At 69.5% G+C, this 115,015-nt stretch carries 95 protein-coding genes and 3 pseudogenes (1 of these 98 only partly in view); 38 read left to right on the forward strand and 60 right to left on the reverse strand.

Features of this window, described 5'->3' with window-relative positions:
- Window positions 1-22 precede the first annotated feature (22 nt).
- The 6 genes from AQ610_RS23605 to AQ610_RS37600 all read right to left on the reverse strand — a co-directional run bounded on the left by AQ610_RS23605 (window position 23) and on the right by AQ610_RS37600 (window position 10,156).
- On the reverse strand, window positions 23-343 hold the full coding sequence (locus AQ610_RS23605) for a hypothetical protein (protein ID WP_043283154.1): 321 nt from the start codon (window positions 341-343) through the stop codon (window positions 23-25).
- Window positions 344-428: 85 nt separating this feature from the next.
- On the reverse strand, window positions 429-6,584 hold the full coding sequence (locus AQ610_RS36380; protein WP_144411904.1) for an ESPR-type extended signal peptide-containing protein: 6,156 nt from the start codon (window positions 6,582-6,584) through the stop codon (window positions 429-431).
- Between the two features lie 1,002 nt (window positions 6,585-7,586).
- A complete protein-coding gene (locus tag AQ610_RS23635) occupies window positions 7,587-8,489 on the reverse strand; it encodes a hypothetical protein (RefSeq protein WP_009915303.1) in 903 nt (300 codons plus the stop codon).
- A gap of 129 nt (window positions 8,490-8,618) precedes the next feature.
- Complete coding sequence (locus AQ610_RS23640; RefSeq protein WP_004198708.1) at window positions 8,619-8,834, reverse strand: DUF6566 family protein; 216 nt, start codon at window positions 8,832-8,834, stop codon at window positions 8,619-8,621.
- 192 nt (window positions 8,835-9,026) lie between these two features.
- Entirely contained in the window at window positions 9,027-9,689 is a 663-nt protein-coding gene (locus tag AQ610_RS23645; RefSeq protein WP_006028811.1) for an NADPH-dependent FMN reductase, read from the reverse strand.
- 80 nt (window positions 9,690-9,769) lie between these two features.
- The gene (locus tag AQ610_RS37600; RefSeq protein WP_006028810.1) at window positions 9,770-10,156 is read right to left on the reverse strand and encodes a hypothetical protein; all 387 of its coding nucleotides are present in this window, start codon (window positions 10,154-10,156) and stop codon (window positions 9,770-9,772) included.
- A gap of 106 nt (window positions 10,157-10,262) precedes the next feature.
- On the opposite strand from AQ610_RS37600, the pseudogene AQ610_RS23655 reads away from it, so the two are divergent.
- The 5 genes and pseudogenes from AQ610_RS23655 to AQ610_RS23675 form a co-directional block, all read left to right on the forward strand.
- Window positions 10,263-11,723, forward strand: a pseudogene (locus AQ610_RS23655) (quaternary amine ABC transporter ATP-binding protein); the annotation flags it as partial.
- Window positions 11,716-12,618: a choline ABC transporter permease subunit gene (gene choW / locus AQ610_RS23660; protein WP_006028807.1), complete on the forward strand. Its 903-nt coding sequence runs from the start codon at window positions 11,716-11,718 to the stop codon at window positions 12,616-12,618. The pseudogene AQ610_RS23655 and the gene choW, both read left to right, overlap by 8 nt.
- A 114-nt stretch (window positions 12,619-12,732) precedes the next feature.
- Window positions 12,733-13,731 carry a GlxA family transcriptional regulator gene (locus tag AQ610_RS23665; protein ID WP_006028806.1) on the forward strand — a complete coding sequence of 333 codons (999 nt, stop codon included), beginning with the start codon at window positions 12,733-12,735 and terminating at the stop codon, window positions 13,729-13,731.
- A 119-nt stretch (window positions 13,732-13,850) separates the two neighbouring features.
- The gene (locus AQ610_RS23670; protein WP_009915293.1) at window positions 13,851-14,801 is read left to right on the forward strand and encodes a choline ABC transporter substrate-binding protein; all 951 of its coding nucleotides are present in this window, start codon (window positions 13,851-13,853) and stop codon (window positions 14,799-14,801) included.
- A gap of 23 nt (window positions 14,802-14,824) precedes the next feature.
- A pseudogene (locus AQ610_RS23675) lies at window positions 14,825-15,025 on the forward strand (lipid A hydroxylase LpxO); the annotation flags it as partial.
- Window positions 15,026-15,093: 68 nt separating this feature from the next.
- Here the strand turns inward: AQ610_RS23675 and AQ610_RS23680 are convergent.
- The 9 genes from AQ610_RS23680 to AQ610_RS23720 all read right to left on the reverse strand — a co-directional run bounded on the left by AQ610_RS23680 (window position 15,094) and on the right by AQ610_RS23720 (window position 24,203).
- Window positions 15,094-16,092: a hypothetical protein gene (locus AQ610_RS23680; protein ID WP_006028803.1), complete on the reverse strand. Its 999-nt coding sequence runs from the start codon at window positions 16,090-16,092 to the stop codon at window positions 15,094-15,096.
- A gap of 189 nt (window positions 16,093-16,281) precedes the next feature.
- Window positions 16,282-16,974 carry an aspartyl/asparaginyl beta-hydroxylase domain-containing protein gene (locus AQ610_RS23685; protein WP_006028802.1) on the reverse strand — a complete coding sequence of 231 codons (693 nt, stop codon included), beginning with the start codon at window positions 16,972-16,974 and terminating at the stop codon, window positions 16,282-16,284.
- Window positions 16,975-17,245: 271 nt separating this feature from the next.
- The gene (denD, locus tag AQ610_RS23690; RefSeq protein WP_006028801.1) at window positions 17,246-18,217 is read right to left on the reverse strand and encodes a D-erythronate dehydrogenase; all 972 of its coding nucleotides are present in this window, start codon (window positions 18,215-18,217) and stop codon (window positions 17,246-17,248) included.
- Between the two features lie 27 nt (window positions 18,218-18,244).
- Window positions 18,245-19,021 (reverse strand): 2-oxo-tetronate isomerase, encoded by a 777-nt coding sequence (gene otnI, locus AQ610_RS23695; protein WP_009915292.1) that lies wholly within the window; start codon window positions 19,019-19,021, stop codon window positions 18,245-18,247.
- Window positions 19,022-19,087: 66 nt separating this feature from the next.
- The gene (locus tag AQ610_RS23700; protein ID WP_009915291.1) at window positions 19,088-20,410 is read right to left on the reverse strand and encodes an MFS transporter; all 1,323 of its coding nucleotides are present in this window, start codon (window positions 20,408-20,410) and stop codon (window positions 19,088-19,090) included.
- A gap of 101 nt (window positions 20,411-20,511) precedes the next feature.
- On the reverse strand, window positions 20,512-21,153 hold the full coding sequence (gene otnC, locus AQ610_RS23705; RefSeq protein WP_006028798.1) for a 3-oxo-tetronate 4-phosphate decarboxylase: 642 nt from the start codon (window positions 21,151-21,153) through the stop codon (window positions 20,512-20,514).
- Window positions 21,150-22,517 (reverse strand): 3-oxo-tetronate kinase, encoded by a 1,368-nt coding sequence (otnK, locus tag AQ610_RS23710; protein WP_006028797.1) that lies wholly within the window; start codon window positions 22,515-22,517, stop codon window positions 21,150-21,152. The genes otnC and otnK overlap by 4 nt, the downstream gene beginning before the upstream one ends.
- Before the next feature lie 19 nt (window positions 22,518-22,536).
- Window positions 22,537-23,433 (reverse strand): L-threonate dehydrogenase, encoded by an 897-nt coding sequence (gene ltnD / locus AQ610_RS23715; RefSeq protein WP_331457918.1) that lies wholly within the window; start codon window positions 23,431-23,433, stop codon window positions 22,537-22,539.
- 65 nt (window positions 23,434-23,498) lie between these two features.
- A complete protein-coding gene (locus AQ610_RS23720) occupies window positions 23,499-24,203 on the reverse strand; it encodes a FadR/GntR family transcriptional regulator (RefSeq protein WP_009915287.1) in 705 nt (234 codons plus the stop codon).
- A gap of 190 nt (window positions 24,204-24,393) precedes the next feature.
- On the opposite strand from AQ610_RS23720, the gene AQ610_RS23725 reads away from it, so the two are divergent.
- Window positions 24,394-25,008 (forward strand): HAD family hydrolase, encoded by a 615-nt coding sequence (locus AQ610_RS23725; RefSeq protein WP_006028794.1) that lies wholly within the window; start codon window positions 24,394-24,396, stop codon window positions 25,006-25,008.
- 59 nt (window positions 25,009-25,067) lie between these two features.
- A complete protein-coding gene (locus AQ610_RS23730) occupies window positions 25,068-25,535 on the forward strand; it encodes a cupin domain-containing protein (protein WP_006028793.1) in 468 nt (155 codons plus the stop codon).
- A 113-nt stretch (window positions 25,536-25,648) separates the two neighbouring features.
- Here the strand turns inward: AQ610_RS23730 and AQ610_RS23735 are convergent, their stop codons facing one another.
- The 24 genes from AQ610_RS23735 to AQ610_RS23845 all read right to left on the reverse strand — a co-directional run bounded on the left by AQ610_RS23735 (window position 25,649) and on the right by AQ610_RS23845 (window position 54,069).
- Window positions 25,649-26,197: a hypothetical protein gene (locus AQ610_RS23735; protein ID WP_006028792.1), complete on the reverse strand. Its 549-nt coding sequence runs from the start codon at window positions 26,195-26,197 to the stop codon at window positions 25,649-25,651.
- A 21-nt stretch (window positions 26,198-26,218) separates the two neighbouring features.
- A complete protein-coding gene (locus AQ610_RS23740; protein WP_043283149.1) occupies window positions 26,219-29,482 on the reverse strand; it encodes a DUF6519 domain-containing protein in 3,264 nt (1,087 codons plus the stop codon).
- Window positions 29,483-29,495: 13 nt separating this feature from the next.
- On the reverse strand, window positions 29,496-31,538 hold the full coding sequence (locus tag AQ610_RS23745) for a hypothetical protein (protein ID WP_006028790.1): 2,043 nt from the start codon (window positions 31,536-31,538) through the stop codon (window positions 29,496-29,498).
- A complete protein-coding gene (locus AQ610_RS23750) occupies window positions 31,535-34,276 on the reverse strand; it encodes a putative baseplate assembly protein (RefSeq protein WP_043283148.1) in 2,742 nt (913 codons plus the stop codon). Before AQ610_RS23750 ends, AQ610_RS23745 begins: the two co-directional genes overlap by 4 nt.
- Window positions 34,273-36,807 carry a putative baseplate assembly protein gene (locus AQ610_RS23755; protein WP_043283147.1) on the reverse strand — a complete coding sequence of 845 codons (2,535 nt, stop codon included), beginning with the start codon at window positions 36,805-36,807 and terminating at the stop codon, window positions 34,273-34,275. The genes AQ610_RS23750 and AQ610_RS23755 overlap by 4 nt, the downstream gene beginning before the upstream one ends.
- Window positions 36,804-37,172 (reverse strand): GPW/gp25 family protein, encoded by a 369-nt coding sequence (locus AQ610_RS23760; RefSeq protein ID WP_006028787.1) that lies wholly within the window; start codon window positions 37,170-37,172, stop codon window positions 36,804-36,806. The genes AQ610_RS23755 and AQ610_RS23760 overlap by 4 nt, the downstream gene beginning before the upstream one ends.
- Before the next feature lie 10 nt (window positions 37,173-37,182).
- Window positions 37,183-37,500, reverse strand: coding sequence for a hypothetical protein (locus AQ610_RS23765; protein WP_015602894.1), 318 nt, complete (start codon window positions 37,498-37,500; stop codon window positions 37,183-37,185).
- Between the two features lie 2 nt (window positions 37,501-37,502).
- Window positions 37,503-38,015: a phage baseplate assembly protein V gene (locus AQ610_RS23770; protein ID WP_006028785.1), complete on the reverse strand. Its 513-nt coding sequence runs from the start codon at window positions 38,013-38,015 to the stop codon at window positions 37,503-37,505.
- Window positions 38,012-39,136: a hypothetical protein gene (locus AQ610_RS23775; RefSeq protein ID WP_006028784.1), complete on the reverse strand. Its 1,125-nt coding sequence runs from the start codon at window positions 39,134-39,136 to the stop codon at window positions 38,012-38,014. The genes AQ610_RS23770 and AQ610_RS23775 overlap by 4 nt, the downstream gene beginning before the upstream one ends.
- 13 nt (window positions 39,137-39,149) lie before the next feature.
- On the reverse strand, window positions 39,150-39,500 hold the full coding sequence (locus AQ610_RS23780) for a baseplate wedge protein 53 (protein WP_006028783.1): 351 nt from the start codon (window positions 39,498-39,500) through the stop codon (window positions 39,150-39,152).
- A 97-nt stretch (window positions 39,501-39,597) separates the two neighbouring features.
- Window positions 39,598-40,257: a CIS tube protein gene (locus AQ610_RS23785; RefSeq protein WP_006028782.1), complete on the reverse strand. Its 660-nt coding sequence runs from the start codon at window positions 40,255-40,257 to the stop codon at window positions 39,598-39,600.
- On the reverse strand, window positions 40,254-43,058 hold the full coding sequence (locus tag AQ610_RS23790; RefSeq protein ID WP_006028781.1) for an eCIS core domain-containing protein: 2,805 nt from the start codon (window positions 43,056-43,058) through the stop codon (window positions 40,254-40,256). Before AQ610_RS23790 ends, AQ610_RS23785 begins: the two co-directional genes overlap by 4 nt.
- Complete coding sequence (locus AQ610_RS36385) at window positions 43,055-43,228, reverse strand: hypothetical protein (protein WP_156436738.1); 174 nt, start codon at window positions 43,226-43,228, stop codon at window positions 43,055-43,057. The genes AQ610_RS23790 and AQ610_RS36385 overlap by 4 nt, the downstream gene beginning before the upstream one ends.
- Complete coding sequence (locus AQ610_RS23795) at window positions 43,225-44,490, reverse strand: eCIS core domain-containing protein (RefSeq protein ID WP_059213589.1); 1,266 nt, start codon at window positions 44,488-44,490, stop codon at window positions 43,225-43,227. The genes AQ610_RS36385 and AQ610_RS23795 overlap by 4 nt, the downstream gene beginning before the upstream one ends.
- Window positions 44,487-44,918, reverse strand: coding sequence for a hypothetical protein (locus tag AQ610_RS23800; RefSeq protein ID WP_006028778.1), 432 nt, complete (start codon window positions 44,916-44,918; stop codon window positions 44,487-44,489). The genes AQ610_RS23795 and AQ610_RS23800 overlap by 4 nt, the downstream gene beginning before the upstream one ends.
- Window positions 44,915-46,843, reverse strand: coding sequence for an AAA family ATPase (locus AQ610_RS23805; protein WP_006028777.1), 1,929 nt, complete (start codon window positions 46,841-46,843; stop codon window positions 44,915-44,917). The genes AQ610_RS23800 and AQ610_RS23805 overlap by 4 nt, the downstream gene beginning before the upstream one ends.
- Window positions 46,840-48,189, reverse strand: a complete 1,350-nt coding sequence (locus tag AQ610_RS23810) for a Pvc16 family protein (protein ID WP_045554756.1) — start codon at window positions 48,187-48,189, stop codon at window positions 46,840-46,842. Before AQ610_RS23810 ends, AQ610_RS23805 begins: the two co-directional genes overlap by 4 nt.
- Window positions 48,186-49,016, reverse strand: coding sequence for a hypothetical protein (locus tag AQ610_RS23815; RefSeq protein ID WP_144411903.1), 831 nt, complete (start codon window positions 49,014-49,016; stop codon window positions 48,186-48,188). The genes AQ610_RS23810 and AQ610_RS23815 overlap by 4 nt, the downstream gene beginning before the upstream one ends.
- Window positions 49,016-49,753 (reverse strand): hypothetical protein, encoded by a 738-nt coding sequence (locus AQ610_RS23820; RefSeq protein WP_043283141.1) that lies wholly within the window; start codon window positions 49,751-49,753, stop codon window positions 49,016-49,018. Before AQ610_RS23820 ends, AQ610_RS23815 begins: the two co-directional genes overlap by 1 nt.
- Window positions 49,754-49,796: 43 nt before the next feature.
- Complete coding sequence (locus tag AQ610_RS23825) at window positions 49,797-50,321, reverse strand: phage tail protein (protein ID WP_006028772.1); 525 nt, start codon at window positions 50,319-50,321, stop codon at window positions 49,797-49,799.
- Between the two features lie 33 nt (window positions 50,322-50,354).
- Window positions 50,355-51,836, reverse strand: coding sequence for a phage tail sheath family protein (locus tag AQ610_RS23830; protein WP_009915283.1), 1,482 nt, complete (start codon window positions 51,834-51,836; stop codon window positions 50,355-50,357).
- Between the two features lie 22 nt (window positions 51,837-51,858).
- Window positions 51,859-52,248 carry a hypothetical protein gene (locus AQ610_RS23835; RefSeq protein WP_006028770.1) on the reverse strand — a complete coding sequence of 130 codons (390 nt, stop codon included), beginning with the start codon at window positions 52,246-52,248 and terminating at the stop codon, window positions 51,859-51,861.
- A gap of 214 nt (window positions 52,249-52,462) precedes the next feature.
- Entirely contained in the window at window positions 52,463-52,732 is a 270-nt protein-coding gene (locus tag AQ610_RS23840; RefSeq protein ID WP_006028769.1) for a hypothetical protein, read from the reverse strand.
- 329 nt (window positions 52,733-53,061) lie between these two features.
- Window positions 53,062-54,069 (reverse strand): sigma-54 interaction domain-containing protein, encoded by a 1,008-nt coding sequence (locus tag AQ610_RS23845; protein ID WP_006028768.1) that lies wholly within the window; start codon window positions 54,067-54,069, stop codon window positions 53,062-53,064.
- Between the two features lie 701 nt (window positions 54,070-54,770).
- On the opposite strand from AQ610_RS23845, the gene AQ610_RS23850 reads away from it, so the two are divergent.
- From AQ610_RS23850 to AQ610_RS23860, 3 genes are all read left to right on the forward strand, one after another.
- Window positions 54,771-55,508, forward strand: a complete 738-nt coding sequence (locus AQ610_RS23850; RefSeq protein WP_009915282.1) for a glutathione S-transferase — start codon at window positions 54,771-54,773, stop codon at window positions 55,506-55,508.
- Window positions 55,509-55,692: 184 nt separating this feature from the next.
- Entirely contained in the window at window positions 55,693-56,394 is a 702-nt protein-coding gene (locus AQ610_RS23855) for a YceH family protein (protein WP_009915280.1), read from the forward strand.
- A 78-nt stretch (window positions 56,395-56,472) separates the two neighbouring features.
- Window positions 56,473-56,658: a hypothetical protein gene (locus AQ610_RS23860; protein WP_006028765.1), complete on the forward strand. Its 186-nt coding sequence runs from the start codon at window positions 56,473-56,475 to the stop codon at window positions 56,656-56,658.
- 11 nt (window positions 56,659-56,669) lie between these two features.
- Here the strand turns inward: AQ610_RS23860 and AQ610_RS23865 are convergent, their stop codons facing one another.
- Window positions 56,670-57,815, reverse strand: coding sequence for a GlxA family transcriptional regulator (locus AQ610_RS23865; RefSeq protein WP_006028764.1), 1,146 nt, complete (start codon window positions 57,813-57,815; stop codon window positions 56,670-56,672).
- Window positions 57,816-58,104: 289 nt separating this feature from the next.
- On the opposite strand from AQ610_RS23865, the gene AQ610_RS23870 reads away from it, so the two are divergent.
- The 6 genes from AQ610_RS23870 (at window position 58,105) to AQ610_RS23895 (ending at window position 65,307) form a co-directional block, all read left to right on the forward strand.
- Window positions 58,105-59,490: an L-serine ammonia-lyase gene (locus tag AQ610_RS23870; protein WP_006028763.1), complete on the forward strand. Its 1,386-nt coding sequence runs from the start codon at window positions 58,105-58,107 to the stop codon at window positions 59,488-59,490.
- Window positions 59,491-59,506: 16 nt separating this feature from the next.
- Entirely contained in the window at window positions 59,507-60,751 is a 1,245-nt protein-coding gene (locus tag AQ610_RS23875; protein ID WP_009915279.1) for a sarcosine oxidase subunit beta family protein, read from the forward strand.
- A 180-nt stretch (window positions 60,752-60,931) separates the two neighbouring features.
- The gene (locus AQ610_RS23880; RefSeq protein WP_009915278.1) at window positions 60,932-61,225 is read left to right on the forward strand and encodes a sarcosine oxidase subunit delta; all 294 of its coding nucleotides are present in this window, start codon (window positions 60,932-60,934) and stop codon (window positions 61,223-61,225) included.
- Window positions 61,222-64,230, forward strand: a complete 3,009-nt coding sequence (locus AQ610_RS23885; RefSeq protein ID WP_006028760.1) for a sarcosine oxidase subunit alpha family protein — start codon at window positions 61,222-61,224, stop codon at window positions 64,228-64,230. The genes AQ610_RS23880 and AQ610_RS23885 overlap by 4 nt, the downstream gene beginning before the upstream one ends.
- Window positions 64,220-64,855 (forward strand): sarcosine oxidase subunit gamma, encoded by a 636-nt coding sequence (locus AQ610_RS23890; RefSeq protein WP_015603514.1) that lies wholly within the window; start codon window positions 64,220-64,222, stop codon window positions 64,853-64,855. Before AQ610_RS23885 ends, AQ610_RS23890 begins: the two co-directional genes overlap by 11 nt.
- Window positions 64,855-65,307 (forward strand): dihydroneopterin aldolase, encoded by a 453-nt coding sequence (locus AQ610_RS23895; RefSeq protein WP_006028758.1) that lies wholly within the window; start codon window positions 64,855-64,857, stop codon window positions 65,305-65,307. The genes AQ610_RS23890 and AQ610_RS23895 overlap by 1 nt, the downstream gene beginning before the upstream one ends.
- Before the next feature lie 58 nt (window positions 65,308-65,365).
- Here the strand turns inward: AQ610_RS23895 and AQ610_RS23900 are convergent.
- Window positions 65,366-65,610 (reverse strand): annotated as a pseudogene (locus AQ610_RS23900) (hypothetical protein).
- A 181-nt stretch (window positions 65,611-65,791) separates the two neighbouring features.
- Between AQ610_RS23900 and AQ610_RS23905 the strand changes: the two are divergent.
- The 6 genes from AQ610_RS23905 to AQ610_RS23930 all read left to right on the forward strand — a co-directional run bounded on the left by AQ610_RS23905 (window position 65,792) and on the right by AQ610_RS23930 (window position 72,199).
- Window positions 65,792-66,052, forward strand: coding sequence for a hypothetical protein (locus AQ610_RS23905; protein WP_006028757.1), 261 nt, complete (start codon window positions 65,792-65,794; stop codon window positions 66,050-66,052).
- A gap of 111 nt (window positions 66,053-66,163) precedes the next feature.
- Complete coding sequence (locus tag AQ610_RS23910; RefSeq protein ID WP_006028756.1) at window positions 66,164-67,096, forward strand: 2-hydroxyacid dehydrogenase; 933 nt, start codon at window positions 66,164-66,166, stop codon at window positions 67,094-67,096.
- A 39-nt stretch (window positions 67,097-67,135) separates the two neighbouring features.
- Window positions 67,136-67,621, forward strand: a complete 486-nt coding sequence (locus AQ610_RS23915) for an OsmC family protein (RefSeq protein ID WP_006028755.1) — start codon at window positions 67,136-67,138, stop codon at window positions 67,619-67,621.
- Between the two features lie 474 nt (window positions 67,622-68,095).
- Window positions 68,096-70,246 (forward strand): sensor histidine kinase, encoded by a 2,151-nt coding sequence (locus tag AQ610_RS23920; RefSeq protein WP_043283174.1) that lies wholly within the window; start codon window positions 68,096-68,098, stop codon window positions 70,244-70,246.
- Between the two features lie 25 nt (window positions 70,247-70,271).
- Window positions 70,272-70,724: a response regulator gene (locus AQ610_RS23925; RefSeq protein ID WP_006028753.1), complete on the forward strand. Its 453-nt coding sequence runs from the start codon at window positions 70,272-70,274 to the stop codon at window positions 70,722-70,724.
- A complete protein-coding gene (locus tag AQ610_RS23930) occupies window positions 70,721-72,199 on the forward strand; it encodes a hybrid sensor histidine kinase/response regulator (RefSeq protein WP_006028752.1) in 1,479 nt (492 codons plus the stop codon). Before AQ610_RS23925 ends, AQ610_RS23930 begins: the two co-directional genes overlap by 4 nt.
- A 63-nt stretch (window positions 72,200-72,262) precedes the next feature.
- On the opposite strand, the gene AQ610_RS23935 is transcribed toward AQ610_RS23930, so the two are convergent.
- From AQ610_RS23935 to betI, 5 genes are all read right to left on the reverse strand, one after another.
- Window positions 72,263-73,690, reverse strand: coding sequence for an MFS transporter (locus tag AQ610_RS23935; RefSeq protein WP_043283131.1), 1,428 nt, complete (start codon window positions 73,688-73,690; stop codon window positions 72,263-72,265).
- A gap of 185 nt (window positions 73,691-73,875) precedes the next feature.
- Window positions 73,876-77,247 carry a 3-keto-5-aminohexanoate cleavage protein gene (locus AQ610_RS23940; RefSeq protein WP_006028750.1) on the reverse strand — a complete coding sequence of 1,124 codons (3,372 nt, stop codon included), beginning with the start codon at window positions 77,245-77,247 and terminating at the stop codon, window positions 73,876-73,878.
- Between the two features lie 975 nt (window positions 77,248-78,222).
- Entirely contained in the window at window positions 78,223-79,920 is a 1,698-nt protein-coding gene (gene betA / locus AQ610_RS23945; protein WP_006028749.1) for a choline dehydrogenase, read from the reverse strand.
- A gap of 19 nt (window positions 79,921-79,939) precedes the next feature.
- Window positions 79,940-81,409 carry a betaine-aldehyde dehydrogenase gene (betB, locus tag AQ610_RS23950; protein WP_006028748.1) on the reverse strand — a complete coding sequence of 490 codons (1,470 nt, stop codon included), beginning with the start codon at window positions 81,407-81,409 and terminating at the stop codon, window positions 79,940-79,942.
- A gap of 45 nt (window positions 81,410-81,454) precedes the next feature.
- Window positions 81,455-82,042, reverse strand: coding sequence for a transcriptional regulator BetI (gene betI / locus AQ610_RS23955; RefSeq protein WP_043283130.1), 588 nt, complete (start codon window positions 82,040-82,042; stop codon window positions 81,455-81,457).
- A gap of 995 nt (window positions 82,043-83,037) precedes the next feature.
- On the opposite strand from betI, the gene AQ610_RS23960 reads away from it, so the two are divergent.
- The 6 genes from AQ610_RS23960 (at window position 83,038) to AQ610_RS23985 (ending at window position 91,160) form a co-directional block, all read left to right on the forward strand.
- Window positions 83,038-83,949, forward strand: coding sequence for an alpha/beta fold hydrolase (locus AQ610_RS23960; RefSeq protein ID WP_006029873.1), 912 nt, complete (start codon window positions 83,038-83,040; stop codon window positions 83,947-83,949).
- Window positions 83,950-84,086: 137 nt separating this feature from the next.
- Entirely contained in the window at window positions 84,087-85,388 is a 1,302-nt protein-coding gene (locus AQ610_RS23965; protein ID WP_059213611.1) for a glycosyltransferase, read from the forward strand.
- Window positions 85,385-86,962, forward strand: a complete 1,578-nt coding sequence (locus tag AQ610_RS23970; RefSeq protein WP_059213590.1) for a DHA2 family efflux MFS transporter permease subunit — start codon at window positions 85,385-85,387, stop codon at window positions 86,960-86,962. The genes AQ610_RS23965 and AQ610_RS23970 overlap by 4 nt, the downstream gene beginning before the upstream one ends.
- Before the next feature lie 107 nt (window positions 86,963-87,069).
- Window positions 87,070-88,029: a glycosyltransferase family 2 protein gene (locus AQ610_RS23975; protein ID WP_059213614.1), complete on the forward strand. Its 960-nt coding sequence runs from the start codon at window positions 87,070-87,072 to the stop codon at window positions 88,027-88,029.
- Between the two features lie 50 nt (window positions 88,030-88,079).
- Window positions 88,080-89,657 (forward strand): efflux transporter outer membrane subunit, encoded by a 1,578-nt coding sequence (locus AQ610_RS23980; RefSeq protein WP_059213592.1) that lies wholly within the window; start codon window positions 88,080-88,082, stop codon window positions 89,655-89,657.
- A gap of 240 nt (window positions 89,658-89,897) precedes the next feature.
- On the forward strand, window positions 89,898-91,160 hold the full coding sequence (locus tag AQ610_RS23985) for an HlyD family secretion protein (RefSeq protein ID WP_043283427.1): 1,263 nt from the start codon (window positions 89,898-89,900) through the stop codon (window positions 91,158-91,160).
- A gap of 29 nt (window positions 91,161-91,189) precedes the next feature.
- On the opposite strand, the gene AQ610_RS23990 is transcribed toward AQ610_RS23985, so the two are convergent.
- The gene (locus AQ610_RS23990; RefSeq protein WP_006026999.1) at window positions 91,190-93,283 is read right to left on the reverse strand and encodes a prolyl oligopeptidase family serine peptidase; all 2,094 of its coding nucleotides are present in this window, start codon (window positions 93,281-93,283) and stop codon (window positions 91,190-91,192) included.
- A 308-nt stretch (window positions 93,284-93,591) separates the two neighbouring features.
- Here AQ610_RS23990 and AQ610_RS23995 point away from each other — a divergent pair, with 308 nt between their 5' ends.
- The 5 genes from AQ610_RS23995 (at window position 93,592) to AQ610_RS24015 (ending at window position 98,467) form a co-directional block, all read left to right on the forward strand.
- A complete protein-coding gene (locus tag AQ610_RS23995; RefSeq protein ID WP_006027000.1) occupies window positions 93,592-94,059 on the forward strand; it encodes a rhodanese-like domain-containing protein in 468 nt (155 codons plus the stop codon).
- Window positions 94,060-94,132: 73 nt separating this feature from the next.
- Window positions 94,133-95,149, forward strand: coding sequence for a serine O-acetyltransferase EpsC (gene epsC / locus AQ610_RS24000; RefSeq protein WP_006027001.1), 1,017 nt, complete (start codon window positions 94,133-94,135; stop codon window positions 95,147-95,149).
- On the forward strand, window positions 95,146-95,433 hold the full coding sequence (locus AQ610_RS24005) for a helix-turn-helix domain-containing protein (RefSeq protein ID WP_006027002.1): 288 nt from the start codon (window positions 95,146-95,148) through the stop codon (window positions 95,431-95,433). The genes epsC and AQ610_RS24005 overlap by 4 nt, the downstream gene beginning before the upstream one ends.
- A gap of 120 nt (window positions 95,434-95,553) precedes the next feature.
- Window positions 95,554-96,486, forward strand: a complete 933-nt coding sequence (locus tag AQ610_RS24010) for a family 2A encapsulin nanocompartment shell protein (RefSeq protein ID WP_006027003.1) — start codon at window positions 95,554-95,556, stop codon at window positions 96,484-96,486.
- Window positions 96,461-98,467 carry a family 2A encapsulin nanocompartment cargo protein cysteine desulfurase gene (locus AQ610_RS24015; protein ID WP_045554755.1) on the forward strand — a complete coding sequence of 669 codons (2,007 nt, stop codon included), beginning with the start codon at window positions 96,461-96,463 and terminating at the stop codon, window positions 98,465-98,467. Before AQ610_RS24010 ends, AQ610_RS24015 begins: the two co-directional genes overlap by 26 nt.
- A 294-nt stretch (window positions 98,468-98,761) precedes the next feature.
- Here the strand turns inward: AQ610_RS24015 and AQ610_RS24020 are convergent, their stop codons facing one another.
- On the reverse strand, window positions 98,762-99,295 hold the full coding sequence (locus tag AQ610_RS24020) for a cytochrome b (RefSeq protein WP_009915240.1): 534 nt from the start codon (window positions 99,293-99,295) through the stop codon (window positions 98,762-98,764).
- A gap of 192 nt (window positions 99,296-99,487) precedes the next feature.
- On the reverse strand, window positions 99,488-99,625 hold the full coding sequence (locus AQ610_RS36965) for a hypothetical protein (RefSeq protein WP_015603451.1): 138 nt from the start codon (window positions 99,623-99,625) through the stop codon (window positions 99,488-99,490).
- Between the two features lie 176 nt (window positions 99,626-99,801).
- On the opposite strand from AQ610_RS36965, the gene AQ610_RS24025 reads away from it, so the two are divergent.
- From AQ610_RS24025 to AQ610_RS24040, 4 genes are read left to right on the forward strand one after another with little or no spacing between them, the layout of a single operon-like run.
- Complete coding sequence (locus tag AQ610_RS24025) at window positions 99,802-100,149, forward strand: ArsR/SmtB family transcription factor (RefSeq protein WP_006027006.1); 348 nt, start codon at window positions 99,802-99,804, stop codon at window positions 100,147-100,149.
- Window positions 100,139-100,570, forward strand: a complete 432-nt coding sequence (locus AQ610_RS24030) for a YeeE/YedE family protein (RefSeq protein ID WP_006027007.1) — start codon at window positions 100,139-100,141, stop codon at window positions 100,568-100,570. The genes AQ610_RS24025 and AQ610_RS24030 overlap by 11 nt, the downstream gene beginning before the upstream one ends.
- Before the next feature lie 5 nt (window positions 100,571-100,575).
- A complete protein-coding gene (locus tag AQ610_RS24035; protein ID WP_006027008.1) occupies window positions 100,576-100,998 on the forward strand; it encodes a DUF6691 family protein in 423 nt (140 codons plus the stop codon).
- Between the two features lie 59 nt (window positions 100,999-101,057).
- On the forward strand, window positions 101,058-101,516 hold the full coding sequence (locus tag AQ610_RS24040; protein ID WP_045554754.1) for a GNAT family N-acetyltransferase: 459 nt from the start codon (window positions 101,058-101,060) through the stop codon (window positions 101,514-101,516).
- 245 nt (window positions 101,517-101,761) lie between these two features.
- On the opposite strand, the gene AQ610_RS24045 is transcribed toward AQ610_RS24040, so the two are convergent.
- From AQ610_RS24045 to AQ610_RS24090, 10 genes are all read right to left on the reverse strand, one after another.
- Window positions 101,762-101,974, reverse strand: coding sequence for a DUF3079 domain-containing protein (locus tag AQ610_RS24045; RefSeq protein WP_009915239.1), 213 nt, complete (start codon window positions 101,972-101,974; stop codon window positions 101,762-101,764).
- A 309-nt stretch (window positions 101,975-102,283) separates the two neighbouring features.
- A complete protein-coding gene (locus tag AQ610_RS24050) occupies window positions 102,284-102,556 on the reverse strand; it encodes a CppA family protein (RefSeq protein WP_009915238.1) in 273 nt (90 codons plus the stop codon).
- A gap of 414 nt (window positions 102,557-102,970) precedes the next feature.
- Window positions 102,971-103,744 carry a copper chaperone gene (locus tag AQ610_RS24055; protein WP_006027010.1) on the reverse strand — a complete coding sequence of 258 codons (774 nt, stop codon included), beginning with the start codon at window positions 103,742-103,744 and terminating at the stop codon, window positions 102,971-102,973.
- Between the two features lie 14 nt (window positions 103,745-103,758).
- The gene (locus tag AQ610_RS24060; protein WP_006027011.1) at window positions 103,759-105,327 is read right to left on the reverse strand and encodes a tyrosinase family protein; all 1,569 of its coding nucleotides are present in this window, start codon (window positions 105,325-105,327) and stop codon (window positions 103,759-103,761) included.
- A 590-nt stretch (window positions 105,328-105,917) separates the two neighbouring features.
- Window positions 105,918-106,778, reverse strand: a complete 861-nt coding sequence (locus tag AQ610_RS24065; RefSeq protein WP_006027012.1) for a class I SAM-dependent methyltransferase — start codon at window positions 106,776-106,778, stop codon at window positions 105,918-105,920.
- 170 nt (window positions 106,779-106,948) lie between these two features.
- Entirely contained in the window at window positions 106,949-108,487 is a 1,539-nt protein-coding gene (locus AQ610_RS24070; RefSeq protein WP_006027013.1) for a cytochrome-c peroxidase, read from the reverse strand.
- Window positions 108,484-109,959, reverse strand: a complete 1,476-nt coding sequence (locus AQ610_RS24075) for a metallophosphoesterase family protein (RefSeq protein WP_043282834.1) — start codon at window positions 109,957-109,959, stop codon at window positions 108,484-108,486. The genes AQ610_RS24070 and AQ610_RS24075 overlap by 4 nt, the downstream gene beginning before the upstream one ends.
- Window positions 109,960-110,153: 194 nt before the next feature.
- Window positions 110,154-111,062: an amidohydrolase family protein gene (locus AQ610_RS24080; protein WP_006027015.1), complete on the reverse strand. Its 909-nt coding sequence runs from the start codon at window positions 111,060-111,062 to the stop codon at window positions 110,154-110,156.
- Between the two features lie 49 nt (window positions 111,063-111,111).
- Window positions 111,112-112,443, reverse strand: coding sequence for an MFS transporter (locus tag AQ610_RS24085; RefSeq protein ID WP_006027016.1), 1,332 nt, complete (start codon window positions 112,441-112,443; stop codon window positions 111,112-111,114).
- A gap of 106 nt (window positions 112,444-112,549) precedes the next feature.
- On the reverse strand, window positions 112,550-113,275 hold the full coding sequence (locus tag AQ610_RS24090) for a GntR family transcriptional regulator (RefSeq protein WP_006027017.1): 726 nt from the start codon (window positions 113,273-113,275) through the stop codon (window positions 112,550-112,552).
- A gap of 200 nt (window positions 113,276-113,475) precedes the next feature.
- Between AQ610_RS24090 and AQ610_RS24095 the strand changes: the two genes are divergently transcribed.
- Window positions 113,476-114,738 carry an MFS transporter gene (locus AQ610_RS24095; RefSeq protein WP_006027018.1) on the forward strand — a complete coding sequence of 421 codons (1,263 nt, stop codon included), beginning with the start codon at window positions 113,476-113,478 and terminating at the stop codon, window positions 114,736-114,738.
- Window positions 114,739-114,936: 198 nt separating this feature from the next.
- Here AQ610_RS24095 and AQ610_RS24100 read toward each other — a convergent pair whose 3' ends face one another.
- Window positions 114,937-115,015, reverse strand: partial view of an NYN domain-containing protein gene (locus AQ610_RS24100; RefSeq protein ID WP_006027019.1) — the 3' end only. It continues 1,259 nt past the right edge of the window; the window shows 79 of its 1,338 coding nt (coding positions 1,260-1,338); its start codon lies off the right edge, out of view; it ends in the stop codon at window positions 114,937-114,939.

Below are 115,015 nucleotides of genomic sequence, written 5' to 3' on the forward strand. Positions count from 1 at the left end.
ATGCGGCGCGGGACCTGGCGGCTTACTGATCCGACTGCGCGGCGTTCTGCGTCGCCGCGCAGTCGAACGTGAGGCTCGACGGCTCGCTGCGCCGGCCGTCGCCGCGATAGTCGGCGGCGCGCTCGAGCGTCTCGACGGCGCGATCGCCGCACACGCGCGCGGCAATCTTCGTGCACGTGTCGTACTTCCCGAAAACGCCGCCGCAGGCGACGCGATAGGCGTTCGGATGGCCGGGCAGGCTCGTTTGCGTCACTGTGTACGTCGGCCCGCTCGACGCGCTGCATCCGGCGAGCGCGGCGAGCGCGGCGAGCGTCGTCAATCCCATTCCTGCGATGTGCTTCATCGTGTTTCTCCAAGCTGGTGTGGAAACGACGGACGCGAATCGGGCGCGTCCGTCGTTTCGGGCGGCCCGCGCCGGCCCGTCGTCGTTACTTCCACTGATAGAGCATGCCCGCGCCGATCACCTTCTGGTTGCCGGCGAAGCCGCCGTTCAGCGACGCCTTCAGGTTCTCGGTGATGCGCGCCTGCATGCCGACCGCAATCGCCTTCTGGCCGAGGAACGACGAGGTGCCGACGCCCATCGCGAAGTTCGAGTCGCGATCCATGTGCGGAATCGACGCCATCGCCGCGACCGCCGCGATCCCCTGGCGGGCCATCGTGTCGGTCTGCTGCAGTTGCTGCTGCGTCTGGTTCAGTTGCGAGCCGAGATTGTTGATCTGCGTCTGCTGGTTCGACAGCGATTGCGACATCGACGTCGACACGGCATTGAGCTGATTGACGTTGACCGCGTCGGTGCCTTCGGTGCCCGCCGCGACGTTCGTGATCTGGCGCTGCTGCGTGTCGCTGCCGACCGACACGACGTTCGAGCGGCCGCCGTCGTTCGAGCCCGCGCCGATCGCGACCGAGTTCGAGCCGGCCGTGACGGACGGCGTGACCGCCTTCGGCGAGCTCATGTCGGCGGCGACGCCGGTGCTCGCGGGCAGCGACTGGATCACGTTGTTCGTGATCGACGTCGACAGCGACGTGAGCTGCGTGTTGATGTTGGTCACGCTCGTCGACAGCGACGCGACGTTGCTGTTGGTGGTCGACAGGCCGGTGGACAGCGAGCCGATGCCGGTCGAGGTCGACGTGGACAGCGACGCGAGGTTGCTGTTGGTGGTCGACAGGCCGGTGGACAGCGAGCCGACGGCGGTCGAGGTGGACGTGGACAGCGATGCGAGGTTGCTGTTGGTGGTCGACAGGCCGGTGGACAGCGAGCCGACGGCGGTCGAGGTGGACGTGGACAGCGATGCGAGATTGCTGTTCGTCGCGTTCAGGCCGGTCGACAGCGACGCGACGTTGCTGTTGGTCGCGTAGAGCTGGCTGCCGTTGACGGCGTCGGTGCTGGTGGCGGAGATGCGGCCGGCGGCGACGTTCGTGACCTGGCGTTCCGCGCCCGGCGCGCCGACGCTGAACACGCCGATGGGCGCGCTGCCCGCGAAGCCGCCGAACGTGAGGCCGCCGACGGTTGCCGACGTGACGGGAACGGCTGCCGACGTCGTCGCGCCGCTGCCGATCGCGACCGAGTAGTCGACGTTCGCGACCGCGTTCGGGCCGATCGCGACGCTGTTCGCGCCGGTTGCGACGCTGTCCGGATCGGTCGAGTTCGCGTGGAAGTACTTGATGCCGTTGGCGTTGATGCTGTCGATGGCGGAGCCGACGCTGGTGTTGGCGGTGGTCGTGCCGTTCGCGTTGTACGTGGTGTACGAGGGCGCGGAGATCGCGCCGGTGGCCGGATCGTACGTCGCGCCGCCGCCGAGCGCCGCGGCGGTGCTGTTGCCGAGGTTCGTCGTGTTCGTCGTGATCGAGCTGATGCTGGTGGACAGCGAGCCGATGCCGGTCGAGGTGGACGTGGACAGCGATGCGAGGTTGCTGTTGGTCGACGACAGGCCAGTCGAGAGCGAGCCGATGCTGGTCGAGGTGGACGTGGACAGCGATGCGACGGTGCTGTTGGTCGTCGAGAGCCCCGTCGAGAGCGAGCCGATGCCGGTCGACGTGGAAGTCGACAGCGAAGCGATCGAACTATTCGCCGAGCTGAGGCCGGTCGAGGTCGACGTGGACAGCGACGCGACGGTGCTGTTGGTCGTCGAGAGCCCCGTCGAGAGTGAGCCGATGCCGGTCGAGGTGGAGGTCGACAGCGAAGCGATCGAACTATTCGCCGAGCTGAGGCCGGTCGAGGTCGACGTGGACAGCGACGAGACGGTGCTGTCGGTCGTCGAGAGCCCCGTCGAGAGCGAGCCGATACCGGTCGAGGTGGAAGTCGACAGCGAAGCGATCGAGCTGGTGGCCGAGCTGAGGCCGGTCGAGGTCGACGTGGACAGCGACGAGACGGTGCTGTCGGTCGTCGAGAGGCCCGTCGAGAGTGAGCCGATGCCGGTCGACGTGGAGGTCGACAGCGAAGCGATCGAGCTATTCGCCGAGCTAAGGCCGGTCGAGGTAGACGTGGACAGCGACGAGACGGTGCTGTTTGTCGTCGAGAGGCCCGTCGAGAGCGAGCCGATGCCGGTCGACGTGGAAGTCGACAGCGAAGCGATCGAGCTATTCGCCGAGCTAAGGCCGGTCGAGGTAGACGTGGACAGCGACGAGACGGTGCTATCGGTCGTCGAGAGGCCGGTGGACAACGATCCGATGCCGGTCGACGTGGAGGTCGACAGCGAAGCGATCGAACTATTCGCCGAGCTGAGGCTGGTCGAGGTAGACGTGGACAGCGACGAGACGGTGCTGTTGGTCGTCGAGAGCCCCGTCGAGAGTGAGCCGATGCCGGTCGACGTGGAGGTCGACAGCGAAGCGATCGAGCTATTCGCCGAGCTGAGGCCGGTCGAGGTCGACGTGGACAGCGACGAGACGGTGCTGTTGGTCGTCGAGAGCCCCGTCGAGAGTGAGCCGATGCCGGTCGACGTGGAGGTCGACAGCGAAGCGATCGAGCTATTCGCCGAGCTAAGGCCGGTCGAGGTAGACGTGGACAGCGACGAGACGGTGCTGTTTGTCGTCGAGAGGCCCGTCGAGAGCGAGCCGATGCCGGTCGACGTGGAAGTCGACAGCGAAGCGATCGAGCTATTCGCCGAGCTAAGGCCGGTCGAGGTAGACGTGGACAGCGACGAGACGGTGCTATCGGTCGTCGAGAGGCCGGTGGACAACGATCCGATGCCGGTCGACGTGGAGGTCGACAGCGAAGCGATCGAACTATTCGCCGAGCTGAGGCTGGTCGAGGTAGACGTGGACAGCGACGAGACGGTGCTGTTGGTCGTCGAGAGCCCCGTCGAGAGTGAGCCGATGCCGGTCGACGTGGAGGTCGACAGCGAAGCGATCGAGCTATTCGCCGAGCTGAGGCCGGTCGAGGTCGACGTGGACAGCGACGAGACGGTGCTGTTGGTCGTCGAGAGCCCCGTCGAGAGTGAGCCGATGCCGGTCGAGGTGGAGGTCGACAGCGAAGCGATCGAACTGGTGGCCGAGCTGAGGCCGGTCGAGGTCGACGTGGACAGCGACGAGACGGTGCTGTTGGTCGTCAAGAGGCCCGTCGAGAGTGAGCCGATGCCGGTCGACGTGGAGGTCGACAGCGAAGCGATCGAACTATTCGCCGAGCTGAGGCCGGTCGAGGTGGACGTGGACAGCGATGCGACGGTGCTGTTGGTCGTCGAGAGGCCGGTGGACAGCGATCCGATGCCGGTCGAGGTGGAGGTCGACAGCGAAGCGATCGAACTGGTGGCCGAGCTGAGGCCGGTCGAGGTCGACGTGGACAGCGACGAGACGGTGCTGTTGGTCGTCGAGAGGCCCGTCGAGAGTGAGCCGATGCCGGTCGACGTGGAAGTGGACAGCGACGAGAGGTTGCTGTTGGTCGACGACAGGCCAGTCGAGAGCGAGCCGATGCTGGTCGAGGTAGACGTGGACAGCGATGCGACGGTGCTGTCGGTCGTCGAGAGGCCCGTCGAGAGTGAGCCGATGCCGGTCGAGGTGGAAGTCGACAGCGAAGCGATCGAGCTATTCGCCGAGCTGAGGCCGGTCGAGGTAGACGTGGACAGCGACGAGACGGTGCTGTTGGTCGTCGAGAGGCCCGTCGACAACGAGCCGATGCCCGTCGACGTGGAAGTCGACAGCGAAGCGATCGAGCTATTCGCCGAGCTGAGGCCGGTCGAGGTCGACGTGGACAGCGATGCGACGTTGCTGTTGGTCGTCGAGAGCCCCGTCGAGAGCGACGAAATCGAGTTCGAGGCCGAGTCGAGCTTCGACGCAACTGCGTAGAGCTGGCTGCCGTTGATCGCATCGGTGCTGGCGGCGGTGACCTGGCCTGCGGCGACGTTGGTGATCTGGCGTTCCGCACCCTGTGCGCCGACACTCACGACGCCCACGGGCGTGCTGCCCGCGAACGTGCCGAGTGTGGTCGAGCCGGCCGTCGCGCTGCTGGTCGGGTTGGCCGCGGCCGTCACCGAGTTCGTGCCGAGTGTGGTCGAGCCGACCGTCGCGCTGCTGGTCGGGTTGGCCGCGGCCGTCACCGAGTTCGCGCCGAGCGCAACCGAGTTCGCCGTGGCGGCCGTCGCGCCCATGCCGATCGCGACGGCGTTCGTGCCCGTCGCGACGCTATCCGGGTCCGTCGAGTTCGCGTGGAAGTACTTGATGCCGTTGGCGTTGATGCTGTCGATGGCGGAGCCGACGCTGGTGTTGGCGGTGGTCGTGCCGTTCGCGTTGTACGTGGTGTACGAGGGCGCGGAGATCGCGCCGGTGGCCGGATCGTACGTTGCGCCGCCGCCGAGCGCCGCAGCGGTGCTGTTGCCGAGATTGTTGGTCGTCGTCGCAACGGTCGACAGGCCAGTCGACAACGAGCCGATGCCGGTCGAGGCGGAGGTCGACAGCGAGGTCAGCGAGCTATTCGTGCTGCTGAGGCCGCTGGACAGCGACGTGACGTTGCTGTTGGTCGTCGAGAGCCCCGTCGACAACGAGCCGATACCGGTCGACGTGGAGGTCGACAGCGAAGCGACCGAGCTGTTCGCCGAGCTCAGCCCCGTGGAAGCGGATGTCGAAAGCGAGGCGACCGTGCTGTTGGTGGTCGACAGCCCCGTGGACAGCGAGTTGACGCCGCTCTGCGCGGTGCTGATGCCCGACGAGGCGGAGGTCGACAGCGAGGTCAGCGAGCTATTCGTGCTGCTGAGGCCGCTGGACAGCGACGTGACGTTGCTATTGGTCGTCGAGAGACCAGTCGACAACGAGCCGATACCCGTCGACGTGGAGGTCGACAGCGAAGCGACCGAGCTGTTCGCCGAGCTCAGCCCCGTGGAAGCGGATGTCGAAAGCGAGGCGACCGCGCTGTTGGTGGTCGACAGCCCCGTGGACAGCGAGTTGACGCCGCTCTGCGCGGTGCTGATGCCCGACGAGGCGGAGGTCGACAGGGAGGTCAGCGAGCTATTCGTGCTGCTGAGCCCCGTGGACAGCGAACTGATGCCCGTCGACGCCGACGTCGACAGGCTAGCGATGCTGCTTGCCGTCGTGCTCATGCCGGTGCTGAGCTGCGCGACCGTCACCGCGTCCTGCGGCGCCGAGCCGTCGGCGACGTTCGTGATGCGGCGCAGCGCAGTCGCGCTGCCGACCGACACTTCGGACAGCGGCGCCGCCGTGCCCGTCAGGTAGCCGGTGCCGGTGGGCGCGCTCGCGCCCGTCTTGCTGCCTTGGCCGATCGCGACGCTGTTCGCGTATGCGGCGGTGCTCGATGCGCCGATGGCCGTCGTGTTCGAGGCGTCGGCGCTGGCCTGGTAGCCGATCGCGAGCGCGTTCGTGCTGCTCGCCGCAACCGTTGCGCTGTCGCCGAGCGCGATGCCGTTCGTGCTGCTCGTGCCAACCGTCGCCGCGCGGCCGATCGCGACGCCCGACTGCGCCGCCGCGCTCGATTGGCCGCCGAGCGCGATCGAGTCCTGCGCGCTCGCCTGCGCCCCCTTCGTCGCGTTGCTGCCGATTGCGATCGCGCCCGCGCCGGATGCGATCGTCGAGTTCGCGTACGAAAGCGGCGTCGTGCCGTTGCCGCCCGCGCCGCCAATGGCGACGGAGTTCAGCGCACTGGCGGTGCTGCCGAAGCCGAGCGCGGTCGCGGCGGTGCCGCTCGCGGTCGTTTCGAGGCCGGCCGCCGTGCCCCACAGCGCAGCCGAGCTGAGAAAGCCCATCGCGGTGCCGCCGGTGTTGGTGACTTGCGCGAACGCGCCGTAGACCGTCGCCGCGAGCTGATTGTTGCCGCTCGAGCTACAGCCGGAGACGGTCGAGTAGGTGCCCGACCCGTCGACGGGGTAGGCGTTCGTATTGCCCGTCGTCGTGCGGCCGACGGTTGCGTTGCCGCTGCCCGACGTGCAGGACTGCACCGTGAACTGGCCGGACGCGTTGACGCTGCCGGGGATCATGGTATCGGCGCTCGCGAGTGACGGGACGCCGACGAGCAGCGCGGCGGCGACGGCGACAGCGGCGGCCACGACCGATTTGTTCGGCTTGCCGCGAGCCGAGTCGAGTTCCGAAGCGGCGACCCACGCGCCAAGCGCTTCATTCCAGATAGAGCGGTACGAGCGATTCATACGAAAACGGCCTCCGAGGGCAGCGCAACACGGGAGCGTTATTTGTCTGACCTGAGAGTCCGTGCTCGCGCTGATTAATTTGGTATGCGGAGTCTATTTGATTGATGTTTTCAAGACTTCAAAGAATTGCAAAATCAGGCTTTGCAAATGGTTAAAAAAAGTTTGAGGATGGAGTGTTGTGGTTGGTTAATTTTTGTTAATTTAATAGATGATACGAATGAGTCGGGGTGATGCCGATCGGTTCGTGGATGGCCCGTGTAGAAAGGGCGGTGGCGGAGTGGTGGACTACGGGGCGTAGCTTGCGTTTCAGAAAGGAGACTGCAGTCTCATGTAAAACGTTTGCGCCGTCTCCACTCCTTTCTATTTGCAATATTGTTTAATTTAATATTGTAATGTTTTCTTATGGGGTTTTGTTAATGGATTAATTTATGCAATTCAAGTGGATAAATCATTTTGTTTTGATGAAGGTGTTTGGCGTGGAAATGCGATGGAATTTATTTCTTTGTCGACCGGGCGGTTCGTGCGCCGCCGCACCAGGCGGGCGTCCGCGGTTCGTTCCATGAGACACGATCATTTGCTCATCCCGAGTGGGAAGTGCTCGGGAAATGGGACGCATCTTCCAAACGTCTTTCGCTCATTTACATGTCGCCGCTTTATTGTCGGTAATCCTTTCCAGGCAGAAACGCTTTGTCACAATGCTTTCGTATTGCTGTCGTTTCAGGCGGCCGAGCGCGATACGCAACCAATGCGATCGAATCCGCGCGGTGACGCACGGAAGCGAGCGCTGCCCGGTCCGGCGGGGCGTAAGCGTGCCCAGTCGTATGGATGCGAAGTAAGGGTATTTTTTACCGATTTAGATATGGGGTACGCCTCTTTTTAAACGATGTGTCGGGCCGTCGTAACCCAAGGTCCGATCTTCGCCATCGCGGCGTCGAAGGCCGCTTGTCCGTTCGCGAGCAGCAGCCCCACCCGATGCGTGACGATGCGCGCAACCGCGCGCGATTACGGCTTCCTGATGAAGCGCAGCGCGAACCGCGCGAGCCGCGGCACGATCGCCGGCCGCAGCAGCCGCTTGTCGTAGCCGGCCATCCGGCGGTTGTTCTCGGCGAGGCACAGCTCGATCAGCGCGCGCGGATTCAGCGCGTCGCCGACGGTTGCCGCCGTATTGGCCGGAAAATTCGCGTCGCGCGCGACGCCGTCGGCGTCGATGCCGCGCGCGATGCCGATCCGCTCCCAGATCAGGAACGCCCATACCGCGGCGACGCGCGCGAACAGCCACGGCCTGCGCCACCATCGCATGTTGCGCCAGTACCATCCGAACCAGTTCGCGAAGAACAGGATGTGGCGGCCTTCCTCCTGGATCACGGGCTCGAACGTCTCGACGAGTTCTTCCGGAAAATAGCCGGAGCGCTGCGCGGAGCGGAACAGGCCGAATGCGAAGAAGCTGTCGATGGATTCGCTGAAACCCGTGACCATCCATGCCCATTCGGCGTCCTTCGGCGCCGGATACGCGGGCTCGCGCGCGAGCCGGATGCCGTATGCCTCGACGAGCTTCGAGAGCACGACCTTGTGCCGCGCTTCCTCGGCGGCGTTCAGGTCGAGCGCGGCGCGCAGCAACGGATCGCGCACCGTCGACGCGAACGTCGCGACGCGAATCGATGCGCGGCCCTCGGTCTGCACGGCGATGTCCCAGATCGGCAGCGACGTCAGGCGCTGAAGCGCTTCGGGGGCGAGGGCGGGCCAATCGATGACGGCCGGCTTGTACGGGTTGTGGGTGTCGAGCAGCATCTTGCAGAACATCTGCTTGTGCGCGTCGGAACCGATTCGCACTGGGCCGCGACTCTCATGGACCCAGTTGCGCATAGCGTGATCCGCCGCTTGTTCTCGTCGCAGCGTGTCAGACATGGCTGATTGGTATCGTGATGTCAGGAGCTGACGATTCTTGCATAGCTCGATGAATCACGTATTTTGGCGGCCGCTGCCGCAGGCGCCGCCTGCGGGCGCCGCGCGTGCCGGCCGGCGCCGGCGACGGGCTCAACAGTGGGAATCGACCCACAGGCGTCCCCAGCGGAACGCGTAGGCAAGTGCGTGCTCTTCGTCGAAGAAGAAATCGATGGCGTCGAACGAGTAGGCGCGCGCGGGCGCGGGGCCGGCTTTCTCGATCGTGAGGTTCGCGGCGAACAGGCCGTTCGGCAAGCGCGCCGCCGCGGGCGCGACCTCGTAGCCCTTGTAGCGGATCGAACGATTCATGGCTTTCGCGAAGGGAGAACGAGGTTGCAGCGTAAGCAATCGACGCGTGCGCGTGAACCAATCTTTATGCTTAAGCAAATCACCCGGCGCGAACGAATGGTCATCAGCGCGGGGCAACGCGCGGGAGGAGCAGGCCGCCCGTCGAAGCGCACGCGCGCCGCCGCACGCAGCGAGCGTGCGATGCGCGTGCGTTCAGTGCGTCGCGGCTTCCAGCACCGTCGCGAGCGCGTTATCGCTCGCGACACGGGTTGCCGCGCGGTGCGACGCGAACGCGAGCGCGAATTCGGCGGCCTGCGCGCCGACGGTCTCGAGCTGCGCGGCGACCTTCGAATCCGAGCAGCGATCGACCGTTTCGAAGCGCGTTTCGAGCGTGTTGACCGCGGCGCCGAACGGCGTCGGCCAGCCGCGCAGCGCGTGGACGATCGCGCGCAGCGACGTCAGCACGGTGCCCGCCGCCTGCCAGCCGTACGCGGTGACGATGCAGCCGACCGCGCGTCCGTCGAGATACGGGCGCTCGTCGGCGCGCAGTTCCTCGAGCGTGTCGAGCGCGTTCTTCACGAGGCCGGACACGCCGCCGTGGTAGCCGGGCGTGGCGATGACGATCGCGTCGGCCGCGCGCACGGCGTCGATCAGCTCGCGTTGCGCGTCGGTGAGCGCGCGGCGCTCCGGCGCGTAGTGCGGCAGCGTGTGCAGGAACGGGCCGTCGAACAGGCGGGTGCGGGCGCCCGCGGCTTGCGCGCCGCGCAGCGCGAAGCCGAGCGCGCGCTCGGTCGACGAAGCCGCGCGGGTCGTGCCGCCGATGCCGACGATGAACGGCCGGCGGTGTTGGTCAAATGCGGTCAAAGTGCGCTCCATGAGGGTGCGGCGCCTGGCTGGGGCAGGCCGAGAGTTGCATGTTAGCGAGCCAATCGGTGCGCGGGAAACGACTTTTCGTTCTATCGATATACCCGGCGGCCGCTTGCGCGGCTTCGCGCGCGACGCAATTGGATAGCAGAAATGCTTGGTTGGGATGCGTCCGGCCGGCCGATATGATCGGCTCCGTCTCCTCCATGAAACTTCTCTGACATGGGTTGGCCCCGCCGGTTGGAATGTCGGCGGGGCTTTTTTTCGTTCGTGCGCGGCGCAGGCGTGCGTCGCGCGATGGCGCGGGCGAGCGACGAGCCATCGCGGGATCGAATCGGCAGCGAAGCGAACGTTCGAATCGATGCGTCTGACATCGCGCCGCCCGTCGACGGCAAGCCCGCGCGCGTCACGTTGCGCTCGTCGAGCAGCGCGTCGAACGCTTTGAGCAGATTGAAGTCGAGCGTTCTGATATCGACCATGCTTATCGGTTGCTGTGGAGAGATTGAATCGAGCCTATATCCCGGCCGCGTCGCCGATTCAAGCGCGCAAAGCGCGCATTGCAGCGAATAAGTCTGCGGAAATCCGGCGCGCGATGCGGCGCCGCGCAAACGCCGCGTGGAGCCTCCCGCGCGTAGTACGGGCGTGCGTCGCCGGGCGGCCCGCGCGTCGCGGCCGCGCGACGCGCGCTGCGGCGCGTCATGCCGCTCTCCGGCGCCTTTCGTCGGTGGTCCGAAACGGTCGTTCGCAGCACTTGTACCGACGTGTCGTATTTGCGCAAGCGTTTGTCGCAATTCGTCGGCTGCACGGGGTTTTTTCTGGCAACCATGTAGGCACGCTGTGACGGCGTATTTCCCCGCTCAACGAGGAGACGTTGCAATGGATGCCCCGAAGGTCGTAGTCGATGGTCTGTGCAAGGTGTTTGGAAGCAATCCGCGGCAAGCGCTGGACATGCTCGCCGCAGGCGCGACGAAGGATGAAGTGTTCGCGCGCACGGGCCAGGTGGTCGGCGTGCACAACGTGTCGTTCGACGTGCGGGAAGGCGAGATTTTCGTGCTGATGGGCCTGTCCGGCTCCGGCAAGTCGACGTTGATCCGGCTCGTCAACCGGCTCGTCGAGCCGAGCGCCGGCAAGGTGCTGATCGACGGGCGCGACGTCGCGGGGGTGCGCCGCGCGGAGCTGACCGCGCTGCGCCGCACCGACATGAGCATGGTGTTCCAGTCGTTCGCGCTGATGCCGCAGCGCACGGTGCTGTCGAACGCCGCGTTCGGCCTCGAAGTGGCCGGCATGGGCCGCAAGGACCGCGAGCGCCGCGCGATGGGCGTGCTCGAGCAGGTGGGCCTCGCGCAGTTCGCGCACAAGCTGCCCGCCGAGCTGTCGGGCGGCATGCAGCAGCGCGTCGGCCTCGCGCGCGCGCTCGCGGTGAACCCGTCGCTGATGATCATGGACGAGGCGTTCTCCGCGCTCGATCCGTTGAAGCGCAAGGAAATGCAGAACGTGCTGCTGCAACTGCAGAAGGAGCAGCGCCGCACGATCATGTTCGTGTCGCACGATCTCGAGGAGGCGCTGCGCATCGGCAGCCGGATCGCGATCATGGCAGGCGGCCGGCTCGTGCAGGTCGGCACGCCGCAGGAGATCATCGCGAACCCCGCCGACGACTACGTGCGCGCGTTCTTCGAAGGCATCGACACGAGCCGCTACCTGACGGCGGGCGACCTGATGCTCACGGGCGCCGTGCCGACCGTGTCGAAGCTCGATGCGACGCATGTCGCCGCGTCGCTGAACGGCAGCGCCGAATACGCGTTCGTGCTCGACGAGGCGCGCAAGATCCGCGGCTTCGTCACGCGCGACGCGCTGAACGGCGCGACGCCGAACGTGCGCCAGGTCGAGAGCATTCCGCGCGACGCATCGCTCGATCACGTCGTCGAGCGATGCGTCGCGCATCCGCACGCGCTGCCCGTCGTCGACGACGACGGCTGTTACTGCGGCTCGGTCGACCGGGCCGTGCTTCTGAAAGCCATTACGCGTTCGCGAGGTTTCCATGTCTGAACTCATCCCCCTCGGTAGCTGGGTCGACCAGTCGGTTCACTATCTGCTCGACCACGATGCGAAGACGTTCGACGCGATCGGCCGCGCGATCGAGGGGCTCGCCGCGCTCGTCGAGCACGGGCTGCAAGCCGTGCCGATGGGGCTGATGATGGCGTGCTTCGTCGGCGTCGGCCTCTGGCGCGTCGGCTGGCGCTTCGCGATCTTCACGGCGGCGTCGCTGTTCCTGATCTTCGCGACGGGCTTCTGGGATCAGACGGTCGTCACGCTCGGCCTCACGCTGTCGTCGACGATCGTGAGCCTCGTGCTCGGCATTCCGCTCGGCATCTGGGCCGCGAAGAGCAAGTGGGTCGCGGCGATCGTGCGGCCGATCCTCGATCTGATGCAGACGATGCCTGCGTTCGTCTACCTGATTCCGGCCGCGATGCTGTTCGGCCTCGGCCGCGTGCCGGGGATTCTGTCGACGGTGATCTTCGCGATGCCGCCCGCCGTGCGCCTGACGAGCCTCGGCATCCGCCACGTGAACCGCGAGATCGTCGAGGCGGGGCAGGCGTTTGGCTGCACGCCGTGGCAACTGCTGTACAAGGTGCAGTTCCCGAATGCGCTGCCGTCGATCATGCAGGGCGTGAACCAGACGATCATGATGGCGCTGTCGATGGTGATCATCGCGTCGATGGTCGGCGCGGGCGGCCTCGGCAACGACGTGCTCGCGAGCATCCAGCGCCTCGACATCGGCTTGGGCTTCGAGAGCGGCCTGTCGGTCGTGCTGCTCGCGATCATCCTCGACCGCATCACCGAGAGCTTCGGCCGCGCGCCGGGCACGGCGAAGGCGCCGCTCTTCTCGGGCTTCCGGCAACTGTTCGGCCCGCGCTCGCGATCGTCGGTCGCGCAGGCCTGACGTTTTCCGCTTTCGTTCGTTTCCCCGGTTTCTTCGTTTCGCCGATCCGGTCGTCTCCGGCGGGCCCGCCCGCCGCCGGAGCGGCTTCGTGCAACCCGTTCGCTGGAGAGCGATGTGACGTCCGCCGCCGCTGCCGCACCCGCCGCCTGCGCCGAGCCGGTTTCCTCGGCCGCGCATTTCGGGTTCCTGACGTTGCCGAACTTCTCGATGATCGCGTTCACGAGCGCGGTCGAGGTGCTGCGCATGGCGAACTACGTCGCGCGCGCGGACCATTACCGCTGGTCGATCTTCTCGCTCGACGGCGCGCCCGTGCATGCGAGCAACGGGATCGCGGTGCGGCCGACGCAGCCGCTCGACGTCGACGATCCGCCCGACGTGGTGATCGTCTGCGGCGGCATCCGGATTCGTGAGGCGATGGACGAGACGGTGCGCGGCGCGCTCGGCGCGCTCGCCGCGCGCGCGGTGCCGCTCGGCGGCATCTGCACGGGCGCGTACGTGCTGATGGCGTGCGGGCTGCTCGACGGCTACCGGTGCGCGGTGCACTGGGAGAACCTGTCCGCGCTGCACGCGGAGTTTCCGCAGGTGCGCTTCGCCGACGAGCTGTTCGTCGTCGATCGCGACCGGCTCACCTGCACGGGCGGCACCGCGCCGCTCGACCTGATGCTGAACCTCGTCGGCGCGCGGCTCGGGCAGCCGCTCGCCGCGCAAGTCTCCGAGCAGTTCATTCTCGAGCGCATCCGCAGCGCGACCGATCCGCAGCCGATTCCGGTCGACGCACGCGTCGGCTTCTCGCGCGCGGAGCTGATCGAGGTCGTGCGGCTGATGGAGGCGAACATCGAGGAGCCGCTGTCGCTCGAAGAGCTCGCGCGGCTCGTGCGGCTCTCGCAGCGGCATCTGCAGCGGATGTTCAGGATCTATCTGAACGTGTCGCCGACGCACTATTACCTGACGCTGCGCCTGAAGCGCGCGCGCGACCTGCTGCGCACGACCGACGCATCGATCGCGCGCGTGACGACGATCTGCGGCTTTCACTCGCCATGCCATTTCAGCAAGGCGTACCGCGCGCAGTTCGGTCATGCGCCGAGCCACGAGCGGCGCGTGTCGGCGCGCTGAGCGCATCGGGGCCGCATCGAAACCGTATCGAAACAAGCGCGTGGCCGCCGGGGTCGCGGCGCGCGTGAGCCACGAACCGATCCCATGTTGACGACATCTTTGTGATGAGGAGAAGCACGATGAAGCGAAATCTGATCGCGGCGGCCTGTGGGCTCGCCATCGCGGCCGCGCCGTTCGCGAGCGCCCGGGCGGGTGATCCGCCGACCTGCAAGGCGGTGCGCTTTGCGGACGTCGGCTGGACCGACATCGCCGCGACGACGGGGCTCGCGTCGACGATGCTCGCCGGGCTCGGCTACGCGCCGACGAAGACGATCGCTTCGGTGCCGATCACGTTTGCGGGGATCAAGAGCAAGCAGATCGACGTGTTTCTCGGCTACTGGTCGCCGACGATGGACCCGATGATCGCGCCGTTCACGAAGGCGGGCACGATCAAGGTGCTCGCCACGCCGAACCTGACGGGCGCGAAGTACACGCTCGCCGTGCCCGATTACGTATATCAGGGCGGCCTGAAGTCGTTCGCCGACATCCAGAAGTACGCGGACAAGCTGAACGGCAGGATCTACGGGATCGAGCCCGGCAACGACGGCAACGCGCTCATCAAGAAGATGATCGATGGCAACCAGTTCGGCCTCGGCAAGTTCAAGCTCGTCGAATCGAGCGAGGCGGGGATGCTCGTCGAGGTGAACCGCGCGATCCGCGACAAGCAGTGGATCGTGTTCCTCGGCTGGGAGCCGCATCCGATGAACGTGCAGATGAAGATCGACTATCTGAGCGGCGGCGACGACGTGTTCGGCCCGAACTACGGCGAGGCGAAGGTGCTGACCGCGACGCCGCCCGATTACGCGGCGCGCTGCCCGAACGTCGCGAAGTTCGTGTCGAACCTGCAGTTCTCGACGTCGATCGAGAACCATGTGATGCTGCCGATCATGAACAAGGAAGATCCGAACAAGGCGGCGGCCGCGTGGCTGAAGGCGAATCCGCAGTCGCTCGACAAGTGGCTCGCCGGGGTGACGACGTTCGACGGCAAGCCGGGGCTGCCCGCCGTCAGGCACTACCTCGGGATTCAGTAACGCCGCGCGCGTTTCGCGACGAGGCGTTCGCGCATTGCCCGCGCTCGCTCGCGATCCTGTCGAAGCTGCCGCCGGTGAAGGCGGCGAGGTTCGACGAGACCTGTCTGCGCCGGGCCGAGAACCGCACCGGCCGCGACCGGAGCATTCTGTTCTGCGACATCGAGCGGCCGATGAAATACCGCTGGGCGCAGGCGGTGAACGGCGCGGTCGGCGGGATGCTCGTCGCGATTCCGTGGTGGTGAGCGCTCGGCCGCCGGCTTCGCGGGGCAGGCGTCGAGCGGCCGCCGCCGGATCAGAAGAAATCGAGCGCGCCGAATACCTTGTTCGCCTTCTGCTTCGCGTCGCTCGACAGATTGCTGTCCTCGACCGCCTGCTTCGCGACCGACGTGCCGACTTCCTTGACGACGCTCAGCACGGCCGACACCGGATTGAAGCGGCCCTTCGTGACGATGTCGACGACCGCCTTGCCGATGCCCTTGAACACGGCGACGATGTACTTGCCGGCCTGCTCGAAGCCCCATTGGAGATTGTCCTTGTTGGTGCCGTCGAGCCGCACGTGCGTGTCGCTCGTCTGGTCGAGCTGGTGCCCGGTTTCGCGCAGATGCTGCCAGCCGCCGCCGCTCACGACGTCCTGCAACAGGCCCGCTTCGGTGCCGTGCCGCGCGTCGCCGTCCTTCGTGAAGCCGTCGATCTTGCCGTCGCCGACGACGCCGTCCGGCCGCTCGCCGCCTTCGCGGTTCTTCGAGCTCTTCACGTACGTGAGCAGCGCCGCCGCCTTGTACGCCTGATCGGGATCGTTGGACATGTTGCCGCCGACGAACTGGTTCAGCTTGTCGCGAATCCCGCTCTGGTTGCCGAGATTCTTGAGGAGCGGATTGTCGTCGATGATCTGCTGCGCGGTGCGGTTGTCGCCGGGCGGGCGGCGCGTCGATGCGTCGGGCATCTGCGTCGCGAAGCGCGCCATCGACGCATCCGGCGACGCGACGCAGCGCGCGGGCGGCGCGTTGTCCGGCGCGTCGTTCTGCGCGTCGTCCGGTGCATCGACGAACGACAGCGGATCGCCGGCATCGTCCGGCTGTGTCGTCGCGAACTGCAGCGGCTGCTGCGGCCATTGCGGCTGCAATGGCCGCAAATCGGGCTCGCTGCCGCCGTGCGTCGCTTGGCGAAGCAGTGCGTGCAATTGTTGCCGGATGTCGGCGTCGACTGCGAAGGGCAGACGCTCGTTGTCGAACGAGGCCGAAAGGTTTGTCGCGAACGGGGTGACGACGATGTCGCTGGAGAGTTGGATCATGACAAGGCGCAGGGAAGTGGCCGGCAGCGGGCGATGCCATGATGTTACGAACGAGGCGGCGCGATGCATCCGTGCGATGCGAAGCGCGCGCGCGAAAAGCGAAGCGGGTTGCGACGAAGCGGGGCGGCGCGCGTTATCGACGCGTTCGTGCGGGTGGCCGGCGCAAGCCCGTTGCCAGCGTGAACGACCCTAGACCGGAATCGCGCCGCCGCGCAGCCGGATCGCGACGCGCACGAGCCGGATCAGCGCGCCCGACAGCAGCGCGAGCGCGAGCGGCAGATCGCGGCGGCGGATGTCGAGCAGCAGCACGATCCGCACGTCGTCGCTCTCGTTCCAGACTTCGTGCTCGAACGTGTCGTCCCAGAGCAGGAACTGGCCGTCGTGCAGCCGGTAGTCGCGGCCGTCGATCTTCAGCACGGCGGCGGGCGTGCCGTTCGCGCGCATCGGCATCGACAGCACCAGATAGCCGCGCAGGATGCCGCGAAACGGCCCGCGATGCGGCGGGATGTGCTTGCCGGGCGCGAGGAACGAGAACGATGCGGACAGCACGTCGGGCGACGCCGCGAGGATCGACGCGACCGTCGGGCAGCGCTCGATGTTTTGCGGGAAGCGCACGCCGTATGCCTGCATGATGAACATCCGCCAGTCGCGCGCGTCGTTTGCGGAGATCGCCGCCTGCTCGCGCATGATCTCGTGGAAGCGCGGAATCCGGCTCAGGTCGCGCGACACCGAGAGCGCCTCGTCGCGGATCGCGCGCCATGCGCGCGTGAAGCGCGCGGCGTCCGGGAACAGCGCGGCCGTGTCCAGCACGGCGTCGCAGCGCAGCCGTCGATCGTAGAGGGCGCGCAGCTTGCGCGCGCCGAAATCATAGAGGGCAGCCATATCCGAGCGTTCGTGGCCGACGCGTCGTGCGCGGCCGGTCGTTCGGTCGCTCGTTCGCGCGTCTGGCGGCACGCGGGCGCGAAATCGAGGACCGGATTCTTATAACGATAGTCGCAAACGCGGCAGGATGCGCGTCCGTCGGCGGCGCGTGTCGCGCGGATGCCGCAGGACGGGGCGCCGCGGGCTCGCGTGGAACCGGTTCGGCGCGCCCGTCCGCGCCGCAACGCGGGCGGGCAGCGCGGCTTACCGTCGACTGTCGTCGGGTGGCGGCTTATCGCCGGTCGTCCTCAACGTAGCCGCGGATCACGTCGGCGAAGCTCGCGTCGCCTTCAAGGCCGAGCGATTGCGCGCGCGACGTGTCCCACCGGCCAGGCCAGCTTCCGACGATCCGCGCGATCCGCTCGTCCGGCTCGCGGCGTATCCGCGCGACCGCGTCGGCGCCCGCGACTTCGCGCAGCGCGTCGATCATCTCGTCGACCGTCACGGAGATTCCCGGCAGGTTGATCACGCGCCGGTTGCCGAGCGTCGCGCCGTCGAGCTCGCAGCCGGCGACGAGCGCGTCGATCGCGCGGCGCGGCGACAGCAGCCACAGCCGCGTGTCGCCCGGCACCGGGCACACGGCTTCCTCGCCGTTCAGCGGCTCGCGGATGATGCCGCTCGCGAACGACGAAGCCGCCGCGTTCGGCCGGCCCGGCCGCACGCTGATCGTCGGCAGCCGCAGCACGCGGCCGTCGACGAAGCCGCGGCGCGCGTAGTCCGACAGCAGCCGCTCGGCGATCGCCTTCTGCGCGCCGTACGACGATTGCGGATCGAGCGCGGTGTCGTCCTGTACGACGTCGGGCAGCGCGCCGCCGTACACCGCGACGGAGCTCGTGAACACGACGCGCGGCTGGTGGCCGCGCGCGCGGCACACGTCGAGCAGCAGGCGCGACGCGTCGAGGTTGATCCGCATCCCGAGGTCGAAATCGGCTTCCGCCTGGCCGCTGACGATCGCCGCGAGATGGAAGATCGCGTGCGTGCGCGCGTCGATCGCGGCATCGAGCACGGCGCGCTCGGCGATGTCGCCGACGATCGTCGTCACGCGCGGATCGCCGAAGTCATGGGCCTTGACGACGTCGAGCAGTACGATCTCGCCGATGCGCGCCGGCGCGCCGTTCGGGCCGGCCAGCTCGCCGCGCGCGAGCAGCCGTTTCGCGAGACGCTGGCCGAGAAAGCCTGCGCCGCCAGTGATGAGAACCTTCATCGCAATGTGCCTCGTGAGAATGCGGGATTACAGATACGGCGCGAGCCAGCCGAGACCCTCGGACGTGCCGGCCTTCGGCCGGTACTCGCAGCCGATCCAGCCGTCGTAGCCGAGTGAGTCGATCAGCCCGAACAGATACGGATAGTGGATTTCGCCGATATCAGGCTCGTGCCGCTGCGGCACGCCGGCGATCTGGATGTGGCCGATGCCCGCGATGTCGCGCTCGAGCTTCGTCGCCAGATCGCCTTCGACGATCTGGCAGTGATAGCAGTCGAACTGCACCAACAGGTTCGGCGCGCCGACTTCGCGGCAGATCGCCTGCGCGTCGTCCTGGCGGGTGAGGAAGAACCCCGGCATGTCGCGCGGGTTGATCGGCTCGATGACGATCGTCACGTTCTGCGCATTCGCCGCCTGGGCCGCGTGCGCGAGGTTGCGCAGATATACGTCGCGGTGCCGCGCGCGATCCTGCGTCGGCGCGATCAGGCCCGCCATCACGTGGATCTTGTCGTTGCCGATTACGCGCGCGTAGCCGAGCGCGGTGTCGATCGCGCGCCTGAACTCGTCTTCGCGGCCCGGCAGCGACGCGATGCCGCGCTCGCCCGCCGCCCAGTCGCCGGGCGGCGCGTTGAAGAGCGCCTGCACGAGGCCGTTCGCGTCGAGGCGCGACTTCAGCTCGGCGGCGGGGAAGTCATACGGGAATAGGTACTCGACCGCCTTGAAGCCGTCGCGTGCCGCGGCGGCGAAGCGGTCGAGGAACGCGTGCTCGTTGTACATCATCGTGAGGTTGGCGGCGAAGCGTGGCATGGCGTCGGTTCCAGGTCCGGAGGTTGAGAGAGGGGCGGGGCGGCGCGCCGCCCCGCCGACAATCGATTATCGGTTGACGAGCTTCGCCGGTGTGAGCCACACGGCGATCGCACCGATCACGAGCATTGCGGCGAGCACGTACATGCCGGTCGACGTGCTGCTCGTCGCGTCCTTCAGATAGCCGATCAGGTAGGGGCTCGCGAAGCCGGCGAGGTTGCCGATCGAGTTGATGATCGCGATGCCGGCGGCCGCGCCCGTGCCCGCGAGGAATGCGGTGGGCAGCGACCAGAAGAGCGGCGCGCAGGTCAGCACGCCGCCCGCGGCGATCGACAGGAACAGGATCGACACGGCGGTGTTGTGCGAGTACGCGGCGGCCACCGAGAAGCCGACGGCGCCCATCGCCGCGGGCACGATCAGGTGCCAGCGGCGCTCGCGGCGACGGTCCGCGCTGTGGCCGAACAGGTTCATCGCAATGATCGCGAAGGCGAACGGAATCGCGCTCAGCAGGCCGATCTGCAGCGCATCGGTGATGCCCGTCGATTTGACGAGCGTCGGCATCCAGAACGTGAGCCCGTACTGGCCGGTGACGAACGTGAAATAGATCAGCGACATCCACCACATCCGCGGATCGCGCAGCACGGCGGCGAGCGAGTGCGCGTGCTTGTCGCGCTCGTGCGGCTGCGCTTCGATCTCGTCGGTCAGCAGCTTTTTCTCGCGCTCCGTGAGCCACTTCGCGCCGCGGATGTTGTTGTCGAGATAGAGGATCGTCGCGATGCCGATCGCGATTGCGGGCGCCGCCTCGATCACGAACATCCACTGCCAGCCGTGAAAGCCCGAGCCGCCGTGGAACCGCTGCATGATCCAGCCGGACAGCGGATTGCCGAAGATGCCCGACACCGGAATCGCCGACATGAACACCGCGATGATCTTCGCGCGGCGATGCGTCGGGAACCAGTACGTGAGGTACAGGATCACGCCCGGATAGAAGCCCGCTTCCGCGAGGCCGAGCAGGAAGCGCAGCACGTAGAACTGCGTCGGCGTCTTCACGAACGCGAAGACCGCGGACAGCAGCCCCCATGTGATCATGATCCGCGCGATCCAGATGCGCGCGCCGAGCCGGTGCATCAGCATGTTGCTCGGCAGCTCGAACAGGAAGTAGCCGAGAAAGAAGATCCCCGCGCCGAGGCCGAACACGGTCTCGCTGAATGCGAGATCCTGCGACATCTGCAGCTTCGCGAAGCCGACGTTCACGCGGTCCAGGTACGCGACCACATAGCAGAGCATCAGGAACGGCACGATGCGCCAGAACACTTTCTTGTACGTGAGGTCGAGCTCGGCCTGTCCGGCCGCCTCGAGCGGCCGGGCCGCGGCTGCTTGGCTGGGAATCATTTCCGCTGTCTCCATGGTTGTCGACGCCGGCCGCCTGTGCGCGGCCGGGCGCTGTGTCGTGTGCTGGTGAATGGCCCGCGCACACGGCGGGCAGGACTGCGTTACCAGCGCGCGCCGAACGCGTCGCGCAATTCGGCCAGCGCGGGCTCGCCGAGCGGCTCGGGTTTCGGATTCGTCATCAGCCAGAGGCGCGCGGTCTCCTCGAGCTCCTCGAGCGTGTACGACGCGTGCGCGACCGACGGGCCCCAGACGACTGGGCCGAGCCGCTCGAGCAGCACGCCGCGCACGCGATCGGCGAGCGCCGCGACTTCGGCGGCCACTGCGGGGTCGCCCGGCCGGCGATAACGAATGAGCGGAATGTGGCCGACCTTCATCACGTAGTACGGCGTGATCGGCGGCAGCACGTCGGCGTCGCGCCAGACGCCCGCGAGCGTGAGCGCGACGAGGTGCGTCGAATGCGTGTGGACGACGCCGCGCGCTTGCGCGTTGTGCGCGTAGATGCCGCGATGCAGCGCGAGCGTCTTCGACGGCTTGCCGCCCGACACCGCGTTGCCCGCGCGATCGACCTTCGCGATGCCGGCCGGGTCGAGGCGGCCGAGGCACGCGTCGGTCGGCGTGATCAGCCAGCCGTCGTCGAGCCTCGCGCTGATGTTGCCCGCGCTGCCGACCGCATGGCCGCGCGCGTAAAGGCTCGCGCCGATCTCGCAGATCTCGTCGCGCAGCTTCGCTTCGGCGGGGCTCATGCGGTGCCCTCCAGCGCGCGCAGCGCCTTCTCGAAGAAGTCGGTCGCGCCGAAGTTGCCGGATTTGAGCGCGAGGCCGAGCGGTTGCGCGCCGGGCGTCCCACGGGGACTTCCTTCGGTCGCCCCACAGGGACTTCCTTCGGTCGTCCCACAGGGACTTCCTTCGGTCGTCGCGGTGGCGGGCACGCCGGGATCGATCTGCTCGCCGATCCGCAGCGCCTTCACGTCGAGCGCCTGCACGACGGCGCCGGACGTTTCGCCGCCCGCGACGACGAACTTGCGCACGCCCATCTCGCGCAGCCCGCGCGCGATCGCGGCGAGCGTCGCCTCGACCAGGTGGCCGGCGGCTTCGGCGCCGAGCGCCTGCTGCACCTGCTTCACTTCGTCGGGCGCGGCGGTTGCGTAGATCAGCACCGGCTGCGGCAGATGCGCGCGTGCGAACGCGAGCGCCTGCTCGACGACGGGCTCGCCGCGCGCGGCCGCGAGCGGATCGATCCGGAACGCGGGGCGCTCGACGCGCCACGCGTCGACCTGCGCGTTGGTCGCCTTCGACGCGCTGCCGGCGAGCACTGCCGCAGCGCCGTCGATCTTCGGCAGCGCGGCCGCGTCGCTGCGCTCGGGCAACAGCTCGCCGAGCCGGAAGTTCGACGGCAGGCCGAGCGCGACGCCCGAGCCGCCCGTGATGAGGGGCAGGTCCGCGCACGCCTCGCCAAGCACGTACAGGTCGTGATCGGTCAGCGCGTCCGCGATCGCGATCCGGACACCGTCGCGACGCAGCGTGTCGATCGTCTCGCGCACGGCGGACGTGCCGAGCGCGATCGCGTCATGGCGAATCAGCCCGACCTTCGACGCCGTCTGCCGCTGCAGCACGCGCACGAGGTTCGCGTCCTTCATCGGCGTGAGCGGATGGCGCTCCATCCCGGATTCGTTGAGCAGCGCGTCGCCGACGAACAGGTGGCCGCGATAGACGGTGCGGCCGTTCTCGGGGAACGCGGGGCACGCGATCGTGAACGCGCGCTCGCCGCCGAGCGCGTCGAGCAGCGCATCGGCGACGGGGCCGATGTTGCCCGCGTCGGTCGAATCGAACGTCGAGCAGTATTTGAAGAAGAACTGGCGGCAGCCCTGCGCGCGCAGCCAGGCGAGTGCGGCGAGCGATTGCGCGACCGCGTCGGCGGCGGGGATCGTGCGAGACTTCAGCGCGACGACGATCGCATCGGCCTCGACGGGCGCGCCGGCGGCCGGCACGCCGATCATCTGCACGGTGCGCATGCCGCTCTTGACGAGCATGTTCGCGAGATCGGTCGCGCCGGTGAAATCGTCGGCGATGCAGCCGAGCAGGGGGCGAAAGGCTTGATCGGGGCTCATGGCGGGCAACTCCGGTGAATCAGCGGCGCGCCGGCAGCGTGATGCCGGGGAAGGTCCGGATGACGGCCGAGTCGTCCTCGCCGCCGTGGCCCGCGCTCGACGCGCTCATGAACATCTGGTGCGCGGCCGCCGACAGCGGCAGCGGGAATTTGCTGCGGCGCGCGGTGTCGAGCACGAGGCCGAGATCCTTCACGAAGATGTCGACGGCCGACAGCGGCGTGTAGTCGCCGTTCAGGATGTGCGGCACGCGGTTCTCGAACATCCACGAATTGCCGGCGCTGTGCGTGATCACGTCGTACAGCGCGTCGGGATCGACGCCTTCGCGCAGGCCGAGCGCCATCGCCTCGGCGGCGGCCGCGATGTGCACGCCGGCCAGCAACTGATTGATGATCTTCACCTTCGAGCCCGCGCCGTGCGCGTCGCCGAGCCGGTAGACCTTGCCCGCGATCGCGGCGAGCACGTCGTCGCACGCCGCGTATGCGGCGGCGGGGCCCGACGTCATCATCGTCATCTCGCCCGACGCCGCGCGCGCGGCGCCGCCCGACACGGGCGCATCGAGCATCAGCAGGCCGGCCGCCGCGAGCCGCGCGCCGAGCCGGGCCGCGAACTCCGGCGCGACCGTCGCGCTCGAGATCACGACGCCGCCGCGCGGCATCGCGGCCGCGGCGCCTTGCTCGCCGAACAGCACCGCATCGGTCTGCTCCGCGTTGACGACGAGCGTGATCACGACGTCGCACTGCGCGCCGAGCCCGGCGGGCGTCGCGCAGCGCACGCCGCCTTCGGCGGCGAAGGCGGCGAGCACGTTCTCGCGCACGTCGCATGCGTGCACGCGAAAGCCCGCGCGCAGCAGCGAGCGCGCGACACCCAGGCCCATCGCGCCCAGCCCGATGACTCCAACCTTTCGTGACATGGTCAAACCTTCTCGTCGATTCGTTCGGGAGGCGATCCGCGCGCGCCGTGCGGGCGCGCGCGGATCGCGGATCAGCAAATGCCGGCTTGCTCGAGACGGCGCGCCGCGTTGTACATGTGCGCGCGGGCCGCGTTGCGGGCCGCGGACGGGTCGCGCGCGCGGATCGCGTCGGCGATCGCCGCGTGCTCCTCGCGCACCTGCCGCGAGAAGTCCTCGCGGGTCGCCTCGTTGCCGCGCGTGACCTTCACGCCCGCTTCGAGGTACTGGTTCAGGAAGCTCAGCGTCTTCAGGAAATACGGATTGCCGGTGACGCTCGCGATCGTCCGGTGGAACGCGACGTCCTCCGCGACGCCGTCGCGGCCTTCGGCCACCGCGCCGTCGATTTTCGCGAGCGCGGCGTCGATGTCCTCCATGTCCTCGTCGGTATGGCAGAGCGCGGCTTCGGCGGCCACTTCGGCCTCGATCGCGCGGCGCACCGCGAGCAGATGCGGCAGCGAGCTCGCCTCGACCGCCTCCGCATAATCGATCCGCAGCGGCCGGATCGCCGCGTGCCGCGCGATGTAGACGCCGCTGCCCTGGCGCGGCTCGACGACGCCCTCGTTCTTCAGGCGCGAGATCGCCTCGCGGATCACCGTGCGGCTCACGCCGAACTCCTGCGCGAGCACCGCTTCGGTCGGCAGCTTGCCGGTGGCGGCGAAGCTGCCGATCTCGATCTGCTTCAGAAGCTGCTGGGCGACCGTGTCGCTCATCGCCCGGGTCGGGATTTTTTCGAACATGGCGGGAGTTTTGTCATGTGATGTGGTCATCATACAACTTGGATTCGAGGCGAGCATCCGGGATAACCCTTGAGGGCGGGCTTTGGCGAAACGGCTTGAGGGCAGCCAGAATAGAAGTTTTCCGCCGCCCGGAACGGGCCGCCCGCTGGCGGTCCGGCGCTTGCCGGGCGCTTCACGCGAGGCCGACTGCATGACGCCGCCGATCAAGCTGGTGCTGTTCGACATGGAGGGCGTGCTGTCGACTTACGACCGCGCCGCCCGCACCGCGCGCCTCGCCGACCTGACGGGGCGGCCGCCCGACGCGGTGCGCCACGCGATCTGGGAATCGGGCCTCGAAGCGCGCGCCGACGCGGGGCTCATCGGCGTCGACCAATACCTGAGCGAGCTGGCCGAACTGCTCGGCGCGCCGGTGAGCCGCGACGACTGGCTGATCGCGCGCAGGGCGTCGATCACGCCGAACCTGGACGTCGTCGCGCTGGCCGAGCGCGTTGCGCAGCGCAGCCGGATCGCGGTGCTGACGAACAACTGCAGGCTTGTCACCGATTACATCGATTATCTGAATCCGCCTGTTGCGCGCGTGTTCGGCGCGGACGTTTATCCTTCGGCGACGTTCGGCGCGGCGAAGCCGGATGCGCAGGCTTATCTCGGCTGCGTCGGGTGGCTCGGCGCGGCGGCGGACGAGACGCTCTTCATCGATGACGCCGATGCGAACGTCGAGGGCGCGGTGAGAGCGGGGCTGCTGGGGTGCAAGTTCGTGGGCGCGGACGCATTGGCCGACGAGTTGGCGCGGCGGCGGCTGATTTAGATGGTTTTTGGATTGTTTAAACTCAAATCATATTTATTCCCATTGGAGCGAGATCAATCATGTCGAACATCCCTCCGGAATTGCTGAAGGCGGCCGATATCGAGGCGATGGAAGAGGTGCGCTCGGTTCACGTGCTGAACGGGAATGCGGTCCGCCTGAAGAAGCCGCTCAGCGACAAGACCGGAATCACGCAGTTCGGGTTTCTGATCATCACGCTGATGCCGGGGCATGAGTCGTCCGAGTGCCATCGGCATCTTTATGAAGAGGAATGCTTGTACATCCTGTCCGGGTATGGGGAGGCGACGCTCGGGGAGCGGACTTATCCGGTCGGGCCGGGGGATTTTCTGGGGTTTGCGCGGCGCGGGCCGGCGCATGTGTTGAAGAACTCGGGGGATGTGCCGCTCGTGTTCATCGCCGCGGGGCAGCGGTTGGAGCATGATGTCTGTGAGTATCCGCGGCTCGGGAAGCGGCTTTTCGTGGCGGGGGAGATGGAAGGGTATGTGGATTTGGAGGGGGGAGCAGCGTGACCATCTCATTAAATCTGACAGGCTCAGAGGGGCACCGGAAATCCGATCGACCCGGTCTCGTAAGAAAAGTCGCCAACCCTTTTTAGCGCACCCGATCTGCTTCAAGCCCCCCGCTACCGCACGATCTTCCCCAGCGCCGCAATCTCGTCGCTCGCCAGCTTCTGCATCGCTTCCACCTGCGCGAGCGCCTCCTGAAGCGTCTTCTGCCGCGCGGCGGCCGCCGCGTTCGTTTCATCGACCTGTTTCTTCAGCAGCGGATCACCGTCGAGCATCCGTTTCGCGACGTTCGTGCCGAGCGCGTCGGCGCTCGCGGCCTGATCGGCCGCGAGCGTGTCGGACGCGCCGCGCACGCGCTGCGCGACGGCCCGAAACCCCGCATCGATTCCGGCCGCGAACGTCTCGAACGTGTTGCCGGAAATCGGCTGCGCATCCGCGCTCGGGCCGGCCGCGCCGCCCACCGCGCCGGCTGCCCCCGCCGCGCCGGCCAAGCCGGGCGCATCCGGCACGAGCAGCGCGGTGCCGGGCCGAATGCTGCCGACGTCCACGTGCGGATTGAGCGCCTTCAGGCGCTCGAGCGCCGACGCGCTCGCGGTCTGCGCGCCGCCGAGCTGCGCGGCGACGGCCTTCAGGTCGGTGTCCTGCTGGATGACGATGACGCGCATGATGTCGGGCTCCCGTGGCCGTCAGCCGATGAGATTGAGCGGCCCCATCTCGGGCCGCAGCGGCGCGGCGATGTTCCGCGTCGTGATGTTGCCGATCGCGGTGACGAGCGCCTTCGGGTTCGGCACGCTGATCGACTCCTGTCCGCCGCTTACGCGGTTCGCGTTGACGATCGCCGCCGGCGCGCTCAGCCGCACCGCGCTGCCGGCGCTCGCGCGCAGCTCGCAGCGGTTCTCGCCGAACAGCACGTCGCCGCTCGCGGTCACGTCGACGGCGGGCGTGCGCCCGCGCGCGACGAACACGTTGCCGAGCACCGACGCGCTCGCGCCCGGCGCCGCCACGGCCGCGCCCGTGGCCGGGTCGACGGCCGTGCCCGCGTTCACCGCGCTCACGAACGCCTGGTCGCCCGAGAGCACCAGCGTGCGCCGCGCGTCCACGCGCAGCGCGGTGAAGCGCGCGAGGCGCGACAGCGCGTCGTTGCCGTCGAGCTGCGGCTCGTCGATGCTGAGCGCGAACCACGCGGTGTCGCTGCGCGTGTCGTTGAACTGCGCGTCGCGCTCGACGTGGTTGTGGTGCACCTCGGCCTGGCTGTACGGCGCGCGAATCGAGATGCCCGCCGCCGTGCCGCCGAAGTTCTCGAGCGGCCCGACTTCGACGATTTCGTTGCCGCCGATGCGCGGCCGCTGCACCGAGTACGTGACGATGCCGGCGATCAGCGGCGCGGCCGTCGCGTCGAGCCCGATCCTGCGCAGCGTGTTGCCGGCCACCGTCGCGGCTGCGGCGCGCGTGACGCCGATGCCGATCGTCGTCGCGGCGCCCACGGCAACCGTGGCGGCCGCGGCGCCGGCGGCGGCGGTCGCATCGGCGCGCCGGCCGATGTCGCGCAACTGGTTGTTCTCGATCGACACCGAGGCGGCGCTGGCGGCGCCCGTCATCACGATGCCGTTGCCGCATTGCTCGACGACGTTGAGCTTGACGAGCAGGTTTCGCACCGGCGCGTCGACGGATACGCCCGCGTCCGGGAAGCCGTCGATCTGGTTGGCGAGCACGTGCGCGGCGTCGAGCCCGCTCTCGTCGGCGCCCGCCGTCAGCGCGATGCCCGCGCCCGCGAGCGCGCGGTTCGCGTCGGGCGTCGCGTGCAGCCGGTTGTCGGCGATCCACGCGCCGCCGAGCGCGCAGCGGATGCCGGGGCCGCGCGCGTCGACGTGGTTGCCGGTCATCCGCACGCTCGCGCCCGGAAGCGCGGAGCCGAGCGTGGAGAGCCCGGCGTCGCGCGTGCCGATCACGTGGTTGCCCGCGACGCAGGTGTCATACGCATGCGCGACGGCGCCGTCGAGCCGGACCGCCGCGCCGCTGCACAGGAACACGTTATCGCAGATGCGCAGCGCGGCCGCGAGCAGCATTTTCGGAGCCTGCTCGTCGGGGTCGTCGAGCGCGCGCACGCCGTCGGTCGCGAGCAGCAGGCTGTTTTCGATGCTCGCGTCGAGCACCGCGCCGCTCAGCGCGACGGCCGCGCCGTGGAAGTCGCTGTTGCCGAACACGGCCACCGCGAGCTCGCGCAGCGCGAGGCCGAACGCCGTGCGCACGCTGATCGCCGACGCGCGGCCGAGCGAGAACACCGTGAGCGCGCTGAGCGCGATCGCCGCGCTGCGCTCGATGACGAACGCGGTGCCGGGCGCGGCGATCGTCGTCGCCGGCCCCTGTCCCGCGATGCGGATCGAGCGCGCGCCGCTGATCCGCACGGGCTCCTTCAGCGCGTACTGGCCCGCGTGCAGGCAGACGGTGCCGCCCGTATCGCGCACCTTGTCGACGGCGGCCTGGATCGTCAACTGGCCGCTCGCGTGCGATTCCGGGCTCACGCACTGCGTGCAGCCGCAGCCCTGTCCGCCGCCTTGCGGCGGCCACGGATGGCGGCAGTCGGTGACGGTGCCCGCGCCGGCATCCCAGATGCCGAGCCGCGCGAAATGATGATGGACGCCGCGCGGCGTCGCGCGATCGAGGCGTTCGACCGACGCGTCGGCCGTGCGCGCGGCGAACACCCAGTAGTCGCCCGCCTTGAGGCCCGCCGCGCCGGTGGAGTCGAACGCGACGGTGACGCCGTTTTCGAGCAGCAGCGACGTGCCGGCCGCCGGCACCTTGATCGCGCCCGTCGAGCCGGCCGCGTCGAGGTCCTGCACCTGCACCGGCTTGCCGCTCGGATCGGTGCGGAACACGAGGCCTTTCTGGTCCCAGCGGCGCACGCGCAGGTTGCGTGCGGCGGGGAACGCGCTGTCCGGGAAGTTCGCGGGCAGCATCGCGGCGGGCAGCGCGGGCGCGAACGTGATCCGCTGCGACGCGTCGTCCACCGTGACGCGCCGCAATTCGCCGGCCGCTTGCGAGAACTCGCGCATGTCGTCAACGATCTCGACCCAGTCGCCGGTGTTCACGCGCAGCACGTCGTCGCGGCCGAGCGTCGCGAGCTCCAGCTCGGTGCCCGACACGACGCTCGCGACGCGGCTGCCGACGCTCGCGTTCTCGCGCGACCACTTGAACGTCGCGCCCGAGCCGGGCAGGCCGGGGGCGTGGATCTCGACGCGATAGAGCTGGTTCTCGAGCCCGCGGTAGCCGCCCGTCGGCGGCAGCTCGCACGGATCGTCGCTCGGCGCGACGTCGAAGGTGTCCGTGCTCAGCACGCCCGTCGACGGCGCGATCGTCGCGGCCCAGCCGGGCACGTCGGCGTCGGCGGTGCCGCAGGTCGTGGCCGCGCCCGCGTCGTCGGCGAGCACGCGCACCTGCCACACCGTCTGCACGCGCGAGCTGCTCTCGACGCCGACCGCGGGCTCGACGAGGTCCGGCTGCTCGAGATGCGTGAGCTCGCGGTTCCATACGTCGAGATAGACGAGATGCCGGCCCGCCGCCGGCAGCGCGGGCGGGCCGGGCAGGTACGGCTGCGCGCCGTACGCGAGCGGATCGGCGAACGCTGGCTCGGCCATCAGGTCGTCGTACGCGCGCTTCGCCGGATCGGCGCTCGCCGCGCCGTGGTTCTCGGCGAGCAGCCCGTCGACGTAGAGCCGGCCCCGGCCGATCTGCAGCGCGCCGGCGAGCACGGTGATCCTGAACGCGTCCGGCGTCGTCGACGACACGCTCGCGCGGCCGAGCGTGTCGGACGCGAGCGCGCGCAGCCGGCGGTCGACGATCGCGACGAGCTCGTTCGCGTCCGCGTCGAGCAGCACGCCGCCTTGCTTCAGCTCGACGCCGGCGTAGTCGAAGAGCGGGTTCTGACGCACTCTGGAGAAGTCGGCTCCCATGGTGTTCTCCGCATCAAGTCACATAAAAGAGGCCTGCATGCAGCCCGAAACGCAGGTATTCGTCGAGCCGGAGCCGCAGATTCGTCTCGCGCTGCGGCTGGAACAGCGCATGCAGCGCGCCCATTTCGCCGCCGTCGTCCGCGCCTTCGCGGATCGCGCGATCGGTCGCGCGGCGCAACTGCATGTAGGCGGGCTCGCCGTAGCGCAGCGACGCGAAATGCGGCAGCGCGTCCGGATGCGCGTCGTCGGGCACGCAGCGGTAGCGGCGCGGCGCGATCGAGCCGCGCGGCACGTAGCTGAAGCGCACGCAGCCTTCCTGCCGGCGCTCGGCGTCGACGCGGCCCGCGAACAGGCAGTTCGACGCGAGCGACAGCAGCCGCGCGTGCAGCGTGCCGAGCACGGTGCTGTCGGTGATCCGCAGCTCGCCGCCCGGCTGGCCGGCGGCGTCGGCCGCGTACGCGGCGTGCGTCGCGGCGCCCGCGTCGACGATGCTGTCGGTGATCGTCGCCTGCGCGCCGGCCACGATCCGCAGCGCGCCGACGATGCAGCGCTCAAGCGTCACCGTCGCGAACGGATGCTCGACGACGAGGCTCGGCGCGCCCGGCGACGCGGCGCGGCCGTCGGGCGCGAGCGCGAGGCCCGGCACGAGCGTGCAGTCGCGCAGCACGAGCTCGCGCGGCTCGTCGTCGGGCGCGGCCGCGAGATGCAGCGCGCCGCCGCTGATCACGAGCCCGTCGAGCACGAGCCGCCCGCGCGCGCCGATCGCGAGCGCGATGTCGCCGCTCGCAGCCAAGAGCGGCCGCGCGCCGCTCTTCGCGGCGACGACGACCTGATGGCCCGGCGCGCCCGCGGCGAGCGCCGGATCGACCTTGAACGCGGGCGTTTGCGCGTAAGTGAGGCTGTCTTCGACGAGCAGCCTGCCGCCCGCCGAGATCGCGTCGAGCCGCGGCTGCAGCGCCGCGCCGCCGCTGGCCGTGCGCTGGGCCGCGAGATCGCCGCCGTCGGGCGCGCGCGCGTATTCGCCGCCGCCGATCTCGCGCGCCTGCGCGTAGCGGAACGTCGCGGCGAGCGGCCCGTCGCCCGCGCTGCCGAGCAGCACGCGGCCGCGCTCCGGATCGATGCCGATCGTGCCCGCGGCGAGCGACGCCTCGTGGTTCCAGCCGGTCACGTTGCCGCCGCTGTCGACGATGTCGCGCAGGTCGGCGATGCGGATCGCGGCGACCGGCACCGGCGTGCCGTCCGGCTTCGACAGCAGCAGGCTGCGGCCGGCGCCGTAATCGTCGAGCCGGCCCGCGCGCGCGGCGAGCGCGAGCGCGCGCACGCGCAGCGCGTCGGGCACGTCGAGCGGCCCGGCGAGACGATCGGTGTCCGCTTCCGTGCGCGCCTGACGGAACAGGCGCAGATCGGCGCCGAGCGGATTCACGCGGAACTTGCGCTTCGACGCGTCGCCCGGATGCGGCGTCAGCGGCACCGCGGTGAGCGGCAGCGGTTCCAGCCGCCACAGGAAGAGCGCGACGTTCGGAATGTTGTAGCGGCCCGCGCCGCTCTCGGGGCGGCGCATCTCGGCGAGATGCGCGACCGCGTCGAACGCGGTGTCCCGCCGCAGCATCCGGCCGGGGTCGCGCACGGGCGGCGTCGCGGGCGCGTCGAGCCGCACGTGCTTCATGTACTGCGACGTCGCGAGCCGCTCGAAGCATTCGAGCGCGTGCGCGGGCCAAGCGGTGACGTCGCGCGCGAGCGTTTCGAGCGCGAGCGCCGTGCCCTTGCGGCGGCGCATCCGGATCGTGTTCGCGACCTCGGCGCGCGGCGACGCGATGCGCGGCGCGACGCCGTGCAGCGGCCGATAGCCGACGATGTCGCCGATGTACGGCGCGACCCAGTCGGCGCAGGTCTCGATGAACTGGTCGTCGTAGAGCTGGTCGAGGTTCTCCTCCAGCGCGGCGAATTCGTGCGCGAGCGCGGCGAGCAGCGCGTACAGCGGCTTGCCGCGGGTTTCGTCGCGCAGCCGGTAGACGGCGGGCAGCAGCGCATACAGGCGCTCGGCGGTGAGACTCACGGCATCACCTCCAGTTGGTCGAACGGGGCGGGGTCGAGCGTCAGCAGTTCTGCGGGCAGCGCGATGCCGTCCTGCACGCGCGCCGTCGCGGCGAGCAGCCGCGTCTGCTTCGCGGGCGCCGCGCCGCGATAGAGCCGCGTGACGTCGACCGCGACGACGCCGGGCACGCGTTGCGCGACGGCGATCAGCCCGGAGAGCTGCACCGGCTGCGCGAGCTCGCGCGCATCGAACGAGCACGCCGCGCGCAACGCCGCTTCGACGGCGGCGAGCACTTGCGGCGCGTCGTAATCCGGATCGCGCTTGATCGCGAGGCCGAGCCTGAACGTGACGAGCGCCGCGCCGAGCAGCCGCACGCTCACGTGCGGATCGCCGCTCGCCACGAGCGCCGCGAGCAGGTGGCGCCAGACGGTGCTCGACGGCGACAGCGCCGCGCCGTCGGGGCCCGCGATCGTGATCGCGATCGTCGCGCCGTGCGGCAGCGGCAGCACGCGCGCCTGCGCCTTCGCGACGCCGCTGAACGCGCGCGCGTAATCCTCGTAGTCGACGAGCGACACCGCGCGGCCGAGCGTGCGCGTCGCGAGCGGCATGTTGCGCCGCGCGGCGTCCGCGCTCTCGGGATCGGTGCCGCCTTCGGCCGCGCGCGGATTGCCGACGCTCCTCACGCCGAGCGGGCGGCTCATCAGTTGCGTGAGCGTATCGGCGCGGACGTTGCCCGCCGCGCCGAGGCCCTTGCGGTAGCTCGCCCGCACGTTGTTCACGCCGCTCGGCAGCCGCGCGCCGCGCAGGCCGTCGCCGAACGCGACGAACGTGCGGCCCTGCTCGTCGGTGTTCAGCGCATAGGCGCGCTCGGCCGCGCCCGCGCCGAACAGCGTCGCGCGCTCGTGCCACGCGACATCGCCGATCCGCACGGCGAGCGCGGCCGCCGCGCCGATCTCGTTGGCCGCCGCGCGATAGGTGAGCGGGGCCTGCTTCAGCTCGAACCGCTGGAACGCCTGCGACGCGTCGCCCGCGCCCAGCACCTGCGCGACCGTCTCGCCGTGCGACGCGAGCGCGACATTGCCGTGCACGACGACGCTGTCGCGCGCGAGCGCATCGGCGAGCGGCGGCGCGATTTCCAGGATGCAGCGCGCGCCGTCGATCCGGTGCGCGGCGACGAGCGTCGCGTGCACGACGACTTTCGCGCCGTCGCGCACGCGCGTGCCGAGCACGACGAGCCGGCGGCCGGGCAGCAGGCCGTCGGCGCTCGCGGCAACCGGCACGCGCGCGCCGCCGACGTCGCCCGTCACCGGATGGTCGGCCGGAACGAGCGGCTCGGACTGCACGAACACGGCCGTGTCGCGCACGTGCCATTTGAAGCGCGCGTAGTTCGCGCCGCGCAGCGCGAGCCGCGTGACCTTGCCCGACAGCGCGAACTCGGCGCGCGACACGTCGTCGGCGGCGTCGATCGCGAACAGCTCGACGAAGCCGCGCGCCCGCGCGCCCGTGCGCGAGAAGCGCGCGCCCGTCGCGGCGGCGGCGGCGGGGTCGATCGCACCCGCGCCGGCGAGGCCGCCGCCGCCCGCGCGCAGGATGTCGCGCGCGGCGCCGGCCGTGACGCGCCACCCGCCGGAGCCGGCGGCCGCGCCCGTCGACGGCGCGGCGCGGTGGTAGTCGCCGAGCGCGAGCACCGCGTAGCGGCCGGTCCTGCCCGGCACGGCCTGCGCGGCGACGGCGTCGAGATCGACGCTCCCGTCGCCCGCCGGCGACAGCACGAAGTTCGGCCAGTCGCCGCGATCCTTGCGGCCGCCCAGGTAGCCGGTGCGGAAGTCGCCGCTCATGCTGCGCCACATCGGCGCGTTGTGCCCGAACACCGCCGCGCGCTTGCGCAGCGCATACAACCGCGCGTGGGCCGGCATCTCGCCCAGGCCGTGCGTCCAGCCGATCCGCGTGCGGTCGTGGTCCGCATCGAGCGCGACGTCGTCGAGAATCCGGAAGTCCCAATGGCGGCTCGCCGGATCGCGGTCGAATTCGTCGCCGACGAACAGCACCGCGTCGCCCGGCTTCAGGTCGTTGCGCACGCCGGCCAGATACGCGATCGTGTCGCCGCGCCTCGGCCGTCTCGGCCGCGCCATCCACGGCCGCATCGCGTTCCATTCGGGGCGCGCGTCGACTGCCTCGAGCGTCTCGAACGTCTGCGGCGTCTCGTTCGGGCCGGGCACGCTCTGCACCTTCAGGCCCGCGTCGAGCGTCACGCGCGACGGCACGCCGGTCACGAAGCTGCCCGGCTCCGGCGCGAGCGTCGGCGGCGGCGCGGGCGGCGTGTCGAGCGCGAACGCGAGCCACGTCTCGGCGGCCACGCCGGGGCGCAGCCGGTAGCCGATCAGCTTGCTCATCTCCTGCAGCGATACGCGCTCGGTCGCGGTGCGCAGATACGATTCGTTCGCGATGCGCTCCTGGTAGAACGTGAGCACGTCGGCCGCGCAGGCGAACGCGTCGATCAGGCCGATCGTGAAGTCGTCGTCGTCGCGCGTGCGCAGCGCATGCAGCGCCGGCAGCGCCGCCTGCGACAGCGCCGCGTGCAGGCTGTCGCGGAACTGCGCGTGGTCGCCGATCCGGTACGCGATCGCCGACAATCCGTCGCGGTTCGCGAGCCCCTGCGGGGTGTCGGCCGCCGTGCCCGCGCAACAGCCGCAGCATTCGCTGCCGGGCGGTTGCGGGCTCGCCCGCGGCTTCGGCTCGGGTAGGGGGAGCGGGTTCATTTGCCGCCTCCGGCAGAGATCGCGAGCCGCCCGCGCTCGGGGAAGTTCGGATCGTTGGCGAGTTGCGCGATCTCCAGCGCGCCGATCGCGACGACGCCCTGGTCGAGCGTGGTCGGATCGGGGTGGATCAGGCGCTGGAAGGTGTCCGCCCGCACCGCGTCGACGCCCTCGACGGCCTGCGCGGCGGCGACGACGCGGCTCAGGTACACGTCCTGCGCGAACGTGAAGTTGTCCGGATGGAACACGCCGAGCGTGCCGTCGGCGAGCACGCCGCTCGACAGCGCGCGCTGCACCGCGTGCAGCACGTCGGCGCGGAAATAGCCGGGATTCACGCAGACGTGCAGCGCGACGTCGAGCGGCACGTAGATCGGCGCGTTCACGTCGAGGTCGTAGCCGGCCATCCGGAAGCGTTCCAGATGGCGGCGCAACTGCGTCCTGAACGCCGCGTCGACGTCGCTGCCGCCTGAGCGGTCCGCGGTGACGAACACCGTGTGCCAGCTTCCGGTCCAGCGCAGCGTCGCGGCGGCGCGCGGCACGTCGGCGCGCAGCTCGGCGGCGGCCGCGTAGTCGGCCGGCGTGACCGCGCGCTGCTGCGTGCGGAACGCCTGCGGCGCGTCGCGGCGCGCGGCCTCGATGCTCTCCGGCTCGACGCCGCCCGCCGCCGGCAGCGGATTGCGCAGCGCGGCGAACACGCCGCTCGCGTGCGTGACGACGTGCGCGATCGCTTCCGCGCCGACGTTGCCCGCCGTGCCGTTGCCGACGCGGTACGTCGCGCGCAACGACGTGCCCGGATCGGGCCGCTTGCCGTTCGCGCCGTCGCCGAAGCGCACGCGCGCGCGCGCGTCGTCCTCGATCTCGACGACGAAATCGGCCGCCGTGGCCGCGCTGTCGAGCAGGTCGCGCTGGGCGGTCCACGGCTGCGACGCGCCGTCGACGAGCGCGATGCGCGGCGTCGCGTCGCGCGGCCGCGCGGACAGCAGCGCGCTTGCCGGCCACCATGCGGCGTTTGGCGCGATCGTCACGTCGAGCATCGCGGCGAGATCGAAGCCGTGCGTGAGCGGCGCTTGCGCGAGCGCCGGGCGAAAGCGCGGCGGCACGGGCTGCGGCGCCGCGCGATCGCAGCAGCCGGTGGGCGCGGCGGGCGCGAGCGTGAGCGCGGTGTCGGCCGGCACCGCGCCGATCGCCTCGCCGGCGATCGTGCGGCCGTGATCGGCGAGCACGACGTTGCCGCGCGCGACGCTCACGTCGAGCCCCGGCCGCTCATGCACCGAGACGCACAGCGGGAACGGCAGCGCATCGGCCGCGTCCCACGCGAGTTCGGTGATGTCGAGCGGCGCGTCGACGGGCGGCTCGTCGAACAGGCGTCCGGACGGATCGGTCGTTTGCGTCGCCTGCGTGAGCCGCACGATCCAGCGGTGCGTGCGGTCCGCATCGTCGGCGGCGAACGTGGTCGGGCTCACGACTTCCTCGAACATCAGGAAATCGCCCGCCTTCAGCGGCGGATGGCCGCGCAGCGTCGCGCGCGTCGCGCCGCGCGTCATGCAGCACGCGGCGTCGCCCCACGTGTAGAGCGGCAGCGTGTTCAGCCTGTCGTCGAGCGTCGCGTCGCGCGCGGTCTCGAACACGAGCGCGCCGGCGTCGAGCGCGTCGGCGAGCGCGCGGCTGTCGGGCGCGACTTCGGTCGCGAGCGCGGGCGCGCGCGTGAGCAATGGCGTGCCGGCCGGCAGCGGCACGCCGCGGCCGACGACGCCGACGTGCACGAACGCGCGCGCATTGCAGCCCTCGTGCAGCAGATAGTCGACGAGCCGCGCGTGGCGGCGCACCGACACGCGCCGCCGCGCCGTGGCGAGATACGCTTCGTTCGCGATCGCGTCCTGCCGGTACGACAGGTTGTCGGCCGCGTATGCGAGCAGCTCGACGAGCATCACGCCGAGATCCGCGGCCGAGCGCTCGGTCCAGCCGGGCGCGAGCAGGCTCAGCCGGTCGAGCATCAGCCGGCGCAAGCCGTCGTAGTCCTTCGCGAGATAGTCGATGTCGGGCTGCGCGCGCGGCGTGGGCGGGCACGCGCGCGGCGCCGCGCAGTCGAAATCCGACCGGCATTCGACCTTGAACGAGAACGCGATGCGCGCGAGCCGCGGATCGAAGCCGGCGGGCGGATCGCTCGCGCCCGTGTTCGCGACGATCGACAGGGTGTAGCGCGAATGGTCGCCGCTGCCGTCGGTGCGCACGACGAGCGTGCGCGGCAGGTCGTCGACGGTGTCGACGAGGCCCGCCTCGGCCTGCGGCGGCAGCGCGTTCGCCGGCGAGCACCATTCGATGCCGACGGTGCGGATGCGCTCGCCGCCGTCGATGCGCAGGTTCTGCGGCTTGAGCGTGAAGCCCGCGCGCAGCAGCCGCACGAACAGCGTGCGCTGGCGTTTCACGCCGGGCGGCGCCGCGCGGTCGAGCACCTCGACGAACTCGATCGCGTTCGCCGAGCCGCTCGTGCGCAGCACGTCCAGGCGCCGGGCGTCGCAGCAGTGGAACATCATGATGCCGCTCCCGGCGCGGTGAAGCGCGCGCTGTGCGTGCTGCGATCGAGCAGCACCGTGTAGCGGAGCTCGACGCGCAGCGCGCCGTCGTCGTTGAGCACGTCGACCGACTGCACGGCGACGAGCCCCGCGAGGTACTGCTGCAGCGCGGCCTGCACGAGCATCTGCGTGGTCGCCGCGAGCGTCGTGCTGTTCGGCTCGAACACGAGCGCGAGCAGCCCGCTGCCGAAGTCCGGCCGCATCACGCGCTCGCCGGGCGCGGTGAAGAGCACCTGCTCGATCAGGTCGCGGATGTGATCGTCGCGCGCGGCGGCCGCGGTGCGGCCGAGCGCGTCGAAACGGTACGGGAAGGCGAGATCGGTCATGGGAGCCTCCTCACGTCGCGAGCACGCGCGTCTGCGCGGCGACGGGCATCATCGGCGTGCCCGTGGGGATGCAGCTCGACGCGCCCGCCATCGTCGCGACGGGCACGCCGCCCGCCAGCACGCGCGCGGCGCCGGCGAGCCACTGGCCGGTCGCGCACGGCGGGTTCGGCGAGCCGGTGAGCGCGCACGCGGCGATCGCATACGGGCACGCGATCGTCACGGCGGGCTGCCCGGACAGCAGCACGCGCGGAAACGGCGACAGCGGGCTCGCCTGGCCGGCGTGCGCGCACAGCACGCTGGCGCCGAGGTGGAGGATGGGCGCGGGCATCGCTACACCACCGTCAGCGCGCCGAGATTGACGTCGACGCTCGGGCCGGTCATGTTGATCACCGCGCCCTTGCCGTTCGAGATGATGATCCCCACGTCGCTCACGGAGATCATCGCGCCGGTGGTCGTCTGGATCAGGATGCCGCCCGTCGGGCCGGGCACGTCGCTGATCACGAGGCCGTTCTTCAGCGGCGTCTGGATCGTGAAGCCCGTCACGCCGGGCGGCACCGCGTGCGCGAGGAGCGGCACTTCGGCCGCGGTGCCCCAGTAGCCGCCGACCCAGATCGGATAGTCGGGGTCGCCGCGCTCGAACTCGATCCACACGCCCGCGCCGATCATCGGCACCGTGAAGAAGCCCGTGTTGATCCCGGCGGCCGGCACGCACGGCATCGCCCACGTGCCGGGCACGAAGCCGGCGAGGTCGGGCACCATCACCTGGACGCGGCCGATCTGCATCGGATCGACGTTGTTCGCGACCGTGCCGCGGTACTTGCCGAAAAGAGGCGCGCTGCTCATGTTGGCACCGACGGAAAAGTGGAGACGAGCCCGTTGCGCGCGAGCGAGAAGCTCTGCTTGTACGAGCCGCGCTCGATCTCGTGCGTGACGCGCTTCACGTAGTAGAGGCCGTCGAACGGCACGCCCGCGCCGCGCACGCCGACGAGCGAGCGCGATTTGAGGAGCCGCCCGTATTTCGCGACGTCGAGCTTGCCGGTGCCGAACACCGAATCGCTGTTGCGGCTCGCGTACGCGAGCCCGGCCATCAGCGCTTCCGGCGCCGACAGGTGCGCGGTGGCGTCGAGCTTCTCGATCTTCGGCGGCAGCGGCGGCACGAGGCCGAGCGGCGGAGCGAGCGGCGTGACGTCGGGGATCGGCACGGGAATCGGCACCTTCGTCGTGCTCTCCTGGAAGAACACGATCGGCATCGACTTGCGCTCCTTGTCGAACGTGAAGGAGAGGCTCTCGACATTGGTCTGCGCGTCCATGCCGGTCGTGAGCGCGGGCTGCGGATCGCCGACGCGGATCTCGGGCCCCCAGTAGGCCTTCGACGTGCCGGGCCCGGGCCCCGGCTCCAGATAGAACACGTAGCCGGCTTCGCCCGCGAGGCGCTTCACGTATGCGTAGTCGCTGCCGCGCTGCTGCGGGATCTTCTGGATCGGCAGCGGGGGAATGTCGAGGATGCTCGGGATCACGATTGGAATCACGCCGAGCGCCGCGTATTTCGCGAGGCACAGCAGCACGCGCGCCGACGGCGGCATCGCGGGAAACGGGATGCCGGGCAGCTCGATGACGTCCATCAGCGCGGACAGGTCCTTGCCCTTCACGACGAGCTTGCCGACGCCGCCTTCGCCCGGCTGCGTCTCGACGTTCGTCGTCACGCCGTCGATGATCGACTGCGCGCGCCCGTTGATCGTCACGACGAGCACGACGCGCATCAGCGGCAGGCTGCCGCCGCCCGTCAGCAGGAACAGCGTGCGCAGCGGCGAGCGGGCGGGCAGCTCGAAGGTCAGCTCGAAGCCGCTTTGCGCATCGCCCGAGCCGTCCTCGACGCGTGCCTGCACGAGCGCCTGCAGCACGTCTTGCGGCGCGGGCGCCGGCACGGGGCCGATCAGCAGCGACAGATTGACGGCATTGCGCATGATGGCGTGCGTCCTACAGGCCCGGCGGCAGCGGCAGCGCGATGCGCGCGCCGAGCGTGTCGGTGAGCTCGAACGGATCGGTGAGCGCGTTCGCGTCGGCGATGCGCCAGTAGAGCGCGGCGTCGCCGTACGCCTGCGCGGCGAGCGTGTCCGGCCGCTCGCCCGCGCGCACGATGTGCTCGGCGGCGATCGCGATGTCGCGCCGCTGCGCGATGAAGCGGCGGCGCAGGTACGGCACGCCGGGCTCGCCCGGCTCGCGTGCATAGCGGGCGATCGCGACGCCCGCGTAGCGGCTCGTCGGCGCGAACGGGCTCGACGGGATCGCGCCCGCGTCGATCAGCAACTGGACGGGATCGGTCGTCATGGCCGTGCTCGCCGGGTTGCGCCGCGCATGCCGCCGGTCCGCTCGCGAACGGGCGAGCGAAGGGCGCGCGGTGGGCGTAGAGCGCGTGAGGATCGTTTCATGGCAGGTTCCCGATGCCTAGCGACGTGAGGGTCGCGCTGCCCGCCTTGTCGGCGAGCGCCTCCCGCGTGCGCAGGTGACTGAGGAAGATCGTGCCGCCCTTGTGCGTGAAGCCGAGATCGTCGGTGCTCATCACGCGCAGGCCGAGCGAGACTTTCGCGCGCAGCGGATTGAGCGCCGGGTCGAACGCTTCCTCGGCGATCGACAGCTCGGTCACGCGCACCGGCACGACGCGGCTCTTGCTCCAGACGAACAGCGCGAGCGGCGCTTCGGGCGGAATGATCTCGAGCGTGCCGTTCGCGGTTTGCGACGCGACGTTCAGCAGTTCGTCGACGCTCGGATTCACGAGCGCCTCCAGCGCGGCGAGCTGCGGCGCGATGCCGAACGCGACCGCGTTCGCGTGGCTGTCGGGGAATTCGAGCTGATCGGTCGCGTCGATTTCGGCTTCGACGCGCAGGCTCTCGATCGCCGGCCCCTTGAGCCGGAACGGTTGCGCGCGCTCGCCGCCGCCGTCGCCGCCGACGCCCTGCACCTGATAGCTGCGCGTGAGCGTGTCGGGGTTGTACTGCAGCGCGATCGTGCGCCGCACCGCGCCGCCGCCGGGAGCGAGGATCACGAGGCCGCCCTTGACGAGCCTGGGGGAGAACGGGGTGGTCATGTGGCCTCCCCGGCGGCGAGCCGATCGGCGTCGCGCCAGATGTCGTTCCAGTCGTTCACGATCTGGGCGACGGTGACGATCGCCATGCCGAGCGAGATCAGCTCGCCGAACGGCAGCGGACCGTCGGCGGCCGACAGCGCCGCCGCGAGTGCGCCGCGCAGCGCGAAGCGCGTCGCCACGACGCGCCAGAAGTGCGGCCACAACGCGCGTCCGGCGACTGCCGCGACGCCGACCGCGACGGCGCCCGCGCCGACCGCCACGGGGGACGGCACCGAGACGCGCAGCCGCTCGCGCTCCGTATCGCGGCGAACCTGCGGAACCGGCACGGGCACCGGCTGGCCGGACGTGCGCAGCGAGTAGGCGAGGAGCCCCGCCGTGCACCATGCGGTGCGCAGTTCGACCGTGACTCCTGGCACGCTGAGCGTCATCTGCGGCGGCGAGTACGCGCTCTCCGGCATCGGCGTGACGACGCGGATGCCCTGCGCCGCGCGCCAGGCCGTCTGCTGCGGATCGCGCGCGTTGCCCTGGTCGATGTAGCGCAGTTCCTGTTCCTCGCCGTCGACGAGGCAATTCACGTGGGCCGGCTTGATCTCGGCGACCTGCAGCACACCGGCCGGCGTCTGGCGCGCCAGGTCGGGGAAGCCGGTGCCCGATGCGCCGCCGGTGATTTGCGGGTCGATGATTTTGTCGTCGCCGCCGCACAGAGCCTGCGAGCGAAGCGGTGCGGCCGACGCGCCGGGAATCGCGACGCCGCGTGCGCCGGCGACCGTCGTGCTGAAATGCGCGGCGAGCGCGCGATGGACCGCCGATCCGGGCACGGCGCTCACGCTCGGCGCGCGAAGCAGATCGGCGCAGCCGTCCAGTGATCGCCTGACGACGGGGCTGCCGCTGTTGCGTTGCTGAAGGACGTGTGCGAGCTCGTGAGCGATGAGATGCCGTCCTGCGCGCGTGCCGGGCGCGTATCGTCCGGCCGCAAAAACGACGTGACGGCCCGACGTGTAAGCCTGCGCGCCCACGTCGCGTGCCGATCGATGCGCGTGGGCGTCGTCGTGCACGCGCACGTCGAGGAAGCCGTGGCCGAAGCCGCGCTCCATGTCGCGGCGCACCGCCGGCTCGAGCGGCCGCCCGCCGCTCGCGAGCGCGCGCCCGACGCTCGGCGGCGCCGACCGGATCGCGCCCGTGCCGTTGCCGCTCGCGCGTTGCACGCTCACCGGCGCATCGCTCACCGGCGCATCGCTTGCGGCATCGCTTGCGGCATCGGGCGCGGACGATGCGATCACGCGATCGGCGATGCGATCGGCCTCGCGCTCGAGCGGATCGTCGACCGAGCCCACCGCGAGCTTGGCCTGCACCGCCGGCGCGCTGCCGTCTTCGTTCGCCGGCTGGTCGGCGTCGGGGGCGGCGTCGGCGAGCTCGGGCGTGTCGGCGGCTTCCTCGGAGGCGGGCTCGTTGTTCGGCCCGGGGCCGTCGCCGTCCAGCGCGGACGCGGGCTCGGGCGCATCGTCGTCCGGCTCCGGGCCGCCCGCGAGCAGATCGGGCGCGGCGCCGTCGCCGGGTTCGAGCGCGGCCTTCCGGGCCGGCGCGCCTGCCTTTTTCTTCTTCTTGGGCTTTTGCTCTTTCTTCACGCTCGTTCCGTCGCAGACGTCCTTGCGGTTCGACAGCGTGTCCGTACTCTCGGTCATGTAGCACCGCGTGCCGGCCCATGTTCCGCTGACCGCGATGTCGGTCTTTTTGACGACGACGTTGTCGTGGATCAGCTCCGAGATCCCCACCGAGGTTCTCGAACAGCCGTGCGACTGGGGCGGGCTCGACGTGTTGCCGCTGTGGATCGCGATCCCCGAGCGCTGGAAGTAGCTCGGGTTCTTGGCCGACGGATGGCCGGCGAGCGCGCAGCCGGTGTCGAAGACTTTCCACGTGTCGCCTTTGGGCGTGCACAGGCTGCCCGACGTCTGGCTCGTCTTCTCGTCGTTGCAGTCGACGCAGCATTTGCCCGCGCCCGGCGAAATGTCGTGCTTGCCGCCGTTGCTCTTGCTGAGCGCGGGCTCCTTCGCCGGATCGTTCCATTCGATCGACAACTGGTTGCTGCCGACATCGACGTTGACCTTGGTGATCCAGTTGTCCTTCACCTTGCGCGAGTCCCGGCCGCAGACCTGCGGCACCGCGGCTTTCGGGGGCTTGCCGCCGCCCTTGCCCTTCGGCGCCGCGCGCACGACGGGCGTCGCCGCGCGCTGCTGAACCACGTGCGCGAGCTCGTGCGCGAGCAGGCGCCGGCCTTCGTGCGTGCCCGGCGCGTAGCGATGCGCCGCGAAGACGATGTGCCGGCCCGCCGTGTAGGCGAGTGCGTTCACGTCGTGCGCCGAGCGATGCGCGTCGGCGTCGGCGTGCACCCGCACGTCGAAGAAGTCGTGGCCGAAGCGCTGCTCCATGTCGCGGCGCACGGCCGGCTCGAGCGGCTGCCCGGCGCCCGCGAGCGCGCGCTCGACGCTCGCCGGGGACGATTGCCCGCCGGCGTGCGCGCTCGCGTCGTTCGCCGCGCGCTGCACGCCCGGCGGCGGCGCGCCGGGCGCGCCCGGCCCGGATGCGTCCGTCACCTGCTCGGCGATGCGGTCGGCCTCGCGTTCGAGCGGATCGTCGGTCGCGCCGACCGCGAGCTTCGTCTGCACGCGCTTCGCCTTGCATGCCTCGCACGTCTCGCCGTTCGTGGCGGTCGCGCCGCACGCGCATTTGCGCTGCAGCTTGTGCGGCCGCGCATGCGGCGCGCTCGCCGGATGCGCGGCCGCGCGGCTGAGCCGGGCGTTCATCGCGCGACTCCGTGCACGGCGGCCTTTCGGTGTGCAGTCATGGTTTTCGCCTCCATCGTCCGGTAGCCGAGCGCGGCGCGTGCGCGCGGCCGCTGTCCGCGACGGTTCGTTGCCTTCAGCGGCTTGCCCGCGTCGGGGCGGCGCTTCACGAGGCCGTTCGCGGCGTTCATGGCGACGCTCCCGCGCCCGCCTGCGGCGCTTCGCGGCGGCGCCGGGCCGACCCCGGCGCGCCGATCCGCTCGCGCACCAGCGCGATGAACGGCTCGGCGAGCGTCACGGTTTCGTAGTCCGCGAGCGTCGCGCTGCCCGCGTTGATGCGCCGCAGCGCCTCGTTGTAGTCGGAGATGCATTCGGCTTGCTGCTCGGCGTTCCAGTCGGACCAGTCGATGTGGTTGCGCACCGCGCTGCGCCAGTCGTATGCGGCGTTGCGCGATCGGCCCGACAGCCCGGCCACGATCTGCGGAATCAGGCTCGACGGGATGTAAGCGAGCCCGCCGTTCTGGTACTGCCACACGTGTCCCATCTCGTGCGCGAGCGTGAGCTGGCCGTTGTCGGACAACTCCATCGTGTCGCCCCTGAAATGCTCGTCCTGCAGGTTGATCGTGTTGCCGACCGTGCGCGCCGCGCCGGCCGACAGCGCGCTGCCTCGCGTGATCGTGACCTTGTCGTAGTCGACGGCGTCGTGGAAGATTTCGCGCAGGTCAGTCTTCTCCGCCGCCGTGAGGCCGCGCGAGCGCCGCGACGCCAGATCGCCGACGACCGCGCCCGCGACGAGCCCGCCGATGCCGCCGATCACCGCGCCCGCGATCGCGCCCGCCGGCCCCAGCAGGCCGCCGAGCAGGCCGAGGCCGACGCCGCCCGCGAGTGCGCCGAGCGCCCCGCCGATTCCGGCGCCGGCGAGCGACCGGTGCAGCGTCGGCGGGCCGTGCCGCGGACCGGCTTGCGACACGCGCGGCGACGCCGCGCCGCGCGTGTCGCGATGCGCGGCGCGAACGGGCGTTGCGGCGACCGCCCGCGCCGCGTGCTCGGCTTCGCGTTCCTGCGGGCTGTCGGGCGCGTCGATTCGCGCGGGCGCGTCGCGCGGCGCGTCGCGCGCGCCGTCCTGCGCGACATGGGCGAGCTCGTGCGCGAGCAGCGCGCGTCCGTCGGCCGTGTATGGCGCGAAACGCCCCGGCGCGAACACGATGTCGCGGCCGAGGCTGTACGCGCGCGCGCGCAGCGCGACGGCCGACGCGCCGGCCCGGTCGTCGGTGTGCAGGCGCACCGACGAGAAGTCGACGCCGAACTGCGGCTCGAACGTATCGCGCAGCGGCGCGGGCAGCGGTTCGCCGCGCGCGGCGGGGCGCATATCGGGGCGTGTCTGGCGATCGGGCGCGCGGGCGGTCGTTGTATCGCTCGCCGGCGGCTGGCGGCGGCGCAGGTCGAAGTTCATCGCCGTTCTCCGCCGTCGTTGCGTGGCGCGCCAGTCGACGCGGAACCGGCGCCAACGTCGTCACGCGCCGTCGCAATCGGCGGCGACGGCGGCGACGGCGGCCGCGGGAGGCCGTCCCCGGCTTGCGCAGATGACGGCGGATCGCCGCCGATCCGCGCTGCGCCCGCGGACGATGCCGGGAAGCGGTCGCCGCGCTGCGCGGGCGCGGCCGTCGTCCACGCAAGCTCGCCGAGCTGCGCGACCACCGCATCGACGATCCGCCGCGCGACGGCCGGCGCCGGCGCCGCCGCCGCGCGATCCCGCCCGGACAGCCGTTGCGCGAGCGCCGCCTGCACGTGCGCGGCGAGCCGCTCGCGCGTGAGGCCGCCGAGCGCACCGGCGTCGATCACGAGTCGGCCGATGCGCACGCTGCGAACGTCGTCGTTCATGCGCGGCCTCCTGCTGGTCCGTTGAAGCTGCGTTCGAGCTTCGCATACTCGGCGCGCGCCGCGTCCATCAGCGCGGCCTGGTCGATCGCGCCGCCGCCGCCCGCCGCCTTGAACGCGGCGTTGAGCGCGACGCTGCGAATATGGCCGCCCGCGAGGTTGAGCCGCGCGAGCGCCCCGAAATCGATCGCGCCGAGCGGCGCGGCCGCGGGGAACTGCCGCCGCCAGATCGATTCCCGCGCGGCCGCGTCCGGAAACGGGAAGTTCACGACGAAGCGGATGCGCCGCAGGAATGCGCGATCGAGCGCGCTCTTCATGTTGGTCGTGAGGATTGCGAGCCCGCGGTAGGTCTCGATGCGCTGCAGCAGGTACGCGACCTCGATGTTCGCGTAGCGGTCGTGACTGTCCTTCACGTCGCTGCGCCGGCCGAACAGCGCGTCGGCTTCGTCGAACAGCAGGATCGCGCCGCTCGTCTCCGCGGCGTCGAACAGCCGCGCGAGGTTCTTTTCGGTCTCGCCGATGTATTTGTTGACGACGCTCGACAGATCGATCCGGTAGAGATCGACGCGCGCCGCGTTGGCGATCGCCTCGGCCGCCATCGTCTTGCCGGTGCCGGATTCGCCGGCGAACAGCGCCGCGATGCCGAGGCCGCGCGTCTGCCCGCGGCCGAAGCCCCAGTCGTCGTAGACGGTCTGCCGGTCGCGCAACTGGGCGGCGATCTCGCGCAACTGGGCGGCGACGAATGGCGGCAGCACGAGGTCGTCGAATGCGGTGCGGCTGTCGATGCGCTGCGCGAGCGTGTCGAGCCCGCCGCGCGCGGCCTCGCGCAGCGCGTGCCATAGCGTCGGCTCCGCCGTGGCGTCGTCGAAGTCCGTCACCGCGCCGAGCGCCTGTTCCAGCACCGACGGATCGACGCGGAACTGCCGGATCGCGCGGCGCGCGATCGCGTGCACGTGCGCGGGCACGTCCGGGCGCAACGTCGCTGGCGCGCGCGGCACGCCAAAGCGCAGCACCGGCCGCTCGAGCGCGGCCAACGCGAGCGGCCCCGGCGCGCCGAGCACGAGCGTCGGGCCGTTCAGCCGGCCCGCGAAACCGAGCGCGGCGGCGCGATGCGACGCCTCGTCATCGTCGAGCGACACGACGACGCCGGCTTGCGACAGCACGGCCTCGCGATCGAGCCGGCGCGCGATCTCGGCCGTCTCGCGCGGATCGCCATTCACCGACGACGCGTCGACCCACAGCGTGCCGAGGCCCGCGCGGCTCAGCGCGGCGCTCGCGAGCCGCCGCCCGCCGCGCACGTGCTCGGCGTCGAGCCGGGCGTCGGCGAGCACGATCAACGCGTGCGGTTGCGCGGCGAGCGCGCGCGCGATCGAGCGGGCGAGATCCGGGTACGCGGCGTCGTCCGCGCGCTCGCCGCGGCGCGCGATGCCGGCAAGCCGCGGATCGAACGCGGCGACGCCTGTCAGCGCGTGCAGGATGCGCTCGTCGATGCGCATCGTCGCGTGCGTGAAGCTGCCGGACGCGTCGAAATCGACGAGAGACCACGCGCGCAGTGGCGCGAGCGGCGATACCGCGTCCCAGTGCGGTTGCGGCAGCAGCCGCAGCGCGAGCGCGAAGCCGACGCGCACCGGATGCCCGGCGGGCGTGCGCTGCGCGCGCGCGAGCGCGTCGCGGATCGCCGCGTCGATCTCGACGCCCGCCGCGAGCACGAGCAATTCCATCTCGAACGCCGATAGCCCGAACGACGCGGCCAGCCGCCGCGCGGCTGGCTCGAAGCCGTCGTCGGCATCGTCCGGCACGCCGTGCGCGTGCGCGGACGCATCCGCATCCTCGGCCAGCGCGTCGATGCGCGCGCGCCAGTACGCGAGCCGCGCGGACAGCCAGCGCTGGTTGCGTGCGGCCCAGTCGGCGATGTCGTGCAGGTTCATGGCACGTCGATCCGTTGCGTCGCATCGAACGCCGGCGCCGGCCCGCTGCGATCGAGCAGCACGCTGCCGGCGCCGTCCACCTCCAGGCGCAGCCAGCGCTTGCCAGTTGCCACGCTCGCGCCGGGGAACTCGAACACCAGCGGATCGTCCGCGTGCGCGCGCGGCTTCGCGACGGCCTCGACGGCGTCGAGCGCGAGCGTCGCGTCCTGTTCGAGCCGCACCTGCGGCCGCGTGTGGAGCGTCGCCGTCACGACGGCCGGCGCGCCCGCGCGCACGACGCTCGCGGCCGGCAGCGCGAGGCCCGCGTCGGCCGCGATCACGGCGGCGGGCGCGAGCACGAGCGGCACCGCGTTGGTCTCGCGCGGGTCCGTTTCGCCCGCCGGCGTGAAGCGCACGGTCAGCGACCACAGGCCGGCCGCGAACGCGCTTTGCGCGGCCGCGTCGTTCGGCAGCGCGAACGTGAGCGTCGTGCCGGCGGCGTCGAGCGCCGACGGCGCGATCTCGATCGGCGCGGCGACCATCCGGTGCACGAGCCGCACGCGATGGCCGCTGCCCGCGAGCCGCACGCCGGTGATCGTGACCGGCTCGCCGAGCCGCGCGCCGCTCTGGCCGAGCCGCGGCGCCGCGCCGAACAGCGCCGGCAGCGGCGGCAACAGGTCGGCGTGGACGACCACGCCACGGTCGCGCTGCGTGAGCGGATCGACGCGGCCGCGCGAGAGCACGGGCAGCGGCGCGCGGCCGGGCCGGGTTCCCTCGATCAGCACGACCGACACCTGATACGCGGCCGACGGCCGGTAGTGCGTCTGGATCGCGGACCACAGCTTCGACATCTCGTCGACGCCCATCGTCGCCGGCGTCACCTTGATCAACTCGACCTGGTCGGCCAGATCGGACGCGGCGAGCGCCTGGAACGCGGGCGGCAGCATGCTCACGTCGAGCGGGCTCGGATTGAGCGCGCGCCGGATCGCCGCGCGATCGAGCACCGGGCGCTCGTGCAGCAGGTGCATCGCGTAGCCGAGCAGGATCTCCGCCTGAAAATCGGCGCGGCCGTACGCGGTCAGCAGGTAGTGCAAGTCGAGCGCGAGCGGCGCGTTGGTCAGCCGCTCGCCGCTCGCGCCGCTGCGCGACGGCAGGCCCGCGTTGCGCCAGCCGGCGTTCGGCGTGACCTGATGCAGGAACAGGTTCAGGCGCGGCGGGTCCTCGGCCTTGTCGAGGTCGATCGTGTCGGGCGCGACGGCGCTCACGTGCACCGTGCTGCCGAGCGCGGCGCCGGCCTCGATCATGCCGTCGTCGAGCAGGTTGCGCAGCACCGCGCTGATCGCGCCGAGGGACAGCGGCGAGCTCATGACGATGCGCCTCCGCCTTCGCCGCCGCGCGCGCGTTCGCGTTGGCGCTGGCGCAGATAGTCGCCAAGCGGCATCGCCGGCGTCGCGCGCGGCTTCGGCGCGGGCTGCGGCGCGGCGGGCGGCGCGGCCGGCATGCGCACGTCGATGCGCTCGATGCTGACGTGGACGACGCTCGGCGCGTCGGCGCGCGTGCTCGCCGCGCGCCCGGCGACAGCCGCCGCTTGCAGCGGCGCACGCACGGGCGCGGCCGGCCACGCGGGCTCGGGCGCGACGGTGCGCGATGGGGTCTCGCGAAGTGCCGAGAGACGCGGGGTGAGAAGCGGGCCGGGAAGCGGGGCGGGAAGCGGACCGGAAAGCGGGGCGAAAAACGGGGCGGACGCGGCGTCGCGTGTCGCGGCCGAGCTTCGCGCCGATGTGGCGAGCGTATCCGTCGCGCCGGAATGCGCGATGTCCGGCGCGGCCGCGCTCGCCGCCGGATCGTGCGGCGTGCGTTCGCGCGCGAAGGCTGTTGCAAACGAGGTTTCGCGTTGCGGCGTTTGCGCGACCGCGTCGACGACGGGCGAAGCATGCGCGACCGATCGCGCGCCGGCGCCGGCGGCGTGCGCGCCGCGCGTCGCGAACGGCGTCGGCATCGGATGCCCGCGCGTCTCGTCGCCGCGCGTCGCGGGTATCGTTCGCGCATCGTCGGCGAAGGTTCCCGCGGCCCCGGCCTCGGCGGCCGCGAACCGCGACGGCAGCGCCGCGCGCACGCTGCCGGGCGCGTGCCGCGCGCCCGGCGCAAGACGCGCGAAGAAGCGCAGCGGCGCGGACGAGGGCGTGCCGGCCATCATGCCGCTCCCGCCAGTTGCAGATACGCGGCGCGGCGCGTCGGGCTCAGCGCGAGCACCTGCGCCTCGCTCCATCCGTACGCGCGCGCGAGCGCGTCGACGTCGAGCAGCAGCCGTTCGGCGCGCACCTGCAACTCGCGCCACAGCACGTCGCCGCAGTCCATGCCCGCCGACCACGACGCGCCGCACGCGGGGCAGTCGAGCTCGAAGCTCACGCTCGCGCCCGGCTCGAGCGCTTCCATCCGGCGCGACAGCGCGTCGGCGACCGTCACGGGCAGGCTCGCCGGCGCGCAGGCGCCGCCGTCGTCGCGCTCGCAGCGCGTCACGCAGCGCGCGAGCAGCGCGCGCGCGAACGCGTCGCCGTCGTCGTCACCGTCGTCGCGCGCCGCACGCGCGGCTGCGCGCAGGTCGCGCACGTCGGGGACGCGAAACTCGATCCGGTGCCCGTCGGCTTCGACGCGCTGCGGCAGCGCCGCGTCGGCGGCCGGCAGCAACTGCTGCGACAGCGCCGCGCAGTCGATCGCGAATTCGACGTCGACGCCGCACGCGGGGCACGCGCAGCGCAGCCGCTGCGCGCCGCCGAACAGCCGCGCGCGCAAGCCGAGCAGCGCCGCGTTGCGCGCGCCGAGCGACGTCGGCGGCGCAGGATCGAACGCGGCGAGCAGCGCGTCGTCGCGCGCGTCGGGCTCGCAGACGGCCGCGCGTTCCCACAGCGCGAGCAAGTCACGGGTGTTCACCGCTCACTCCTCCGGTGTCGGGGCTTTCGGCTGCGGCGGCGCGTCACGCCGGCTCCGTGAAGTTCGGCTCGCTCGGCTCGGCGATGCTGTCGTCGCGCTCCCAGCCTTCGTTCTCGAGCTTGATGTGCTGGATCGCGACCGCGTTCGCGTTTGCGTCGAGGTCGGGCAGCGCCTGGAACTCCGATACCCAGCAACGGAAGATCCGGTACGCGAGCGCGAGCTGTCCGGCCTCGTTGTAGACCTCGAGGATCAGGTCCTTGCGGAAGGTCTTCAGCGACACCTCGGCGCCGAGGCCCGAGCCGAAATGCCAGACCTTGTTCGCCCATTTCTCGAACTCGGTGTCGTGCGTGACGCCGCGCTCGAGCGTGACGGCGTCGTACTTGGTGCGCCCGGGCGATTTGCGCGACGTCGACGGATCGCCGCCTTCGCGATGCTCGACGACCTCGGTGGTGCGCTTGAGCGCCGACACCTTGCTGATGCCGGCGACGTAGCGGCCGTCCCACTTGATCCGGAATTTGAAGTTCTTGTACGGATCGAAGCGCTGCGGATTCACGGAAAACTGCGCCATGGAGCTTCTCCTCGATCAGGTGGATCGGATCGGTCAGGTGGGGATGTCGCCCGCGATCTGCTGCAACTGGAGGACCACGAACTCGGCGGGCTTCAGCGGCGCGAAGCCGACGAGTATGTTGACGACGCCGAGATTGATGTCGGCCTGCGTGGTCGTCTCGCCGTCGCACTTGACGAAGTACGCGTCGCGCGGCGTGCGGCCCTGGAACGCGCCCTGGCGGAACAGGTCCTGCAGGAACGCGCCGACGTTCAGCCGGATCTGCGCCCACAGCGGCTCGTCGTTCGGCTCGAACACGACCCACTGCGTGCCGCGGTACAGGCTCTCCTCGAGGAACAGCGCCATGCGCCGCACCGGCACGTACTTCCATTCGGAGCCGCGGTCGTTTTGCCCGTGCAGCGTGCGCGCGCCCCAGACGACGTTGCCGTACACGGGCAGCGTGCGCAGGCAGTTGATGCCGAGCGGGTTGAGCTGCCCGTTCTCGGCGTCGCTCATCGCGATCGCGAGGCCCGATGCGCCGTTCAGCGACGCGTCGCTGCCGGCGGGCGCCTTCCAGACGCCGCGCGCGCCGTCGGTGCGCGCGAACACGCCCGCGACGAAGCCGCACGGCGGGAAGCTCGCGATCGCGCCTTGCTGCAGCGGGTCGGCCGCGCGCACCCACGGGAAGAAGAGCGCGGAGTTCAGCGCGTCCGAGCCGGTGAGCGTGGTGGACACGCCCGCGCCGAGCAACGCGACCGTCGCCGTCGAATCGGCGTCGGCGATCAGGAACGCGCGGCGCTTGCGGCAGGCCGTCTGCAGCGCGGCGAGCGCGCCCGCGTCGGTCTCGCCGGGCACGCAGACGAGGTTGAAGAGATCGATGCGGTCGGTGATCGAGCCGACGCCGAACACCGCGGCGAGCGCCGCATGGAATCCCGCGGTGCCCGGCTGGAGCAGCGTGCCGTCGTCGCCGCCGCCGAGCGGCGCGGTGGCGTCGGCGGGCGTCGTGCCGCTCGCGGCGCTGACGGCGATGTAGCCCGAGCGGTCGTTGATCACGCCTTCGACGAAACGGGTGTCGCCCTTGTCCATCGATACGTTCTGGAAGCTCTCGACGATCGCATTGCCGTTCTGCTTGTCGAGCACGTCGACCGTGAAGTGCGCGTCGTCGGGCGGCTGCCGGCGCGTCGTGCGCACCGCGTAGCCGTCGCCCCACTTGCCCGGCGAGCTCGCGTGGAACGTGAGGTCGCCGATCGCGGCCGTCGACGCGAGCGCGCCCGCGCCGGCGAGCCGGACGATGTACGCGTCGCTGCCGCCGTTGTCGAAGAACTGCATGACCGCATGGCCGAGCAGCGTGCGCCGGTCGAGCCCGCCGAACGTGCGCTGGTAGTCGGCGAAGCTCGAGATGCGCACCGCGCGATCGTTGCGGCCGCGCGCCGCCCAGCCGATGAAGAGCGCGATCGACGTCGCGACGCCCGTGATCGAGCGCACGCCGCTCGGCACTTCCTCGATGTAGACGCCGGGGTAGGTGAGGGGAGAGGGCATGAGGGGCCTCCGGTGAGTCGATCTAGACCTTCGCGTCGCGCGCGACGAAGATCGTCACGTGCGCCGCCGCGGCGCCGGCATTCGAGAGCTTCAACTGCTTCGGATCGATGCCGAACAGCGCGGTCGCGCCGCCCGCGTAGAGCTGCGGCGCGTCGAGCACGACCTTGGCCGAATCGGTCGCGCCGTCGCTCGCCTTGAAGCTGAGCTTGCTGTTGTAGAGATCGGATTTCACCGCGAGCACGTGAACGTGGCCCGCGGCGCCGGGCTGGATCTGCACGACCTTGTCGGCGTCGCCGGCGTCGATCGTCACGTCGATCGTGTCGACGCCCTCGACGCTCAGGCCGTCCTGTCCCGCGTTGATCGTCGGCCCGCCCGTCACCTGCAGCGAGAGCGACCAGTTCAGATTCGCCATGTCATTTCCTTGTCAACGATGGATCGGATCTCGCGGCGAGCGGCCGCGCGCGTGACGCATGCGGCGCGATATCGGCGGCGAGGTTCGGCAAGCGCCGCAGGCCGGCGCGGCGCGGCGGCGGCATTCACGCTCGGACGCCGCATGCGCATGTGTATGCGCACGCGCGCCGGGCCGGGGCGCGTGCGTGCGACGGCCGCGCGTCGTCGCGCTGCGTTCATGCGCGCTCCTGCGGCACGGGCGGCTTCCTGTAGAGGACGTGGCCGCCGGGCAGCATGCAGGTCGTGAGCACGCCCTGACGCACGAGCTGGTCGAGCGCGCGTTGAATGTGGTCGATCCGGAACATGGCTGCGCTCTCTTCGATCTCCGTTAGCCAATACGCCGCGATTCCGTCCACGGTGTCGGCCGCGTTCGGATGGTTCGCCAGGTATCGCGTGATCGTCTGGGCGATTCCGCGGCGGGCATCGTCGTCCTGCGTCGTGTTCATCCCGGCGGATACCCGACAGTGGCTGATGCCGCTTGCCACGCAAGCGGCGTACCAGGCGGCGGCTCGCCCGCCGGCCGCCGCGCCGCCGGGCAAATCGCGCGGCGGCGCTCGAGCGGGCTGGGGAAATGCACCGCACCCGCGGACACGCCGCGCCCCCGCCGCTCGTTGCGCGGCAACGCGCGGCGCGTCGGGCGCGCGGTCCGCATCCCCTGGGGGGAAATTTCCCTCGGCGCCGCGGTGGGTTCGGTCGCGTCGATCGGCGAAGGGGCGCGAGTGACGAAAGCGATCGCGTCGGATCGATCGGGATTCAACCGCGATTCAATCGCGACTCAATCCCGATTCGGCTGACCGGCGGCCGTGAAGCGCTGACGCTCGATGCCGTGCTTCCTGAGCAGCTTGCCGATGTCGCTGCGGTCCTTGCCCGACAATCGGGACGCGAGGCTCAGGTTGCCGCCGGAGCGCGACAGCAGTGCGACGATGTAGCTGCGCTCGAATTCCGCGACGGCCCGCGCCTTCGCGGCCTTGTACGATTCGTCCGCGGGCGTCGCGCACGCGATCGACGCGGCCGGGGCGTGCCCGTCGCCCGCCGTCGTCAGGTCGATGCAGCAGGCATCGCCGGCGAGCACGTATTCGCGCTGGATCAGGTTTTCGAGCTCGCGCACGTTGCCGGGCCACGTATGCCGGTTCAGCGCGGCGCGCGACCCCGGCAGCAGCGCCTTCGCGGGCCCCTTGCCGAGCCCGTTCAGGCGCTCGACGAAGGTGTCGGCGAGCAGCGCGACGTCGCCCGAACGCTCGCGCAGCGGCGGCAGATGCAAGGGCAGCACGTCGAGCCGATACAGCAGATCGGATCGGAACAGGCCCTTGCGGGCGAGAACGGCGAGATCGAGATTGGTCGCGGCGATCACGCGCGCATCGGAGCTGCGCAGCAGCGTGCCGCCGACGGGACGATATTCGCGGTCCTGCAGGAAGCGCAGCAGCGCAACCTGCGCGCGCGCGCTGAGCGCTTCGACTTCGTCGAGGAACAGCGTGCCGCCCCGCGCTTCGGTGATCAGCCCGTGCCGCGTTTCGCGCGCGTCGGTGAAGGCGCCGCGCACGTGGCCGAACAACTCGCTTTCGATCAGATGCTCGGGAATCGCGCCGCTGTTGACAGGCACGAACGGCAGGTCGCGCCGGTCGCTGAGGTAGTGCAGCGCGCGCGCCGCGAGTTCCTTGCCGGTGCCGGTTTCGCCCTGGATCAGCACGGCCGCGGCGCTGCTCGCGTACTTGCGTATCAGGTCGAGCGCCGCCAGAAAGCGCGGTGATTGGCCGATCAGGTTCAACCGCACGAAATCGTTCATGACGCTGCTCCCCCGTCGCGACACCGTGACATGCCCATTCGAGATTCGAGCTGATGCCTGTTTCACTTCTTAAAAGACAGACGTGTTAATTAATTGCTGTATTCGATCCATCCTGTTTTGTTGTCGTGGCAATAGACGAGGCGACGTCGATATCGTGCGGCCGGCTCGAATCATTTGTAGCATATTCTCGGTCGAACCACGAGCGGGCGTAACGCGCGCACGCCCACTTGCCGTTTGGCCGGAGATTCGTGCGTCGCGGATACCGATGCCGACGAGGCCAGTGCGGAATTTGCCGAATGCCGCGACTGCGCTGTTTGGGCGTGCAGGCCCGAAACGGCCGCATCGGCATCGTGCATTTTTCTTGTGGGCGATCTCGTGACGTTTTTTTATGAATTTCGTGAAATTTCATTTGAAAGGGAATAAACGAAATCAATCCGGCGCGAGTGATTTTCCTGGTCGCCGCCTCGGTCGCGAATAGGCCGCCGAATTCGTATAACAAATAGGGAAAGGCATATTCACTTGCGTTTCGGAATCGTTAATCGTCTGACGAAATGGCGATGCGCCGCGCGCCGGACGACGCGTTCGGCGCTTTGCGCCTAGACTGTCGCTTCGCGTCGGCGGCGATCGGCAAGGCCCGATTCGGAAACACCAGGCCGAGTGCCGGTTCCGACGAATTTCACGCAACGAACACGGAGGGCGGCATGCGCTACGAGCTTTACTACTGGCCGGACATTCAGGGGCGCGGCGAATTCGTGAGGCTCGCGCTCGAGGCGGCCGAAGCCGAATACGTCGACATCGCGCGCGAGTCGTCGCGCAAGGGAATGGGCGTGCCGGCGATGATGCGGCTGCTGGAAAGCGACTCTGCCGAATGCCTGCCGTTCGCGCCGCCGTTCCTGAAGGCCGGCGACCAGATCATCGGGCAGACGGCGAACATCCTGCTGTTTCTCGGCGCGCGGCACGACCTCGCGCCGCGCGACGACGCGGGCCGGCTCTGGGCGCATCAGTTGCAGTTGACGGTGTCCGACTTCGTCGTCGAGATTCACGACACGCATCACCCGATCGCGAGCGGCCTGTATTACGAGGATCAGAAAGCGCAGGCCGCGATGCGGGCGGAGGATTTCATCGAGCATCGGCTGCCCAAGTTTCTCGACTATTTCGGCAGGGTGCTCGCGCACAATCCGCACAAGCCGCACAGGCACGGCTACATGGTCGGCGCCCGCCTGACCTATGTCGACCTGTCGATGTTCCAGTTGATCGAGGGGTTGCGCTATGCGTTTCCCAAAGCGTTCTCGCACGTCGAAAAGCGGCATGCGGCGCTGATCGAGCTGCACGACCGGGTCGCGCAGCATCCGCCCGTCGCGCGCTATCTGGCGTCCGAGCGGCGCATTCCGTTCAACGAGCAGGGGATATTCCGGCATTACGCCGAGCTGGATCGATGAGCGGCGCGTGCGGGCCGCCGGCGACGGCCGTCCCGTCGATCCGCCGCGTCTTGTCCCGTCGCGACGAAGCAAGCGGGTATTACCCGAAGCGTCGAGCCCGGCTATCATTGGATGCGCTCGCGGGCCTGCGCCCGGCGCGCGCGATCCGACTCCAACACACGAGCACCCCGCAGCGACATCGCCCATGAATTCCACTCCCGACGCTTTCCAACGCCCGCCCCTTCGCGCGCTGACGCCGCTCGAGGCGCGCGTGCTCGGCGTATTGATCGAGAAGCAGCACACGGTTCCGGATACCTATCCGCTGTCGCTCAACGCGCTGACGGCCGGCTGCAACCAGAAGACCGCTCGCTCGCCGGTGATGAACGTGTCGGAGGCCGAGGTGCTGACGGCGATCGACGGCCTGAAGCGCCTGAGCCTCGCGTCGGAAGGCAGCAGCAGCCGCGTGCCGCGCTTCGAGCACAACATGAATCGCGTGCTCGGCATCCCGAGCCAGGCGGCCGCGCTGCTGACGATGCTGCTGCTGCGCGGTTCGCAGACGGCCGCGGAGCTGCGGCTGAACAGCGCGCGCCTGCACGGCTTCGCCGACATCTCGTCGGTCGAGGCGTTTCTCGACGAGCTCGCCGCGCGCACGCCGCCGCTCGTCGTCAAGCTCTCGCGCGCGCCGGGCGAGCGCGAGAGCCGGTGGCTGCATCTGCTGTGCGGCGACGTCGCGCCTGAAGCGCCCGCGCGCGGCGCGCACGACGACGCGGTGCCGCCGTCGGAGTTCGAGGCGCTGAAGGCCGAGCAGAAGGCGTTGACGGCGGAGCTCGCGCAACTGCGCGCGTTCGTCGAATACATGGCGAACGAACTCGGCATCGACGTCGGCAAGTTCACGCGCGAGTCTTGATGCCGGGCGCGATCAACGCCGACATCGCCCGGCACTGGCATTCAGGACGCGCCGCTCGCCGCGGCCGCCGCCGCATACTTGCCGGACGGTCTCGCGCCCGCGAGCGGCGAGCGCGCCGGCCGCTGCGCGCTGTATTTCTGCGACTGGCAGTTCGCGACCGCCGACGGCCTCGAATATCTCGACCCCGTCGGCAGCCAGTACAAGGAAACCCTCCTGCTCGTCGCGCCGGCGTCACGCCGAAGCCGCGCCGGAACATCGCGATGAGCGCGACACGCTCAGCCGGCGTCGATGCCGCTGCCGGATGCGCCCGCATCGGCATCCTCTTCCGAATCCGCCCCTGAATCCGCTCCCCAATCCATCTGCGCGTCGTCGGCCGTGCGCGCGATCGCTGCGTCCGCGCCGCCCGCCGCGCCGCCTTTCTCGCGGTAAGCCGCGGGCGGCGCGCCGAACTGCTTGCGGAACTCGCGCCCGAGGTGCGACGCGTCGGCGAACCCGCAGCTCGACGCGATGTCGGCGACGGTGCGGTCCGAGCTCGTCAAGAGCCACGCGGCCGTGCGCAGCCGCACCTGCTTGGCGAACGCCTGCGGGCCTTTGCCCGTCTGAGCCTTGAACAGCCGCTCGAGTTGCCGCGTCGACAGATCGAGCTTGCACGCGAGTTCGTCGAGCGGCAGCGCGCGCCCGACGTGCTGTTCCATCAGCAGGATCGCGCGCTTGACCTTCGGATGCGTCGCGGGCTCGAGCCCCGGCGGGTGCGGCTGCGGCGCGTTGCCTTTCTGCATCTCGCCGACGAGCAGGATGCGCAGCGCCTTTTGCACCGTCGCGTGATCGAAGTGGCGCAGCAGGATCGCCGCGGCGACGTCGATCGACGCGCGCCCGCCCGAGCACGTGATCCGCCGCCGGTCGATCACGAACAGCCGATCGGCGATCAGCAGATCCGGATCGGCGTTCGGAAAACGCTCGATGAAATCCCAGTAGTGGAACCAGCTCACGCATACGCGGTGCCCGTCGAGCACGCCCGCGCGCATCAGCGCGAACGCGCCCGTGCAGATCCCGACGAGGTTCGCGCCCGCCGCGGCCGCGCGGCGGACGAACTGCAGCGTCTGCGGCCCCGCCTGCGGCCCTGAATGCAGCAGGCCACCCACGACGACCACGTAGTCGAACGCGTCGGCTTCGTCGAACGTTCGCCACGGCGTCACCTGGATCCCGCAGCTCGCGCGCACGGGCGCGAGCGTGTCGCCGATCACGGTCCACGAGCAGCGCACGGGCTTGCTGTGGTCGCCGTCGTCGGCGGACAGCCGCAGCATGTCGACGAACCCCGAGAACGCGGTCAGCGTGAAGTTCGGCAGCAGCACGATCCCGAAGCGCAGGCGCGGCTGCGCGGAATCGGCGGCGAGGGGCGAGGCGGGTACGTCGGCGGTCATGTCTGCAAAATCGTCGGTTGGCCGGGGCGCGGCCCGGCGTGTCTCCGGCCCGCGGGCGTCCGACGGGCGGGCCGCCGCGCAGTCCGTACTGCGAGCGTCGCCGATCGGGCTGCGCGGAACTTGTGTTTTTTCGCCGCGAACCATCGCCGAAACGCACGGCATGGCCGTCTGTCGCGGCGGTTGGCGGCGGCGTCCCACGCCGATGCCGCTTTTGTTCTATCGGCGGATTTTACGCTTTGATGTACTGACGTCCAACGTCAACCCAGCATCGCTACGCAAGGGCAGCCAGATGAACGTCAGCGTTTTCGATCTGTTCAAGATCGGCATCGGTCCGTCGAGCTCGCACACGGTCGGCCCGATGATCGCCGCGCGCCGGTTCGCGTCGCACGTCGAGGATGCGAACCTGCTCGGCTTCGTGCGCCGCGTGCGGGCCGAGCTGTACGGCTCGCTCGGCGCGACGGGCAAGGGCCACGGCACCGACAAGGCGGTGCTGCTCGGCCTCGAAGGGCATTTGCCCGACCTGATCGATCCCGATCTGATCGAGCCCCGCCTGAAGGCGATTCGCGCGGAGAAGTCGCTCGCGCTGCTCGGCAAGCGCAGCATCCGCTTCGACGAAAAGGACGACATCGGCTTCTATCGCAAGCTGATGAGCGGCACGGGCGTCGTCCATCCGAACGGCATGCGCTTCCAGGCGTTCGACGAGCACGGCCAGTTGCTCGTCGAGAAAGAGTATTACTCGGTCGGCGGCGGCTTCGTCGTGAACCGCGACGGCGATCGCGTGAACGGCGCGCGCGCGGCAACTGACGTGCCGTATCCGTTTCGCACCGGCGACGACCTGATGCGCGCGTGCCGCGCGAGCGGCCTGTCGATCGCCGAGCTCACGCTGCGCAACGAATGCGCGCTGCGCCCCGCCGACGAAGTGCGCGCTGGCCTCGTCGCGATCTGGAGGACGATGGCCGCGTGCGTCGAGCGCGGCTGCAAGGTCGACGGCGAGCTGCCCGGCCCGATGCGCGTGAAGCGCCGCGCGGCCGAGCTCCACACGCGGCTGCGCAGCCGGTCGGAGGAATCGCTGCGCGATCCGCTGTCGATGCTCGACTGGGTGAACCTCTACGCGATGGCGGTCAACGAGGAGAACGCGGCGGGCGGGCGTGTCGTCACCGCGCCGACGAACGGCGCGGCGGGCGTGATTCCGGCCGTTCTCCACTACTACGTGAAGTTCGTGCCGGGCTCGAACGAGGCGGGGATCGTCGACTTCCTGCTGACCGCCGCCGCGATCGGCATCATCTACAAGGAAACCGCGTCGATCTCCGGCGCGGAGGTGGGCTGCCAGGGCGAGGTCGGCGTCGCGTGCTCGATGGCCGCCGCCGCGCTCGCCGCGGTGATGGGCGGCACGCCCGGCCAGGTCGAGAACGCGGCCGAGATCGGCATGGAGCACAACCTCGGGATGACGTGCGACCCCGTCGGCGGCCTCGTGCAGATTCCGTGCATCGAGCGCAACGCGATGGGCGCGATCAAGGCGCTCAACGCGTCGCGCATCGCGCTCAAGGGCGACGGCCAGCACTACGTGTCGCTCGATTCCGTCATCAAGACGATGCGCGAGACGGGCGCCGACATGAAGACGAAATACAAGGAAACGTCGCGCGGCGGGCTCGCCGTGAACGTCATCGAATGTTAACGAAAGGTCCATCAACATGAGCCGCTACTCGATATTCAGCCTGTTCCGCAACGGCCTGTCGTATCACGAGAACTGGGAAAAGCAGTGGAAGAGCCCGGAGCCGAAGCGCGAATACGACGTCGTGATCGTCGGCGGCGGCGGGCACGGCCTCGCGACCGCGTACTACCTCGCGAAGGAGCACGGAATCACGAACGTCGCGGTGCTCGAGAAAGGCTGGATCGGCGGCGGCAACACCGCGCGCAACACGACGATCGTGCGCTCGAACTACCTGTGGGACGAATCCGCCGCGCTCTACGAAAAGGCGATGAAACTGTGGGAAGGCCTCGCGCAGGACCTGAACTACAACGTGATGTTCAGCCAGCGCGGCGTGATGAACCTCGCGCATACGCTGCAGGACGTGCGCGACACCGAGCGCCGCGTGAACGCGAACCGGCTGAATGGCGTCGACGCCGAGTTCCTCACGCCCGCGCAGATCAAGGAGCTCGAGCCGACGATCAACCTGAACAGCCGCTACCCGGTGCTCGGCGCGTCGATCCAGCGGCGCGGCGGCGTGGCTCGCCACGACGCGGTGGCCTGGGGCTTCGCGCGCGGCGCGGACCGCGCGGGCGTCGACATCATCCAGAACTGCCAGGTGACGGGCATCCGGCGCGAAGGCGGCGCGGTGGTCGGCGTCGATACGGTCAAGGGCTTCATCAAGGCGAAGAAGGTCGCGGTGGTGGCGGCCGGCAACACGACGACGCTCGCCGACATGGCGGGCGTGCGGCTGCCGCTCGAAAGCCATCCGCTGCAGGCGCTCGTGTCCGAGCCGATCAAGCCGGTCGTCAACACGGTCGTGATGTCGAACGCGGTGCATGCGTACATCAGCCAGTCCGACAAGGGCGACCTCGTGATCGGCGCGGGCATCGACCAATACACGGGCTTCGGCCAGCGCGGCAGCTTCCAGATCATCGAGGGCACGCTGCAGGCGATCATCGAGATGTTCCCGGTGTTCTCGCGCGTGCGGATGAACCGCCAGTGGGGCGGGATCGTCGACGTGTCGCCGGACGCGTGCCCGATCATCAGCAAGACCGACGTGAAGGGCCTGTATTTCAACTGCGGCTGGGGCACGGGCGGCTTCAAGGCGACGCCGGGCTCGGGCTGGGTGTTCGCGCACACGATCGCGCGCGACGCGCCGCACGAGCTGAACGCGCCGTTCGCGCTCGAGCGCTTCTACACCGGCCACCTGATCGACGAGCACGGCGCGGCCGCCGTCGCGCACTGACCGACAACCACCGCGCACTGGCGTGCATGGGGCTGGAGTAAAGCGCTGAAGCGCTAACTCTGGTCGACCGCGAAGCATGGGACCAGAGTAAGCGCTGAAGCGCTAACTCTGGTCGACCGCAAAGCATGGGACCAGAGTAAGCGCTAAAGCGCTAACTCTGGTCGACAAAGGAGAACGAACATGTTGCTGATCGAATGTCCGTGGTGCGGCCCGCGCGCCGAATCCGAATTCAGTTGCGGCGGCGAAGCCGACATCGCGCGACCGCTCGATACCGACACGCTGTCCGACCGCGAATGGGGCGACTACGTGTTCATGCGCAGGAATCCGCGCGGCGCGCATCGAGAGCAATGGCTGCACACGCAGGGCTGCCGCCGCTGGTTCGTCGCGCAGCGCGATACCGTCACCTACGAATTCCAAGGCTACGAAACGTTCGGCGGCGCCGCCGACGACGCAGCAAAGGACACGAGCAAATGAGCCAGAAAGACCGACTCGGCGCAGGCGGGCGCATCAACCGCGCACAGCCGCTCACCTTCACGTTCAACGGCCGCACGTATCAGGGCTTCCAGGGCGACACGCTCGCGTCGGCGCTGCTCGCGAACGGCGTGCACTTCGTCGCGCGCAGCTTCAAGTATCACCGCCCGCGCGGAATCGTGACGGCGGGCGTCGACGAGCCGAACGCCGTCGTGCAGCTCGAAACCGGTGCGCATACGGTGCCGAACGCGCGCGCGACCGAGATCGAGCTGTATCAGGGGCTCGTCGCGACGAGCGTGAACGCGAAGCCGTCGCTCGAGCACGACCGGATGGCGGTGATGCAGAAGTTCGCACGCTTTTTGCCGGCGGGCTTCTACTACAAGACGTTCATGTGGCCGCGCAACCTGTGGCCGAAGTACGAAGAGAAGATCCGCGAGGCGGCGGGCCTCGGCAAGGCGCCCGACACGCTCGACGCCGACCGCTACGACAAGTGCTACGCGCACTGCGACGTGCTCGTCGTCGGCGGCGGCCCGACGGGGCTCGCGGCCGCGCATGCGGCGGCCGCGAACGGCGCGCGCGTGATCCTCGTCGACGATCAGCGCGAACTGGGCGGCAGCCTGCTCGCGGCCCGCGCGGAGATCGACGGCAAGCCGGCGCTGCAATGGGTCGAGAAGATCGAGGCGGCGCTCGCGAAGCTGCCCGACGTGAAGATCCTCACGCGCAGCACCGCGTTCGGCTATCAGGATCACAACCTCGTGACCGTCGTGCAGCGGCTCACCGATCATCTGCCGGTGTCGATGCGCAAGGGCACGCGCGAGATGATCTGGAAGGTGCGCGCGAAGCGCGTGATCCTCGCCGCGGGCGCGCACGAGCGGCCGCTCGTGTTCGGCAACAACGATCTGCCGGGCGTGATGACCGCGTCGGCCGTGTCGACGTACATCCATCGCTACGGCGTGCTGCCGGGGCGCGTCGCGGTCGTCGCGACGAACAACGATCGCGGCTATCAGTGCGCGCTCGACCTGAAGGCGTGCGGCGCGAAGGTGACGGTCGTCGACGCGCGCGCGTCGACGCGCGGCGCACTCCCCGCGGTCGCGAAGCGCAACGGCATCACGGTGATGAGCGGCGCGGTCGTGTCGAGCGCGGCGGGCGGGCTGCGGGTCGCGTCGGTCGACGTCGCGTCATACGCGAGCGGCAAGTCGGGCGGCAGGATCGCGACGCTGCCGTGCGATCTCGTCGCGATGTCGGGCGGCTTCAGCCCGGTGCTGCACCTGTTCGCGCAGTCGGGCGGCAAGGCGCACTGGAACGACGACAAGGCGTGCTTCGTGCCCGGCAAGCCGGTGCAGGCGGAAGCGAGCGTCGGCGCGGCGGCGGGCGAGTTCGAGCTGTCGCGCGCGCTGCGGCTCGCGGTCGGCGCGGGCGTCGCCGCGGCGAAGTCGACGGGCTTCGCCGCCGAGCGGCCGCCCGTGCCGAAGGTCGCCGAGGCGGTCGAGGACGCGCTGCTGCCGTTGTGGCTCGCGAGCGGTGCCGCAGCGGCGGTTCGCGGTCCGAAGCAGTTCGTCGACTTCCAGAACGACGTCGGCGCGGCCGATATCCTGCTCGCCGCGCGCGAAGGCTTCGAGTCGGTCGAGCACGTGAAGCGCTACACGGCGATGGGCTTCGGCACCGATCAGGGCAAGCTCGGCAACATCAACGGGATGGCGATTCTCGCGCAGGCGCTCGGCCAGACGATTCCGGAGACGGGCACGACGACGTTCCGCCCGAACTACACGCCGGTGTCGTTCGGCGCGTTCGCGGGCCGCGAGCTCGGCGATTTCCTCGACCCGGTGCGCAAGACCTGCGTCCACGAATGGCACGTCGAGCACGGCGCGATGTTCGAGGACGTCGGCAACTGGAAGCGGCCGTGGTATTTCCCGAAGCGCGGCGAGGATCTGCACGCGGCGGTGAAGCGCGAATGCCTCGCGGTGCGCAACGGCGTCGGCATCCTCGATGCGTCGACGCTCGGCAAGATCGACATCCAGGGCCCGGATGCGGTGAAGCTGCTGAACTGGGTCTACACGAATCCGTGGAACAAGCTCGAAGTCGGCAAGTGCCGCTACGGGCTGATGCTCGACGAGAACGGGATGGTGTTCGACGACGGCGTGACGGTGCGCCTCGGCGAGCAGCACTTCATGATGACGACGACGACGGGCGGCGCCGCGCGCGTGCTCACGTGGCTCGAGCGCTGGCTGCAGACGGAATGGCCGGACATGTCGGTGCGCCTCGCGTCCGTCACCGATCACTGGGCGACGTTCGCGGTGGTCGGGCCGAAGAGCCGCAAGGTCGTGCAGAAGGTGTGCAAGGACATCGACTTCGCGAACGACGCGTTCCCGTTCATGAGCTATCGCGACGGCACGGTCGCCGGCGTGAAGTCGCGCGTGATGCGCATCAGCTTCTCGGGCGAGCTCGCATACGAAGTGAACGTGCCGGCGAACGCGGGCCGCGCGGTGTGGGAAGCGCTGATGGAAGCAGGCGCGGAGTTCGACATCACGCCGTACGGCACCGAGACGATGCACGTGCTGCGCGCGGAGAAGGGCTACATCATCGTCGGTCAGGATACCGACGGATCGATCACGCCGTTCGATCTCGGCATGGGCGGGCTCGTCGCGAAATCGAAGGACTTCCTCGGCCGCCGGTCGCTCGCGCGCGCCGATACCGCGAAGAGCGGCCGCAAGCAGTTCGTCGGCCTGCTGACCGACGACGCGCAATACGTGCTGCCGGAAGGCGGCCAGATCGTCGAGGTCGATGCGGCCGCGCGCGCGGACGGCACGACGCCGATGCTCGGCCATGTGACGTCGAGCTATTACAGCCCGATCCTGAAGCGCTCGATCGCGCTCGCGGTCGTGAAGGGCGGGTTGAGCAGGATGGGCGAGCGCGTCGCGGTCTCGCTCGCGAACGGGCGGCGCGTCGCCGCGACGATTTCGAGCCCGGTTTTCTACGACACCGAAGGGGTACGTCAACATGTGGAATGAAACGAGAAACGAAGCTTCGGTGGCGGTGCACGCGCAAGGCGGCGCGCGGCTCGAATCGCCGCTCGTCGGCGCGGGCGACGCGCTGAAGGCGTATGACGCGCGCGGCTCGAAGGCATTCCGGTTCCGCGAGCGGCCGTTCCTCGATCTCGTGAACGTGCGCGGCGAGCCGAACGATTCCGCGTTCGTGCGCGCGTTCGAGCAGGTGGTCGGCTGCCGGCCGCCCGTGAAGCCGAACACCGTCGCGCGCGGCGCGGACCACGACGTGCTGTGGCTCGGCCCCGACGAGTGGCTCGTGCGCTCGAACGGCGCGGTCGCGGCGGGCGCGCTCGAAGCAAAGCTTGCGCAAGCGGTGCAGGGGCTCCATGCGGCGGCGGTCGACGTCGGCAGCGGCTACACGGTCGTCGAGGCGAGCGGCGCGCGCGCGCGCGACGTGCTCGCGCGCGGCTGTCCGCTCGATCTGCACCCGCGCGTGTTCGGCGTCGGGCAGTGCGCGCAGAGCCATTACTTCAAGGCGTCGATCACACTCGTGCCGATGGGCGACGAGGCGTTCGACATCGTCGTGCGCCGCAGCTTCGCCGATTACTTCTGCCGCATCATGCTCGACGCGGCGACGCCGCTCGCCTGATGAAGCCCGCCGAAGGGCCGTTCGCGGCGCTCGATCCGGCGCGCGGACGCGGCTGGAGCGTGTTCGTCGACGCGCTGAAGGTGCCGGCGCGCATCGGCATCCACCCGCACGAGCACGCGGCGCCGCAGCCCGTCGTGATCGACGCGCGGCTCGCCTATCGGCGCGAGCCGTCGGAGGCGGGCGGCGACGGCTGGATCGACTACGACGCGTATTGCGCGCGGCTCGCGTCGTTCCTTGCGCACAAGCCGCATACGCGCCTGCTCGAGACGCTCGCGCTCGAGATCGCCGTGCTGTCGTTCGACGAGTGGCCGGCGCTCGACGCGCTGACGCTCGCGCTGCACAAGCCGAAGATCCGGCCGGGGACGAAGCGGGTCGGTGTCGAGCTCGACTGGACGCGCGCCGATCATGCGGCGTGGCGCGCGGCCGCGCGGGAGGCGGCCGCGCGCGGCTGAACGGGCGGGCGTGCGCGATCGCCCGTTCAGCCGCGCGCCGGCCTCGCCGGGCCGCGCGTCACGAGCACGCCTTGCCGTGCGACGCGCGGAAGCCCTGCGCCTTTGCGGCCGCTTCCGGCATGTACTCGCCGTGCTGGGTCTTGCCTAGCGCTTGTCGGCCGCGCAGTGGTACACCTTCGTGTCGGTGTTTACCCACACCTGGCCGGGCGCGCCGGCGGGCGCGCTCGCCGGCGCTTGCGCGAAGCTGCTGATCGAGAAGCACAGGCCGGCGGCGAGTGCCGAGAGAATCGCGGTCGTTTTCATTTCCGCTCCTGACTATCCTTGGGGTTGGCGCACGTGGCGACGCGCGCGCGGCCCATCGAAAATGCAACGATGCGTGACAGCGTGCAACAGCCGGTCGCGTGCGCGCGCGGCAGGGCGGGCGGCGCGATCGTGAGATACTCGCCACCCTGCCGCGCCGCGGCGTACATCGACGGGAGCCGCCGTGTTTGCGAGTTTTGAACCGACCCACACCGGATTTGTCGCGGAAATCGACGGTTGCCGATGCAGCATCGAGGGCGCGCCGTCGCCGATTGCCGACCGGATCGACTGGCGCTGGACGATCGCGCAGCCGGAGCCGGACAACCTCGACGGCTCCGATCCCTACCGGTACGAAGTGCTCGCGACGGGCGAAACCGTGACGCCGCTGCAGGCCGAGCAGCAGATCGTCGCGTGGCTCGAAGCGCATCCGCCCGAGGACGCGTGAGCGCGCGTCCCGCCGCTCGCCGCTCGCCGAACAGGGCTTTCCGGCGGGGCGACGCGTTCGGCGCGTTCCATTGTTACACTGGCGTCAACGTTCCTTCCGCCGACGCCCGCCATGAAGCCCCAACTGCTCGTGCTGATCCCGCTGCGCGACCACGCGCACGCGCAAGTTGCCGACGCATTCGACGTCCTCCACGCCCCCACGCCCGACCAGCGCCGCGCAGCGATCGCCGAGCGCGGCGCCGCCGTGCGGGCGGTGCTGACGAACGGCACGGTCGGCCTCTTCGCCGACGAGATCGCGCGCCTGCCGAAGCTGGAATTCATCGCCGCGCTCGGCGTCGGCTACGAGAACATCGCGCTCGACGATGCGCGCTCGCGCGGCGTCGTCGTCGTCAACGGCGCGGGCACGAACGACGATTGCGTTGCCGATCACGCGTTCGCGCTGCTGCTCGCCGCGGTGCGCGGCGTGCCGAAGCTCGACGCGGCGTGCCGCGCGGGCGTGTGGCGCGATGCGCTGCCGATGCCGCCGAACGTGTCCGGCAAGCGGCTCGGGATCGTCGGGCTCGGCAACATCGGCGAGAAGATCGCGCGCCGCGCGGCGGGCTTCGATCTCGACATCGGCTATCACAACCGCCGGCCGCGCGAAGGCGCGGCGTACCGCTATTTCGCCGAACTCCACGCGCTCGCGCGCTGGGCGGACTTTCTCGTCGTCGCGACGCCGGGCGGCGCGGCGACGCGGCATCTGATCGACGCGCGCATCCTCGACGCGCTCGGCGAGCGCGGCTTTCTCGTCAACGTGTCGCGCGGCAGCGTCGTCGACACGGCGGCGCTCGCCGACGCGTTGCGCGCGGGCCGCGTCGCGGGCGCGGGGCTCGACGTCTACGAAGGGGAGCCTCAGCCGCCGCGCGCGCTCGCGGCGCTCGACAACGTCGTGCTGACGCCGCACTTGGGCGGCTGGTCGCCTGAGGCGCTCGAGCGCTCGGTGCGCCAGTTCCTCGAGAACGCGGCGCGCCACTTCGCGGGGCAGCCGGTGCTGACGCCGATCTGACGGACGACCATTGCGACGCGAACACATCAGGGAGAAGCGATGTCGACCTACACGGCCGAAGTGGCGTGGCAGAAGCAGGAAGGCGAGACGTTTGCGGACAACCGCTACAGCAGGAAGCACGAGTGGCGCTTCGACGGCGGCGTTCGCGTGCCGGCGTCGAGCTCGCCGCACGTGGTGCGCGTGCCGTTTTCCGATCCGGCGGCGGTCGATCCGGAAGAGGCGTTCGTCGCGGCGCTGTCGAGCTGCCACATGCTATGGTTCCTGTCGCTCGCCGCGCAGAAGAAGCTCGTCGTGACCGGCTATCGCGACGTTGCCGAAGGCACGATGGCGAAGAACGCGCAGGGCCAGGAAGTGATGACGCGCGTCGTGCTGAAGCCGCACGTGACGTTCGGCGGCGAGCGCGCGCCGACGCGCGACGAAGTCGATGCGCTGCACCACGCGGCGCACGACGCTTGCTATCTCGCGAACTCGGTCAAGAGCGACATCGACATCGAAGGAAGCTGGGCGCACGAGCCCGCGCGTTGAGCGGGCGATCCCGAGGGCGGCGTCGCCGCTGGCGGCTCGGCTCGATCCGATCGATCGCCGTCCATCCATTCGTCGCGTTTCGCGCGGCCAGCCGCGCATCGCCGCGGCCGGCCGCGCGCCGCGCCGATGCAGGCCGGGCGTTTCGCCTGCGTCGCCCATCCGGGCGGCGCCATGTGGCCATCGAAGGTTGCGGCGGTGGTGTCCGTCGCCTAATCTCCAGACATCATTCGCCCATTGCGCCGGCGCGCCGAGCGTGTCGCTCGCGCGGCCGGCGCTTTCACCTGGGCGCGCAACGGCCGCCGGCGCGCGCCCGAACCGGAAGACGCCGCATCCGCCGGCCGGACGGCGCGCGCCGCGCGCGGCGCGGGAACGGTCCGGAACCCGCATCGGCGCGCCGCGAGCGCGGCGGGCGTCCGCATCCCGCGATCGAGCTTGCGAATGGCTTTCTGGCAAAGACACCTCGGGGGAGTCGAGATGGCCTCGGGCATCAGGCGATTGGGGAAAAAAGTGTCGCGCTGGATCGACTTCGGCTTGTGGGCCGCCGCCGTGCTGCTGCTGCTGACGGCGGGCATCGGCGCGCTCGGCACGGCCCGCCTGTTCGACAGCGAGGCGGACGTCCATCGCGCGAGCGAAGTGATATCGGGTCTCGAACGGCTGCTGTCGTTGACCCGCGACATGGAGACGGGGCAGCGCGGCTACATCCTCACCGGCAAGCCGGATTATCTTCAGCCTTACGAAGCGGCCTTGCCCGAAATCCGCAAGCAGTTCGATGCGCTCGCGCCGCTCGTTCAGGACGACGCCGTCCAGCAGCGGCGGCTCGCGACGCTGCGCACGCTGCTCGAGAAAAAGCAGAAAGAGCTCGCGGTGACGATCGAGCTTCGCAAGACCGAGGGATTCGACGCGGCGGAGGCGATCGTCTCGAGCGATGCGGGCAAGATCTTCATGGACCTCGCGCGGGCGATGGTCAACGAAATGGAGACGACCGTCCAGCAGCAATTGAGCGTGCTGCGCGATCGCGCGAGGGCGACGCGCGACATCGCCATCGGCGTAGGGCTCGCGTCCGGGCTGCTCACGCTCGTCGTGTGCGTATCGTTCGGCTACGTGATGCGCCGCCTGCTGCTCGTCGAGGCGGCCGCGGCCCACGATCTTTTCGAGCAGCGCGAACTGCTGCACGTGACGCTCGCGAGCATCGGCGACGGCGTGATCGCGACGGACGTCGGCGGCCGCATCACGTTCTTCAACCGGGTGGCCGAGCAGATGACCTCGCTCGCCGCCGCTGCCGCCGTGGGCCAGCCGATCGAGCAGGTGCTGACTTTCCGGCACGCGGCGACGCAACGCGTGATCGACAATCCGGCGCGCGTCGCGGTCGAGCGCAAACGCACCGCGACCTTGCCCGTCCACTCGCGCTTCGTCGATCGCGGCGGCCGGGAGCTGCCGGTGGACGGCAATGCCGCGCCGACCTTCGACGCGAAGGGCAAGCTCGTCGGCGCGGTGCTCGTCGTGCGCGACGTGTCGGAGCGCGAGCGGGCCGAGGAGCGGTTCCGGCTCGCCGTCGAGGCCGCCCCGAACGCGATGATCATGGTGGGGCGCGACGGCAGGATCGTGCTCGTCAATTCGCAGGCCGAAAAATTGTTCGGCTACGCGCGCGGCGACATGATCGGGCACGGCATCGACATGCTGGTGCCCGAGCGTTTTCGTGCCGGGCATTCGGCGTACCGCGGCGCGTTCTTCGGCAAGCCGGACGCGCGGCCGATGGGCGAGGGGCGCGACCTTTTCGGCTTGCGCCGCGACGGCGGCGAATTTCCGGTCGAAATCGGCCTGAATCCGATCACGACGTCGGAGGGCGCGTTCGTGCTGTGCTCGATCGCCGACATCACCGCGCGCAAGCGCGCGGAACTCGAGCTGCGCCGCAGAAGCGAGGAGCTTGCGCGCTCGAATCAGGATCTCGAGCAGTTCGCCTACGTCGCGTCTCACGATCTGCAGGAGCCGCTGCGCGCGGTCGCGGGGCCGCTGCAACTGCTGCAGCGGCGATATCAGGGCCAGCTCGACGCGCGGGCCGACGAGTTTATCGGCCACGCGGTCGACGGTGCGACGAGAATGCAGTCGCTGATCGACGACCTGCTCAGCTATTCGCGCGTCGGGCGGCTCGAGGACGCGCGCCAGCCGGTCGATGGCGAGCGCGCGCTCGACGAGGCGCTGCGCAACCTGAGCGCGGCCATTCGCGAATCCGGCGCGCAGATCACGCATGACCGGTTGCCGGTCGTTCACGGCATTGCGGCCCAGCTCGTGCTGCTGTTGCAGAACCTGATCGGCAATGCGATCAAGTTCCGCAGCAAGGATCGCGTCGCGCAGATTCATCTGGAAGCGGATGCGCGCGACGACGCATGGGTGTTCCGGGTTCGGGACAACGGCATCGGGATCGATCCGCAGTATTTCGAGCGCATCTTCCTGATCTTCCAGCGCCTGCATACGCGGCGCGAATATCCGGGAACGGGGCTTGGGCTCGCGCTCTGCAAGCGGATCGTCGAGCACCACGGCGGCCGCATCTTCGTCGAATCCGAGCCGGGGCGGGGCACGACGTTTTCGTTTACGCTGTCCCGGCCGGGCGCCGATGAAACGCATTGACCGCGCTACCCGAAGGAGGTGAGCGATGATTGCCGATGAGCGAGGGAATTTCGTCGAGATCCTGCTGGTCGAGGACAGTCCGACCGACGTGATGATGACCAGGGAGGCGCTCGAATACTACAAGGTGCTCAACCCGCTGCGGGTCGTCGAGGACGGCGTCGCGGCGATGGCGTACCTGAGGCGCGAAGGGCCCTACGCGAGCGCGCGGCGGCCGGGCCTCATCATCCTCGATCTGAACCTGCCGAAGAAGAGCGGCCGCGAAGTGCTGCAGGAACTGAAGCTCGATCCGGATCTCAGCACGATTCCGGTCGTGATCCTGACGACGTCGAAATCGGATGAGGACGTCGCGCGATCGTACGGACTGCATGCGAATTGCTATATCACGAAGCCCGTCGATTTCGCGAAATTCACGCACGTCGTGCACAGCATCAACGAGTTCTGGCTCGGCGTCGTCACGTTGCCGCCCGTCAAGCCATGAGTTCGCCGTCGAAAAACGTCGAGATCCTGCTGGTCGAAGACAGCGTGACCGATGCGCTGCTCATCGGCGAAGCGCTGACCGACGTGACGGAGTTCGCGCCGCGCGTGGTCAACGCCGAGCTGCTGTCGGCCTCGCTCGAGCTTGCGAAGCACGCGCACTTCGACGTCGTGCTGCTCGATCTGGGCTTGCCCGATGCGCACGGGCTCGACACGTTCCGCCGCTTCCACCGGCAGGTGCCCGACGTTCCGGTGCTCGTGCTGACGGGGCTCGACGACCTGTCCGTCGGGCTGCAGGCGATTCAGGAAGGCGCGCAGGACTATCTGCTGAAGAAGCGGGTCGAGACGCCGCTGCTGAGCCGGGCGATACGCTACGCGATGGAGCGGCACCGCGTGGCCGCGGCGCTCTCGGCGAGCGAGGAACGGTTCCAGCTCGCGGTCAGCGGCGCGAGCGCGGGGCTTTGGGACTGGAATCCGAAGACGGGCGCGATGTATCTGTCGCCGCACTTCAAGAAGATCATGGGCTACGAGGACCATGAACTGCCCGACGAGATCACGGGGCACCGGGAATCGATTCATCCGGACGATCTGGCGCGCGTGATCGACGCGCTGAAGGCTCACCTCGAGCATCGCGACACGTACGACGTCGAATACCGGGTGCGCACGCGCTCGGGCGATTTCCGATGGATCCAGTCGCGCGGGCAGGCGCTGTGGAACAGCGCGGGCGAACCGTACCGGATGGTCGGCTGGATCATGGACGTCACCGACCGCAAGCGCGACGAAGACGCGCTGCGGGTGTCGCGCGAGGAGCTGCGCCGCCTGTCGGCCCACATCCAGAGCATTCGCGAGGAGGAGAAAACGCGCATCGCGCGGGAATTGCACGACGACCTCGGCCAGCAATTGACGGCGCTGAAGATGGCGGTCACGCTGGTCGACAACGAGCTGAAGGAGGCGGGCTGGACATCGCGAACGAGCCGCTTGCCGAACGTCTATGCGTTGATCGGCCAGTTGCTCGACTCGGTGCGGCGGATCGCGGCGGACCTGCGCCCCGTGATGCTGGACGATCTCGGGCTGCTTGCGGCGATCGAGTGGCTGACGCACGAGTTCGCCGCGCGATACCGGATTCCGGTGACGAGCCGCATCGAAGCCGACGACATCGCGTTCAACCGCGACAGCGCGACCGAGGTGTTCCGCATCGTTCAGGAGGCGCTGACCAATGTCGCCCGGCATTCGGCGGCGACCGAAGTCACGCTCGACATCGTGCGCGACGAGCCGAACTGCGTCGTGCGGATCGCCGACAATGGCCGCGGCACGGCGCGCGACACGCGTCCGAACCGGCATTCGCTCGGCCTGCTCGGGATGCGCGAGCGCGCGGCGCGCCTCGGCGGCGAGATCCGGATCGACACCGCGCCCGGCCGGGGATTCGCGTTGACGGCAACGCTGCCGCTCGCCGTGATCGAGGCGGCCGATTCGGCCTGACGGCGTCGGCGTCGCCGGCGGCGTTGGCGGCGATTTCGCCGGCCGCGGCGAGCGGCGCGGCGCTTAGTTCGCCGGCGCGCTCGCGGCGTCGCGCGCGGCGGCGTCTGCGGTGTCCGTCGACGCGAGCGACTCGAGCGCCATGCCTTTCGTCTCGATTCCCAGCACGCCCACCGCCAGCGCGGCGGCGACGAACGACAGCGCGCCGAGCGTGAACACGCCGCCTTGCCCGAAGACGGGCAGCACGATGCCGACCACGTAGGGCCCGATCAGCGAGCCGATCCGCCCGATCGCCGACGCGAAGCCCGAGCCGGTTGCGCGCGCGCCCGTGCCGTAGAGTTCCGGCGTGTACGTGTAGAGCACCGCCCACATTCCGAACAGGAAGAACTGCATCGCGAGCCCGGTGCAGACGAGCAGCGTCGCGCTGCCGCCGAACAGCGCGCTCTGGCCATACGCGTAGGCCATTGCGCCGCCGCCGACGAGCGACGCGATGCAGGTCGGCTTGCGCCCCCAGCGCTCGACGAGCCACGCCGCGCACAGGAAGCCCGGAATGCCGCCGAGCGAGATCAGCACCGTGTAGAACACCGATTGCGTGACGGCGAAGCCGGCCTGCTGCAACAGCGCGCCGAGCCACGACGTGAGGCCGTAGAAGCCGAGCAGCGCGAAGAACCACAGCAGCCAGACCATCGTCGTGCGGCGGCGGTACGCGGCGCTCCAGATCTCGCCGAACGCGCCGCGGCCGTGCGCGCGAGCCGGCCCGGCGAGCCGCGACGGCGCGGGCAGGCTCGCCACGCGCGCGGACTTCATCACCCTCGCTTCGACGTGCGCGAGCACGCGCTCGGCCTCGGCGAGCCGGCCGCGATGCTCGAGCCAGCGCGGCGATTCCGGCACGAGCCGGCGCACGATGAGCACGAACACGGCGGGCAGCGCAAGCAGCGCGAACACGGTGCGCCAGCCGAACAGCGGCAGCACGAAGTACGACACGATGCCGGCGGTGATGAAGCCGAGCGGCCAGAAGCCGTCCATCAGCGCGATCAGCCGCCCGCGCTTCGCGGCCGGGACGAACTCGGACAAGAGCGTCTGCGCGACCGGGAATTCCATCCCCATGCCGATGCCGAGCAGCACGCGATAGACGATCAGCGCGTCGACGCTCTGCGCGGTCGAGCACAGGTACGACGCCGCGCCCCACAGCACCATGCTCGACTGGAACACGGGCCGCCGGCCGAACCGGTCGGCGAGCAGGCCCGCAACCGCCGCACCGAGCACCATCCCGAAGAAACTCGCGCTCGCGACGAGGCCGGCCGTCGCGGTCGACAGGCCGAACTCCTTCCTGATCGAGCCGAGCACGAAGGTCATCGTGCCGAGGTCGACCGAATCGAAGAAGAACGCGATCGCGATGATCACGAAGATGAGCTTGTGATACCCGGAAAACGGCAATCGTTCGAGGCGGGCGGCGGCGCTGGCGCGCGAGGGGGCGGCGGGAGCGGCTGGCATGGCGGTGGTCTCTGGTCGGAAGGCGGCCCCGCGCGGGATGCGCGGGGCGTGGCTCGTTCAGTAGACTTGACCATTATTCGCCGCTATAGAAGGAAAGCGGCATGCGGCTGGAACGGGCGCGCCATTGGCCGGGGCGGCGGCACGCCGGACGCGTGGAGGCGGCGCCGCCGGCATGCCGCCCGGGCTTACGCGAGCGCTCGCCGCATCGTCTGGTTCGCGCTCGACCGGTAGTCGGTCATCGACGACTTCAGCTCGCGCAGGATCGCGTGCGCGCCGGCGTCGGCGGGCGCGTCGTGAAAGCGCGCAATCCATTGGCGAAGCCACAGCGGGCTCGCGGCGAGGTAGCGGCGAATCGAGTGGCCGTCGTCGAGCCGCGCATGGTCGTCGAGCAGGAACACGCCGGTGAGCCGCGCGACGATCTTGCCTTGCCGGCCGTCCTGCCAGACGGGCGTTGCGTGATCGTAGCGGTAGTCGGCGGGCTGCGTGTGCACGAGGCAGTGCCGCAGCACGTCCGCATGCTCGCCGGGCTGGATCACGTAATGGCGGCTCGTCGTGCCGGCGAGGCTGCGCACGTCGTTGAACGCGGTCACGTCGACGACCGACGTGCCGAGCCAGTCGAGATGGATGTCCGCGGCGGAGCCGAACGACACGAGCAGCGCGCGATCGAAGAATGCGCGCAGTTCGTCTTCCGTGAGGCCGAGCCGCTCGCCGTCGCGGCACGCCTGCACGTCGAGCTGCTGCGCGGTCGCGATTCCCGAGCTGTGCGCGAAGCACTTGAGGAGCGGCAGCCGCTCGATCTGCTCCGCCTGGATGCGGCGCGCGCGCGAGCCGTCCTGATACAGCGGGAAGCCGGCCGCGTCGCGGCGCACCAGTTGCCGCTCGGTGTACGCGAGCTTCGCCGGCTTGTCGACGAGGCGCGGCAGGATCAGCCGCTCGTAGATCAGTTGCGATTCCTCGCTGAAGTAGAGGCCGGACGGGTCTGCGTTCAGCGCGAAGCGGTTGTGCAGCATGCTGGCTTCGATCACGGTTTCGCCGTCGTCGCGGCGGCCCGAATGCGTGATCGCGAGCAGGCGCAGCGGCGTGTCGCGCTGCGTCTGCCGGGACGGACGCAGCGTCGGATCGGCGGCGATCTGCGCGACGAAGCCGTGGAACAACTGCGCCATCCCGTTCGACAGCTTGAGGCCGAGCGGGTAGTTGGTGGTCGGCGTGCTCGGCAGCACGACCCAGTCGACGCTCGCGATCGCCGCCGCCAGCTCGTCGGGCGCGACGTCGCGGCGCATGGGCGGCTCGCTCGCGTCCGCCGCGGCCTCGAGCACGGTCCACACGGGGCCGCAAGCCTTGCGCGACGCATTCGAGCGATCGCGCAACTCGAGCGTGAGCTCGCGCAGCGCGTGATAGAGGAGCGCCATCGTCGCGCTGTAGCGCGGGCTCTGACGCAAGCCGAGATTGACGACGTTGCTGTAGTCGCTGTTGTATCGGCAAGGAATCCCGGCCAGATATTCGAGGCAGCGCAGCGGCAGTGGCTTGAACTGGTCGACGCGCACGCCGTAGCTCGCGTGCTCGCGCGTCACGGTCTTGCCGGGGCGCGCATAGTCTTCGAGCGCGCGGTCGTACACGTCGATCGAATAGCCGCGCGGCACGAGCAGCTCGCGTGCGAAATTCAGCGCCTGCGGAATCTGGATGTAGCGCGCGATCAGATATTCGTGATCCTCGTAGCGGTCGAGCTCTTCGACGAACGAACGAATCGTGACGCCGAAGCTGCGCGCGGCCGTCAGCACGTGCTCGGCGAGCGCGGCGGGATCGGTCGGCAGCGATTCGGCGCTCGCGAGGTGCGCGGCGAGCCGGTCCTCGAGCTTGCGATACGTGTCGACGATCGGCCGCAGCGCGTCGAGGATCGTGTCGGCCGACACGAGGCGCTCGTCGGCCGGATAGTGCGCGAGCGCCGCCTCCGCCTGCCGGAACAGCGCGACGTCGGGGCGCGGCATGCCGAGTTCGTCGCGCAGCGTTTCGGCATCGACGATGCCGATGCCGCGGCGCTCGAGCTCGAGCCGCAGCCAGCGCACCTGATCGCCCGTTCCGCATGCCTTGCGCACGCCGCCCGGCACGCGCGCGTCGAAGACGTTCAGCGCGTCCTCGAGCCCGACGCGGATGCCGTCGAGATCGAGCGCGATCGCGACGTCGACGAGCAGCGCCTGGAACGGGCCCGGCAGCAGCAGCGAGATCTTGCACGACGGGAAGTTGTCGCGGAGCTTGTCGACGGTAGGGCGCAACTGCGTCGCGGCGAGCTCGACGGCTTTCTCGTGCGCGTCGTCTGCGCCGGCTTGCAGCAGCTTCGCGATCGCCTTGCGCGTGGGCACGTCGATCAGCGAATCGTCGCTCGTGTCGCCGCTGACGGGATCGCGATGATATTGATCGACGGCGGCGACGAGCATGAACAGCACCGGAACGCCGGCCTTCACGAGCGGCGATTGATAGAGCGTGATCGAATTCTCGACGATCGTGTGGTTGAACACTTCGATCTCGGGCCGCACGCCGACGTCCGCGAAATGCGCGAGCTGATCCGCGAGGAACGCGTTCGGATTGTCGTAGCCGCCGCCCGCCTGGAACACGACGGGGCCGGGGCTGAACGACGCGACGTCGGGCGCGAGCTGCGCATGGCCGTAGCGCTTCAGGTGCGCGCGCCGCAGCGGGCTTTGCGACGCGCGGCGGTCGCCGCGCGCGCTCGTCGACAGATTCAGGATCGCCGACGGTTCCAGATCCAGAAGCTTCGGCATGATCCGGTCGTAATCGTCGAGCACGATGTGGTTGCGCTGCGAGCCGATGCTGATCGGCGCGTTCAGGCCGGGAATCGCGAGCGTCGCCTGATCGTCGGTCGCGCGCGTATGCAGGTGGACCGCCGCGGCGCCTTCGCGCAGCGCCTCGCGCGATGCGTCGACGATGCCGTTCGCCGTGATCGGCAGGTAAGGCGAGCGCGCCTTGCCCGGTTGCCAGTAGCCGGCGTCGCATATTCGCCAGCCGTTGTCGAACAGCGAATCGAGCACGGCCGCGTTGTCGGCGCGCATCCGCTCGACGCAATCCGGCGGCAGGTAGGTGTGAATCCGGTCGTGCGCCCAGCTCAGGCTGCCGTCTTCGGCGGCGGTCCAGCCGAACGTCGTGAGCTGCAGGACGATCTGGCGGACCAGATCGACCGACGACAGCCGCTCGAGCGTGGTGCGCGTGATCAGCGGCGGCTGCGCGAGCGGCGGCGAGGTCTGCGTGCGGTGCCAGACCGGGCCGTTCGGCGTCCAGCCATGGTTGCGCAGCGCATCCGGCGCCGATGCCGGTGCGCCGTCGTAGTCGGTCAGATCGATCGGCGCGTCGTAGCCGTATTCGCGCACGATGCCGCCTGCGGGCACGGCCTCCCATCCGTTGACCTCGAGGGCCTTGATCGTCGCCTCGCGCTTGTCGGCGGGCAGCAGCTCGAGCAGCACATGCGGGATGAACTTCGGCTCCAGTGGATCGAGGAACTTCGGGACAGCGCCGACGGGGGCTGCGGTGATGTAGAAGGTCTTGACCATGATCGTCCTGAATTGCGTTGAAAAGTGATCCTAAATAATCGAAATCGGATGCGACATTTCATGGCGCCGCTGAATCGCCGGACCGGAGAATGCTGCGTTTCGCTGGAGGCCGGATCGAAAAACGGCTGGCCCGCGTGAATGCGGGAGGCATCTTGCCGATTAACTTCAAGATGCCTTGCAGTCATCTTACAATAAAATTACGGGATTTATGAAAATAATTCTGTGTTGAATTTGGTGAAATTAAAATACGCGTAATTTCAATGATTGTTAATTTGTTCGGCTTGTTTGTTTCGGGTGAGCACCGGAGTGGCTCGCTGGTTCCGGGCATTGCTGCGAGGCATGGCAGCGCTTGGCGAGATTTTTATCTCGGCCCCGGATTTCTGATTTCCGCGTGACGATAAAGCGGGGTGTGATCTTTTATGAAGATGGGAATCGGAAGAGGGGAGTTGGATTTTTAATCTGATTCGATGCGTATTTTCGGCTGTTTTGTTGGAGTCGATGTACGCGGGTTTTTCATTGGGAAATCCGTGTCGCGCCATGTCGCGTTCCGATTGATCCAGTGCCGCTTCGGGCGTGTTGTTGCAGCAAAGGCCGAAGGCACGGATATAAGGGGGCGAGCGGTCCGCGTGCGCGTGGCGTGTGGCGGATTTGCTTCAGGCCGATTGGCGGTCGTAAGGCGGAAGTGCGTTGGCGTGGCTGCGAACTCGCGTCGAGCAAGCGCTGCGGACGAAGGGAATCATGCAATGCGGCTTGCGCAGGGTTCGAGAAAGGGCGTGGTGCGTTTCGTCGCCGTTGTCGACGCCGAAAGGGTATGGCGGGGGCGGGGCTTCGCGGAACGTGCGCGGCTTCGGCGAGAAAGATCCGGCATGATGCACGTCGAGCGGGCCGACGACGCTACGTGTCGCGCCGGCGGCCGCATCGAACGCTTTCGAGCATCGACGCGCGGCCGGCGCGACATTCGCGGCCGGCCGCTTTTCATACGACGGCGGGCGCCCGGGCAGGCTTGCCGCCGCGCGCGGGCGCGCCGTTCGCGACGTAGTACCGCACGTTCGCGCGTTCGAGCGGCTCGCGCTCGCGGATCTTGTCCGCGATCTTCTCCGCGATCATGATCGTCGGCGCGTTCAGATTGCCGGTCGTGATGATCGGCATGATCGATGCGTCGACGACCCGCAATCCGTCGATCCCGTGCACGCGGCCTGCGTTGTCGACGACCGCCATGTCGTCATAGCCCATCTTGCACGAGCACGACGGATGGAACGCCGTTTCCGCACGTGCGCGCACGAACGTGTCGAGGTCGTTGTCGCTTTTCAGGTCCGCGCCCGGGTTCAGTTCGCGGCCGCGGAAGCGGTCGAGCGCCGGCTGGCGCATGATCTCGCGCGTCGCGCGGATCGCGTCGCGGAATTCGCGCCAGTCGAGCGCTTCCGCCATGTAGTTGAACAGGATGCTCGGATGCGCGTTCGGATCGCGCGATTTCAGCTTCACGCGGCCGCGGCTCGGTGAGCGCATCGAGCCGACGTGCGCCTGGAAGCCGTGCATCTCGATCGCATTCGAGCCGTTGTAGTTGATCGCGACGGGCAGGAAGTGATACTGGATGTTCGGCCACCGATCGTCGTCGCGCGTGCGGATGAAGCCGCCCGCTTCGAAGTGGTTGCTCGCGCCGAGGCCCGTGCCGTTGAGCATCCATTCGAGGCCGATCTTCGGCTGGTTCCACCATTTGAGCGCCGGATACAGCGACACGGGCTCCCTGCATTCGAACTGGATGTACATCTCCAGGTGATCCTGCAGGTTGCGGCCGACGCCGGGCAGATCGAGCACGACGGGAATGTCCAGCTCGCGCAGCCATTCACCGGGGCCGACGCCCGAGCGCTGCAACAGTTGCGGCGAAGCGATCGCGCCGCTGCACACAAGCACCTCGCGGCGCGCGTGCGCGGTGACGCGCTCGCTGCCGTGCACGAACGTGACGCCCGTCGCGCGCTTGCCGGAGAACAGGATGCGATCGGCGAGCGCGTGCGTGACGATGTCTAGATTCGGCCGCGCGCGCGCCTGGTCGAGATAGCCGCGCGCGGTCGAGGCGCGGCGGCCGCGCGGCGTGACCGTGCGGTCCATCGGGCCGAAGCCTTCCTGCTGATAGCCGTTGAGGTCGTCGGTGCGCGGATAGCCGGCCTGCACGCCAGCCTCCACCATCGCTTCGAACAGCGGATTCACGCCGGGCTTGCTCGTCGTTACCGAGACCGGACCGTCGCCGCCGTGATAGTCGTTCGGGCCGGCGTCGCGCGTCTCGGCCTTCCTGAAGTACGGCAGGCAGTCGAGATACGTCCAGTCCTCGAGCCCCTTGTGCGTCGACCAGTTGTCGTAATCGAGCGCGTTGCCGCGGATGTAGCACATCCCGTTGATCAGCGACGAGCCGCCGAGCCCCTTGCCGCGCCCGCATTCCATCCGGCGGTGGTTCATGTGCGGCTCGGGATCGGTTTCGTATGCCCAGTTGTAGCGGCGGCCCTGCAGCGGGTACGCGAGCGCCGCCGGCATCTGCGTGCGGAAATCGAACCGGTAGTCGGGGCCGCCCGCCTCGAGGAGCAGCACGGTGACGTCCGGGTCCTCGGTGAGGCGCGTCGCGAGCACGTTGCCCGCGGAGCCCGCGCCGCAGATGATGTAGTCGAATTCGCGTGTCGTCATCGTTGCGTTCTCCTGATGCTTAGAACACCGGTTGATAGCGGCCGAGCTCGACCTGCACCGATTTGATTCGAGTGTAGTGCTCGAGCGTCGTGATGCCGTTCTCGCGTCCGACACCGGATTGCTTATAGCCGCCAACCGGCATCTCGGCGGGCGACTCGCCCCACGTGTTGATCCAGCAGATGCCCGCTTCGAGGCGATGGATCACGCGGTGCGCGCGCGACAGGCTCTCGGTGACGACGCCCGCCGCGAGGCCGTACTCGGTCGCGTTCGCGCGCGCGATCGCTTCGTCTTCCGTTTCGAACGACAGGATGCTCATCACCGGGCCGAAGATCTCTTCGCGGACGATCTTCATGTCGTCGCGGCAATCGCCGAACACGGTCGGCGCGACGTATTGCCCGTTCGCAAAATGATCGTGCGCAAGGCGCGCGCCGCCCGCGAGCAGCTTGGCGCCTTCGGCCTTGCCGCTGTCGATGTAGCCGAGCACCTTGTCGAGCTGCGCGGCGCTCGCGAGCGGCCCGAAATTCGTGTCGGGGTCCGAAGGACTGCCGATGCGGATTCGTGCGACGCGCTCGAGCACGCGTTCGACGAATGCGTCCTTCACCGCTTGCTGGACGAACACGCGCGTGCCGTTCGTGCACACCTGGCCCGCGCTGAAGAAGTTCGCGGTGACGGCGATGTCGGCGGCGCGGTCGAGATCGGCGTCGTCGAACACGATGAGCGGCGACTTGCCGCCCAGCTCCATCGTCACTTCCTTCAGCGACGACGCGCCCGCGAGCGACATCACCTTCTTGCCGGTCTCGACGCCGCCCGTGAACGACACCTTCGCGATGCCCGGGTGCGCGGTCAGCAGCGCGCCGACCGAGCCGTCGCCCTGCACGACGTTGAACACGCCGGCGGGCACCCCCGCCTCGGTGTAGATCTCCGCGAGCTTGAGCGCGGACAGCGGCGTGACTTCGCTCGGCTTGAAGATCATCGCGTTGCCGGCGGCGAGCGCGGGCGCGCTCTTCCAGCAGGCGATCTGGATCGGGTAGTTCCATGCGCCGATGCCCGCGCACACGCCGAGCGGCTCGCGCCGCGTGTAGACGAACGATTCCGGGCGCAGCGGCACTTGCAGCCCCTCGATCGCGGTCGCGAGGCCCGCGTAGTACTCGATCACGTCGGCGCCCGTGACGATGTCGACGGCGCGCGTTTCCGCGATCGGCTTGCCGGTGTCGCGCATTTCGAGTTCGGCGAGCGCGTCGTTGCGCTCGCGCAGCAATTCGACCGCGCGGCGCAGGATGCGCGAGCGCTGCATCGCGGTCATCGCGCCCCATTCGCGCTGGCCTTCGCGCGCGGATGCCACCGCGCGATCGACGTCGTCGGCGCTTGCTTGCTGGACGCTCGCGAGCAGCTCGCCCGTCGCGGGATCGAACGTGTCGAACGTCTTGCCGCTCGTGGCGTCGGCATGGGTGCCGGCGATGTAAAGGCGTTGCAGACCGTATACGGACATAGCGGACATAGGGATCTCCTTGTGTGGGCGAGAGCGTGCGGCGCGTTACGCGCGCGGCGCGAGCAGCAGGTCGATGTAATCGTTGGCGAGCTTCAGGGCCGCCGTCGTGTCGAGCGGTTCGCCCGCGAGCGCGCCGCGCAGCCACAGGCCGTCGATCAGCGCGGCGAGGCCGCTTGCGGCTTCGCGTGCGCGCGCAAGAGGCAGCGTTTTCGCGAACTCCGCGCACAGATTCGAATGGAGCCGCCGCGTGTTGACGTGCTGCAGGCGTTTCAACGTCGGCTCGTGCATGCTCTGCGACCAGAATGCGAGCCATGTCTTCATCACGGGGGCGCTGATCTGCGTATCGTCGAAATTGGCGGCGACGACGGCGCGCAGGCGCGCGCGCGGCGCGTCGGGCGCGGCGGCGCGATGGCGCGCGGTGGCGGCCCACAGGTCGCGCAGCACGTGGCGCATCGTTGCTTCGAGCAGGCCGTCCTTGTCGCCGAAGTAATGGCTGACGATGCCGGTCGAGATGTTCGCGCGCTGCGCGACGGATGCGAGCGTCGTGCCGGACAGGCCAGCCTCGTCGATGGAGCGCAGCGTCGCGTCGATCAATTGGGCGCGGCGGATCTCGCGCATTCCGAGTTTGGGCATCGCGGGACCTTTGTGGGCGCGGTGGATGGCGAAGTCCGAAGGATAGCGGTTTTTTATTGATCGTTCAATCAATAAAAAATATGGGGCTTGATCGTTGTCGGTGAACTCGTGAGGAGGCTGGCCGGTCCGGCTTGATGTGCCGCGTTGGCCATCGTCGGGGTGTCGCGACGGCATGCGGTCGATTCGTGCTTTTGTGAAGATCGAGTGAAAGAATGTTGAGAATGTTTAAAACGTTTTAATCGTAAATTCCGGCATTGCGAATTCATGTTATAGAGCGCCGGAAATGGACGATGGGTATGAGATTGGGTATCCGTTCTGGTGCGCAACCGCCCTTGATTGGGCGGTTCGATAACGGATGAATGCGCGCGCGGAGTGTATGCGGATGGGGTGGAATTGGAGATTGGGCGTTTCGGGATGTTTATGGTTGGGCTTGCGAGGCGTCGGGTTTCGCAGTGCTCGGATTGGCTGAGATGGGCGGTGGGACGGGCGTCTCGGCCGATGCTCGCGTGATGCGTTCTATATCACAAAAAATATTTCATTGCGATGAATGGATTAATCGGAGAATGGTCTTTAGAGTGATTTGTTCAATGTGCGGAGGGGGCATTGATGAGTTTTTTGAGGCGAAACATTAAAAATAGTTGAGGAGGTTGTATTCAGCGTATTAGTATTAACACCGCAAAAACGCGAGCCGCCGAACGGTGATCGTGAAAGCGGAATGGCGATGGGAAGCGGTTAATCCTTCAAGAGGCGTCATGCGAGTAAGAGGCGCTGGAGACCACGGGCCGAGGGCAGCGGGATGACCGTGTTGGGCCTGGTGGGAGCGTATTGCCGGTCGGATAGGGGACGAGGCGATGCGCGGCTCCGGCGGGTGGGTAGCCGCCGCGGCGCGCGAGGCAGGGCGGGCGGATCGCGCGGGAGGGCGTGCGGCTACGTGTTGGCGTCCTGTCAAGGGCGCGGGATCAGCTCATTTGCCGAGCAGATGCGGGAGATACGCCATGCCTATCGAGAAACAGGTTGTAGCGCTGCCGAGCGGACTGAAGGTCCACGTCGAGCGTCACGTGTTCGATCCGGCCTTCGAGACGGTCATCCTCGTGAACGGCGCGCTGGCGACGAGCGCGTCGTTCGGCCAGACGATTCGCTACCTGGGCGAACGCGTGAACGCGGTGTGCTTCGATTTGCCGTACGCGGGGCAGTCGCGCCAGCACAATCCGGGCGAGTACATTCTGACGAAGGACGACGAGGTCGAGATTCTGCTGCACCTGGCCGAGCGGTTCGAGCCGAGCTTCATGCTGTCGGTGTCGTGGGGCGGGGTGGCGTCGCTGTTCGCGCTGGCGCGCGGGTGCGCGAGCGTGCGGCGGGCGGTGATCGCGTCGTTCTCGCCGTTCCTGAACGAGGCGATGACGGACTACGTGACGCGCGCGCGCGATCACATTGCGGCGGGCGAGAACCTGAAGGCGGCGCAGTTGCTCAACGACACGGTGGGGCGCTACCTGCCGCGGATCATGAAGCTGTACAACTACCGGTATCTGACGAAGCTGCCGCGCAACGAGCAGGACCAGGTGGCGTTCCACGTCGACCAGATCCTGTCGATGCAGCCGGAGCAGTATCTGCCGGAGTTCCGCCAGATCGGCTGCGCGGTGAAGTTCATCAACGGCGAACTGGACGAGTACACGACGGCGTCGGACGTGCGGCGGCTGGCGGCGTACGTGCGGCGCGCGGAGTTCGCGACGATCCGGCAGGCGGGGCACTTCCTGGACCTCGAGGGGCGTCAGCCGCAGGAGCAGCTCCGCGCGTCGATCCTGGGCTTCTTCGGCGACGAGCGGGCGAGCGCGGCGCGCGACGACGCGCAGGACGAGACGCTCGCGCCGCTCGGTCCGCCGCTGGGCCAATTGCCGGCGCTGTCGTAGCGGCGGGCATCGGCATGACGCAGGCGTTCGTTCGGCGGCAGGCGGACGGATTCCGGCCGGGGATGGACGATCCGGTTCGAACGTTTGGCGAGGCCGGATGTGCCGCCGGCTGCCGCACGGGATGGGATGACGAAGCGATGGCGAAGGTAATCGTGACGGCGATCGGGTCGGCGGGCGACGTGCACCCGCTGCTGGGGGTGAGCCGGGCGCTGTCGGCGCGCGGCCACGAGGTGGTGTTCTGCACGCACGCGCCGTTCGAGGCGGCGGTGCGCGCGAGCGGGTTCGCGTTCGTGCCGGTGGGCACGGCCGAGGACTACGCGCAGGCGATGGCGGACCCGGCGCTGTGGGAACCGCGCACGTCGTTCCGGACGCTGTGGCGGGTGATCGCGCCGGTGGTGCGGCCGCACTTCGACGTGCTGCGCGCGCTGAGCGACGCGGACACGGTGCTGGTGGGCACGCTGTGGGCGTTCTCGGCGCGGCTGATGCAGGAGCGCTTCGGCACGCGCTACGTGTCGGTGCAGGTGTCGCCGTCGACGCTGCTGTCGGCGCACGCGCCGCCGACGCACAAGCGGCTGACGATCCCGGCGGGGTTGCCGCTGGCGGTGAAGGCGGGGCTGATGACGCTGATCGAGCGACAGGTGCTGGACCGGGTGTGCGGCCCGGAGCTGAACGCGGCGCGGCAGGCGCTGGGCCTGGCGCCGGCGAAGCGGATCCTGGGGCGGTGGCTGCATTCGACGGACGGGGTGCTGTGCCTGTTTCCGTCGTGGTTCGCGCCGGCGCAGCCGGACTGGCCGGCGAATTGCGTGCAAAGCGGGTTTGCGCTGTTCAACGACGCGGAGCCGGCGCAGGCGGATGCGGAGCTGGAGGCGTTCGTCGCGTCGGGCGAGGCGCCGGTGGTGTTCACGGCGGGCTCGACGCGGGTGGACGGCCGCACGTATGAGCGGGCGGTGACGCAGGTGCTGCGGGCGACGGGCGTGCGGGGGATTCTGCTCGCGCCGGACGCGCCGGCGGCATGGGATGGGACGACGGGGCCAACGGCAGCGAAGACGCCGGGCGCGGCGCTGCTCAAGCGCCGCTACGTGCCGCTCGCGGCGCTGCTGCCGCGGTGCCGGGCGCTGGTGCATCACGGCGGGATCGGCACGGCGTCGCTGGCGTACGCGGCGGGCGTGCCGCAGGTGGTGACGCCGTTCGCGCACGACCAGTTCGACAACGCGCAGCGGGTGGCGGCGAGCGGCTGCGGGGTGCGGCTGGACGCGCCGGTGCGCGGCGAGCCGCTGGCGCGGGCGCTGGCGCGCGTGCTGGGCGACGCGGCGCTGGCCGCGCGCTGCGGCGAGGTGCGCGCGCGGATGGCGGCGCAGCCGAACGGCTGCGACGAGGCGGCGCGCTTCATCGAGCGCTTCGCGCCGGGCGTCGCGTCGCGGCAGGCGCAGCCGGCATGAGCGCGCAGGCGTTGCCGGCGGATCGGGCCAGGGCCGGCGTGGCGCCGCCCGCCGTCGCGCCGCTGCGCGGGGCGAAGCTCGCGCTGCTGACGTTCGCGCTGTCGCTCGCGACGTTCATCGAGGTGCTGGACTCGACGGTGGCGAACGTCGCGGTGCCGGCGATCTCGGGCAGCCTCGGGGTGGCGAACAGCCAGGGCACGTGGGTGATCAGCTCGTACTCGGTGGCCGCGGCGATCGCGGTGCCGCTCACGGGGTGGCTCGCGCGGCGGGTGGGGGAGCTCAGGCTGTTCGTCGCGTCGGTGCTTCTGTTCACGCTGACGTCGCTGCTGTGCGGGCTCGCGCGGGACCTGGAGGTGCTGGTGGCGTGCCGGGCGCTGCAGGGGCTGTTCTCGGGGCCGATGGTGCCGCTGTCGCAGACGATCCTGATGCGCGCGTTCCCGCCGGCCAGGCGCACGCTGGCGCTGGCGCTGTGGGGGATGACGGTGCTGCTCGCGCCGATCTTCGGGCCGGTGGTGGGCGGCTGGCTGATCGACAACTTCTCGTGGCCGTGGATCTTCCTGATCAACCTGCCGATCGGGCTGTTCTCGTTCGCGGTGTGCGCGCTGATGCTGCGGCCGCAGGCGCAGCGGGGCGAGGCGAGTCCGATCGACGTGCCGGGGATCGTGCTGCTGGTGATCGGCGTGGGCGCGCTGCAGGCGATGCTGGATCTGGGCCACGACCGGGGGTGGTTCGATTCGCCGCTGATCACGGGGCTGGCGATCACGGCGGGGGTGTCGCTCGTGTCGCTGCTGATCTGGGAGCTGGGCGAGGCGCATCCGGTGGTGGAGCTGAGCCTGTTCCGGGAGCGGACCTTCACGTTCTGCGTGGCGATCATCTCGCTGGGGATGATGAGCTTCTCGGTGGTGGGGGTGGTGTTTCCGCTGTGGCTGCAGGCGGTGATGGGGTACACGGCGTACCAGGCGGGGCTGGCGACGGCGTCGATGGGGGTGCTGGCGCTGGCGTTCTCGATCCTGGTGGGGCTGTATGCGAGCCGGCTGGACGCGCGGGTGCTGGTGACGTTCGGGTTCGGGGTGTTCGCGGCGGTGATGTGGTGGAGCACGCACTTCACGCTGTCGATGACGTTCGCGCAGGTGGTGACGCCGCGGCTGATCCAGGGGATGGGGCTGCCGTGCTTCTTCATCCCGCTGACGGCGGCGACGCTGTCGCGGGTGCCGGACGACAGGCTGGCGGCGGCGTCGAGCCTGTCGAACTTCCTGCGGACGCTGTCGGCGGCGTTCGGCACGGCGCTGAGCGTGACGTGGTGGGACAACCGGGCGACGTATCACTACGCGGTGGTGTCGCAGTCGGTGACGCGCGCGTCGGAGAACACGCAGCGGTACGTGGACGCGCTGCACGCGATGGGGCTGCACGGCGTGCGCGAGCTGAGCTCGCTGCACCAGGTGGTGCGGCAGCAGGCGTACATGATGGCGACGAACGACATGTTCTGCATGGCGAGCGCGACGTGCCTGCTGCTGGCGGGGCTGATGTGGCTGACACGGCCGAAGCGGGGCGCGGCGGCGCCGCTCGGGCATTGAGGCGAAGGAGAGCGGCGATGCATCGAAGTCCTGAGGATGCGGCGCATCGCCGCGATGGCGAGGCGAGCACGCCGAAGCTCGAACCACGGAAGGAGGAAGGAAGAGCGATGACGACCCTGGGCGCGCTGGTGATTCTGTATGACCCGACGGACGAGCAGTTGTCGGGGCTGGAGGCGCTCGCGCGCGACAGCGATGCGCTCGCGGTGATCGACAACACGCCGCACGAGCACGCGGCGGCGCGCGAGCGGGTGCGCGCGCTGTCGGCGCGGACGAGGGTCGTGTGGCAGCACCACGGCAACCGCGGCGGGGTGGCGGGCGCGTACAACGCGGGGCTGTCGGCGCTGTTCGCGCAGGGCGTCGAGGCGGTCGCGCTGTTCGACCAGGACTCGACGGTGCCGGCCGCGTACTTCGCGCGGATGCGCGAGGCGTGCGCGCAACTGGGCGCGGGCGCGCACGCGGGCGCATTCATTGCGGGGCCGCGGATCTACGACGCGAACGAGCGGCGCTTCCTGCCGGCGCTGATGACGAGCGGCGTGACGGTGCGCCGCGTGCGGGTGGAGGGCGAGACGGGGCCGCGGCGCTGCGCGTTCCTGATCTCGTCGGGCAGCGTGATCTCGCGGGCCGCGTACGCGCGGCTCGGGCGATTCGACGAGGCGCTGTTCATCGATCACGTCGACACCGAGTATTGCCTGCGCGCGCTCGCGCACAACGTGCCGCTGTACGTGGTGCCGTCGCTCGTGCTGACGCACCGGATCGGCGCGCGGCGCCGGCACAAGGTGGGGCCGTTCGAGCTGACGGCGATGCATCACGGGTGGCTGCGCCGGTACTACGGCGCGCGCAACGCGATGCAACTGGGGCTGCAGTACGGGTTGCGGTTTCCGGTGGCGCTGGTGCCGAGTCTGCTGACGCTATGGCAGGTGGTTCAGGTGGTGCTGTGCGAGCGGGAGAAGGGCGCGAAGCTGCGGGGGATCGCGCTGGGCGTGCTCGACGGCCTGTTCGGGCGGCTGGGATCGTTCGACGATGCGCGCGCGGGCGCGGCGGTGCGCGAGCCGGTGCGGCAGGAATGAACGGAGCAGGCCGGACAGAGGGATATGAGAACGAGGCACGCGTCACGAGCATGAGGCGGAGCGCAACGCAAGCGGCAACGACCGCAACGACCGCGGCAGGCAGCCGCGCGGCGCGCCGGCTCGCGGCGGCCGCGCTCGCGTGGGCGCTCGCCGGCTGCGCGCCGTCGGGCTTCGAGCCGGCGCTCGCGCCGCGCGCGCCGGGCGACGACGCGCTCGCGCAAACGACGGGGGGCGCCGCGCACGGCGCCTGGCCGAGCCCCGACTGGGTCAGGCAGCTCGGCGATCCGCAGCTCGATGCGCTGGTCGACGAAGCGCTGCGGCAGAACCCGACGCTGCAGGCCGCGCAGGCGCGCATCGGCGTCGCGCAGTCGCAACTGCAGCAGTTCGAATCGCTGACGGGACTCACCGCGAAGGCGGGCGCGTCGCTGTCCAAGGCGCACGTGCCGCGCTCGGGCGGCACCATCAATACGACGCTGAACGGCTTGCCGGTGTCGGTGCCGCTCGTCGGCGAATCGGTGGTGTCGTCGTCGTCGCTGTTCGTCGGGCTGAACTATCAGTTGGACCTGTGGGGCAAGAACGCGGCGGCCACGCGCGGGCTGCTGTCGATGCGCGACGCGGCGCGGGTCGAGGCGCAGCAGGCGCGGCTCGCGCTGTCGGTGGCGATGGTGACGCTGTACGGCGAGCTGGACCGCGCGTATGCGCTGCGCGAGCTGCTGCAGCTCAAGCGCCGCGCGAGCGAGCAGGTCGAGGCGGTGCTGCGCGAGCGCGCGGCGCGCGGGATCGACAACGGCTACGACGCGGACGACGCGGCGCTCAAGCGCAGCAAGCTGTTCGAGCAGATCGCGCTGACCGACGAGCAGATCCAGTTGCAGAAGCTGCAACTGGGGGTGCTGAGCGGGCGCGGGCCGGAACGGGGGCTGTCGCTCGCGCGGCCGAGGCTCGCGCCGCTCGCGGACGCGCCGCTGCCGCAGCGGCTGCCGGCGGAGCTGCTGGGCCGGCGGCCGGACATCGTCGCGGCGCGGCTGCGGGTGGAGGCGGCGTATGCGACGATCGACGGCACGCGCGCGGCGTTCTACCCGGACGTGAACCTGGCGGCGCTGGGGGGGCTGTTCGCGCTCGCGCCGGCGTCGCTGTTCAGGCACGACGCGCTGGGGGGCTCGATCGGGCCGGCGCTGTCGCTGCCGATCTTCGATCGCGGCCGGCTGAAGGCGAAGCTGGGGGGCGACGTGGCGAACGCGGAGGTGGCGCTGGCGCTGTACAACCAGACGGTGGATGCGGCGCTGGGCGAGGTGGCGCGGCAGTTGACGTCGCTGTCGACGGTCGATGCGCTGCTCGGGGAGCAGCAGCAGGCGGTGCGCGCGGCGCAGCGGATGGTGGCGCTGGCGGAGGACCGGCACCGGCGCGGGATGGGGATGCGCAAGGACGTCGACATGGCGAAGCTGACGCTGCTGGACGAGCGCACGCACGCGATCGAGCTGCAGGCGCGGCGGCGGGCGCTGCGGGTGGGGCTGATCGGTGCGCTGGGCGGGGGCTTCGACGCCCGGCAGGCGGACGGCGCGCCGCTGGCGCAGGCGGGCAAGCCGTTCGCGGCGCGGCCGGCCGCGGCGAACGACACGCGACACGATTGATCGGGATCGCGCGGCGCGGCGGATGGCCGCGCTGTCCGCCGGGATCGATGCGCGAACGCATCGGGTACAAACGCATCGCAGGAGCCTGTCGAGGACGAAGCCATCGAGCGCGAAGACATCCACACCAACGTCACCATCATTGTGAATACGAGAGAGTCAACCGACACCGCCGCCGGGCATCGAAGCGCATCGAGCCGGCCCGCGCAGCCCGGCGCCGCCGGCATCACGCACGCGAAGACCTTGAACGACACCGCCACCGACACCCCGCGCGCGAAGGCGCCGACCGATCCGGCCGCCATCGGCGGCGCGCCCGCGAAGCCCGCGCCGGAGCCCGGGCCGCGGCCGCATCCCGAAACCGCGGCGTCGCTCGCCGCGCGCCGTGCGGCGCGGCGCGGCCGCTTCGCGCTGTTCTTCGGCGTGCTGGCGATCGCGGCGCTGGCCGCCGCGCTCTACTGGTGGCTCGTCGGGCGCTTCAGCGAAGAGACGGACGACGCCTACGTGGCCGGCAACGTCGTGCAGATCGCCGCGCAGATCCAGGGGACGGTGACCGACGTGCTGGTGGCGGACACGCAGCAGGTGAAGGCGGGGCAGGCGCTGGTGAAGCTCGACGACGCGGACGCGTCGGCGGCGTTCGCGCAGGCGCGGGCGCAGCTTGCGCAGGCGGTGCGGCAGGTTGCGAACACGCGGCTGTCGATGGGGACGTACGAGCAGACGGTGAAGGCGCGCGAGGCGGACCTGACGCTCGCGCAGCAGGCGTATCGGGCGCGGGTGGGGGCGTCGGTGGAGGTGGTGGCGCCGGAGGAGCTGGCGCGGGCGAAGTCCTCGCTCGCGAACGCGCAGGCGGCGCTGGCGGGGGCGCGGGCGCAACTGGAGGCGGCGCGCGCGCTGGGCAGCGAGCGGCCGGTCGGGCAGAACCCGGCGGTGCAGCAGGCGGGCGCGCAGTTCAAGCTCGCGTACCGGAACCTGAAGCGCACGACGATCGTGTCGCCGGTGGACGGGACGGTCGGCCAGCGGTCGGTGCAGATCGGGCAGCAGGTGGGGCCCGGTGCGCCGCTAATGTCGGTGGTGCAGTTGCGGCAGGTGTGGGTGGAGGCGAACTTCAAGGAAGGGCAGCTCCGGCACATGCGGGTGGGTCAGCCGGTGCGGCTCGAATCGGATCTGTACGGCTCGCGGGTGACGTACCGGGGCCGGGTGGAGGGGTTCTCGGCGGGCACGGGGAGCGCGTTCTCGATGCTGCCGCCGCAGAACGCGGCGGGGAACTGGATCAAGGTGGTGCAGCGCTTGCCGGTGGTGATCTCGCTGGATGCGTCGGAGCTGGCGGCGCATCCGCTGCGGGTGGGGCTGTCGATGCGGGCGACGGTAGAGACGAAGGTGCGCGGCGGGCATCTGCTCGACGGGGACGCGCCGCTGCCGGGGCTGCGCACGCGGGTGCACGAAGCGCATGCGGGCGAGGCGGAGGCGGCGGCCGAGGCGGTGATTCGGGAGAATGACGGCGGCCGGTGACGGGCGGCCGCCCGCCTCGTCACGGTGATTTACTCGTGCGCGTCATTCGCGTCGCGGGACAGGTGGCTCCACAGAAACGCATATCCGATCGCCTCGTGCTCGGCGGTATCGATCGCGTCGGCGCTGCCGTGGCCGCCATCGGTCTTCTCGAGCAGCCATACGTTCCGATGGCCTTGCGCCTGCATGCGCGCGACCATCTTCCTCGCATGCGCGGGATGCACGCGATCGTCGCTCGTCGATGTCGTGAAGAGCGCGGGCGGATACGCGACGTCGCTCGCGACCCGGTGATACGGCGAATATGCCGCGAGCGCCGGCGCATGCGCCGGATCGTCGGGATCGCCGAATTCGTCGAGCCACGACGCCCCCGCGTGCAGCAGCGGATAGCGCTGCATGTCGAGGAGCGGCACGTCGCTCACCACCGCGCCGAACAGCTCCGGGCGCTGGATCATGCACGCCGCGACCAGCAACCCGCCGTTGCTGCCGCCGCGGATGCCGAGTTGCGCGGCGGTCGTCACGCCGTCCGCGACGAGTTTCTCGGCGACCGCGATGAAATCGTCGAACGACCGTTGCCGCTCCGTCTGCCGCACCGATTCGTGCCACTGCGTGCCGAACTCGCCGCCGCCGCGAATATGGGCGAAGACCGCGATGCCGCCTTTCTCCAGCCAGCCGATGCCGAGCAGCGGATCGTAATCGGGCGTGAGCGCGATCGCGAAGCCTCCATAGCCGTTCAACAGGCATGGACGCGGCGTGCGCGCCGCGTCGTCCAGCACGTCGCGCGGGCCGACCAGCGTATAAGGCACGAGCGTGCCGTCGCGCGAGCGCGCATGGTCGCGCCGCACCTCCAGCGTGGACGCGTCGAACTGCGTCGGCCACCGATCGAGCAGCGTCCAGGCCGACAGATCGTCGTCGAGATTCGCGAGCGAATACTCGGGCGGCGTCAGGTAATCGTCGACGCTCACGTATACCTCGTCGTCGAACGTCGGTTCGACGGGCGATACGTCCACCTGCGCGAACCCGCGCGCGGGGAACGGGCGCGCATGCCAGCGCCATGCGCCGTCGTCCTGATGTTCCGGACACCAGAGCATCGTGCGCGTGAGCACGTCGTCGAGCCACGATACCAGCACGTAACGGCGCGTGTGCGTCCAGCCGCACGCGGACGTGCGATCGTTCGGCTCGAACAGCGTCGAGAACGTGCGGCCGCCGGCGATGAACGCATCCTCGCGGATCGCGAGCAGGCTGCCGCCCGCGTAGCGCGCGCCGTCGCAGGTCCAGTCGAGCCGCGGCTGAAGCAGCAGCCATCCGTTCCAGTAACCGACCTCGACGTGCGGCGGCACGTCATAGCGCGTCCACGCGCCGTCGTCGGCGAGGCGATACGTGTTCGCATCGTAGAAGTTGATCGCCTGCTCGATCGCGTGATGCCGATCGACCGGATCGTATTGCGCGTCGATGAAGATGTCGCCGCGCGCGCCGCGAAATACGACGGGCGCGCCGGACAGCGGCGTGCCGCGCGTCCAGCGCCGGACCTCGCGCGGATAGCCGGAGCGCGTGACGGTGGCGCCGCCGTTGTCCCAGCCGACGTAGATCGTGTCGCGATCGATCCATTCGACCGAATGCTTGCCGGCCGCTTCGATCGAGAAGCCGTCGTCGACGAACCGGCATTGCGCGATGTCGAACTCGCGGATGACGACCGCGTCGGCGCCGCCGTCGGACAGCACGATCAGCGCGCGATCGCCGTCCGGCTCGAGGATGAGCTGATCGTCGAATACCCATTGAACGCCTTGCGCCTCGCCGAGCGCGTCGAGATCGATCAGCGTCTGCCAGTCCGCCTGGCCGCTGCGCCAGTCCGCCCATCGCGTGCGCCGCCACAGACCTTTCGGATGCTGCTCGTCCTGCCAGACATCGTATGCCCAGTCCTGCCAGCGTCGCGGGATCACCGGGCGCTCGCGCGGCAGCAGCGCCTGCGTGAAGCGATCGGCCAGCGCGCGGTAGCGCGCATCGTCCAGCCACCGCGCATCGTGTGTGCGGGCGTTTTGCGCATCGACCCAGTCGACGCTCGCGGCGCTGTCCAGCTCTTCGAGGAATTGGTACGGATCGGCCCGTTCAGGCCAGAAAGCATGAGGCATGGCGTTTTTCGCAAGAGGCATGACGTGTAATGGTAGCGTAAGCCGATGTGCGCCCGCGCTTCGCGAGCGCGCTTTCGTCGTACGTGAAGCCGTCCGGGGCCGCGCCGCACGGGTTTTCCGTTTCGTCCGGATCAATGCGCGATCCCGACTATCGCCCGCATGCACAGCTTCATTTCGAAATGAAAAATAATTGGTTCGGCTTTTGCGGCGGCTCTTTCATAGTGAGCTCTCGATGGCTATAGACGGCACTCGCCGTCGAGCCTAGCCCATGTCTCGCGCACGCTGCGCGATATCGATAAGGAGACGCCATGACGATCGAACTCGAAGAACGCTCCACTCAGGCCGTGCTCGATGCGGCGCGCGACGCCGCGCGCGCGGCGGGCTTGCCGTACGCGGGCGGCGTATCGCCCCGCGACGCGTGGGCGCTCGTGGCGGCGGGCGACGCGCAACTCGTCGACGTGCGCACCGCGGAGGAGCGCACGTTCGTCGGCCACGTGCCCGACAGCCTGCATGTGCCTTGGGCGACGGGCACGAGCCTCACGCGCAATCCGCGCTTCGTGCGCGAGCTCGAAGCGAAGACGGGCAAGGGCGCGGTCGTGCTGCTGCTCTGCCGCAGCGGCCATCGCTCGGCGCTCGCCGCGGAAGCGGCGGCAAAAGCGGGCTTCGCGCAAGTGTTCAACGTGCTCGAAGGCTTCGAGGGCGAGATCGACGACGCGGGCCACCGCGGCGCGATCAACGGCTGGCGTCTGCACGGCTTGCCCTGGCGGCAGAGCTGATTGATTCGGCTCGCGCCGCGACCGGCGACGGGAAGCAACGAGAAACAACAGGAAGCAACAAGGAGCGGCAGCCGTGGCGGTATTCGACATCGACGACATCGTTCAATCGCTTCAAACCGTGCGTCAGCGTTGGCGCGAAGTGCAGCGCCGCTCGCTCGAGCCCGGCGGACGCGAGTTGCCGGCGCGCGAGGCGCTCGCGGGCATCGTCGAGACATTGAAGGGCGTGCTGTTTCCGATGCGTCTCGGGCCGCCCGATCTTCGGCAGGAGAGCGAAAATTTCTACGTGAGCCACGCGCTCGACGACGCATTGCACGCGCTCCTCGCGCAGGCTCAGCTCGAGTTGCGCTACAAGGTTCGGCACGACGCCGCCGCGCAGGCCGAAGCCGCGATCGGCGCGCAAGCCGACGCGGCGGTGCGCGCGTTCGCCGCGCGCCTGCCCGACGTCCGCGCGCTGCTCGACAGCGACGTGCTCGCCGCGTTTCATGGCGATCCGGCCGCGGGCAGCGTCGACGAGGTGCTGCTCTGCTATCCCGGCGTGCTCGCGATGATCCATCACAGGCTCGCGCACGCGCTGTATCGCCTCGAATTGCCGCTGCTCGCGCGCATCGTCGCCGAGCATGCGCACGCGCAGACGGGAATCGACATTCATCCCGGCGCGCAGATCGGCGGCGGATTCTTCATCGATCACGGCACGGGCGTCGTGATCGGCGAGACCGCGATCATCGGCGAGCGCGTGCGCGTCTATCAGGCGGTCACGCTCGGCGCGAAGCGCTTTCCGAGGGATGCGTCCGGGCATCTCGAAAAGGGCCTCGCGCGCCACCCGATCGTCGAGGACGACGTCGTCGTCTATGCGGGCGCGACGATTCTCGGCCGCGTGACGATCGGCAAGGGCGCGGTGATCGGCGGCAACGTCTGGATCACGCAGGACGTCGCGCCCGGCAGCCACGTCACGCAAGCCGTCACGCGCAGCGATCCGGCGCGGCCGGCAGACGCGGCGGCCTCTTCGCCGGGCGCGAGCGGCGCGAATGGCGTGCGCAACGTGAATGGCGTGAACGGCGCGACGCTTTCCGCCGCGGGGGCGTTGCGATGACGGCGCTCGTTCAACGTTTCGGCGCGGCGATCCGCCAGTTGCGCGAGGCGCGCGCGTGGTCGCAGGAGCAGCTCGCCGAGCATGCGGGGTTGAACCGCTCGTATGTCGGCGAGATCGAGCGCGGCACCGCGATCGCGTCGATCGTCACCGTCGACAAGCTCGCGCGCGCATTCGGCGTGCCGATCGCGCGGCTGTTGACGCCTTCCGGCGAGGTATCCGAATCGGCGCCACACGGATTCGGTGCGGCGCCGGCGTCGAACGCGCCGCTGTCAACCGCACGCTGAGTTCCCGTCCGATCCCCCGAATTGTCGTCTATAGCATGTTGAGCCGCCCGAATGGCGTCTCGATAATGCGTTCTCCTGATAAGCATTTTCGATTTCGTTCTATAGCCCCCGGAGTCTTTCATGTCGACGATAGTGAGCGGCCAGACGGCGCTCGGCGACAACGCAGCACGGCAACTCGCCAATGCCACCAAGACTGTTCCCCAGCTTTCCACGATCACGCCGCGGTGGCTGACGCACTTGCTGCAATGGGTGCCCGTCGAGGCCGGCATCTATCGTCTGAATCAGGTGAAGAACCCGGAGGCGGTGCGGGCCGCCTGCACCGCGCGCGAGGATGAGGGCGCGCTGCCCAGCACCTTCGTGCCTTATGAGGAAGAGCCGCGCGAGTATTTCCTGAACGCGGTGAGCACGGTGCTCGACGTGCACACGCGAATCTCCGATCTCTATAGCAGCCCGCACGATCAGATCAAGGAGCAACTGCGCCTGACGATCGAGACGATCAAGGAACTGCAGGAGAGCCAGCTCATCAACAATCCCGACTATGGGCTGCTCGCGAACGTCGCCGAAGAACAGCGCGTGTTTCCGCTGACGGGGGCGCCCGCACCCGACGATCTCGACGAATTGCTGACGAAAGTGTGGAAGGAGCCCGCGTTCTTTCTCACGCATCCGCTCGCGATCGCCGCGTTCGGCCGCGAATGCACGCGGCGCGGCGTGCCGCCGCCGACCGTCAGCCTGTTCGGCTCGCAGTTCCTCACGTGGCGCGGCATTCCGCTGATTCCGTCGGACAAGGTGCCGCTTGCCGACGGCAAGACGAAGATCCTGCTGCTGCGTGTCGGCGACAAGCGACAAGGCGTCGTCGGCCTCTATCAGCCCGGCGTCGCGGGCGAGCAGGGGCCGGGCCTGTCGGTCCGCTTCATGGGGATCAACAACCAGGCGATCGCGTCGTATCTGATTTCGCTGTATTGCTCGCTTGCCGTCCACTCGCCGGATGCGCTGGCTGTCCTCGATGACGTGGAGATCGGCAAGTACCATGACTATCCCGACACCTACCGTTGATTCCGCGGCGAGCGCCGTGTCCGTCTCGCTGCCGGACGCGACGCTGCCCGCCGGGCTGCCCGACCCGGCGACGCTCGCGCGCCTCGCGTCGGCGTTTCTCGCGGCGCTGCCGGGGCAGGCGGCCGCGCCGGATGTCGGCGCGGGAAGCGGCGCGGTCGGCGGCGTGCCGTCGGCCTTGCCGGCGGCCGCGCCGATTCTCGCGTCGGCTTCGAATCCCGCGCCGGCTGGCTCGCCGCTTGCCGGGCCCGGCGGCACGGGCACGGGCGTGCCGGGCGCCGGCGTGCCGCTAGGCAAGGCGCCCGGCGCGAACCTCGCGCCCGCGCCGACGCATGTGCTGTCGCTCGGCAATCGCGCGCCCGCGCTCGTTCCGCATGCGGCCGCGCAAAACGGATTGCCGGACAACGCGGTGGCGATCGCGCCGGCGGTGGAGCCGCGCGTGGGCGGCGTCGCGCTCGGCGTGCCGCCGGTGCAGGAACCCGTTCCCGCGCGCGCGGCGCCGGATGCATCTGCTGCTGCGCCTGCGTCTTCGCCGTATTACTTCATCGACCCCGCATCGCACGGCTGGCCGCGCGACGCCGCACAAATTGTCGTGCCGCGCGACGGCATCGCGTCGCCGCGTGCGTTCGGCTTGCCGGACGAAAGCGAACTGCGTGATCTGCTGCCGATCCGGCGGCCGGCCGTCGATCGGCATCGCGCGCCACGCTATTTCGTCGACGATGCGCCGCCCGCGAATGCGCACGCGCCAGGCGCGGGCGCGCATCAGCCATTCGACGTCAACGCGATTCGCCGCGACTTCCCGATACTCGCCGAGCGGGTGAACGGCAAGCCGCTCGTCTGGTTCGACAACGCCGCGACGACGCACAAGCCGCAAGCGGTGATCGACCGTCTCGCGTACTTCTATGCGCACGAGAATTCGAACATCCATCGCGCCGCGCATACGCTCGCGGGGCGCGCGACCGACGCGTACGAACATGCGCGCGCGACCGTGCAGCGCTTCATCGGCGCAGGCTCGCCGGACGAGATCGTGTTCGTGCGCGGCACGACGGAGGCGATCAACCTGATCGCGAAGACGTGGGGCGTCCGCAACGTCGGCGAAGGCGACGAGATCGTCGTGTCCCATCTCGAGCATCACGCGAACATCGTGCCGTGGCAGCAGCTTGCCGCGTTGACGGGCGCGACGCTGCGCGTGATTCCCGTCGACGACAGCGGGCAGGTGCTGCTCGACGAGTACCGGAAGCTGCTCAACGACCGCACGAAGATCGTCTCCGTCACGCAGGTGTCGAACGCGCTCGGCACGGTGGTGCCGGTGAAGGAGATCGTCGAGCTCGCGCATCGCGCGGGCGCGAAGGCGCTCGTTGACGGCGCGCAATCGATTTCGCACATGCGCGTCGACGTGCAGGCGCTCGACGCCGACTTCTTCGTGTTCTCCGGGCACAAGATCTACGGGCCGACCGGAATCGGCGTCGTGTACGGCAAGCGCGCGCTCCTCGACGACATGCCGCCGTGGCAGGGCGGCGGCAACATGATCGCGGACGTGACGTTCGAGCGCACCGTGTTCCAGCCGCCGCCGAACCGCTTCGAGGCGGGGACGGGCAACATCGCCGATGCGGTCGGTCTCGGCGCGGCGCTCGATTATGTGACGCGGGTCGGCATCGAGAACATCGCGCGCTACGAGCACGATCTGCTCGCCTACGCGACGGGTGCGCTCGCGCCTGTGCCGGGCGTGCGGCTCGTCGGAACCGCGCGCGACAAGGCGAGCGTGCTGTCGTTCGTGCTGAAGGGCTACGAGACGGAAGAGGTCGGGCGGGCGCTGAACGAAGCGGGCATTGCCGTGCGTTCCGGGCATCATTGCGCGCAGCCGATTCTGCGCCGCTTCGGGCTCGAGGCGACCGTGCGCCCGTCGCTGGCGTTCTACAACACGCGCGACGAGGTCGACGCGATGGTCGATGTCGTGAGAAGGCTCGCGGCGCGGCGCGTGTAGCGCCGCCGTGCGCCGGGGTGGCGCCGGCCCGATCGAGTCGGCGCGTCCGAACGGGGCGGCCGCCGCGCCGCCGAATAGTCGCACGCAGTCTCACGCTGGCGCACGCAGACGCGGTGTTTCGTTCGTCATACGAAAAAAGACCCGGCCGGAGCCGGGTCGAAGAGAGCGATGCAAACGGCGAAAGCCGCGTCGGCCATGGTTATGCAACCGGCCGGTCCTCGCCGCCACGACATCACTCCGCGTGGCCGTTGCGCGCGCGGCGCGTCGATACCGATCGGCCGCCGCGCGTCTCATTCAGATCATCCGCTCGAACGCGCCGTCTTTCATCAGGAAACGATGGACGAGCGCCGCGAGTACGTGCATGCCGATCAGCACGATGAAAAGCGTCGCCGACAGGCTGTGCCATTCGCCGATATCCGCGCCGAGCGAATGCGGGGCGGCGATCGTCGGCAGCGGAGCGATGCCCGCGAGCTTCAACTGCCACGTGCGGCCGTTCGCGTTCAGCCAGCCGAGCAGCGGCACGGCGATCAGCGCGACGTACAGCAGCTTGTGAACCGCGCTCGCCGCGAACGACAGGAGTGCGCCTTGCGGATGCGCGGGCGGGCTGCGGCGCACGATCGACCACAGCAGGCGCGCCGCGATGACGACGATCAACGCGGTGCCGAGCGCGACGTGCCAGGCGACGAGACCGGCGGGCGGCGCCGTGCCGTGCACGTCGGGCATCGTCCAGCCGAGCGCGAACTGCGCGAGCACGAGCGCGGCGACGCACCAATGAAAAATACGGCTGAGCAAATCGTAGCGATCCGGGGTTCGGGGGGAGCGTGTCATTGCGCGAATCGTCCGTGGGGTAAGCCGTTCGTAGGGATCGGCCGGCCGACGTGCGTGCGTTGCCGGGCTCGCTCGATTATCGCGGGCGATTCTTATGGAAATCTTAAGGTCGGGAGGGTTCGGCAAAGTGGGGGCGCGCGCGTGTCGCCGCTGCATGCGCGATCGCTTGGCCGCCTGCCGAACGATGCGGGCTCAAAGCCAGTTCGGCCGGCCCGCATGCGCCGGGTGAGGGGTGTCGACCGACGAATCGACGGCCGTCTGCGGGGTTGCGCATCCGCTCGCCGCGGAAAGCATGCCGAGACAAAGCAGCAGAATGAGAATGCGTTTCATGTCTGTTCCGTCCGTTCCGATTCAGTGTTGCTTGTCGCTAGTCTGCCGGACGCGGGCTTAAGGCCCGCTTAACGACCCGGTTCGAGCGCTGCGACACGATCGCGCAGCCTTTGCTTTTCCGTCATTCGCTATGTGAAAATATATAATGTTGTTTTATAGATTATTGGGGGGAGGCGATGAGTGCTGCACGCTCGTCGATCGACTTGTCCGAGATGCGTGCGTCGGCCGACGCCGCGTGCGCGCTGCTGAAGGTGCTGTCGAATCCGGATCGGTTGCTGATGATGTGCGAGCTTGCGCAGTGCGGCGAGCTGTGCGTGAGCGACATCGAGGCGCGGCTCGACATCCATCAGCCAACGCTGTCGCAACAACTCGGCGTGCTGCGCGAGCACGCGCTCGTCGAAACGCGGCGCGACGGCAAGAACATCTACTACTCGCTCGCGAGCGAGCCGGCGGTCGCCATCATGGCCGTGCTCTACGAGCAGTTCTGTGCAACCAACAAGAAGGGGAAGCGCCGTGGCCGTTGATCTCGTTCATTTCACGCCGGGCCTGTCGTTCGCGGGCGGCCTGTTGATCGGCTCCGCCGCCGCGCTGCTCGTGTTCTTCGACGGCCGCATCGCCGGCATCAGCGGCATTGTCGGCGGGCTGCTCGTCGGCCGGCGCAGCGATGCCGGATGGCGCGCGGCATTTCTCGTCGGCCTGATCGCGGCCGCGGTCGTCGCGAGCGCGCTCGATTGGTTTTCGATGCCGGCCGTCGACGCCGGCTGGGCGAGGGTGCTCGCGGGCGGCGTGCTCGTCGGCATCGGCACGCGCTATGCAGGCGGCTGCACGAGCGGACACGGCGTTTGCGGCATCTCGCGCGGAGCGCTGCGCTCGATCGTCGCCACCGCGGTGTTCATGGCCGCGGGCATTGCGACGGTGTTCGCGCTGCGTCACGCGTTCATATAGGTGACATGAGCGTGTTGTTTGCATTCCTGTCGGGCTTGCTGTTCGGCGCCGGGTTGCTGCTGTCCGGGATGGCGAATCCTGCGAAGGTGCAGGGCTTTCTCGATCTCGCCGGCAATTGGGACCCGTCGCTCGCATTCGTGATGGCCGGCGCGATCGCGGTCGGCTCGGCCGCATTCGCGTTCGCCAGGCGGCGCAAGCGTTCGTTGCTCGGGCTGCCGATGCAGATTCCGCCGCGCGGGGCCGTCACGCTCAGGCTCGTCGCGGGCAGCGCGGCGTTCGGCGTCGGCTGGGGGCTCGTCGGCTTTTGTCCGGGGCCGGCCGTCGTGTCGCTCGGCCTCGGTGGCGCGAAAGCATTCGGTTTCGTCGCGGCGATGCTGATCGGGATGGCGGCGTTCGAATGGATCGAGCGTTTCAGGGCGAAGCGTTGAGCCGTTGAGCGCAGCGGCCAGCGGCCTGACGCGCGGGCGACGCCGCCGCGTTCAGTGCCCTGCGTCTCGTTGCGATCGACACGTCGCCGACCGCAATATGGCCGACGCGTGCCGAAGAGGCGGGGCGATCGATGACGGAAGTCGAGGCGCGGCTTCGTGCATCCGGCACGCAGGCGGTGTTCGGCGCGTTGACCGCCGATGGTGAATTGATCGGCATCGCTGGCGTGCGCAGGGAAGCGCTCGCGCAAATCAACCATAAGGCGACGCTTTGGGGCGTGTTCGTTGCGCCCGCGCATCGCGGCAACGGGCTCGCGCGGCGTCTGGCCGATATCGCGTTGATGCATGCATCGCGCGATTGGGGCGTCGCTCAGGTCAATCTATGCGTGAACGCGGAGAACGAACCCGCGAAGGCGCTGTATGCGTCGCTCGGATTCGAGACGTTCGGCGTCGAGCGGCGTGCGATGCGTGTCGGCGATCGATTTTATGACGAGCAGCACATGGTCAGGGTGCTTCGTTGACCGCGGTGCGCTTGATGGCCGGGATGTAGCGGCCGCATGGGCTGTCGTGTTGCGGTCGCACGTCGACCGTTCCGCGCTCGCGCCGATCATGCGAATCGGCCTGAGTCCGGCCTGAGCCGAATATCGGGCGATGAGCGGCTTGCGCCCGCACGAAGCACGCGGGCCGCATCTTTGCTTGTTTCGCGGCGGCGGCCTGTTCATCGAATGAATTTCCGCTGGCTAGCGCGCCCGGTCGCGGCGCGGCGTCACCGGGCGGTTGCTTGCGTCTGTTGCATGTGCTGCTGCGCCGCCTCGTTTTCCTGCTCCCATTCGTACCAATCGTCGCCGAGCAATTCGATCGGGTGTTGAGTTCGGTCGGAGCCGTTGCCGCATGACAGCGCGTCGACTGAACAATATTGGTCGCATCCCCAGCAATTGCGTTCGGGGTGTTTCGGATGCAGCGGGAATTTCTTCGCCATGCCGGGGTGCCTCGCAAAATGCGTTGGAGGGTGTCGCGGCGAGCGATGTCAGACGGCGCCTCGTAGGCGGGGTAGAAGGCTGGGAAAGGCGCGACGCGCGCACGGCTTCGTGCGTGGTGAACTGACAGGTATTTCCTGTCGCCGCGACCAGCACATTTTGTCGATCGGGCGACACGCGTTCCTTGATGTCGCGCATGGAATCACAAGGTGCGACGCCGCGCCGCGTGGCGTCGCACCCGGCGGCGGCGCCGGCCGTCTTCGTTCGGCCGCGTTCGCGTCGATCGAACGGCCGGACACGACGCCTGCTGCTTACCGGCTTGCCGCATGTGTGGCGAGGTGCTGCCGGATCAGCGTCAGGTAGCGGTCGCCCACCGTGTGATCGACTTCGGCGCGCCGCGCCGGATAGCGCAGCGAGATCGGCGGCCAGACACCCAGGTAACGGCAGACCGCCGACAAGTAAGGCTTGCGGACGCGCCCCATGTGCCGCGCCGCGCGCTCCACGCGCTCGTCGCCGACCTGGTTGCGCAGCCAGGCGAGGATTTGACGATCGGTATCGTTGACGATGCGAATCAGGTGCTCCATCGGACACCTCACTGGTTAAAAATACAGTGCTGTTAATTTATCCAGTATTTTGCCGGTGCGCAACTACATTAAATAGGGTGCGAATTAGGGCGCAAAGGGCGTCGGCAATCGGAAAGGCGCGTCGCGCGGCGCGAGGCCTACGCGGCGGGGAAGTGCGCGGAGAGGCCGGGCGGAAAGAATCGCCCGGTCGGGCGAGGCGGGTTCGGTCAGTCGCGCCGTATCCGATGCCAATTCAAATGGATATGACAGGCCGGGGAGGTGCTGCGACGAACGAATCTCGCGGGCTGCGTCAATCGTCTGACGCAGATCCGCTCGTCGGCAACTGAACATCGGCGCGGCTGCGAGCGAGGCGTGACGAACGCGAAGCGGCGCGATTTCCGCGAGCGATCATTCGAGGCCAATCACCCGTGAACGTCAGACGGACAGGCGCAGCGACGCCAGTTTTGCGCGCACTTTCGCCGCAGCGATGCGCATGGCCTTGCCGGGGCCGCGGCATCGCCATGCGGGCGTCGCCGGCCGTTCGAGCCGTTCGGCGACGATGAAGCACATCACGGCGATCGTCGCCGGCACGTGCGCGTGTCCGGCCAGCAGCGGGAGCAGCATCAGCGCCCAGCAATTTCCTGCGCACGACACGCCGCTCGCCAGGCCGAAGCGCAGCGCGTCGCGATCGGCGGCCACGCCGAACGCCGCCAACGGCGGCCGGCGGTGGCAGACGTTCAGGAACCCCTGCTTGGCGGGCGAAGCCTGCCAAAGCAGCGCGAGCGCAAGCCCGGCGCCCGTTCGCGCGACGGGGCCAGGCATGACCCAGGTGAAGGCGATCGCGACGATCTGCAAGCCGATCCACGCGGCGAGCCAGACGGCCGCATAACCTGCGACGAAGAGGAGCGCCGCCCGCATCCGGCGTCGCGCGAAACTGCGCTCCAGCACGTGCCGAAGCGGCGCTGCGGCGAGCGGCGCCATCATTGCCGCAACCATCATCACGGAGTCCGAAGCGAATTTCGACGGCGAGTTCGACAGATACGCCAGACGGAGCCACGTCGCGAGCGGCACGCGCCAGTCACCTGCGATCGAGCAGAGCGCGGGCGGCGTCAGGCCGCCCGCGCCGACGATCAACGCGGACCACGCGATCAGGCTGACCGACACGAGCGCGACGAGCGGCGCGTCGAGCCGTCGCCCGGCGTGTTTCATCGTCGCCCCCCGCGTCAGGCGCTTTGCCGATACACGCTGATGCGGCCGATGCTCACCTTCGATTCCTCCGCCACCGGCGTCACCGCGATGAGCCGCACATCGAGCTGGGACTGTGGCAGCGCGCCGGCGAGATGCAGCGCATCGATCACGTGTGAAATCTCAAGCACGAACGTCACGCCGTCGCCCGCGTGCCCGTCCTCGGCCACCGTCGCCTTGCTCACGCCGAAGAGCGCGATGCAGCCGGCCAGATGGTCGGGATACTTCGCGGGGTCCTCGCCTTCCGGAACGTTGACGTAGACGTTGAGGACCGTGGCGTCGTCGAGACCGCGGACATTCTCGAGATTCAGGAAGACCCGGTCGGGCGTGGACGACGTCGCGGCGGCGGTCGCCTTCAGATTGGCGGTGAGCTTGCGGTGCACGTCGGCGTCGAGCTTGACGGACGATCGCGCCTCCAAGCCTCGCACCGGCAGGTTCTGGTCGCTTGCGCCGAACAGCTCGACGGTCCTGGGATCGGTCACGGCAAAGTCCTCCTTCGGCGTTTCGGCCGTCGCCCGCGCGCGCAGGCGAGTCAGGCGCGCAGCCGTCGGCGGCGTTTTGGTCGGCGCCGATACGTCGTCGTAAGCATAGCCGAGCTTCGAGAGATCGCTCATCTCTCCCGGCGTGTAGGTCCGGTTTTCTCCGTGCGGCATCGGCATCCTGAAAGGCCGCTCGCCGATGGCCGCCGGACCTTTCAGCCAATTCACCGCGGTCGGATCGACGTGCGTCGGAGGATTTCTTCGCCAGACTTCCCACAGCCGGTCGATGTTCGCGTGATGGAGCCAGAAGATCGGATCGAGGCCCGCGATGTCCGGGTGCGACATCAATCCGGGCAGGCCCGTCGCCCGATTTCTCCCGCCGACGATGCCATGCACCGCGTCGTGCGGCTGCGTCTCGATGCCGCCGTGGACCCGGCCGCTGTGGCTGAAGCCCGTGTCCACCCCGCCGAATCCGGTGCTGCCTCCGCTTGCCACGCCTTCGAAATCGGGATCGCCGAGCGCGTTCATGTTGATCCACTTGGTCGGCACGTAGACCTCGCCGTTGTTGTACGGGCCGTAGCGCTGCTTCACGTACAGCGGATTGTCGCCTTTCCCGTCCGGCCAGTCGGGCGATGCGAAGGCCTTGGGCAGGAGATCCTGGCCCGGCTTGAAATAATTCCAATAGGGCAGCGCCCAGTTCTTGGGCCCGCGCAGCTTCAGGACCTCGTCGCGCACGACGGCCTCCAATGCGAGCAGGTAGCCGCGGTGCCACGGCAGGAAGTACCAACTGCCGTGCTGGCATTGCTTCCAGTAGGCCTGAATGTCGGCCGTGCTCGGCATCTTGTCGTGCGCGTTCAGGTAGCCGACGCGGCGCCACAGGTCCTGCTGGAATCCATGAATGGCCGCGTAGAAACGCCAACTGTTCCGGTCGTCGAGGGCGCGCGATTGCATCGCCTTGACGCCGCGTGCGTACCAGAGGATCGGTTCGGCCCAGTCGGCGCCCAGGTCCCAGACGTTTTGACGTAAGTAAGTCATGCTGATTTCCCCTTTTTTATTGGCGTGCAGCATGCCGCGATCGGATTGGTCGAATCCGATCGTCCGTACGATCAACAATCAATTGAAATTGATGAAGTGTTATCCGCTGGAAAGGAGGGTCAAGTTAATTGTTGATCGTTGTTCAAGCAGCGATTCGGCTCGCATGGAAAGCGCCAGTCTTTATCGAGGCAACAAGTTCCTGCTTCGTTTTCTGGTTTTTGGCATCGGGCCGTCGCCAAGAAAATGCTAGTTCATTTTTTGTCGGTTTCCATATTTAAATGAGATGTTGCAGAAAATCGGCGTTTCGATCGAACCGATGCGATTCGGGCTGGTTTAACTGGATTTAAAAGCGCAAGCGAGGTGGAAAATCGAATCGATTTGATGAGCCGGCGCGGGAAGTGGATTTCGAAGGATCGAAAAGGTCGGTCGATCTCTTCGGTAAGCGGTTAAAACGATGATCTTCGGATCGGCTTGGCCGGACTCGCCGGCGAGCCGATGTCGATGTCGCCGCGCGCATGACGACGACCGGCGCGTCACGTCCGGCAGGCCGAGAACGGAACCCGCCCGAACGCCAACCGAAACATCGGGTTCGATCGTCTCCCGTCACGCCCCGGCCGCGCGCATCAAGTCGACGCGACCAGAAACGCCTCGCCGCTCGACGGCCGCAGGCCATCGGGCCGCCCGTCGAAATAGCGCCGGACGAGATCGCCGGTCGACACGTGCCGGACCTCGCGAAACCCCGCCTCGCGGGCGAGCGCGAGCATTTCGGGCGGACTGAGGAAGCTGACGAACGGCGTGCCCGCCGCCCGCGCGCGTTCGTAGACGGCCGCGTGCTGCGCGCGCTCGGCCGGATCGTCGATGAGTTCGAGCGGCAGCAGGAACGTCATCGCGAGCGTCGAGCCCGGCGCGAGCGTCGCGGTCTGGCGCAGCGTGTCGGCGATCGCCTCGCGGGTCAGATACATCGAGACGCCCGTCGACGACACGACGGCCGGCCGGCTGTCGTCGAAGCCGGCGGCGCTCAACTGCGTCCGCCACGCGCCGCTGGCCTCGAAATCGACCGGCACGAGCCGCAGCCATTCCGGCACGCCGTAGCCGAGCGCGATCAGGCGCTGCCGTTTCCACGCCTGCGTGCCGGGCTGGTCGATTTCGAATACCCGAAGGTGCGATGCGCGCTTCGCGCTGCGCTGCGCGAACGTGTCGAGGCCCGCGCCGAGCACCACATACTGCGCGACGCCCCCGTCGGCCTGTTCGTCGACCAGATCCTCGACGAAGCGCGCGCGGCCGACGATCGACGCGCGGTAGCCGCGCGTGGCCTGCGGTTCCATGTCCGGGCGGCTGCGCCAGTCGTCGTCGGGGGCGGCCAGTTCAAGGCCGATCACGTCGTCGAGCACGTGCGGCGGCGCATCGATCTCGACGTGCAGCGCGCGCCACAGCGCGACCCGCACCGCGGTGCTGTCCGGTGCGGTAATCGATTGGTTCGGCATGACGCTTCCTCCACTTCTCAACAGACGAATTTCGTCGACACGTCACAGTGTATCGATCTATCGAGATCGCGACGCCGTCCCGCGCGGCGGCATGCGATTGGCGCACCGCCCATGTGCCCATGACGATGCGTTTTCAGTTCGGGGTGCCTCGCTCGGGCGAGCGCGGGCCGTCACGGTCGCGCCGCTTTGCCGTCCGGCGCCGCGGGCATCAGCCCGACGTAGCGCGCATCCGTCAGCGTGCGCAGGAAGGCGACGAGATCGTCGATGTCGGCGTTCGTCATCGCGGGCGGCGTGCCGGGGCGGCGGTTCATCGGCGTCGAATTCACGTTGATGTTGCCGCGATGCGCGCGCGGCACGTCGTCGAACGTGTCGCGGCCGTGGTACCAGCGTGTCGGGTCGGTCGAGCGCGTGTTGTAGAACGCGACGGCGTCGCGCAGCGTATCGAACACGCCGTTGTGCATGAACGACTCCTTGACCGCGACGTTGCGCAGGCCTGGTGTGCGCAGATAGCCGCACCATTGCGTCGGCTCGGGCCAGCGCAGCTTCGCGGCGGTGTCGCACAGGCCGTTGTCGAAGTGGCGCGGGTCGCGGTTCGCGGGCAGCGCGCGATTGCGCGGCACCGCGATCGCGTCGTAGCCGAAGTCGGTGAAGAGCGAGCGCTCGGGCCGGCTCGCGGTGTCCGACAGCGTGTGGCAGCTCATGCAGTTGCCTTTGTCCGGATTCCTGAAGAGCGCGAGGCCGCGCAGCTCCTGCGGCGTGAGCGGCGCGCGCTTTGTCACGTACGCGTCGTAGCGCGACGAGAAGGGCGCCATCTCGTCGCTCTGCAGGTACGCCTGCATCGCGTCGCCGAGCGCGCGCGCCATCCGCTCGGGATCGCGGCGCACCGACGCGCCGAATCGTTCGGCGAGCGCCGCGCCGAGCGCGGTGCCGCCGATCTTGCGCATGAGCGCCGCGGGCGATGCGTTGTTCATCTCGTCCGGATCGAAGAGCGGGCCGCGCAACTGCTCGGCGAGCGTATCGGCGCGGCCGTCCGAGAACAGGCCGCCGAACGGCGCGGGCGCGAGCGCGTCGTCGTCCTGATAGAAGTGGCGGCGCGGCACGTAGCGCACGTACAGCAGCGACGGCGCGTTGCGGCGGCTGAAATGGCCGGGCCGGCTGCCCTGCGGCACGCGCGGGCCGGCGAGCGCCGCATGCGACAGCGTCGGCGCGAACGCGCGGCCCGGATCGTGGCAGCTCGCGCACGAGGTGCCGCGCGGCTCCGACAATGCCGGATCGAAAAACACGCGCTTGCCGAGCGCGACGAGCGCCGGGTCCGGACGGAACGCGGCCGCCGTCGGATCGACTTTCGACGCGACCTGCGGCGTGCCGCGGCCGATCGTGCCGACGACGCGCTCCGGCGGCGCGCCGGGGAGCAGAATCGTCGTCGGCGGCGGAGGCGAGGCGGTGCCGGCGCGAACGGCGTCTTGCGCGGGTTTCGCACGGGCCGGGGCGGTCGCGCCCGGCGCGGCAGGACCGGACGCGAAAGCGATCGCCGATGCGCACGCGGCGAGTACGCCGCTTGCCGCCCGCGCGATGGTTGGGATAGGGCGACATTTCCTCATCGTGCCGAACGCTGCCTGACCGGGCGCGAAGGCGATGGCGCACGCACGCGCCGCGAACGCCGCCGCCTCCGCGCGCCGGGCCGCGATGCGCCGCTTGCTGTCCGTCACGGCGCGACGAAGCCGGTCTTGTCGCACGTGAGCGTCGTGCCCGCCTGGTCGCAGTTCGCGAGCAGCTTGCCCGCCGCGGTGTACGCCTTGAACGTCCAGCCGCGCGCGGGCGCCGCGCGGCGCTCCATGATCAGGAAGCCGAAGCTGTTGTTGTGCGACAGCCTGTCGATGACGACGCCCGGCGCGGGCGTCAGATTCGCCGGAAACGGATCGGGCAGCGCGACGTCGAGATTGTCGCCGCCGTTGCCCGACACGATCGTCGCCGGGTGGCCGGACGCGAAGTTGATCGCCTGGAAATCGTGCACGTGGCCGTGCAGCGCGACCTGCACGCCGGGCGGGTAGTACGCCTGCGCATAGAGGCTCGACATCACCGATTGCAGCGCGAGGTTGCCTGGCGCGGGCGTGCTGCCCGGAATCGGCGCGAACGCGAGGATCGGGTGATGGTTCGTGAAGATCGTCGTCGACATGCCCGGCTTGTTCGCGAGCGCGGCCACCGTCTGGAACTGCTTCTGGTAGATCTGGAATGGCACGTCGGTTGTCTTGAGCGCCGCGCGGCCGACCTTCGCGGTATCGAACACGATCACCTGCGTGCCGGTGCCGAGCGGCACCGCGTAGGGCTCCGAATAGTTCGCGTTGCCGTCGTTCGCGGGATCGTTGCATGAGCGCGCGTCCGAGTACGGGCGCGGATCGAGGAAGCGGAACCAGCCCTGGCCCGCGCGCGCGCATTCCTCGTGGTTGCCGCGCACGACGACCCACGGCGCCTTCGCGAGGAGCGGCGCGGCGGGCTCGAACAGATCCGCGCGCCACGTGTCCCAGCCGTAGCCCCACGGGCTGTTCTTGCAGCCGGCGATGTCGGGCGGGCACGCGTTCTCGCGATAGTGATAATCGCCGACGTGCAGCACGAGATCCGGATTCAGCTTCGCGACGCTCGCCGCGATCGTCGCGAACGGCCACACCGTCGCGTCGCTGCACGCCTGGAATGCGTTGTCGGCCTTCTTCATCCGGCAGCCGGTGTCGGCGATGATCGCCACGCGCTGCGGCTCGGCCTTCGGCAGCGGCAGCGCGCGCCCGGCGACGGTCACGTCCTGGGCGTTCGCGGGCAGCGTCGTTTCGCAGACGGACACCGGAAAGCTCGATGGCTTCGAATCGGCGGGATCGCTCGCGGTCTGTCGCTGCGCGGCGGTGCCCGCGGTGATGCGCAGCGTCATCCGGGCGATCTTGCCGTCGGCGTTCAACTGCGGGCAGACGGCGGGCGCCGGCTCGCCCGATGTCGCGGCGGGCGGCGTGTAGTTCGTGATCACGCGGGCGATCGCCTGGTTGTCGTCGCCGATCTCGACCCACGCCGCCTGGATGTTCGCGGGCGCGCTCGCGGCGTCCGGCTGGTTGTCGATGCTGCTCGTGCAGGCGTGGAACAGCGCGGCACCCGCGAGCGTCAGAGCAAGCGCGGCGGCGCGGAGTATCGGTCGTGGCATGGTCGTTCCCATCGGAAAGCCGTAAAGGTACGCATGGCCGATGTAATAAATGTGAAGGCGGCATGACATCATCGCGCGACATGCGGCGATGGCCGGGCAAGCGCGACGCCGATGGCGAAGCGATGCCGGACGGATGCGCGAGCCGACGGGCGGCGCGCGCTATCGGCGGCGCGCATCGCGCCCGCCGCCTACCGTTACCCGCTACCCACCCGTTGCGTGCCGCGACTCTCGCCGAATCGAAACAGCCGCGCAGGCGTCTCGACGAAGATTGCGCGCCGCATCGCGTCGTCGCGCATCCATCGCCGGGCGAGCGCACATGCGCGGCCGAACGTCTCCGTCCGCTCGAACTGCGTGTGCGGCCAGTCGCTGCCCCACACGAGCCGTTCGGCGCCGAACTCGGCCGCGAGCGCATCGAACGCTTCGCGCGCGCGCGCGTCCGCTTCGTCGGGCGCGAGCGGCCAGTTGCGATAGACGCCGGAAATCTTCACCCACACGCGGCGCGTCGCGGCCGCGTGCAGCAGATCGCGAAAGCCGGCGTCGGCGATGCCGCACGCCGGATCGGGGCGGCCGAAATGATCGACGACGATATTCAAGCGATGCGCGAGGAGCGGCGCGATCAGCCGCCCGAGCCGGTGCGCTTGCGCGTGCAGTTCGACATGCCAGCGCAGCGCCGCGATGCGCTCGAGCGTCGCGCGCCATGCCGGGCCGTCGAGCGCCGGGTCCGGCATGCCGATCAGGTTCAGCCGGATGCCGACGATGCCCGCGCGATCGAGCGCATCGAGCACGTGCGGCTCGCAGCCCGCGTCGATCACCGCGACGCCGCGCAGGCGCCGCGGCTGCTGTGCGAGCGCGCGCAACAGATAGCGGCAGTCGCTGCCGAGAAAGCTCGGCTGCACGAGCACGCCGTGCGATACGTGGTGCGCGTCGAGCTGCGCGAGGTATGCGCCGAGCGGCGCGTCGTAATCGGGCGCGTAGCGGCGCTGGCCGGCGAGCGGCAGCCCCGTCTCGAACACGTGCGCGTGCGCGTCGATCGCCGTGATGTCGCCGGCCGCGTGCCGCATCGCCGCCGCGTGCGCGCACGCGTTCCACTCTTGATCGCTCAACGCTCGATGCTCCTCACCGTGAACCGCCGACCTGAATCCGGCGCGAACCTCAACGATGCTGCGCGCCCGGCGCGCCGATGCGGTCGGCTCCCGCATCGGCGGCGTGCGTGTTCGCCCGGTCGTCGAGCGCGCGTCCGCGCGTCTCGGGCAGCATCAGCACCGCGACGACGACGATCGAATACGCGATCGCCGCGTCGATGCCGATCGCGGTGCCGAGCGGCATGCCGGCCGACATGTGTCCGACGAGCACCGGAAAGCCCGCCGATGCGACGCGCCCGAAGTTGTAGCAAAAGCCGACGCCCGTGCCGCGGGTGCCGCGCGGGTACAGCTCGTTGAAGAGCGCGCCCATGCTCGCCGGGATGCCGGCCGCGAAGAAGCCCAGCGGAAAGCTGAGCACGAGCATCGCGGCGTTGCCGAGCGGCAGGAACAGATACGCGATCACGGTCGCGACGCAGCACGCGGCGAACGCGAGGATCGTGCCGCGCCGCCCGATGCGGTCGAGCAGTTGCGCGCTCGCGATGCAGCCGCAGAAGAACGCGACGATGATGACGGCCAGATAGCCGCCCGTGCCGAGCACCGACAGATGCCGCTCGATTTTCAGATAGGTCGGCAGCCACGTCATCAGCGCGTAGTAGCCGCCGTGCGCGCCGACGCCGAGCAGCGCGCCGATCAGCGTCATGCGCCGCATATCGCGCGAGAAGATGCCGACGAGCGGGGCGCTTGCGCGCGCCGCTGCCGGCTCGTTCGGCGCGCCCGGCGTGCTCGATGCGTGCGATGCGCTCGAAGCACTTGCCGAAGGCTCGACGATCCCGCGCCGCACATAGACGATCAGCAGCGCCGGCAGCAGCCCGATGCCGAACATCGCGCGCCACGCGAGCTCGGCGGGCATCAGCGAGAACGCGAGCGCATAGAGCAGCACGGCGGCCGCCCAGCCGAGCGCCCACGCGCTCTGCACGGCGCCCATCGCCTTGCCGCGATGCTCGGCGCGGATCGTCTCCGCCATCAGCACGGCGCCCGCCGCCCATTCGCCGCCGAAGCCCGCGCCCTGCAGCGTCTTCAGGACGACGAACTGCGGGTAGCTCGTCGCGAACGCGCAGGCAAACGTGCCGACCGAGAAGCACGCGATCGTCCATTGCAGCGTCCGCACGCGGCCGAAGCGGTCGGACAGCATGCCGGCCGCCCAGCCGCCCACAGCCGACGCGACGAGCGTCGCGCCGCCGACGAAGCCCGCCTGCGTGCGCGACAGCGACCATTCGGCGACGATCGCGGGGATCACGAGGCTGAACATCTGCACGTCGAGCGCATCGAGCGCCCAGCCGCCGAAGCAGGCCCAGAACGTGCGCCGTTCGCGCGGCGATACGGCGGCGAACCATTTGAACACGGTTGTCTCCTGTGGGGCATCGGGCGTCGGTCGTCGGTCGTTTGCGCCGCTCGCGGCAAAGCGCTTCGCCGGCCGGCCGCGCTCGCTCGCGCGTGCGCGCGCGCGGCTAACGGATTTCCGCCTGATAGATGAACTCGCTCGCGGGGCCGCGCGAGCGCCGCCATTCGAGCGGCCGACGGTCGTAACCGCACGCGAGCCGCTCGATCACGACGGCGGGCGTGCCCGGCTCGATGCGCAGCAGGCGCGCGTGCACGGGGCCGATCGCCTCGACGGTCAGCGTCTCGGTGGCCGATGCGACGATCTGGTTGCAATGCGCTTCGTAGACCGGATACAGGAGGTCGCCGATCGAGTCGAGCTCAAGCCGCGCGAATGCGGCGAAGCGGTCGTAAGGCAACCAGATCTCCTCGGCGAGCATCGGCGCGCCGTCGATCAGGCGCACCCGCGTCATCGCGATCACCGACGCGCGGGCCGGGATCTGCAGCGCGGCCGCGACGGCCGACGGCGCCTCGACGACCTCGCGGCGCAGGATCCGGCTCTCCGGTATCCGGCGCTCGCCGTGCTTGCTCTGAAAGCGAAAGAAGCGGAACAGCGAACTGTCGAAGCTCGCGCGCCGCACGAACGTGCCGCGCCCCTGGAAGCGTTCGAGCATGCCGTCGGCAACGAGCAGATCGACCGCCTTGCGCACCGTGCCGATCGCGACATCGTAGCGTTTCGCGAGCGCCTGCTCGGTCGGGATCGCTTCGCCCGGCCGCCAGTGGCGGGCGGCGATGAGCGCGGCCAGTTCGTCGCGCAGGCGCTGATAGCGGGGGAGACGGTCGTCGGTCGCGTGCATGGTTCCTTCCTATTCATCTATATGTTTGCATGACTTCAGCACAAGCGAATCGGGAGAAACCCGACGGAATGCATGAATTTTATGCGTATGGCGCGGGTTATTCCGCATTGCCGTGCTCCGCTAATCAACTAATCATCTATATGAATTATTGAGCAAGGAGACAGCAGGTGGACGAGTCCTCAACCCGCGAACGGGCGGTCATGACGAAAATCGCGCGTCGGCTGATGCCGCTGCTCGTCATCATGTTCCTGATCGCGTTCATCGACCGGCAGAACGTCGGGTTCGCGAAGCTGCAGATGGTCCACGCGCTCGGGATGACCGAGACGTCGTACGGGCTCGGCGCGTCGCTGTTCTTCATCGGCTACCTGCTGTTCGAGGTGCCGAGCACGCTCGCGCTGCACCGGTTCGGCGCACGCCTCTGGCTCGCGCGCATCATGATGACGTGGGGCGTGGTCACGGTCCTGCTCGGCTTCACGCATTCGACGAGCGTCTTCTACGTGTTCCGCTTTCTGCTCGGCGTCGCGGAGGCGGGCTTCTATCCGGGCGTCATCTATTACCTGACGCTGTGGTTCCCGCAGAGCCACCGCACGCGCGTGCTCGGCCTCTTCACGCTCGGCAGCGCGCTCGCGAACATGCTCGGCTCGCTCGCGGGCGGGCTGCTGCTGTCGCTCGACGGCCGGCTCGGGCTTGCCGGCTGGCAGTGGGTGTTCGTCGCGACGGGGCTGCCCGCTGTCGCCGTCGCGCTCGTCGCGCTGCGCTTGCTGCCCGAGTCGGTCGAGCGCGCGACGTTCCTGTCCGACGACGAGAAGCGCGTCGCGCTCGCCGCGCTCAAGCGCGAGGCGTCGCCCGAGGCGGTGTCCGAATCGCCGTGGCGCGCGCTCGTCGACCCGCGCGTGCTGATGTTCGCGCTCGCGTACATGCTGATGTCGACGTCGCTGTACGGCGTCACGTACTGGCTGCCGACGCTCCTGAAGAGCAGCGGCGTGCCGTCGTCGCTGAACGGGCTGCTGAACATGATCCCGTGGGCGATCGCGGCGCTGCTGCTGTTGTGGCTGCCCGCGCGGCTCAAGCGCGAGCGGATCGTGCTGAAGGCGATGGCGATCGTCGCGGGCGTCGGCGTTGCCGGCTTCGCGCTCAGCCTCGCGCTGCCCGGCCTGCCTTGGCGCTTCGCCGCGCTCGTGCTGGGCGGCGCGTGCATCCCGCTGCTGTATCCGTGCTTCTGGTCGCTGCCGCCGCGCTTCTTTTCCGGCGCGCGCGCCGCGGCGAGCATCGCCGCGATCAACTCGATCGGCAATCTGGGCGGCTTCTTCGCGCAGAACCTGATGCCTTACGTCGGCAAGGTCGCGGGCAGCGCGAGCGCGCCGATGCTCGTGCCCGTCGTATGTCTCGCGACGCTCGGCGTCGGCATGCTCGCCGCCGCGTCGATGGCCGGCCGGCGGCGGGCGGCGGGCATGGCGGCCTGAGCGCCGCATGACGCGGCGACGGCGTTGCGGGCGGACCTGGCCGCGCGTTGTGGCATGGGCTGGTCCGGGCGGCGTTGCGCGAGCACGCCGCCCGGTTCGTTCGGCGCGCCGCGTTCGTGACGCGCGTTTCGCTTCAGGCGGCGCGCCCGTTCTACAATCACCGCCGACGCCCGCTGCGCGCTCGGCGCGAAGCGCCGCTCAGGATTCGCTCGTCGCTGCGGTTTTACGCGGGCGGCGCGCACGCGGGGCCGACTTGCGCGGCGCCTTTGCCGGCGCT

The sequence above is a fragment of the Burkholderia humptydooensis genome (assembly GCF_001513745.1).
Lineage (GTDB): Bacteria > Pseudomonadota > Gammaproteobacteria > Burkholderiales > Burkholderiaceae > Burkholderia > Burkholderia humptydooensis.

Bases quoted from the DNA above. Each gene is read 5' to 3' on its own strand.
- AQ610_RS23935 (WP_043283131.1), bottom strand. From the start codon at position 73,690: ATGCCAGCCGCTCCCGCCGCCCCCTCGCGCGCCAGCGCCGCCGCCCGC.
- AQ610_RS23700 (WP_009915291.1), bottom strand. From the start codon at position 20,410: ATGATTCCCAGCCAAGCAGCCGCGGCCCGGCCGCTCGAGGCGGCCGGA.
- AQ610_RS24060 (WP_006027011.1), bottom strand. From the start codon at position 105,327: ATGCTGCACGCCAATAAAAAAGGGGAAATCAGCATGACTTACTTACGT.
- choW (WP_006028807.1), top strand. From the start codon at position 11,716: ATGTCTGAACTCATCCCCCTCGGTAGCTGGGTCGACCAGTCGGTTCAC.
- AQ610_RS23750 (WP_043283148.1), bottom strand. From the start codon at position 34,276: ATGAACCCGCTCCCCCTACCCGAGCCGAAGCCGCGGGCGAGCCCGCAA.
- AQ610_RS23805 (WP_006028777.1), bottom strand. From the start codon at position 46,843: ATGAACCTGCACGACATCGCCGACTGGGCCGCACGCAACCAGCGCTGG.
- AQ610_RS24050 (WP_009915238.1), bottom strand. From the start codon at position 102,556: ATGGAGCACCTGATTCGCATCGTCAACGATACCGATCGTCAAATCCTC.
- AQ610_RS23680 (WP_006028803.1), bottom strand. From the start codon at position 16,092: ATGATCCAACTCTCCAGCGACATCGTCGTCACCCCGTTCGCGACAAAC.
- AQ610_RS23875 (WP_009915279.1), top strand. From the start codon at position 59,507: ATGAGCCGCTACTCGATATTCAGCCTGTTCCGCAACGGCCTGTCGTAT.
- AQ610_RS23795 (WP_059213589.1), bottom strand. From the start codon at position 44,490: ATGAACTTCGACCTGCGCCGCCGCCAGCCGCCGGCGAGCGATACAACG.
- AQ610_RS24095 (WP_006027018.1), top strand. From the start codon at position 113,476: ATGACGAAAATCGCGCGTCGGCTGATGCCGCTGCTCGTCATCATGTTC.
- AQ610_RS23870 (WP_006028763.1), top strand. From the start codon at position 58,105: ATGAACGTCAGCGTTTTCGATCTGTTCAAGATCGGCATCGGTCCGTCG.
- AQ610_RS23960 (WP_006029873.1), top strand. From the start codon at position 83,038: ATGCCTATCGAGAAACAGGTTGTAGCGCTGCCGAGCGGACTGAAGGTC.
- AQ610_RS23640 (WP_004198708.1), bottom strand. From the start codon at position 8,834: ATGAATCGTTCGATCCGCTACAAGGGCTACGAGGTCGCGCCCGCGGCG.
- AQ610_RS23865 (WP_006028764.1), bottom strand. From the start codon at position 57,815: ATGACCGCCGACGTACCCGCCTCGCCCCTCGCCGCCGATTCCGCGCAG.
- otnI (WP_009915292.1), bottom strand. From the start codon at position 19,021: ATGCCACGCTTCGCCGCCAACCTCACGATGATGTACAACGAGCACGCG.
- AQ610_RS36380 (WP_144411904.1), bottom strand. From the start codon at position 6,584: ATGAATCGCTCGTACCGCTCTATCTGGAATGAAGCGCTTGGCGCGTGG.
- AQ610_RS23975 (WP_059213614.1), top strand. From the start codon at position 87,070: ATGACGACCCTGGGCGCGCTGGTGATTCTGTATGACCCGACGGACGAG.
- AQ610_RS23840 (WP_006028769.1), bottom strand. From the start codon at position 52,732: ATGAACACGACGCAGGACGACGATGCCCGCCGCGGAATCGCCCAGACG.
- AQ610_RS23635 (WP_009915303.1), bottom strand. From the start codon at position 8,489: ATGTCTGACACGCTGCGACGAGAACAAGCGGCGGATCACGCTATGCGC.
- AQ610_RS23825 (WP_006028772.1), bottom strand. From the start codon at position 50,321: ATGGCGCAGTTTTCCGTGAATCCGCAGCGCTTCGATCCGTACAAGAAC.
- AQ610_RS23850 (WP_009915282.1), top strand. From the start codon at position 54,771: ATGCGCTACGAGCTTTACTACTGGCCGGACATTCAGGGGCGCGGCGAA.
- AQ610_RS23915 (WP_006028755.1), top strand. From the start codon at position 67,136: ATGTCGACCTACACGGCCGAAGTGGCGTGGCAGAAGCAGGAAGGCGAG.
- betA (WP_006028749.1), bottom strand. From the start codon at position 79,920: ATGACGACACGCGAATTCGACTACATCATCTGCGGCGCGGGCTCCGCG.
- AQ610_RS23940 (WP_006028750.1), bottom strand. From the start codon at position 77,247: ATGGTCAAGACCTTCTACATCACCGCAGCCCCCGTCGGCGCTGTCCCG.
- AQ610_RS24005 (WP_006027002.1), top strand. From the start codon at position 95,146: ATGACGGCGCTCGTTCAACGTTTCGGCGCGGCGATCCGCCAGTTGCGC.
- AQ610_RS24045 (WP_009915239.1), bottom strand. From the start codon at position 101,974: ATGGCGAAGAAATTCCCGCTGCATCCGAAACACCCCGAACGCAATTGC.
- AQ610_RS23835 (WP_006028770.1), bottom strand. From the start codon at position 52,248: ATGGCGAATCTGAACTGGTCGCTCTCGCTGCAGGTGACGGGCGGGCCG.
- denD (WP_006028801.1), bottom strand. From the start codon at position 18,217: ATGAAGGTTCTCATCACTGGCGGCGCAGGCTTTCTCGGCCAGCGTCTC.
- AQ610_RS23670 (WP_009915293.1), top strand. From the start codon at position 13,851: ATGAAGCGAAATCTGATCGCGGCGGCCTGTGGGCTCGCCATCGCGGCC.
- AQ610_RS23830 (WP_009915283.1), bottom strand. From the start codon at position 51,836: ATGCCCTCTCCCCTCACCTACCCCGGCGTCTACATCGAGGAAGTGCCG.
- AQ610_RS23800 (WP_006028778.1), bottom strand. From the start codon at position 44,918: ATGAACGACGACGTTCGCAGCGTGCGCATCGGCCGACTCGTGATCGAC.
- AQ610_RS24090 (WP_006027017.1), bottom strand. From the start codon at position 113,275: ATGCACGCGACCGACGACCGTCTCCCCCGCTATCAGCGCCTGCGCGAC.
- AQ610_RS23720 (WP_009915287.1), bottom strand. From the start codon at position 24,203: ATGTTCGAAAAAATCCCGACCCGGGCGATGAGCGACACGGTCGCCCAG.
- AQ610_RS23965 (WP_059213611.1), top strand. From the start codon at position 84,087: ATGGCGAAGGTAATCGTGACGGCGATCGGGTCGGCGGGCGACGTGCAC.
- AQ610_RS23990 (WP_006026999.1), bottom strand. From the start codon at position 93,283: ATGCCTCATGCTTTCTGGCCTGAACGGGCCGATCCGTACCAATTCCTC.
- AQ610_RS23740 (WP_043283149.1), bottom strand. From the start codon at position 29,482: ATGGGAGCCGACTTCTCCAGAGTGCGTCAGAACCCGCTCTTCGACTAC.
- AQ610_RS23855 (WP_009915280.1), top strand. From the start codon at position 55,693: ATGAATTCCACTCCCGACGCTTTCCAACGCCCGCCCCTTCGCGCGCTG.
- AQ610_RS24010 (WP_006027003.1), top strand. From the start codon at position 95,554: ATGTCGACGATAGTGAGCGGCCAGACGGCGCTCGGCGACAACGCAGCA.
- AQ610_RS23685 (WP_006028802.1), bottom strand. From the start codon at position 16,974: ATGGCTGCCCTCTATGATTTCGGCGCGCGCAAGCTGCGCGCCCTCTAC.
- AQ610_RS23930 (WP_006028752.1), top strand. From the start codon at position 70,721: ATGAGTTCGCCGTCGAAAAACGTCGAGATCCTGCTGGTCGAAGACAGC.
- AQ610_RS23755 (WP_043283147.1), bottom strand. From the start codon at position 36,807: ATGATGTTCCACTGCTGCGACGCCCGGCGCCTGGACGTGCTGCGCACG.
- AQ610_RS24035 (WP_006027008.1), top strand. From the start codon at position 100,576: ATGAGCGTGTTGTTTGCATTCCTGTCGGGCTTGCTGTTCGGCGCCGGG.
- AQ610_RS23890 (WP_015603514.1), top strand. From the start codon at position 64,220: ATGTGGAATGAAACGAGAAACGAAGCTTCGGTGGCGGTGCACGCGCAA.
- AQ610_RS23910 (WP_006028756.1), top strand. From the start codon at position 66,164: ATGAAGCCCCAACTGCTCGTGCTGATCCCGCTGCGCGACCACGCGCAC.
- AQ610_RS36965 (WP_015603451.1), bottom strand. From the start codon at position 99,625: ATGAAACGCATTCTCATTCTGCTGCTTTGTCTCGGCATGCTTTCCGCG.
- AQ610_RS24025 (WP_006027006.1), top strand. From the start codon at position 99,802: ATGAGTGCTGCACGCTCGTCGATCGACTTGTCCGAGATGCGTGCGTCG.
- AQ610_RS23970 (WP_059213590.1), top strand. From the start codon at position 85,385: ATGAGCGCGCAGGCGTTGCCGGCGGATCGGGCCAGGGCCGGCGTGGCG.
- AQ610_RS23880 (WP_009915278.1), top strand. From the start codon at position 60,932: ATGTTGCTGATCGAATGTCCGTGGTGCGGCCCGCGCGCCGAATCCGAA.
- AQ610_RS37600 (WP_006028810.1), bottom strand. From the start codon at position 10,156: ATGGTCGATATCAGAACGCTCGACTTCAATCTGCTCAAAGCGTTCGAC.
- AQ610_RS23885 (WP_006028760.1), top strand. From the start codon at position 61,222: ATGAGCCAGAAAGACCGACTCGGCGCAGGCGGGCGCATCAACCGCGCA.
- AQ610_RS24020 (WP_009915240.1), bottom strand. From the start codon at position 99,295: ATGACACGCTCCCCCCGAACCCCGGATCGCTACGATTTGCTCAGCCGT.
- AQ610_RS23605 (WP_043283154.1), bottom strand. From the start codon at position 343: ATGAAGCACATCGCAGGAATGGGATTGACGACGCTCGCCGCGCTCGCC.
- otnC (WP_006028798.1), bottom strand. From the start codon at position 21,153: ATGAGCCCCGCCGAAGCGAAGCTGCGCGACGAGATCTGCGAGATCGGC.
- AQ610_RS23895 (WP_006028758.1), top strand. From the start codon at position 64,855: ATGAAGCCCGCCGAAGGGCCGTTCGCGGCGCTCGATCCGGCGCGCGGA.
- AQ610_RS36385 (WP_156436738.1), bottom strand. From the start codon at position 43,228: ATGAACGCCGCGAACGGCCTCGTGAAGCGCCGCCCCGACGCGGGCAAG.
- AQ610_RS23735 (WP_006028792.1), bottom strand. From the start codon at position 26,197: ATGCGCGTCATCGTCATCCAGCAGGACACCGACCTGAAGGCCGTCGCC.
- AQ610_RS23810 (WP_045554756.1), bottom strand. From the start codon at position 48,189: ATGAGCTCGCCGCTGTCCCTCGGCGCGATCAGCGCGGTGCTGCGCAAC.
- betI (WP_043283130.1), bottom strand. From the start codon at position 82,042: ATGCCCAAACTCGGAATGCGCGAGATCCGCCGCGCCCAATTGATCGAC.
- AQ610_RS23995 (WP_006027000.1), top strand. From the start codon at position 93,592: ATGACGATCGAACTCGAAGAACGCTCCACTCAGGCCGTGCTCGATGCG.
- AQ610_RS23790 (WP_006028781.1), bottom strand. From the start codon at position 43,058: ATGAACGCCCGGCTCAGCCGCGCGGCCGCGCATCCGGCGAGCGCGCCG.
- AQ610_RS23725 (WP_006028794.1), top strand. From the start codon at position 24,394: ATGACGCCGCCGATCAAGCTGGTGCTGTTCGACATGGAGGGCGTGCTG.
- AQ610_RS23760 (WP_006028787.1), bottom strand. From the start codon at position 37,172: ATGACCGATCTCGCCTTCCCGTACCGTTTCGACGCGCTCGGCCGCACC.
- AQ610_RS24015 (WP_045554755.1), top strand. From the start codon at position 96,461: ATGACTATCCCGACACCTACCGTTGATTCCGCGGCGAGCGCCGTGTCC.
- AQ610_RS24065 (WP_006027012.1), bottom strand. From the start codon at position 106,778: ATGCCGAACCAATCGATTACCGCACCGGACAGCACCGCGGTGCGGGTC.
- AQ610_RS24055 (WP_006027010.1), bottom strand. From the start codon at position 103,744: ATGAAACACGCCGGGCGACGGCTCGACGCGCCGCTCGTCGCGCTCGTG.
- AQ610_RS23730 (WP_006028793.1), top strand. From the start codon at position 25,068: ATGTCGAACATCCCTCCGGAATTGCTGAAGGCGGCCGATATCGAGGCG.
- AQ610_RS23920 (WP_043283174.1), top strand. From the start codon at position 68,096: ATGGCCTCGGGCATCAGGCGATTGGGGAAAAAAGTGTCGCGCTGGATC.
- AQ610_RS23785 (WP_006028782.1), bottom strand. From the start codon at position 40,257: ATGACCACCCCGTTCTCCCCCAGGCTCGTCAAGGGCGGCCTCGTGATC.
- AQ610_RS23980 (WP_059213592.1), top strand. From the start codon at position 88,080: ATGAGGCGGAGCGCAACGCAAGCGGCAACGACCGCAACGACCGCGGCA.
- AQ610_RS23645 (WP_006028811.1), bottom strand. From the start codon at position 9,689: ATGGAGCGCACTTTGACCGCATTTGACCAACACCGCCGGCCGTTCATC.
- AQ610_RS23845 (WP_006028768.1), bottom strand. From the start codon at position 54,069: ATGAACGATTTCGTGCGGTTGAACCTGATCGGCCAATCACCGCGCTTT.
- betB (WP_006028748.1), bottom strand. From the start codon at position 81,409: ATGTCCGTATACGGTCTGCAACGCCTTTACATCGCCGGCACCCATGCC.
- AQ610_RS23770 (WP_006028785.1), bottom strand. From the start codon at position 38,015: ATGAGCAGCGCGCCTCTTTTCGGCAAGTACCGCGGCACGGTCGCGAAC.
- AQ610_RS23775 (WP_006028784.1), bottom strand. From the start codon at position 39,136: ATGCGCAATGCCGTCAATCTGTCGCTGCTGATCGGCCCCGTGCCGGCG.
- AQ610_RS23815 (WP_144411903.1), bottom strand. From the start codon at position 49,016: ATGGCCGGCACGCCCTCGTCCGCGCCGCTGCGCTTCTTCGCGCGTCTT.
- AQ610_RS23925 (WP_006028753.1), top strand. From the start codon at position 70,272: ATGATTGCCGATGAGCGAGGGAATTTCGTCGAGATCCTGCTGGTCGAG.
- otnK (WP_006028797.1), bottom strand. From the start codon at position 22,517: ATGAGCCCCGATCAAGCCTTTCGCCCCCTGCTCGGCTGCATCGCCGAC.
- AQ610_RS24075 (WP_043282834.1), bottom strand. From the start codon at position 109,959: ATGCCACGACCGATACTCCGCGCCGCCGCGCTTGCTCTGACGCTCGCG.
- AQ610_RS23780 (WP_006028783.1), bottom strand. From the start codon at position 39,500: ATGACGACCGATCCCGTCCAGTTGCTGATCGACGCGGGCGCGATCCCG.
- AQ610_RS23765 (WP_015602894.1), bottom strand. From the start codon at position 37,500: ATGCCCGCGCCCATCCTCCACCTCGGCGCCAGCGTGCTGTGCGCGCAC.